General features: G+C 56.9%; 91 protein-coding genes (2 of these 91 cut by a window edge). 40 read left to right on the forward strand and 51 right to left on the reverse strand.

The window, feature by feature from the left end:
- The 3 genes from AC5S16_RS15750 to AC5S16_RS15760 all read left to right on the forward strand — a co-directional run.
- On the forward strand, positions 1 to 2,500 hold the 3' portion of the coding sequence (locus tag AC5S16_RS15750) for a hypothetical protein (RefSeq protein ID WP_493931046.1). It extends 101 nt beyond the left edge of the window; the window shows 2,500 of its 2,601 coding nt (coding positions 102-2,601); its start codon lies off the left edge, out of view; the stop codon is at positions 2,498 to 2,500.
- Positions 2,501 to 2,687: 187 nt separating this feature from the next.
- Positions 2,688 to 3,026 (forward strand): PadR family transcriptional regulator, encoded by a 339-nt coding sequence (locus AC5S16_RS15755; RefSeq protein WP_493931047.1) that lies wholly within the window; start codon positions 2,688 to 2,690, stop codon positions 3,024 to 3,026.
- A gap of 9 nt (positions 3,027 to 3,035) precedes the next feature.
- Positions 3,036 to 5,633: an ABC transporter permease gene (locus AC5S16_RS15760; RefSeq protein WP_493931048.1), complete on the forward strand. Its 2,598-nt coding sequence runs from the start codon at positions 3,036 to 3,038 to the stop codon at positions 5,631 to 5,633.
- 74 nt (positions 5,634 to 5,707) lie between these two features.
- Here AC5S16_RS15760 and AC5S16_RS15765 read toward each other — a convergent pair whose 3' ends face one another.
- Both AC5S16_RS15765 and AC5S16_RS15770 read right to left on the reverse strand, forming a co-directional pair.
- On the reverse strand, positions 5,708 to 6,451 hold the full coding sequence (locus AC5S16_RS15765; protein WP_493931049.1) for a 3-keto-5-aminohexanoate cleavage protein: 744 nt from the start codon (positions 6,449 to 6,451) through the stop codon (positions 5,708 to 5,710).
- A complete protein-coding gene (locus AC5S16_RS15770; protein WP_493931050.1) occupies positions 6,451 to 7,311 on the reverse strand; it encodes a class I SAM-dependent methyltransferase in 861 nt (286 codons plus the stop codon). Before AC5S16_RS15770 ends, AC5S16_RS15765 begins: the two co-directional genes overlap by 1 nt.
- Before the next feature lie 108 nt (positions 7,312 to 7,419).
- Between AC5S16_RS15770 and AC5S16_RS15775 the strand changes: the two genes are divergently transcribed.
- Positions 7,420 to 7,902: a c-type cytochrome gene (locus AC5S16_RS15775; RefSeq protein ID WP_493931051.1), complete on the forward strand. Its 483-nt coding sequence runs from the start codon at positions 7,420 to 7,422 to the stop codon at positions 7,900 to 7,902.
- 51 nt (positions 7,903 to 7,953) lie between these two features.
- Here the strand turns inward: AC5S16_RS15775 and AC5S16_RS15780 are convergent, their stop codons facing one another.
- Complete coding sequence (locus tag AC5S16_RS15780) at positions 7,954 to 8,148, reverse strand: hypothetical protein (RefSeq protein ID WP_493931052.1); 195 nt, start codon at positions 8,146 to 8,148, stop codon at positions 7,954 to 7,956.
- Positions 8,149 to 8,274: 126 nt separating this feature from the next.
- Between AC5S16_RS15780 and AC5S16_RS15785 the strand changes: the two genes are divergently transcribed.
- Together AC5S16_RS15785 and AC5S16_RS15790 are read left to right on the forward strand one after the other, a co-directional pair.
- On the forward strand, positions 8,275 to 8,607 hold the full coding sequence (locus tag AC5S16_RS15785) for a hypothetical protein (RefSeq protein ID WP_493931053.1): 333 nt from the start codon (positions 8,275 to 8,277) through the stop codon (positions 8,605 to 8,607).
- A gap of 53 nt (positions 8,608 to 8,660) precedes the next feature.
- Positions 8,661 to 9,326 (forward strand): Crp/Fnr family transcriptional regulator, encoded by a 666-nt coding sequence (locus AC5S16_RS15790; protein WP_493931054.1) that lies wholly within the window; start codon positions 8,661 to 8,663, stop codon positions 9,324 to 9,326.
- 50 nt (positions 9,327 to 9,376) lie between these two features.
- On the opposite strand, the gene AC5S16_RS15795 is transcribed toward AC5S16_RS15790, so the two are convergent.
- Complete coding sequence (locus AC5S16_RS15795; RefSeq protein WP_493931055.1) at positions 9,377 to 11,023, reverse strand: cytochrome c oxidase subunit I; 1,647 nt, start codon at positions 11,021 to 11,023, stop codon at positions 9,377 to 9,379.
- A 176-nt stretch (positions 11,024 to 11,199) separates the two neighbouring features.
- Here AC5S16_RS15795 and AC5S16_RS15800 point away from each other — a divergent pair, with 176 nt between their 5' ends.
- Complete coding sequence (locus tag AC5S16_RS15800; RefSeq protein ID WP_493931056.1) at positions 11,200 to 13,491, forward strand: sigma 54-interacting transcriptional regulator; 2,292 nt, start codon at positions 11,200 to 11,202, stop codon at positions 13,489 to 13,491.
- A gap of 3 nt (positions 13,492 to 13,494) precedes the next feature.
- On the opposite strand, the gene AC5S16_RS15805 is transcribed toward AC5S16_RS15800, so the two are convergent.
- The gene (locus AC5S16_RS15805; RefSeq protein WP_493931057.1) at positions 13,495 to 14,391 is read right to left on the reverse strand and encodes a universal stress protein; all 897 of its coding nucleotides are present in this window, start codon (positions 14,389 to 14,391) and stop codon (positions 13,495 to 13,497) included.
- Between the two features lie 61 nt (positions 14,392 to 14,452).
- A complete protein-coding gene (locus tag AC5S16_RS15810; protein ID WP_493931058.1) occupies positions 14,453 to 15,337 on the reverse strand; it encodes a universal stress protein in 885 nt (294 codons plus the stop codon).
- A 140-nt stretch (positions 15,338 to 15,477) separates the two neighbouring features.
- On the opposite strand from AC5S16_RS15810, the gene AC5S16_RS15815 reads away from it, so the two are divergent.
- Positions 15,478 to 16,362, forward strand: a complete 885-nt coding sequence (locus AC5S16_RS15815; protein ID WP_493931059.1) for a universal stress protein — start codon at positions 15,478 to 15,480, stop codon at positions 16,360 to 16,362.
- 7 nt (positions 16,363 to 16,369) lie between these two features.
- On the opposite strand, the gene mgtA is transcribed toward AC5S16_RS15815, so the two are convergent.
- The 11 genes from mgtA to AC5S16_RS15870 form a co-directional block, all read right to left on the reverse strand.
- On the reverse strand, positions 16,370 to 18,871 hold the full coding sequence (gene mgtA, locus AC5S16_RS15820) for a magnesium-translocating P-type ATPase (protein ID WP_493931060.1): 2,502 nt from the start codon (positions 18,869 to 18,871) through the stop codon (positions 16,370 to 16,372).
- 15 nt (positions 18,872 to 18,886) lie between these two features.
- On the reverse strand, positions 18,887 to 19,774 hold the full coding sequence (locus tag AC5S16_RS15825) for a universal stress protein (RefSeq protein ID WP_493931061.1): 888 nt from the start codon (positions 19,772 to 19,774) through the stop codon (positions 18,887 to 18,889).
- A gap of 18 nt (positions 19,775 to 19,792) precedes the next feature.
- Positions 19,793 to 20,932 carry a zinc-binding dehydrogenase gene (locus AC5S16_RS15830; RefSeq protein ID WP_493931062.1) on the reverse strand — a complete coding sequence of 380 codons (1,140 nt, stop codon included), beginning with the start codon at positions 20,930 to 20,932 and terminating at the stop codon, positions 19,793 to 19,795.
- A gap of 72 nt (positions 20,933 to 21,004) precedes the next feature.
- Positions 21,005 to 21,619 (reverse strand): hypothetical protein, encoded by a 615-nt coding sequence (locus tag AC5S16_RS15835; RefSeq protein WP_493931063.1) that lies wholly within the window; start codon positions 21,617 to 21,619, stop codon positions 21,005 to 21,007.
- Positions 21,613 to 22,503 carry a universal stress protein gene (locus AC5S16_RS15840; protein ID WP_493931064.1) on the reverse strand — a complete coding sequence of 297 codons (891 nt, stop codon included), beginning with the start codon at positions 22,501 to 22,503 and terminating at the stop codon, positions 21,613 to 21,615. Before AC5S16_RS15840 ends, AC5S16_RS15835 begins: the two co-directional genes overlap by 7 nt.
- Before the next feature lie 110 nt (positions 22,504 to 22,613).
- Complete coding sequence (locus AC5S16_RS15845) at positions 22,614 to 22,781, reverse strand: hypothetical protein (RefSeq protein WP_493931065.1); 168 nt, start codon at positions 22,779 to 22,781, stop codon at positions 22,614 to 22,616.
- A 73-nt stretch (positions 22,782 to 22,854) separates the two neighbouring features.
- Positions 22,855 to 23,811, reverse strand: coding sequence for a universal stress protein (locus AC5S16_RS15850; protein ID WP_493931066.1), 957 nt, complete (start codon positions 23,809 to 23,811; stop codon positions 22,855 to 22,857).
- A gap of 60 nt (positions 23,812 to 23,871) precedes the next feature.
- Positions 23,872 to 24,819: a bifunctional enoyl-CoA hydratase/phosphate acetyltransferase gene (locus tag AC5S16_RS15855; RefSeq protein WP_493931067.1), complete on the reverse strand. Its 948-nt coding sequence runs from the start codon at positions 24,817 to 24,819 to the stop codon at positions 23,872 to 23,874.
- Between the two features lie 112 nt (positions 24,820 to 24,931).
- Positions 24,932 to 25,744 (reverse strand): family 1 encapsulin nanocompartment shell protein, encoded by an 813-nt coding sequence (locus AC5S16_RS15860; protein WP_493931068.1) that lies wholly within the window; start codon positions 25,742 to 25,744, stop codon positions 24,932 to 24,934.
- Complete coding sequence (locus AC5S16_RS15865) at positions 25,737 to 26,804, reverse strand: Dyp-type peroxidase (RefSeq protein ID WP_493931069.1); 1,068 nt, start codon at positions 26,802 to 26,804, stop codon at positions 25,737 to 25,739. Before AC5S16_RS15865 ends, AC5S16_RS15860 begins: the two co-directional genes overlap by 8 nt.
- Positions 26,805 to 27,023: 219 nt before the next feature.
- Entirely contained in the window at positions 27,024 to 28,259 is a 1,236-nt protein-coding gene (locus AC5S16_RS15870; protein ID WP_493931070.1) for a TlpA family protein disulfide reductase, read from the reverse strand.
- 276 nt (positions 28,260 to 28,535) lie between these two features.
- On the opposite strand from AC5S16_RS15870, the gene AC5S16_RS15875 reads away from it, so the two are divergent.
- Positions 28,536 to 28,943, forward strand: coding sequence for a carboxymuconolactone decarboxylase family protein (locus AC5S16_RS15875; protein ID WP_493931071.1), 408 nt, complete (start codon positions 28,536 to 28,538; stop codon positions 28,941 to 28,943).
- 85 nt (positions 28,944 to 29,028) lie between these two features.
- Complete coding sequence (locus AC5S16_RS15880; protein WP_493931072.1) at positions 29,029 to 30,642, forward strand: M28 family peptidase; 1,614 nt, start codon at positions 29,029 to 29,031, stop codon at positions 30,640 to 30,642.
- Positions 30,643 to 30,708: 66 nt separating this feature from the next.
- Here the strand turns inward: AC5S16_RS15880 and AC5S16_RS15885 are convergent, their stop codons facing one another.
- Positions 30,709 to 33,987 carry a TonB-dependent receptor gene (locus AC5S16_RS15885; RefSeq protein ID WP_493931073.1) on the reverse strand — a complete coding sequence of 1,093 codons (3,279 nt, stop codon included), beginning with the start codon at positions 33,985 to 33,987 and terminating at the stop codon, positions 30,709 to 30,711.
- 548 nt (positions 33,988 to 34,535) lie between these two features.
- Between AC5S16_RS15885 and AC5S16_RS15890 the strand changes: the two genes are divergently transcribed.
- Positions 34,536 to 35,546 (forward strand): LacI family DNA-binding transcriptional regulator, encoded by a 1,011-nt coding sequence (locus AC5S16_RS15890; protein WP_493931074.1) that lies wholly within the window; start codon positions 34,536 to 34,538, stop codon positions 35,544 to 35,546.
- Here AC5S16_RS15890 and AC5S16_RS15895 read toward each other — a convergent pair whose 3' ends face one another.
- The 4 genes from AC5S16_RS15895 to hutH all read right to left on the reverse strand — a co-directional run bounded on the left by AC5S16_RS15895 (position 35,547) and on the right by hutH (position 42,480).
- Positions 35,547 to 37,739, reverse strand: coding sequence for a tetratricopeptide repeat protein (locus AC5S16_RS15895; protein ID WP_493931075.1), 2,193 nt, complete (start codon positions 37,737 to 37,739; stop codon positions 35,547 to 35,549).
- A 156-nt stretch (positions 37,740 to 37,895) separates the two neighbouring features.
- Positions 37,896 to 39,389 carry a pyridoxal phosphate-dependent decarboxylase family protein gene (locus AC5S16_RS15900; RefSeq protein ID WP_493931076.1) on the reverse strand — a complete coding sequence of 498 codons (1,494 nt, stop codon included), beginning with the start codon at positions 39,387 to 39,389 and terminating at the stop codon, positions 37,896 to 37,898.
- 76 nt (positions 39,390 to 39,465) lie between these two features.
- Positions 39,466 to 40,680, reverse strand: a complete 1,215-nt coding sequence (locus AC5S16_RS15905; RefSeq protein ID WP_493931077.1) for a threonine ammonia-lyase — start codon at positions 40,678 to 40,680, stop codon at positions 39,466 to 39,468.
- Between the two features lie 234 nt (positions 40,681 to 40,914).
- Positions 40,915 to 42,480: a histidine ammonia-lyase gene (hutH, locus tag AC5S16_RS15910; protein WP_493931078.1), complete on the reverse strand. Its 1,566-nt coding sequence runs from the start codon at positions 42,478 to 42,480 to the stop codon at positions 40,915 to 40,917.
- 127 nt (positions 42,481 to 42,607) lie between these two features.
- Between hutH and AC5S16_RS15915 the strand changes: the two genes are divergently transcribed.
- Positions 42,608 to 43,156 (forward strand): DUF1697 domain-containing protein, encoded by a 549-nt coding sequence (locus AC5S16_RS15915; protein ID WP_493931079.1) that lies wholly within the window; start codon positions 42,608 to 42,610, stop codon positions 43,154 to 43,156.
- A 26-nt stretch (positions 43,157 to 43,182) separates the two neighbouring features.
- On the opposite strand, the gene AC5S16_RS15920 is transcribed toward AC5S16_RS15915, so the two are convergent.
- From AC5S16_RS15920 to AC5S16_RS15930, 3 genes are all read right to left on the reverse strand, one after another.
- Positions 43,183 to 44,445 carry a Gfo/Idh/MocA family protein gene (locus AC5S16_RS15920; RefSeq protein ID WP_493931080.1) on the reverse strand — a complete coding sequence of 421 codons (1,263 nt, stop codon included), beginning with the start codon at positions 44,443 to 44,445 and terminating at the stop codon, positions 43,183 to 43,185.
- Positions 44,446 to 44,460: 15 nt separating this feature from the next.
- Positions 44,461 to 45,414 (reverse strand): sugar phosphate isomerase/epimerase family protein, encoded by a 954-nt coding sequence (locus AC5S16_RS15925; RefSeq protein WP_493931081.1) that lies wholly within the window; start codon positions 45,412 to 45,414, stop codon positions 44,461 to 44,463.
- Between the two features lie 83 nt (positions 45,415 to 45,497).
- Positions 45,498 to 46,796, reverse strand: coding sequence for a sugar MFS transporter (locus tag AC5S16_RS15930; protein ID WP_493931082.1), 1,299 nt, complete (start codon positions 46,794 to 46,796; stop codon positions 45,498 to 45,500).
- A 241-nt stretch (positions 46,797 to 47,037) separates the two neighbouring features.
- On the opposite strand from AC5S16_RS15930, the gene AC5S16_RS15935 reads away from it, so the two are divergent.
- The 4 genes from AC5S16_RS15935 to AC5S16_RS15950 all read left to right on the forward strand — a co-directional run bounded on the left by AC5S16_RS15935 (position 47,038) and on the right by AC5S16_RS15950 (position 54,395).
- The gene (locus AC5S16_RS15935) at positions 47,038 to 48,171 is read left to right on the forward strand and encodes a hypothetical protein (protein ID WP_493931083.1); all 1,134 of its coding nucleotides are present in this window, start codon (positions 47,038 to 47,040) and stop codon (positions 48,169 to 48,171) included.
- A gap of 113 nt (positions 48,172 to 48,284) precedes the next feature.
- The gene (locus AC5S16_RS15940; RefSeq protein WP_493931084.1) at positions 48,285 to 51,308 is read left to right on the forward strand and encodes a TonB-dependent receptor; all 3,024 of its coding nucleotides are present in this window, start codon (positions 48,285 to 48,287) and stop codon (positions 51,306 to 51,308) included.
- A gap of 258 nt (positions 51,309 to 51,566) precedes the next feature.
- On the forward strand, positions 51,567 to 53,264 hold the full coding sequence (locus AC5S16_RS15945; RefSeq protein WP_493931085.1) for a nitrite/sulfite reductase: 1,698 nt from the start codon (positions 51,567 to 51,569) through the stop codon (positions 53,262 to 53,264).
- A gap of 510 nt (positions 53,265 to 53,774) precedes the next feature.
- Positions 53,775 to 54,395 carry a precorrin-2 dehydrogenase/sirohydrochlorin ferrochelatase family protein gene (locus AC5S16_RS15950; RefSeq protein WP_493931086.1) on the forward strand — a complete coding sequence of 207 codons (621 nt, stop codon included), beginning with the start codon at positions 53,775 to 53,777 and terminating at the stop codon, positions 54,393 to 54,395.
- On the opposite strand, the gene AC5S16_RS15955 is transcribed toward AC5S16_RS15950, so the two are convergent.
- From AC5S16_RS15955 to treZ, 3 genes are all read right to left on the reverse strand, one after another.
- Entirely contained in the window at positions 54,383 to 54,748 is a 366-nt protein-coding gene (locus AC5S16_RS15955) for a DUF1634 domain-containing protein (RefSeq protein ID WP_493931087.1), read from the reverse strand. The two genes, AC5S16_RS15950 and AC5S16_RS15955, sit on opposite strands and share 13 nt — an antisense overlap.
- On the reverse strand, positions 54,745 to 55,578 hold the full coding sequence (locus AC5S16_RS15960; protein ID WP_493931088.1) for a sulfite exporter TauE/SafE family protein: 834 nt from the start codon (positions 55,576 to 55,578) through the stop codon (positions 54,745 to 54,747). The genes AC5S16_RS15955 and AC5S16_RS15960 overlap by 4 nt, the downstream gene beginning before the upstream one ends.
- Before the next feature lie 105 nt (positions 55,579 to 55,683).
- Positions 55,684 to 57,429, reverse strand: coding sequence for a malto-oligosyltrehalose trehalohydrolase (gene treZ, locus AC5S16_RS15965; protein WP_493931089.1), 1,746 nt, complete (start codon positions 57,427 to 57,429; stop codon positions 55,684 to 55,686).
- A gap of 53 nt (positions 57,430 to 57,482) precedes the next feature.
- On the opposite strand from treZ, the gene AC5S16_RS15970 reads away from it, so the two are divergent.
- The 7 genes from AC5S16_RS15970 (at position 57,483) to AC5S16_RS16000 (ending at position 65,818) form a co-directional block, all read left to right on the forward strand.
- A complete protein-coding gene (locus tag AC5S16_RS15970) occupies positions 57,483 to 58,361 on the forward strand; it encodes a DUF72 domain-containing protein (protein ID WP_493931090.1) in 879 nt (292 codons plus the stop codon).
- Positions 58,362 to 58,448: 87 nt separating this feature from the next.
- Positions 58,449 to 58,964 carry a helix-turn-helix domain-containing protein gene (locus AC5S16_RS15975; protein WP_493931091.1) on the forward strand — a complete coding sequence of 172 codons (516 nt, stop codon included), beginning with the start codon at positions 58,449 to 58,451 and terminating at the stop codon, positions 58,962 to 58,964.
- Positions 58,961 to 59,536, forward strand: a complete 576-nt coding sequence (locus AC5S16_RS15980) for an NfeD C-terminal domain-containing protein (RefSeq protein WP_493931092.1) — start codon at positions 58,961 to 58,963, stop codon at positions 59,534 to 59,536. The genes AC5S16_RS15975 and AC5S16_RS15980 overlap by 4 nt, the downstream gene beginning before the upstream one ends.
- A gap of 63 nt (positions 59,537 to 59,599) precedes the next feature.
- Entirely contained in the window at positions 59,600 to 61,024 is a 1,425-nt protein-coding gene (locus AC5S16_RS15985) for a flotillin family protein (RefSeq protein ID WP_493931093.1), read from the forward strand.
- 57 nt (positions 61,025 to 61,081) lie between these two features.
- On the forward strand, positions 61,082 to 61,750 hold the full coding sequence (locus AC5S16_RS15990; RefSeq protein WP_493931094.1) for a PspA/IM30 family protein: 669 nt from the start codon (positions 61,082 to 61,084) through the stop codon (positions 61,748 to 61,750).
- 44 nt (positions 61,751 to 61,794) lie between these two features.
- Complete coding sequence (locus tag AC5S16_RS15995) at positions 61,795 to 63,261, forward strand: RNB domain-containing ribonuclease (protein ID WP_493931095.1); 1,467 nt, start codon at positions 61,795 to 61,797, stop codon at positions 63,259 to 63,261.
- A 1-nt stretch (position 63,262) separates the two neighbouring features.
- Positions 63,263 to 65,818, forward strand: a complete 2,556-nt coding sequence (locus tag AC5S16_RS16000; protein WP_493931096.1) for an AMP-binding protein — start codon at positions 63,263 to 63,265, stop codon at positions 65,816 to 65,818.
- A 409-nt stretch (positions 65,819 to 66,227) separates the two neighbouring features.
- Here the strand turns inward: AC5S16_RS16000 and AC5S16_RS16005 are convergent, their stop codons facing one another.
- On the reverse strand, positions 66,228 to 69,620 hold the full coding sequence (locus AC5S16_RS16005; RefSeq protein WP_493931097.1) for an outer membrane beta-barrel protein: 3,393 nt from the start codon (positions 69,618 to 69,620) through the stop codon (positions 66,228 to 66,230).
- A 423-nt stretch (positions 69,621 to 70,043) separates the two neighbouring features.
- Between AC5S16_RS16005 and AC5S16_RS16010 the strand changes: the two genes are divergently transcribed.
- Positions 70,044 to 71,198, forward strand: coding sequence for an acyltransferase family protein (locus AC5S16_RS16010; RefSeq protein ID WP_493931098.1), 1,155 nt, complete (start codon positions 70,044 to 70,046; stop codon positions 71,196 to 71,198).
- 9 nt (positions 71,199 to 71,207) lie between these two features.
- Here AC5S16_RS16010 and AC5S16_RS16015 read toward each other — a convergent pair whose 3' ends face one another.
- From AC5S16_RS16015 to AC5S16_RS16050, 8 genes are all read right to left on the reverse strand, one after another.
- A complete protein-coding gene (locus tag AC5S16_RS16015) occupies positions 71,208 to 72,368 on the reverse strand; it encodes an acetate/propionate family kinase (RefSeq protein WP_493931099.1) in 1,161 nt (386 codons plus the stop codon).
- 129 nt (positions 72,369 to 72,497) lie between these two features.
- Positions 72,498 to 74,900: a phosphoketolase family protein gene (locus tag AC5S16_RS16020; RefSeq protein WP_493931100.1), complete on the reverse strand. Its 2,403-nt coding sequence runs from the start codon at positions 74,898 to 74,900 to the stop codon at positions 72,498 to 72,500.
- A 282-nt stretch (positions 74,901 to 75,182) separates the two neighbouring features.
- A complete protein-coding gene (locus AC5S16_RS16025; RefSeq protein WP_493931101.1) occupies positions 75,183 to 75,587 on the reverse strand; it encodes a MerR family transcriptional regulator in 405 nt (134 codons plus the stop codon).
- Positions 75,588 to 75,601: 14 nt separating this feature from the next.
- Positions 75,602 to 76,315: a hypothetical protein gene (locus AC5S16_RS16030; RefSeq protein ID WP_493931102.1), complete on the reverse strand. Its 714-nt coding sequence runs from the start codon at positions 76,313 to 76,315 to the stop codon at positions 75,602 to 75,604.
- Positions 76,299 to 76,583, reverse strand: coding sequence for a BrnT family toxin (locus AC5S16_RS16035; RefSeq protein ID WP_493931103.1), 285 nt, complete (start codon positions 76,581 to 76,583; stop codon positions 76,299 to 76,301). The genes AC5S16_RS16030 and AC5S16_RS16035 overlap by 17 nt, the downstream gene beginning before the upstream one ends.
- 22 nt (positions 76,584 to 76,605) lie before the next feature.
- Positions 76,606 to 77,091: a hypothetical protein gene (locus AC5S16_RS16040; RefSeq protein WP_493931104.1), complete on the reverse strand. Its 486-nt coding sequence runs from the start codon at positions 77,089 to 77,091 to the stop codon at positions 76,606 to 76,608.
- A gap of 54 nt (positions 77,092 to 77,145) precedes the next feature.
- Positions 77,146 to 78,330 (reverse strand): molecular chaperone DnaJ, encoded by a 1,185-nt coding sequence (gene dnaJ, locus AC5S16_RS16045; protein ID WP_493931105.1) that lies wholly within the window; start codon positions 78,328 to 78,330, stop codon positions 77,146 to 77,148.
- An 84-nt stretch (positions 78,331 to 78,414) separates the two neighbouring features.
- Positions 78,415 to 79,821, reverse strand: a complete 1,407-nt coding sequence (locus AC5S16_RS16050; RefSeq protein ID WP_493931106.1) for a serine hydrolase domain-containing protein — start codon at positions 79,819 to 79,821, stop codon at positions 78,415 to 78,417.
- 67 nt (positions 79,822 to 79,888) lie between these two features.
- Between AC5S16_RS16050 and AC5S16_RS16055 the strand changes: the two genes are divergently transcribed.
- Positions 79,889 to 81,112 (forward strand): isoaspartyl peptidase/L-asparaginase, encoded by a 1,224-nt coding sequence (locus AC5S16_RS16055; protein WP_493931107.1) that lies wholly within the window; start codon positions 79,889 to 79,891, stop codon positions 81,110 to 81,112.
- 4 nt (positions 81,113 to 81,116) lie between these two features.
- Here AC5S16_RS16055 and AC5S16_RS16060 read toward each other — a convergent pair whose 3' ends face one another.
- The 5 genes from AC5S16_RS16060 to AC5S16_RS16080 all read right to left on the reverse strand — a co-directional run bounded on the left by AC5S16_RS16060 (position 81,117) and on the right by AC5S16_RS16080 (position 86,912).
- Complete coding sequence (locus AC5S16_RS16060; RefSeq protein ID WP_493931108.1) at positions 81,117 to 82,697, reverse strand: ribulokinase; 1,581 nt, start codon at positions 82,695 to 82,697, stop codon at positions 81,117 to 81,119.
- Positions 82,698 to 82,781: 84 nt separating this feature from the next.
- Positions 82,782 to 84,191, reverse strand: a complete 1,410-nt coding sequence (locus tag AC5S16_RS16065; protein ID WP_493931109.1) for an L-fucose/L-arabinose isomerase family protein — start codon at positions 84,189 to 84,191, stop codon at positions 82,782 to 82,784.
- A gap of 34 nt (positions 84,192 to 84,225) precedes the next feature.
- On the reverse strand, positions 84,226 to 84,438 hold the full coding sequence (locus AC5S16_RS16070) for a hypothetical protein (RefSeq protein WP_493931110.1): 213 nt from the start codon (positions 84,436 to 84,438) through the stop codon (positions 84,226 to 84,228).
- A 14-nt stretch (positions 84,439 to 84,452) separates the two neighbouring features.
- Positions 84,453 to 86,192 (reverse strand): sodium:solute symporter family protein, encoded by a 1,740-nt coding sequence (locus AC5S16_RS16075; protein ID WP_493931111.1) that lies wholly within the window; start codon positions 86,190 to 86,192, stop codon positions 84,453 to 84,455.
- Between the two features lie 27 nt (positions 86,193 to 86,219).
- On the reverse strand, positions 86,220 to 86,912 hold the full coding sequence (locus AC5S16_RS16080) for an L-ribulose-5-phosphate 4-epimerase (RefSeq protein WP_493931112.1): 693 nt from the start codon (positions 86,910 to 86,912) through the stop codon (positions 86,220 to 86,222).
- A 125-nt stretch (positions 86,913 to 87,037) separates the two neighbouring features.
- Here AC5S16_RS16080 and AC5S16_RS16085 point away from each other — a divergent pair, with 125 nt between their 5' ends.
- A complete protein-coding gene (locus tag AC5S16_RS16085) occupies positions 87,038 to 88,174 on the forward strand; it encodes a LacI family DNA-binding transcriptional regulator (RefSeq protein ID WP_493931113.1) in 1,137 nt (378 codons plus the stop codon).
- Positions 88,175 to 88,355: 181 nt separating this feature from the next.
- Positions 88,356 to 89,450 (forward strand): DNA polymerase IV, encoded by a 1,095-nt coding sequence (gene dinB, locus AC5S16_RS16090; RefSeq protein ID WP_493931114.1) that lies wholly within the window; start codon positions 88,356 to 88,358, stop codon positions 89,448 to 89,450.
- Positions 89,451 to 89,494: 44 nt separating this feature from the next.
- Here dinB and AC5S16_RS16095 read toward each other — a convergent pair whose 3' ends face one another.
- Positions 89,495 to 90,622 (reverse strand): TIGR03118 family protein, encoded by a 1,128-nt coding sequence (locus AC5S16_RS16095; RefSeq protein WP_493931115.1) that lies wholly within the window; start codon positions 90,620 to 90,622, stop codon positions 89,495 to 89,497.
- A 265-nt stretch (positions 90,623 to 90,887) separates the two neighbouring features.
- Here AC5S16_RS16095 and AC5S16_RS16100 point away from each other — a divergent pair, with 265 nt between their 5' ends.
- Positions 90,888 to 92,873, forward strand: a complete 1,986-nt coding sequence (locus AC5S16_RS16100; RefSeq protein ID WP_493931116.1) for a glycoside hydrolase family 97 protein — start codon at positions 90,888 to 90,890, stop codon at positions 92,871 to 92,873.
- Positions 92,874 to 92,879: 6 nt separating this feature from the next.
- On the opposite strand, the gene AC5S16_RS16105 is transcribed toward AC5S16_RS16100, so the two are convergent.
- The 4 genes from AC5S16_RS16105 to AC5S16_RS16120 all read right to left on the reverse strand — a co-directional run bounded on the left by AC5S16_RS16105 (position 92,880) and on the right by AC5S16_RS16120 (position 95,986).
- Positions 92,880 to 93,794 (reverse strand): LysR family transcriptional regulator, encoded by a 915-nt coding sequence (locus AC5S16_RS16105; protein WP_493931117.1) that lies wholly within the window; start codon positions 93,792 to 93,794, stop codon positions 92,880 to 92,882.
- 153 nt (positions 93,795 to 93,947) lie between these two features.
- Positions 93,948 to 94,394 (reverse strand): ATP-binding protein, encoded by a 447-nt coding sequence (locus AC5S16_RS16110; protein ID WP_493931118.1) that lies wholly within the window; start codon positions 94,392 to 94,394, stop codon positions 93,948 to 93,950.
- Positions 94,395 to 94,409: 15 nt separating this feature from the next.
- Positions 94,410 to 94,745 (reverse strand): STAS domain-containing protein, encoded by a 336-nt coding sequence (locus AC5S16_RS16115; protein ID WP_493931119.1) that lies wholly within the window; start codon positions 94,743 to 94,745, stop codon positions 94,410 to 94,412.
- Between the two features lie 38 nt (positions 94,746 to 94,783).
- A complete protein-coding gene (locus tag AC5S16_RS16120) occupies positions 94,784 to 95,986 on the reverse strand; it encodes a PP2C family protein-serine/threonine phosphatase (RefSeq protein WP_493931120.1) in 1,203 nt (400 codons plus the stop codon).
- A gap of 237 nt (positions 95,987 to 96,223) precedes the next feature.
- Between AC5S16_RS16120 and AC5S16_RS16125 the strand changes: the two genes are divergently transcribed.
- Together AC5S16_RS16125 and AC5S16_RS16130 are read left to right on the forward strand one after the other, a co-directional pair.
- Positions 96,224 to 96,916, forward strand: coding sequence for an inorganic pyrophosphatase (locus AC5S16_RS16125; protein WP_493931121.1), 693 nt, complete (start codon positions 96,224 to 96,226; stop codon positions 96,914 to 96,916).
- Positions 96,917 to 97,133: 217 nt separating this feature from the next.
- Entirely contained in the window at positions 97,134 to 100,286 is a 3,153-nt protein-coding gene (locus tag AC5S16_RS16130) for a response regulator (protein ID WP_493931122.1), read from the forward strand.
- A gap of 24 nt (positions 100,287 to 100,310) precedes the next feature.
- Here the strand turns inward: AC5S16_RS16130 and AC5S16_RS16135 are convergent, their stop codons facing one another.
- Complete coding sequence (locus tag AC5S16_RS16135) at positions 100,311 to 101,792, reverse strand: phytoene desaturase family protein (RefSeq protein WP_493931123.1); 1,482 nt, start codon at positions 101,790 to 101,792, stop codon at positions 100,311 to 100,313.
- Positions 101,785 to 103,431: a lipase maturation factor family protein gene (locus AC5S16_RS16140; RefSeq protein WP_493931124.1), complete on the reverse strand. Its 1,647-nt coding sequence runs from the start codon at positions 103,429 to 103,431 to the stop codon at positions 101,785 to 101,787. Before AC5S16_RS16140 ends, AC5S16_RS16135 begins: the two co-directional genes overlap by 8 nt.
- 55 nt (positions 103,432 to 103,486) lie before the next feature.
- Between AC5S16_RS16140 and AC5S16_RS16145 the strand changes: the two genes are divergently transcribed.
- The 3 genes from AC5S16_RS16145 (at position 103,487) to AC5S16_RS16155 (ending at position 105,502) form a co-directional block, all read left to right on the forward strand.
- Positions 103,487 to 104,206, forward strand: coding sequence for a DNA alkylation repair protein (locus AC5S16_RS16145; RefSeq protein WP_493931125.1), 720 nt, complete (start codon positions 103,487 to 103,489; stop codon positions 104,204 to 104,206).
- Between the two features lie 100 nt (positions 104,207 to 104,306).
- Positions 104,307 to 104,918, forward strand: a complete 612-nt coding sequence (locus AC5S16_RS16150) for an SIS domain-containing protein (RefSeq protein WP_493931126.1) — start codon at positions 104,307 to 104,309, stop codon at positions 104,916 to 104,918.
- Positions 104,915 to 105,502, forward strand: coding sequence for a D-glycero-alpha-D-manno-heptose-1,7-bisphosphate 7-phosphatase (locus AC5S16_RS16155; RefSeq protein ID WP_493931127.1), 588 nt, complete (start codon positions 104,915 to 104,917; stop codon positions 105,500 to 105,502). The genes AC5S16_RS16150 and AC5S16_RS16155 overlap by 4 nt, the downstream gene beginning before the upstream one ends.
- On the opposite strand, the gene AC5S16_RS16160 is transcribed toward AC5S16_RS16155, so the two are convergent.
- Complete coding sequence (locus AC5S16_RS16160) at positions 105,457 to 106,206, reverse strand: transaldolase (protein ID WP_493931128.1); 750 nt, start codon at positions 106,204 to 106,206, stop codon at positions 105,457 to 105,459. The genes AC5S16_RS16155 and AC5S16_RS16160 overlap by 46 nt on opposite strands.
- Complete coding sequence (locus AC5S16_RS16165; protein WP_493931129.1) at positions 106,178 to 107,029, reverse strand: WecB/TagA/CpsF family glycosyltransferase; 852 nt, start codon at positions 107,027 to 107,029, stop codon at positions 106,178 to 106,180. The genes AC5S16_RS16160 and AC5S16_RS16165 overlap by 29 nt, the downstream gene beginning before the upstream one ends.
- 361 nt (positions 107,030 to 107,390) lie before the next feature.
- On the opposite strand from AC5S16_RS16165, the gene AC5S16_RS16170 reads away from it, so the two are divergent.
- The 7 genes in view from AC5S16_RS16170 to AC5S16_RS16200 are tightly spaced (at most 31 nt apart) and all read left to right on the forward strand, a layout consistent with a single transcriptional unit that may run on beyond the window.
- Positions 107,391 to 108,386, forward strand: coding sequence for an NAD-dependent epimerase/dehydratase family protein (locus AC5S16_RS16170; RefSeq protein ID WP_493931130.1), 996 nt, complete (start codon positions 107,391 to 107,393; stop codon positions 108,384 to 108,386).
- Positions 108,379 to 109,113, forward strand: a complete 735-nt coding sequence (locus AC5S16_RS16175) for a nucleotidyltransferase family protein (RefSeq protein WP_493931131.1) — start codon at positions 108,379 to 108,381, stop codon at positions 109,111 to 109,113. The genes AC5S16_RS16170 and AC5S16_RS16175 overlap by 8 nt, the downstream gene beginning before the upstream one ends.
- The gene (locus tag AC5S16_RS16180; RefSeq protein WP_493931132.1) at positions 109,110 to 110,096 is read left to right on the forward strand and encodes a GHMP family kinase ATP-binding protein; all 987 of its coding nucleotides are present in this window, start codon (positions 109,110 to 109,112) and stop codon (positions 110,094 to 110,096) included. Before AC5S16_RS16175 ends, AC5S16_RS16180 begins: the two co-directional genes overlap by 4 nt.
- Before the next feature lie 14 nt (positions 110,097 to 110,110).
- A complete protein-coding gene (locus tag AC5S16_RS16185) occupies positions 110,111 to 112,414 on the forward strand; it encodes a GumC family protein (protein ID WP_493931133.1) in 2,304 nt (767 codons plus the stop codon).
- Positions 112,398 to 113,294 carry a polysaccharide biosynthesis/export family protein gene (locus AC5S16_RS16190; RefSeq protein ID WP_493931134.1) on the forward strand — a complete coding sequence of 299 codons (897 nt, stop codon included), beginning with the start codon at positions 112,398 to 112,400 and terminating at the stop codon, positions 113,292 to 113,294. Before AC5S16_RS16185 ends, AC5S16_RS16190 begins: the two co-directional genes overlap by 17 nt.
- Entirely contained in the window at positions 113,281 to 114,597 is a 1,317-nt protein-coding gene (locus AC5S16_RS16195; protein WP_493931135.1) for an O-antigen ligase family protein, read from the forward strand. Before AC5S16_RS16190 ends, AC5S16_RS16195 begins: the two co-directional genes overlap by 14 nt.
- Before the next feature lie 31 nt (positions 114,598 to 114,628).
- Positions 114,629 to 115,343, forward strand: partial view of a glycosyltransferase gene (locus AC5S16_RS16200; RefSeq protein ID WP_493931136.1) — the 5' portion only. The gene runs 425 nt beyond the window's last position; 715 of the gene's 1,140 nt are visible here — the first part of the coding sequence; its start codon is at positions 114,629 to 114,631; its stop codon lies beyond the right edge, outside the window.

The following is a 115,343-nucleotide window of genomic DNA, read 5'->3' on the forward strand; positions in this document are numbered from 1 at the left end:
CGTGCGGGTGACGCGCGATGGCAAGACTCTGCCTATCGCGAAGGTCCCGAACCTCGCTGTGGGGGACAAACTGTGGATACATGCGCAGCTTCCTCCGGACCAGGCGGTGAAGTACCTGGTAGTGGTAACGTTCCTGCGCGGCTCGACCAATCCTCCTCCGGAGAAGTGGTTCTTCAAGGCGGAGACCTGGGACAAGAAGGTGGCGCAGGAGGGGATTTTCGTCACGGTTCCGGATGGCGCGCAGCAGGCAGTGGTGTTTCTAGCTCCTTCGACGGGCGGGGACTTCGGGTCGATCCGTGACGCAGTGCATTCCCGGCCCGGCTCATTTGTGCGCGCTACGCAGGACCTGAACCAGCTGAGCCTGGAGCGCGCGCGCCTGGATGCTTACCTCAATTCAGTGCGGCTGATCAATGAGACCAATCCTGACCGGCTGAAGGATGTTTCGCCGCTGCTGGCGCGAAGCCTGAGCATCAAGCTTGACCAGGACTGCCTGCAGAAAGAAGTGGAACAGCAGGCGTCATGCCTGGTGCAGAAGCAGGACCAGCTGGTGATGGACGACGGGCACAGCCTTTCGATGACCGACGCGCTCACATCAGGAGCGACGAGCGACCTGGCCATGCAGCTGAGCTATACGCAGCGTGCCGGAGCAGGCTATTACAGCCCGTACATTGCGTCGGTGATGGACATTGCCCACATCATGGAGTCGTTCCACACGGCACAGTACCAGTACATTCCCGGGCTGAGCGTGATCCACAACGATCAGGTGGAGCTGAAGCTGAACACGCCGCCGTCGTTCCGCAATCCCAAATCGGTGATTGTGATGGCGCTGCCCTCGATTGATAAAGGGCACCTGCCGCCGCTGCGTCCGGTGGATGAGAAGCAGGTGCAATGCATCGCGAAAAACAAGCCGCTGCTTCCGGTGGAAGGAGCTCCGCTGGCCTTTTCAACCGACTACGCACATGACATGGTGCTGCGCGTGAAAGGCAAGGACGGCAAGGATATGGATATCCCGGTGAAGGCCGATCCTGCGCAGGGCGGATTCGTCGCCGATACGCATGGCATTCCTGTAGAGAATGTGGCCGGGGATTCGGGGACGCTGCATGGGTTCTGGGGATTTGACGCTTATACCGGGCCGGTATTCCATCTGCAGAACGGCAAGCAGGCGAAGTGGGAGCTTGCGGCCACAGACAAGCATGCGCTTGTCGTCGGACGCGAGGATACGCTGCATCTGACGTCGGCTGACGCGACCTGCGTGGATTCGGTAACAGCAAAGGATGCGGGCGGCAAGGAAATTGCAACGACGTGGAAGGTCGACCAGCCGGACCAGCTTGAAGTGAAAGTGCCGCTGAAAGACGCTTCTCCGGGCGCGCTGAAGCTGCAGGTGAAACAGGCGGGAGCGAAGCAGCCGCAGGAGCTGGCGCTGACGAGCCTGGATGAGGCTGGGAAGTATGTGAGCTTCACGATCAATGCGGGCGATCCGCAGGGCGTGCTTGCAGGCAACCGGCTGGATCAGGTGGCGAGCCTGAATCTGAAGAACATCGAGTTCAAGCCGGGGAAGCTGGCCAACACGGAAAGCGGCGACGAGCTGACGCTTGAGGCCGCGAATACTCAGGCTGCGGGCGCGCTGCATGCGGGCATGAAGGCTACGGGACAGGTGGTGCTGAAAGACGGGCGGACGCTGGATGTTCCGGTAAGCGTGGTGCCATCGCGGCCCAAAGTTCAGCTGTTGAGCAAAAGCGTGCAGCCTTCCGATGCAGTGAAGGCGACGCATATTCAGCTTACGGATACGAACCAGATTCCGCTGGACAGCACGGTTACGTTCTCGATAAAGGCGGTGACGCCGGAGACCTTCTCTCCTGACGAGAAGATCGAGATCGGGACCGAGGATGGGACGTTCCATTCGACGCTGAGCATGGCAGACGGCGGCATTACGCTGCAGGATGCGAAGACGGCGCTGGTGACGATGGATCCGTCAAAGAGCTTCGGGCCGTCGGCGTTCGGGCCGCTGCGTTTTCGTCCAGTAAATGCAAAGGGAACGACAGGCGACTGGCAGCCGCTGGCAACACTGGTGCGCCTGCCGACGCTTGACACCATACAGTGCTCGGGCGGAGCGGGCCAGATGTGCACGCTGAAGGGATCGAATCTCTTCCTGCTGCAGGGCGTGGCCTCGGATGCGGGGTTTGCGCAGGGAATGCAGGTTCCGGATGGATTTGCGGGCAATGCGCTGCAGGTGCCGCATCCGGTGAACGGGTCGCTGTTTGTGAAGCTGCGGGATAATCCCGCATCGGTGAATACTGCGGCACCACCGCGGCAAAACCCGCCACAGCGGGTGGCGCTGGCGCCTTCGTCTCCATCCTCCTCATCTTCTTCGACTGCTCCTGCCGCTCCTCAGAGCAGCGACCAGCAGCCTCAGCCAACGCAACAACAGGCGCCGCAGCCATCAACGGATCAGCCGGCGACGACGACTCCTGCTCCGCAGCCTCAGGCCCAGCCGCATTAAGATTCACAGGCGGGTGACTCATCTGCTCGCCTGATGATTCAAGGGCCGACTCAGCTATATCTTCTCATTCGTCTTATTACGGAGATTAGATCGCGCAACGAGATTTTGTGTTGTGCACAGACATTTTGTGTCTCTCCTTGACAATCTACACATTGTGCATGATATGTAGATTGTCAAGGAGAGACGGATGCCGCCCATCGAAAAGAGCGATCTGCTGCAAGGCACGCTCGATATGTTGATTCTGAAAATCGTTGCCCTCGGACCTGTACATGGATATGGCATTTCGCAGCGTATTCGGCAGATATCGAAAGAGATTCTGCAGGTACAGCAAGGCTCGCTTTATCCGGCTCTCCATCGCCTGGAAAAGCGCGGCTGGATTGAGGCCGACTGGGGCGAATCAGAAAATGGAAGACAGGCAAAGTTCTATCGGCTTTCCGCCAAGGGGCGCAGGCAGCTTGCGGAGGAGAAGGCGAACTGGCAGCGGCTCTCTGAAGCTGTCACGCTCATCATGCAGACTGCGCGCTAGGAGGACACCATGCCCTTCCACAAAAACTTCCGCAAGGCAAGATTTGACGATCAGAGCTATGACCGTGAAATTGCTTTTCACGTCGAAGAACTTATCGAAGCCAATGTAGCTGCAGGCATGAGTCAAGAGGAAGCACGCCGTCAGGCGCTGCTGGAGTTTGGAGGACAGGAGCAGGTCAAGCAGCAACTGCGCGAGATCCATGCTTCTATCTTTATGGACACGTTCCGGGCGAATCTACGCGCGGCCTTCCGCTTCATACGTCACTCGCCGTCATTCTCCCTGGTTGTGATACTGACGCTGGCGCTCGGTATCGGAGCAAACAGCGCTGTCTTTTCCGCCATCGATGCTGTCGTGCTGCGGCCATTGCCGTTCCCGCACAGTAATGAACTGGTGAGCCTGCGCCAATACGACTTCAAAAACAAAGCTCCAGAACAGGAAGTTGCTCCTGTGCGTCTTGAAGACTGGAACCGGCTGAACTCCACTTTTCAAGCCATCACGGGTTACTACACTGAAGATGTTTCAGAAACCTCTGGAGAACTTCCGGAGAAACTGACCGAAGCGAATGTCGCGCCTCGTTTCCTGCAAGTATGGGGAATGCTGCCAGAACTGGGCCGGGACTTTACTTCGCAGGAAGAACGTTATGGCGGACCACATGCCATGCTCATCAGCGATCGCTTCTGGCGCCGGCGTTTTCATGGCGATTCATCGGCATTAGGCAAAATGCTACACGTCAATGGGCACTCTTATACGATCGTCGGCATTTTACCGCAGTCATTTCGCTTTCCCGAAACGGATGTCGATCTTTGGGAGCCAAACCCTACCGGCTCACCTTGGGGTTTAATGCGCGACATTACATGGTTTCAGGCACAAGGGAGGCTCAAGCCCGGAGTTACGCTTGCCGAGGCCCGCGCTGACCTCGCTACTGTCCAGAAGCAACTCGGCCGGCAATTTCCGAAGACCGATGCCGATCTGGCCGTGAGAATGTCTCCGCTAAAGCAAGAGATTGTCGGTGAATCCAGTGATTCGCTCTGGCTGCTTTTCGGCTCCGTTTCTCTGCTTCTGTTGATTGCCTGCACGAACATTGCTGCATTGCTGCTCTCTCGCGCGACAGTTCGTGAGCATGAAGTAGCCATTCGTTTTTCACTGGGCGCCTCACGGCGGGCAGTTCTTTCGCAATTGCTTACGGAAACCCTTGTCCTTGCTCTGGCAGGTTCTATTGCAGGGTTGATCATTGCTGCCGAAGCTTCGCATTTTTTCGCATCTTTCACTAAAGATCTACCGCGTGTCGATGAGATCACACTGAACTGGCGCATTGTGGTTTATTCGATTGCCTTCGCATTCCTGACGGCACTGGCCAGCGGATTATATCCCGCGCTTCAAGCTACGCGCCGTGACCTGCTCCTTTCGCTTGGGCAATGCAATCGCACACAGGTGGCAGGCCGCAATCGATTGCATTGGACGTTGGTCGGCACACAGGTGGCGCTCGCCGTAGCGCTGCTTATTGGTGCTGGACTTCTGCTGCGCAGTTTACAGGCTATGGGCAGAGACTATCCGGGGTTTGAAACAGCACATGTGCTGACTCTGCGCATTAGCGGCTCGTGGAGCGAAACAGGAGACATGAAGAAACTCACGCCGCGCATCAATGGAACCCTCAACATGCTTCGTGCTATGCCCGGAGTCGAAGCTGCTGCGACTTCATCGTTTATTCCGGGAGAGCCGGTTGACTATCGGAGCGAATGGAAGATCACGGAGGGCCAGCAGGACCCGAACCGAAAGCTCATGGCTGATACTCGCTATGTCTCCGCCGGTTATTTCGCCGTGATGAAGATTCCGATACTGGAAGGCGACGCTTGCCGGGATGGATTACCGTACATGATCTCCGTAGTCAATCACAGTTTTGTGAGTGCATATATGCCCGATGGGGATGCTATTGGCCACCATGTGGTGATGGCTGCCTCTCCGAATGCACTGCATAACCAAATTACGGGTATTGTCAGCGACGCAAAAGAAGAAGGACTGAACCGCGAACCGGCTCCGACGCTGTACTGGTGCACAAGCGCACCGAGCGCCGATCCCTACTATCTGATCCGGGTTCATGGCGACCCCATGGCTATGGCAGATGCCATTCGCCGCGCAATCGGCAAACTGGAACCGGCGCGCTCCGTTTACGATGTTATGCCACTTAACCAGCATCTGAGCGATGCGTTTGCCGAGAACCGGCTCAGAACCTTGCTGCTTACGCTTTTCGCAATAACAGCGGTAGCTCTGGTCAGTATCGGGATTTATGGAACGGTTAGCTATCTTGGGCGTATTCGTCGCCGCGAGGTTGGACTGCGACTTGCCCTCGGTGCTATGCCTGGCGAGATTGTAAGACGCTTTCTCCAACAGAGCCTTTGCGTTGTCGGGTTGGGATCTATGGGTGGAATTCTACTTGGCTTTGGCATCAGTCATCTGTTTGCAAGCATGCTTTATGGTGTCTCTCCACTTGATACCATCACATATAGTATCGTCGTTGTTCTCATCCTTGGTGTGACTTTGCTAGCCACAATCATTCCCGCGATACGGGCCACCAGAATCGAACCCATTAGTATTCTTCGGGAGGATTGATAGTCTCCCGACTGTGATTCGACCAAACCTACAGACATGCGGTGACGAAACTGCCGCCGCATTTGCAATAGTCTCTATTGCGGGTAGGTGTGTGGCTGTGCACGAATCAGGTGCGCGGCAGTCGCGACCAGATCAGCGTTGTCCCGTGCCAGCTTGCCATCAGGCAGCAATGTGACATCTTCTAACCCGGTGCGAATGCCATGCCCTCTATCGAGTGCGCGTCGATTGACTGCCCAGCACGCTATACCGTATCCGTGGTGAACCTGCTCCAGCGTGATGCCTGCGGACAGGACAATGTCTTCCATAGCGGCAGCATGTTGAAGAGCAGTGTCGGGATCAGTGTCCAGCGACTCGATCAGGATGCGGCGACAGCGGTCTGCCAGTCCGGAAAGAACAAAAGCTCGCGCATCATCGATGCTCAGTAATCCAGCTTCGATGCCGACGCCCCGGGACAACAGCAACTCACAGAGCTTCACAATTCCCGATTCCCCCTGGTTCGCAGTCACAAGATCAGGCATCTCCTTCCAGGATTGGACGACACGGAAACGCTCTTCTGGATCGGACACAATCGCCGCTGATGTTGTTAAGGAAATCGGAGTCCTGGGGCACAGAGCCCTGACGGAGCGCAGAACTTTAGCGCAAGCAGTGCCGTCGAGAGTCTCCCGGCCAGCGTCGTCGAACGCATGAACATGTACGGATTGAGCGCCGGCGTCCACAGCTGCGCGAGCCGCCTCTGCAATAGCAGCCGGAGTGCGTGGCGCGGCCGGGTGAATCCGGTCGCCGTTCAGAGCGGACTGCAGGAAAGTCGCGGTCTGCATTACAGCCATGCGGTGACGAAGCCGCCGCCGGATTCGCCGCCGAGGCGCAGGCCATCGCTGCGGTTGCCGAAGTAGCGGGCGTTCATGTCGGCTGGGCTCAGGTCTTCGATCTGTTTGAAGCCGTGAGTCTCCAATTCCTTGCGTATTTCTTCCGGCGTGAAGAATAGCCGGAAAGGCTCGCCTGCTTTGGCTACGCGCGCGGCGAGATGGTCGAAGGCCATCCTTCCTCTTTCGCTGAGAGAAGCGCGCGGGAGCACATATTCAAACGTCACTGCTGTTCCGGCGGGCAGAGCGGCGATAACGCGAAGCGTGCCGCGGAAAGCTTCAAGCGTGAGGTAAGGTGTGACTCCCAGCCAGGAAAAATATGCCGGCTGATCAAAGTTGAATGCGGAGGCAGCGAGACCTTCAGAGAGAGTATGCTGCTCAAAGTCAACCGGAATGAAAGACAGGCTGTCCGGCACTACGATGCCGGCTGCTGCCAGCAGCTCGCGCTTCCATTCCTGTGTGGCGGGGTGGTCGATCTCAAAGACCTTGAGCTGCTCGGCAAGGTAAGGATTCCTGTAGGCAAAAGTATCGAGGCCGGCGCCGAGGACAACGTACTGGCGCACTCCACTGGCAATGGACTGGCGCAGATGGTCTTCCGCGTAACGGCTGCGCCCCACCATGAGCGCGCGCAGGGCGATGGCGAAGGGATGGTTGTGTTTTTCAAGATCGCCGGTGATGGCAGCTACCGCGTTCGGCCCAAGGATGGGCACGGCAACAGGGTCATCGAGCACCAGAGGAGGATGATCGATCAGCTGGTGCGCGGCGCGGCGGCCGGCGACGGCGAATGCGGTGAGGCTGGGTTGGCCTTTCTGCATAGTGGTTCCCGCTTTTGATGCTATCGCAAGCAGTACCGGCGCGGGGATTCACGATGGATTCCGCAATGGAAGAATGGAAATACGGATCTTTGTTTTCCCGGAGGAAGCGTGAGAGTTGGAAAATGGATCGCCTCTGTGGCGTGCGTTGCGGCGAGTCTGTGCGGATGCAAGGCGTCGAAGCCGAGCTCCTTTGAAACCCATTCGGTGAACTGGGTGAAACATCACGTGACAGTTGGCGGCAGTCATGACCGGAACCCACTCCCGGCGTCGAAGGAGAATATCGACGAAGGCAAGCAGGCATTTACGCAGTACTGCTCGGTATGTCATGGGCTCGATGGGCAGAATACGGGAGTGCCGTTTGCGGAGGTGGTGTCGCCTCCGGTGCCCTCGCTCGCTTCGAGCGAAGTGCAGGCATATTCCGATGGACAGCTGCGATGGATTATCCAGCATGGCATCGAGCCTTCGGGGATGCCTCCGGCAGAAGGACTGTTTGGCGATGACGATATCTGGAAGATGGTGCTCTATATCCGGCATCTGCCGCAGGCAGGAAGCCTGGGCGAGCCTCCGGCATATGGAGGTGGCGGGAAGTAGCTTCTCTACCTTTCTGAGTTCAGAGACAACGGTTGTGTCTCAGCAGGTACTTCAGGTGAGGTTCGCTGCGCTATAAAGATGATCTGTAAGGCGAGGCGGCTCGAATTCAATTGCGACAGCCTCCGGCATAGCCAGAAGGTCCGTGATGCTCTTCTGCTTCTCGGTGAGCTTCTGGTATTCCTCGATGGCCAGCGGGACGTGAGGCGACGACGTGGCATCGTCTTGATGACGAAATATCGTCTTCAATCTTCGTCTCAGGATGAGTTTCTGCGTCGCCTTACTGGGCTTCGATCGAAGAGCTAATCTTTTTATTTTCAATCCATTAAAGCACCGTCCAGTAGTGACGAAGCGCTTTGGCCATTCGTTTGCCATATGTATGAGCAGAAAGAAAGACGCAGGCGGTATCTGAAAATTTCAACGCAAGCCGAAGTTAACGTATTCACGCTGAAGATTGAGGGAAAGGTGATTGGGGCGTGGGCTTCTGAACTTGAGCGGGTATGGAAAGTTCTTGAGCCTTCGCTGAGTGCGAGACAACTTCGGCTGGATATCTGCGGAGTGCTTTATCTGGATGACAAAGGAAAACAGGTTCTGAGGGAAATAGTTGAGGCTGCGGATGCTCAGATTCTGGCTGATTCACCACTGACAAAACAATTCGCCGCTGAGGCGAGGCGGGGACTGCGGAAAAGAGACAGAGAGGGGACTTAAGGATGCAAGGTCTACATGGACTCGAATTAAACCAGGATTGCCAGAATTGCAAATTGAAGGAGAACGGTTTTTTCTGCCACCTGAATTTGGCAGCGACGAAGGAGTTTGAATCCATCCGGTACTCATCGGTGTATCCGGCTGCGGCGATGTTGTTTCTTGAGAACGAGGCGTCGCGCGGCGTTTACCTGCTGTGCTCCGGACAAGTGAAGCTCTCGGTGAGTTCGAGCGCGGGCAAGACGCTGATTCTGCGGATCGCGAGACCGGGAGAAATCCTGGGCATGACGGCGACGATGTCGGGCGTTCCATATGAAGCGAGCGCAGAAACGCTGCATCCCTGCCAGGTGGCATTTATCCGCAGAGATGACTTCCTGCGCTTCGTCAATAAATATCCTGAGGTCTACCACGCTGTCATCCGGCAACTGAGCTCGCAGTACAATCACGCGTGCGAGCAGCTGAGAACTGTGGGGCTCTCGTGTTCGGCGCATGAAAAGCTGGCGCGCCTTCTGCTGCATTGGTCATCCGAAGGAAAGGTCACCAAGGAAGGGATGCAGATCAAGGTGCCGCTGACGCATGAGCAGATTGCCGAGTGCGTGGGATCGACGAGGGAGACGATCACGCGCACGCTGACTGAGTTCAAGAACAGGCACCTTATCATGCCCAGGGGCGCGACGATGATTATTCCTGATCGGGCAGCGCTCGAGGCAATCAGCGGAGCTTAGCAATTTGAGTTTTGGTGATGAGGTATGGCTTTCAGGCCATACCTTTCTTTTTAGAGATCGGCCGGAGCGGGGAGGTCTTCATAGTTGTAGGCTTCGTGGTCGACGACAGGCCGTTCGGTGAAGTTCTCGGTAGGAGGCGGAGATGAGGTCTGCCACTCGAGGCCGGCGGCATTCCACGGATTCGGTCCGGCAATTTTTCCATAGCGCAGAGACCAGAGCAGATAGATTCCGGTGGTGAAGTAGCCGATTGCCATCACGGTTGCTCCCGCAGTGGAGAGAACGTTGAGCACCTGCCACTCCGGTGGATACTCGGCATATCGGCGGGGCATGCCGAGATGGCCGAGGATGAACTGCGGGATGAAGGTAAAGAAGAATCCGATGAAGATGGTTACGGCGGAGATCTTCGCCGGCGCTTCGGGATACATGCGTCCGGTGATCTTTGGCCACCAGAAATGCAGGCCGGCCAGGTATCCCATGATGACGGAGCCGACCATGACGAAGTGAAAATGGGCAACGACGAAGTAGGTCTCGGTCAGATGGATATCGCTGCCGAGCGACCCAAGGAATACGCCGGTGCAGCCGCCGATGACGAACAGACCAATAAAGCACAGCGCGTAGATCATGGGCGCACGAAAGTGGATCGATCCTTTGTAGAGCGTGGCGGTCCAGTTGAATGTCTTGATGGCGGACGGGACGGCGACCAGCATGGTGATAAACGAGAAAACCAAGGCAGAATACTGGCCAACACCCATGATGAACATGTGGTGCTCCCAGACGAGAAAGCCGAAGACGGCAATGGCGACAGAGCTGAAGGCGACGGCGGTATAGCCGAAGATGCGCTTGCGGCTGAAGCAGGCAATGACTTCGGAGATCACTCCCATGGCGGGCAAGATCATCACATAGACCGCGGGATGCGAATAGAACCAGAACAGGTGCTGGAAGAGCAGCGGGTCGCCGCCCTTGGTGGGATCGAAGATCCCGATGCCTACGAGCCGCTCGAGAGCGACCAGCACAATGGCGATAGCGACCACAGGTGTGCCCAGGATCATGATGATCGAAGCGGCATAGTGCGCCCAGATGAACAGAGGCAGACGAAACCAGGTGAGGCCGGGAGCGCGCATGCGGTGGATGGTGACGATGAAGTTGAGGCCGGTGAAGATGGAGGAGAATCCGGCAGCGAAGGCAGCAAGGCCGGCGGAGATGACGTTGGTGTTCACGAAATGCGTGCTGAGCGGGGTGGTGAAGGTCCATCCGGTATCGACGCCGCCTGCGATGACGGTATAGAGCAGAAGCACGGCGCCGAGCATGTAGCAGTACCAGCTCAGCAGATTGATTTTCGGGAAGGCGAGGTCACGCGCGCCAAGCATCATGGGAAGCACGAAGTTGCCAATGATGGCAGGGATGGCCGGGATGAGCACGAAGAAGATCATGACCACGCCGTGCATGGTGAAGACCTTGTTGTAGGTGTCGAATGACATCAGGTCGCTTTGCGGTGTCAGCAATTCCATGCGGACGGCCATGGCAAGCAGTCCGCCGATAAGGAAGAAGAAGCTGACTCCGGCCAGATAGAGCATGGCGATACGCTTGTGGTCCTGCGTGAGCAGCCAGCTGAGCAGGCCGTGTTTCTGGTTGAGATAGTTTTTCGCGATCGACGGCTGCTGGATTGCGGTTTGTTGCGGTGCGGCCAGAGTGCTCATCGCTGAAGCTCCTGCAGGGAAAGGCAGAAAGGCAACAGGATTGGTTTATTCGGGCGTTTCACAGCTCTATCATCGGCGGGGAAGATGCGCCGTGTATGTGATAGTCATCACACCCAGGCCTCTCTGTCGGATTTTGCTGCGACTAAGCATTTCTTTGAGAGATACTGGCAATACTTATGAGCGGGCCATTGTCTGGAGGGAAGGATATAGGGCAATCCCAGGCCCTTTTTGAAAAGCTGTTTGCAAACGCGCCTGACGGGATTCTGGTGGCCGGCGGCGATGGCTGCATTCGCGAAGTGAATCCGCAGGGCGAGCGGCTCTTTGGCTATTCACGCGAAGAGCTTATTGGCAGCCCGATCGAAATGCTCATCCCGGACCGCCTCCGTTCTTCGCACGTTCATCAGCGCAAGGAGTATCAGGCTGCACCGCGCACACGTCCGATGGGCGCAGGGCTGGATCTTTTCGGCAGGCGCAAGGATGGCAGCGAGTTTCCCGTCGACATTCTGCTCAGCCCCGTTGAGAGCGGCGGAGAACATCTGGTTCTCGCTGTTGTGCGGGACATCACCCAGCGGAGAGCCATAGAGAGGGCGCTCCGCGCAAGCGAGGAGCGCTTTCGCCTGCTGGTGGATGGCGCGCGGGACTATGCCATCTTTATGCTCGATATGGAAGGCAAAGTGGCGACATGGAATCCGGGAGCCGAGCGCATCAAGGGCTATCGCGCGGAAGAGATTCTGGGGCAGCACTTCTCGCGGTTTTATACCCGGGAAGACCTGGACCGCGGCAGGCCGGAACAGGCTTTGAAAACAGCGAGAGAAGAAGGCAGGTATGAAGACGAAGGCTGGAGATTGCGGAAGGATGGTTCGCGTTTCTGGGCCAATGCCGTGATTACTGCGCTCCGCGGAAAAGACGGCGAACTGATCGGGTTTTCCAAGGTCACGCGCGACTTCACTCATCGTCACAGAGCCGAAGAGACGTTGCTGCAGCATCTCAGCAAGGCCATGCTCTCCGGCCAGGATGTGCGCGAGACTTTGAGCGCGATTGCGGGCAGCATTCAGAGCGTTGTTCCGCATGACTATGCCACGCTTGCTCTTTATGACCGCGATACGAATTCCCTTCGTGTGCAGGAACTGCTGGCTGATGAAGAAAAGCAGTATTCGGAAGCTGTTCTTATCCCGATTGAGGGGACACCCTGCGGATGGGCATTCAAAAACCAGCAGCCGCTCTTCCTGGATCTGGCCCGGCAGAAACAGTTTGTTGCCGGCGCCATGGACCGCTACAGAAAAGCAGGAGTGAAAGCGGGCTGGTGGCTGCCGTTGAAGTACAACGAGGAGATCATCGGCACTCTGTTTATTGGCAGCCGCCGTGAGTCGGCGTTCAATGGAACGGATCGCGAGCTGCTGCTTCAGCTATCCAACCAGATCGCCGCGGCGGTCGACCATATCGAGACATTGCGGCACATCGCCAGTCTGGGTGAGAGGCTGAGAAGAGAAAGGGAATACCTGGAAGAGGAGCTGCTCACCGAATACAGCTTTGAAGAGATTGTTGGAGAAAGTCCTGCGCTCAAGCGCGTTCTGAAGCAGGTGGAAACAGTGGCTCCGACCGATGCGACGGTGCTCGTCCAGGGGGAGACGGGCACAGGCAAGGAACTGATCGCCAGGGCCATTCATAATCTTAGCCCGCGCCGCGAGCGCACGTTTGTGAAGCTGAATTGCTCGGCCATCCCGCTGGGGCTGCTCGAGAGCGAACTGTTCGGGCATGAGAAGGGTGCTTTTACCGGGGCGATTGCGCAGAGGATCGGACGCCTGGAACTGGCGCACCAGGGAACGCTGTTTCTCGATGAGATTGGTGATCTGCCTCTTGAGCTGCAACCGAAGCTTCTGCGCGCATTGCAGGAAAAAGAAATCGAGCGCCTTGGCGGCAAGAGAACGATTCCAGTGGATGTTCGCCTGATTGCCGCGACGAACCGTGACCTGGCGAAGATGGTGAAGGAGGGGCAGTTCCGCAGCGATCTTTACTATCGCCTGAAAGTTTTCCCGATCACGATTCCTTCTCTGCAGCAGCGGCACAGCGATATTCCTCTGTTGGTGAATTATTTTGTGACCAAGCACGCGCGCCGCATGAAGAAGAACATCGACATCATTCCGCAGGACGTTATGGCGGCGCTCAGCAAATGGCACTGGCCCGGCAATGTGAGGGAGCTTGAGAACTTTATTGAGCGCGCTGTGATTCTTACGCAAGGCACGGTGCTGCGCGCGCCGCTGGGCGAACTGGAGATTGGGGAAGAGGTGGCAAACTCTGTATCTTCTGATCTGCGGCTGGCGGAACGCGAACATATCCTGCGTATTCTCCGCGAATCGAAGGGCATGATCGGCGGCCCCGGGGGAGCTGCAGAAAAACTGGGACTGAAGCGCACCACCTTGAATTCCAAGCTGAAGAAGCTTGGCATCGAGAGGGATGACTACACATAGGTTTCAAGCGATATGAGGCTGCACTGCTAACACAGGGCAATGCGCTTCGCGAATGACCTTCGATATGGTGGACCAGGGAGCGTGGTCTGCCATCGTCTCTTTTTCGTTGACGCCCATGACAATGAGGCTGGCGTTCACGAATTTTGCCACTCGCAGTAATTCGGGCGCAGGTTCTCCGCTCCTTATGCTGTATTGCGCGGTGTTGCGCAGGTCAGAGGGAATCATCTCAGCCATTTCTTTTTCGACGTGCCGCTTTTGTGCCGCGCTGGTTTCATTTGCAGGAAAGACATGCACGACGGCCAGCTGCGCATGGAATTCTTCCGCGAGAGAAGCTGCGTACTGTGCAGCCCGGAGCGAATTGACGGAAAGGTCAGTGGCCAGCACGATGGACTTCGGGCTCTGGTAAGTTCGCCTGCAGTGCGGACCACAGATGAGCACTGGGCAATGCAGATGGCGTAAGGCCGATTCGGCGACAGATCCGAGCGCGAGTTTACTGACACCGCCGCGCCCATGGGAGCCCATAACAACGAATTCGATGTCCCTTTCTTTCACAATCTGCTGGATGAGGTCCTTTGCCGAGCCGCAAGTGATGATCTCTTCATAATTGACCGGATCCAGCTCAGTCATCCTGGAAAAATAGCGAGTGAGTTTTTCATGAGCCAGCTTCATCTCCTCTTCCTGGAGGATGGGGGCGAGCACACCGCTGCTTGCAGCGTAATAGACAGGCGCGAGCACATGCGCCATATATAGCCTGCTGCCGAAGTGCCGGCTGAGCCGCGCCGCCCATTTGAAGGCTATGGAAGCCTGGGATGAGAAATCGGTCGCAAAGAGAATGCGCTTCGGGTGGAGACGCGATGTGCTCAGGTGGATGTTCTGATCCTTATGTGTTGCTGTAGTCACGACTGCCTCCTCCTTGCTGGATGTGCTCTGTTCGCCGCGACATTTGTCGCAGCGGTTGCCGCTAGCCGCAGACCGTGAGCACGGGGCATGCGGCTTTGCGAATGACCTCGAATGCGATTCCGGATTTCAGCCTGTCGAACCAGTGAGAGAATCGGCGTGCGCCCAGTACGATGAGGTCCGCTTTCACACGATTCGCGAGCAGAAGGACGCCGTCTGCCGCATAGCCGTGTTCGAGGACGCACTCCGGTTCGCACCACTCGCGAACAAGATCGGGAATCAGGCGCTGAAGCGCAGCGGTGTAGTTTGTCATCAGCTCCTGCTCATTGATGCGGCGGAGATGAGTTGATTCCGGAAGCACGTGGCACAGATAGATATGCGCGCCGCTGTCCTGTGCAAAGGAGAGGGCGAAAGCGGCTGCTTTCGTTGCCTCGGGAGAGAAGTCAGTTGCGTAGACGATCCGGCGGAAGACCCCGGATGGCTCAGGCGGGCTTGTGTCCGGACCAACTATGAGCACCGGGCATTTTGCATGGTGGATCAGCTGTTCGGTGAACGAGCCGAAGATAAAGCGAGACAGACCGCCATGCCCTCTTGTGCCGGTCACAATGAGATCTACCGAATCCCGGTTTGCAATGTCGAGTACTTCCATGGCTGGATTTATGCCTTCTCGGAGAGCCATCTGCACTGTTGCGCCGCCGGAGATAAATTGCGATTTGAGGTTCTCCAGGCTGTCTGCTCCTTCTCTGCGAAAAGCATTCATGCAGACGGCTGCATCAGGAGCCTGGAAGGCGGGCGTGAGGTCAACTACGTGGACCAGCCGGACTTTCGACGCATAGCGATGCGCCAGCGCTTTGGCATAGAGCGATGCTTTTTCTGCAGCCGGAGTGAAATCCGTGGCCAGAAGGATATTCTCCAGGCTGATCTCCACTCTTTTTCCAAGAACTGTCACGGAATGCCTCCACGCTCAAGACCATATTGAGTCATCCGCCAAGGGATGCGCTGTGACTGAGCGCACGCGTACAAGTGACAGCGGTCACATCCATAGTTTGCGGAGTGTTCCTAGTCTGGTTGCGAGCAGGAGGTGGAGTTATGCCTACCACATACGTTGAGTCACCGGTTGCGGTTCATCACATTCTGGTGGCCACGGATTTCACAGAGGCTTCGCGCAAGGCATTTCATTATGCGCGAGTGCTGGCACGCCATTTTCAAGCGTCGATTACCACAGCGCATGTTATGCGCGCTTCGATCAGCGACTGGCCGAAATTCGGCACAGACCCTGAATATAAGAAGCTGCTGCGCGAGACGAAGGAAAACCTGGACGACCTTAACCGGCAGCTGCACCAGGCAGGTTTTCAGGCTGACAGACTGCTGCTGCAAGGTGATCCGGTTGAGGAGATTCTTAAAGCTGCGAAGCACCACAGAGCGGATCTATTGGTGCTTGGCACGCATGGATCGAGAGACTTTGAGCGACTGATCCTTGGCTCAACTGCGGAAGAAATTCTTCGCAGAGCGCCATGCCCTGTGCTTACGGTCGGGCCGAATGTTGACGAGCCCTCACACAGGGACGTAACTTTCAAGCACATTCTGCTGGCGACGGACCTCACCCCGGAGTCATCGGCAGCTGCTCTGTTCGCATTTTCGCTGGCTGCGGAACAGGCATCGCAGGTCAGCATCTGTCATGTCCTGCCGGAAGGTCACACCAGGACCATGGATGCTGCCAAAATGCAGGCGGAGTTCGCACGCGCCATGCGACGGCTCATTCCTGAGCATATCTGGAAGAACTGCGAGCCTGAATATGTTCTGGAATATGGCAATGCAGCGGATGAGATGCTAAAGCTGGCCGGGGAAAAGCATGCCGACCTCATTGTCCTGGGAGCGCATTCTGCCTCTATCGTTGCGACGCATCTTGTGCCTGGAGTTGTCTTTCGTGTGATTGCCGGCGCTGCGTGCCCTGTGATTACGATTCACAGATAGTTTCGACTTATAAGCCCGCATGCCTGAAGAGGCGACGCTTGGCGACTTCGACCAGCAGCAGATAGGTTGCTGTCGCGAAAGCTAGAAATGCGAAGTAAGACGCAGGCAGCATGGTGAATCCAAGCACTTTGGCGATGGAAGAGTAGGGGAGCAGGCATCCAACGATCACGACGAGGATGGTAGTGACGGTCAAAGGCGTGCTGGGACGGCTTTTCCATGGATTGCCCATGGTCCGGATGACGAAGAGCACGAGCGTCTGTGTGGCCAGGGATTCGACGAACCATCCGGTATGAAATTCAACTTCGCCCGCGTGGAAGAAGTGAAGCAGAACATAGAATGTCAGGAAATCGTACAGCGAGCTGACAGGGCCTATGAAGAGCATGAAGTTGCGGATGAGAGACATATTCCAGCGGTGCGGGCTGCGGATGTAATGCTCATCGACGCGGTCAGAAGGAATGGTGATCTGCGCTGTGTCATAAAGAAAGTTGTTGAGAAGCACCTGCGTGGGCAGCATGGGAAGAAATGGAAGCACGATGGAGGCGCCGGCCATGCTGAACATATTTCCGAAGTTGGAGCTGGTGCCCATCAGAAGATACTTCATCACGTTTGCCGACGCGCGCCTGCCTTCGATGATGCCTTTGTGCAGGATCTGAAGGCCAGGCTTCAGAAGGACAATATCAGCTGCCTCGCGCGCCACATCGACAGCGGAAGCAACAGAGACGCCCACATCAGCCTCGTGCAGTGACGGCGCGTCATTGATTCCGTCTCCGATATAGCCGACGACATGCCCGCGCATCTTCAGCGCATGGATGATGCGGTGCTTCTGCATGGGCGAGACACGCGCAAATACCGTCGTGTTTTCCACCATATGCTGCAAAGCGGAGTCGCTGGTGCGCTCCAGTTCTTCGCCAAGTACGATGGCCGGACTTTCTAACCCAACTTGCTCACAGATGTGTCCGGCCACGAGCTCATTGTCGCCGGTCAGGATTTTTACTTCGATTCCGTCGCGCTTCATAGCGGCGATGGAATCGGCTGCATCGGGATCGGGAGGGTCAGAGAAAGCGAGATAGCCGGCAAGGGTGAGAGCGTATTCGTCTTCGACTGCGAACTTCTCCTGTGGAGAAACATTGCGATAGGCGACGGCGAGCACGCGGAATCCCTGACTGCTCAGATGCTGAAAGGTTGTGTGGCAGCGTGCGCGCGTTTCGGAGTCGAGTGGGAGGACGCGGCCTTCAGCTTCACACGAATCTGCAAGCGCGAGGATGCCTTCGGGCGCTCCTTTGGTGATGAGCAGCCGGTCTGTTTGTTTTTCCACGACGATGGAGACGCGGCGCCGCTCGAAATCGAAGGGGATTTCATCGCACTTCACGTAATCATCCGCGTCGAGATGCTGGTTCTTGAGAATCGCAACATCGAGCGGGCTGCGAATGCCGGTTTCAAAGCGGCTGTTCAGGTAGCCAAGAAGGAGTGGATGTCCGGATGACTGGCCATAAGCATCGATTGCCGAGGTGAGGACCAGATTTCCAGTTGTAAGCGTGCCGGTCTTGTCGCTGCACAGGACATCAATTGCGCCGAAGTTCTGAATCGCGGGCAGATGCTTGACGATGACCTGCTCGCGCGCCATGCGGACAGCACCGCGGGCGAGTGTGACAGAAGTGATCATGGGAAGAAATTCAGGAGTCAGCCCGACGGCCAGTGCGACAGCGAAGACGAAGGACTCGAATGCATCTTTGTGCAGCGCGACACGCACGATCAGGATAAAAAGCACCAGGAAAAATACGGCGCGCATGATGAGCCATCCGAAGCGCCTGAGGCCGCGCTCGAATTCAGTCTCTGCGGGACGCACTGTCAGCCGTTTGGCGATTGCACCAAACATGGTATTGGGGCCGGTGGCGAAAACCTCTGCGGTCGCAATTCCGCTAACGACCGAGGTTCCGAGGAAGACCAGATTTGCGGACTCCGGGCTATCTGTGCTGCCTTCGTTGGAATGCGCGTCTTTTTCTGCCGGCAGGGATTCGCCGGTGAGTGCTGCCTGCTGGATGTACAAATCGCGCGCATTGAGAAGGCGCGCGTCTGCGGGAACGAGATCTCCGGCAGAGAGGCGGATCACATCGCCGGGTACAATTTCACGACGCTTGATTTCAGCCCAGGCGCCATCACGCAGGACAGTTGCTGTAAGAGTGATATGCTCCTGCAGTTTCCTGATGGCCTGCTGCGATGTATAGGTCTGGAAAAAATTAATCGAGATGCCTAGTAAAAGTACGACCAGAATGATGATGGCATCGGGAGCGTCGCCCAGCACGAAGGAAATGGCGCTGGCCACGAGGAGGATGAGCACGAGCGGGTTCAGAAACAGGAGCAGGAATGCAACGAGAACCGCGCTGCGCTTTACAGGAACGGGGTCGTTCGGGCCGTAACGGGAGAGGCGATCGGCTGCTTCAGCTGAAGTCAGGCCTGTCGCTGCCGGTGAGGGGAGTGTGTTCACGTGGTTCACAGGCAATGTGAGCATCTCCCGCACCCCACGTCAGGAATGATGAACGGCGAGACGCTCTTGCTGGAGGCGGAATCTTTCGGCCTCTGTCAATTCCTCGCCTGTGGACTCCACAGCATGCGTGAAAAGAGTGAAGACGGGGCACTTTGCCCGGCGGATAATATCGAACGCAATTCCATCGTTGTGCTCTTTGTCATGTACGCCCATCACGATGAAGTCCACGCGCTTCGCTGTGGCTACGGAAGTGACGACGTCTGCCGGGTGCCCGACACGCGCGATCGATTCAGAGACGATGAACCCATTCTTCATCTCCTTTGTCAGGGCCTCAAATTCTTCTTTATGTTCGGAGGATTCTTGTTCGTCGGCATGTATGAGCAGCAGCCGTCCGCCAAGGTGCTCAGCGAGGCGTTCGGCGTATGCCAGGGCAGCACGTGACACTTCAGAGAAGTCTGTCGGGAAGAGGACCAGGCGCGCATGGGTATTCTCCCATGCGTCCTGGCGTACCGACCTGCCTACCGTAAGGACCGGGCAGGAGGCGGCATGGAGAAGGGTCTCCGCGACCGACCCCAACCCTTCTCCGTTCTTGTATCCTTTGCCGCGCGTTCCGAGGACGAGTAGATCGACAGCGCGCTCGTCAATCAGATCGCGGACCGTCTGCCGGATGTCGCCCTTGCGTACGATCATCGCGGAACGCACGCCATCATGCGCAAGCGCACTGACGTATTTCTGGAGTTCCTCTTCTGCGGCATCCATGAGCTTGGGAAGAGGAATTTTGGACATTTCGGTTTCCGGCACGACATGAACGAGCAATACCTTGGCCGAGAAGTGCCGGGCCAGTTGTTTGGCATAGTTCAGAGCGCCATACGATGCGTCGGAAAGGTCCGTCGCCACCAGGATCGTCTTCATTGTGAACTCACGCATGGCGCACCTCCTGCTTTTTCAGCACTGCTCGTCGCCTGGTTTCAGGGGCCGCACTTCCTGCGGTCGAATGGCCACCTTCAACACGCCCTCACGCTGCTGGCTGAATAACGAGTAAGCATCGGTGATTTCATTCAGCGAAAAAGTGTGCGTAAGCAGGGGAGTGAGATCGACGCGCTTATGCAGTACCAGTTCCATCAGGCGGCGCATGCGTTCTTTGCCGCCGGGGCACAGCGTAGTGACGATTTTGTAGTCGCCGATTCCAGCGGCAAAGGCATCGACGGGGATGTTCAATTTTCCTGAGTAAACGCCGATGCTGGAGAGCGTTCCTCCCGGGCGCAAGGCACGCAGCGCGGTTTCGAAGGTGGATTGCGTTCCCAGAGCTTCGATGGCGACATCGACTCCACGGCCGTTTGTCAGTTTGCGGATTTCAGCTATTACGTCTGTTGTTTTCGGATTGAGCACGATGTCTGCGCCCATCTTGCGTGACATTTCCATGCGTACCGGATTCGATTCAGTTGCGATGATGAGCCCTGCGCCCTTTAATTTTGTTCCAGCAGTTGCGCAGAGGCCAATGGGCCCTTGCGCCATGACGGCAACGATGTCACCCAGTTGAATGTCGGCGCTTTCCGCAGCGGAAAATCCTGTCGAAGCGATGTCAGACAGCAGGATGACCTGCTCGTCGCGCAACTCGTCGGGGATCTTTGCCATGTTGGCCTGCGCATAGGGAACCAGCAGGTACTCGGCCTGTGCGCCGTTGATGGTGTTGCCGAACTTCCAGCCGCCGATGGGCACGCCGCCGCATTGTGACCAGCTGCCGCCGAGACACGATAAGCACTGTCCACAGGGAGTGATGGCTCCTACGAGCACGCGTTCACCGATCTTGTAATCGGAGACGCCGGGGCCCAGTTCGTGAATCACGCCAACGGCTTCGTGTCCGATGATCAGGCCTGGTTTTACGGGATACTCACCTTTGAGGATGTGCACATCGGTTCCGCAAATGGTGGTGAGAGTAACGCGGATGACCGCTTCTCCATAACCTGCTCCAGGTATGGGCGCGCTTTCGACCGCGATCTGATTCGGCCCGTGAAAGACGAGGGCTTTCATCATTGACGTCTTGTGATCTGTCTCAGGCTTTCTGGAGAGGACTGCGGTAGTCATGACATTCACCTCGATTGAAACTCCAGCCTACGCCGTATTCGGCAATCTGCCAGTGATAACGGTCACAGGGCTTCAATGGGCCAGTTCCGCGACTGCTTCACTCACAATGCTCTTGATAAGTATGGTTTTCCGGTGGAGGCTCCAGCTGAAGAAGAGCATTTTTACTCCCAGAAAACACAGATATGCTGCCAGCAGCATTGTGGCCTGTTGATTGGTAAGCTCTCTCAGCAAGGCGGCCATGGCGCCAGAGAATAAAATCGATACGATTCCTACGCCATACATAGTGCGCTGCTCGATACCATGATGCGCCGTTCTGGCAGCGAAGAGAAAGGCTGAAAGGCCGGAGGCCAATGCCTGTACGGAGGCGCAAGCGAGCAGCAACTGGAATGAAGCCTTTGGATAATAGCCAAGAAAGAACCCTGCAAGCACAAAGGACAGCCCGGCGATGAGGTAAAGCACAGCGCGCTGGATGTGTTTTGCTCCCTCGGCGAAGGCTGCAAACCAGTCAACAAGTCCGGCAAACAATAGAGCTGCTGCCGCCACCAGAATGGCAGCGACAACCACGACCACTTCAAACAACAGGCCATCCATCATAGAGCTCAGATAGAAGAGAACCAGCCCCATGCATATGGCAAGAACTCCGTGGCCGAATATGACTGCATTCCTGATTTTCATTTCGTTCAGCATTGGCTTGAAACCTCCTCCAGAATTTCCGTTGCAGCAGTATGAGCAGCAGCAGGCACGCAGAGCACCGGGCAGGAGACTTTGGAAATCACATCGAGCACGGTGCTCGTGTAAAAGCGCTCTGCCGTTAGCTCACTGTCCGGGGCTCCGAGAACCACTAAATCAACTTCCTGGTTGCGCACATAGTCCGCGATGACATCTGCTACCGCCCCGCTCACTACAAAATGCTCGACAGGTACAGTATGCGATTCGTTGAATGGCGCAAGGAAGCGCAGCTGTTCGATGTAGCGGGAATCATCTGCCGGAGCGTTATGAGCAGGCACATGCAGAACGAGCAGCTGATCGTGAGCGATGCGGTGCGCGCACATAAGAGCAGTCAGAGAAGCATTGGAGAAGTCAGTGGCAATAAGCACATGGCGCCAGCGTCCTGCCCAGGGCAGATGATCTTCAGCATTGGGGCCGACTGTCAGGATGGGGCATGGTGTCCGGGCAAGAAGCTGCCGCGCTACGGCGCCTAACGCGGCCTGACCCGCTTCGGTCTTTGCGCGGGTGCCCAGTATCAGCAGGTCGGCATGGTGATCCTGAACAGTTTGAAGGATGCGGTCACAAATCACTCCGCTTGCGACTACTGAATGAACCTGGATGCCTTCCCGGCGCGTCTCTTCTTCGATTTTTCTGAGCTCTTCGCGAGCTGCCTGATGCGTAGTGACTGCTTCCGGCGCTCCACCGGGGAATGCGTAAGCGACGGGATCGATCACATGCACAATCACCAGGGTCGAATCATGAAGGCGCGCAATTGCCTGTCCGTAGCGAAGAGCGGAAGAGGCCGTGGCTCCCAAATCTGTGGCAATGACGATGGTTCCGAATTTGAGCCTGTCTTCGCGCATTTCTTTCTCCTTTTAGTTCCACGATGCGCTTAACAGGCACGATCGTGCAGTGACCTGAGGCACGACTGTTTTGTGATGCGCATCACATCCAGGAGCTGGAGCGCTGTGTTTCAGGCTGCGGTAGGAACGCGCGGCGCGCCGACGCGGCGCGGCCGGAGCTGCTGGCCCGGAGGTCTCCAGGTCTCGACAACAAATTTCCGCGAGCACTCGGCGCAAAGCCAGATCACTTTGCGCTGCCCTCCTTCAGGAGCCTGAGTGCCGGCATCGGCGCAATCCATGCAGTGCAAACTTCCACTGCGGAAATATATCGATTCAGATCTGCATTGGGGGTTGGCGCAGCGCATAACACACCTATCCGATCACGCCGGCAATCCGGCTCTCCTCTTTGTTTGCGGTTTCCTTTTCTGCCGGTGCGTGACGAAGAGCCATGACCGGGCAGGAGGCTTCTGCCATAACTTTGTAAGCTGCGCTGTTCTGAAGGCGCATCCATGGAAGCGATCCATCCATGCCTACAACGATCCAGTCAGCCTCGCTTTCAGCCGCTATCTTCAGAATTTCCTTTACGAGATCGCCTGCCACCACGCAGACGCGCGCCGGAGGCATCAGGTCATCTGTATCGGGAAGGAGGGCCCTTAATGCATGCTCGGCCCATATGTATGTGCGGGCAGGATTGATGCTTTTCTTAACGTCGGAGTCGAGCACGTGCAGCAGAGTCAATTCGGCCCGATATGCCTGCGCCAGATCGAGAGCGAGGCGGACGCTCTCGATGTAATCACCGGTAAAAGAAACGGGATGGAGAATCGTGCGCGGCCTGGTTTGTCTTCCGGCAATCTGAGCATGAGGGCCGACGGCAAAGACAGGCACCCTGACTGAGCTCAGCAGGTGATTGGCCACAGAGCCGAGCGCTATCTGGCCTAATTTGCCACGCCCATGCGTTCCCACGATGAGCCGCGTTGCGCCCGTCAGATCCAGTTCTTCGCGGATGATGTCTTCTGCGCGTCCATGGCGATAGATCACATCACAGAGCAGACCATGTTCCTCAATCTGGCGCTTCAATCCGGACAGTATCAAGCGCACATCGCGGTCGACCTTTGCGTCGTCAAGGTCAGGAATAACACCCGATTCAGGCGGCAGGGAATCAGAGGGTGGAATGACATGGATAAGCGTAATGCTGGCACCGGACTCTTTCGCCTGGGCGATGGCATGAGGCACGAGGTAATCGGTGTCCGTAAGATCGGTTGCGACAAGAATGTGGTCGGGTGAAGCAAGTGCGCGGATGCGGAAGCAATCTTGTGCGGCGAGTGACATTCCTTAATCTCCTATGCCAGTAATATGGACCATCAGGAGAAGCGGCGGCAGTGATGTAAATCACACAGCAGAGTGCACCTTCAACCGGGCCAGCACGGATGCGATAGCACATGATGCAACGCGGGCCTCCGCCGCATCGGCGCGGCTGGTAAGAATGACCGGCACGCTGGCGCCAAGAACGATGCCCGCCAGGCGCGCTCCTCCCAGATATTCGAGCTGCTTGGCCAGCATATTTCCGGATTCGAGATCGGGGACGATGAAGATGTCGGCTTCTCCCGCAACCGGCGAGCGCAGGTTCTTTACCTGTGCGGCTTCGGCGCTTACAGCTGTATCAAAAGCCAGCGGGCCGTCGAGGATTGCGCCTGTGATCTGTCCGCGGTCCGCCATCTTGCAGAGCGCGGCGGCATCAATCGTTGAGGTGATTTGTGGGCAGACGGTTTCGACTGCGGAGAGGATGGCGACCTTCGGTTTCCTTACACCCAGCACATGGGCGAGATCGATGGCGTTCTGCACGATGTCGACCTTGTCTTCGAGCGTGGGATAGATGTTGATGGCCGCGTCGGAGATGAAAAGAGTGCGGTTGTAGAGCGGAGCTTCGAGCACGAAAACGTGGCTGACGCGCCGGGAGGTGCGCAGGCCGGATTCTTTGTGAAGAACAGCGCGCATGAGCAGGTCGGTATGCAGGCTGCCCTTCATGAGCGCGGCAGCCTGACCGGTGCGGCAGAGCTCTACGCTTTTGGCCGCGGCTTCCTGTTCTGTAGCGGCATGGACAACTCTGAAACCGAGCGATGCCGCCTGGCTGGCCAGCTCATTTTCAGGGCCAACCAGGATGGGCTGAATGATTCCTGCCTCTGCGGCTTCGACCGCTCCGGCAAGGGAGACGTCGCTCAGAGGCCAGCAGACGGCGACGGGAATCGCACCCCAGTGGTGGCAGATATTCGTTAAAGCTTCCAGCAGATATGGCTTAGAGAGCTGTTGCGATTCATTGGTGGCAAATATCTCTGTCATCGGCATTCACCCTGATGACAGTATTGGCCGAATAGAGCAATGGCGGCTGTGACTCGAATCACAGCCGCCATTGTCAGATGATGCGCAACGATCGCGAGAAGGAGTTAACACTTCACGAGGACTTTCGTGACGGCGACAACACAACAGCGGCTTCGCTGGTAAGAACGCGAAAGACAAACGTCTCCTGCAGATACAGCCGCACAGCAGATTCGCTATGGCTGAGGTAGCCGATCGAGACATCCTGACCGATGTTCAGCTCGAAGTCGCCGCCACGAGTCGTCAGGACGACTGCACCCTCAATCGCCGGAGCCCAGACAATGTTGCCGTCAACAATCCGCTTGACGTGCTCGAGCACGGGATATCCATGATCGCGAGTCTCGGCGAGGGCTGTATATTCATCGGCTCCAAGCAAAACCGAGTAGGGTCCGTTGACGCCTACAAGTCGCAGCTGGCTCAGTGCGTGCGCCACTGCATCGGGATAATCGCGCACATCCGCAGGAAGCGTGTCGATTGGATTGCTGGTGCCTTCGCGAATGCCCTGGATATCCGCTTCCGCGTATCCGTGGAAGATGGCCTGGTCTTCAGCAAAGGCGAGTTTCTTTGCCGCGTCTTTCGCGGGCTGCCAGTCGGAGTCATCCGACCCGCGCTCTACGTCATCAATCGCCTGACGCGACAGTTCGAACGGCACCCGCAATTCCACTAGAGGCTTGACCTCGCGCTGGCTTGCGATGATGCCCTCTGCGGGAGCGGAGATCGACCGCAGGTGGCCGGTTGCAACTCCGGGCAGAGCGATTCCTCCGGATGAAGGCACATCTACAACCCTTCGTCCAGCCAGATACCGCTTCAATGTTCTCGTCGTCTCTTCTTCAATCTGCGACCATGCAGCGTCAGAGATGGGCGCCAGCTCCCGATGGAGGTTATTCATCTTTCTCTCCCTTAAGTGATCCTATTTTGAGTGATGTGTCCTGCGTGGACGAATCCGGCGGGGCATTCGATGTCAGCGAAGCGCTGCCTTCTGTAGAGTCCGGCTCATCTCCGCTGATGTTGTCGAGAAATGTCGCCGACGGTACGAAAAACAGGTTGCCGGTGACAGCACGGCTGAAGTCGAGGAGCCGGTCATAATTGCCCGGCGGGCGTCCGATGAACATATTCTGAAGCATGATTTCGGTGATACGCGGCGTGCGGCTGTAACCGATGAAGTATGTGCCGAACTCGCCGTAGCCTGGCCGCCCGAAAGGCATGTTGTCTCTCAGAATCTTGCGCTCTTTTCCATTTTCCTCGATGACGGTCAACGCGCTGTGCGCCGAAGTCGGCTTTTCAGCGTCGGACAGCTCAATGTCTGAGAGTTTTCTGCGGCCAATGATGCGTTCCTGTGCCTCGACGGGAAGAGCATTCCACGCTTTCATGTTGTGAAGATACTTCTGCACAATCACGTAGCTGCCGCCGGCAAAGGCCGGGTCTTCATCGCCGATAATGGCAGCCTCGCGGGCAGCGTCTCCTCGCGGATTTTCCGTGCCATCGACAAACCCCATGACGTCGCGGTCTTCGAAATACCGAAAGCCCTGAACCTCATCGGCAACCGTAACTGCATCGCCGATGCTGTCCATGATCTGGGTCGCGAGCTCAAAACAGAGGTCCATGCGTTTGGCTCGAATGTGGAACAGGATGTCGCCCGGGGTAGAGACAGCGTGACGGCCACCGGAGCGGATCTCCTGAAATGGGTGAAGCTCAGCGGGGCGCGGCGATCCAAACAGCTTGTCCCATGCATCTGACCCGAATCCCACCACGCATGTAAGCCCACCTTCAATGTCCCGGAACTCAACGGCACGTATCAGCCCGGAAAGATCGGCGCAGAAGGATCGCAGAAGCGCATAAGCGTCCTGCTCCTGGCGAATGCAGACAACCAGAAAGATCGCCGCGCGTGTAAGCGGGCCGACTACTGTCTGGGGAAGAACAATTTCGTTTAGCTCTTTGGGGACGCCCATTTCGTCAATCTCGATCCACAATCATTTCGGATGTATCTGAAGTATCGCATTTTATGCGAGGTCGGAGTTTTCATCTCGAGATCGATGAGCGCAGAGGAGATTTTCAAAGAAATAATAGGCTTCGAGACAGGGGCGCCAAGCAATGAATTCAGCCAAACATCTGGCATCCTACATCGATATGGAAAAATCCCGTTGGGGGATGCCAGATCATTGCAAGCGTTATTCGCCGTTATGCGTGTGCTCGGCAAGCAGCTTTTCTACATTTGCGATGTAGTTCTTTCTTACTTCGCTGCTAAACTCGGCGCTGCCTGGAGAAGGGAATCCTGTTTCGACGGCATGCACGCGCCCGTCTCTTCCCAGGAAGAAGGTTGTTGGCCATGCATTCAGGTTTACGGCCTGTGGCACCTTGTCGTGAAGGTCGCTGGGTTCTCCTGCGAGCAGATAGGTGTATCCAATGCCATATTTTTGAATGAACGAGTGCAGCCGCGAGAGTGTCTGCTTCTGGTCGGCCTCTTCAAAATCGAGCGCGACGATCTCGAGGCCCTGAGCGTGATATTTGCGGTAGAGCTCGGCCAGATAGGGCGCTTCATCATGGCAATTGGGGCACCAGCTGCCGGTGATGTTCACCAGTACAACCTTGTTTCTGAACTGCGGATCGGTGTTCGAGACGAGCTTTCCGTTCAGGTCAGGAAAGCTGAAGCGGAAGGGCTCATGCGCGTCTTTGACTGAAGTGTGCTGCGTGAAGTCGTCAGGCGTGGGCAGATTTTTTGCTGTAGTGGGACGCAATGCGGTGAGTGAAACGCTGGTCTGGCCGGATTTCGCTCCCACGTGCGGCCCGGAAAGACTCAGTGCAAGCGAGCCGTCCGCTGCAGGCGTGATTTCGAGAACTGCCGGACGCACATCCTGAAAGTGGCTCAGCACGAACTTGCCGTCTTTGTATGTTCCGGCCAGAGTCCCTGTATCTCCATCGACGCGAAGAATCGTGGCAGAGGCATTTGGTCCGGTCTGGTGAACGATAAGCCTCCAGGCATGCTCACCTTTCGGGCTCTCGGTTGGAATGATCCACACGCCTGCAATCTGCGGCACTTTGCCCGCGGGCGGATCGTCGGCTGTCTGTGGCTTCAACTCGATCGGATAGGAGAACGAGCCGCTGTCTTTGCTGTAGGTTCCTTTGAGCGTTCCATTCTCGAGCGTGGCCTGCAATGTTACCGCATACTGTGTGAATTTCAATGTAAGCGCATTGCCATCCAGCTGGCCCTGCGTCGCAACGGTTCGCTGCGCACCGTCGACAAGCGCACCGCTCACGTGATCGCCCGAGCCGGAGAGCTCAAGATGCACTGGCACCACGACCTGGTCGTTGACTTTCGCTGTTCCGTCCCACTTGCCGTCCAGTTTCTGTGCAGCAGCCGAACCCACCAACAGGAGAAGAAGAGCACTACGATAAAAGACTTTCATTGTGTATTCCTTTTGCTGTGGCGACAGCAAATGCAAGGTATGTAGGGACGCCGGCCCGGCAGAGAAAGTAGCTCAGAATGATTTGAGGAAATCCGCGGACAGGCAGGTTATGCGACGCGGCGACAACAGAAACGGCGGGATGGGACTTGCTTCAACATTGTCTGAACCTCAAAATAACGCAATTACATTTCCTTTGCAACATAAACCGGAATTGAAGTAGTTCCATATACTCCAACTAAGAACAGTTAGAGTGGATTTTTCTGAAAGGTTCTCGCAATGGCTACTGTAAAGCTCTGGACGGATGAAGAAGTTGCAGCCGATCCTCGTGTGAAGGCGGTTTTCGACGATATACGCACGACGCGCAAATCTGATTTCGTGAATAATTTCTGGCGTGCTCTGGCCAATCAGCCTGCGCTTCTTGAACGGACATGGTCGGATATCAAGAAGGTCATGGTGGAGCCGGGCGCTCTCGATCCTCTCACCAGGGAACTGATCTATATCGCTGTGTCGACTATCAACAGCTGCAGCTATTGCATTCACTCCCACACGGCGGCGGCGCGGGCCAAGGGCCTGACCGACCAGCAGCATGCTGAGTTTCTCGCGGTGGTCGGCATGGCTGCGGAGACCAATGCTCTTTCCAATGCGCTGCAGATTCCCGTTGATCCTGAATTCATGGTCGAGTAGAAACCTGTCTACCTGAATTTTTGATTTCCAATCAAGCGAATCGGGGAGATACTGGTCGCACTATTCTGCTAAGGATCAAGACCAGATGAAAAAGCTCAGAGCATTTCTTATGCTCCTGGCTGCGGCTGTTCCCGCGACCGCGCAGGAGTCTCCGGAGAAGATCGATCTCACCGTTCTGCACGATATCAAGTCCCAGGCCTTTCAGCACTCGCAGGTCATGGACACTCTTTTTTACATTTCCGATGTCTACGGCCCGCGCATCACCAGCTCGCCCAATCATCGCGCGGCTGCCGAGTGGATCATGAAGCGGCTGGAGTCATACGGGCTCAAGAACGTTCACCTCGAACCGTGGGGACCGTTCGGAAATTCATGGCAGTACAAGAAATTCTACGGCGCTCTGGTCGAGCCGAATTATGCGCCGCTGATCGGTTTTCCGCTGGCCTGGACGCCGGGCACGAATGGCCCCGTGACTGCGGAGGCTGTGCTTGCGCCGATCCACTCTCAGGCTGATTTCGAGAAGTACAGAGGCAAGCTGCGCGGCAAGATTGTGCTGATCGCCGATCCTAAGGTGATCCTGATGCACACTGAGCCAGAGGCGCATCGCTTGACGGACGAGGAAATAGAAGCGCGCACGGTCGTACAGGATCCTTCGCGGCTCGGCATCGGCTTCGGTGGCGCTCCTCCTCGTGGCCCGGCAGCCGCTGCTGCTCCTCCACCTCCGCCGCCTCTTCCGCCCGGAGGAGCTTTGAAGCTGCGCAACGACACCAGCAAATTCCTTTCCGATGAAGGCGCGCTGGTGGCCGTCAACTATGGAACCAACGGCGACGGCGGCACGGTCTTTGCCACGTTTGGCGGATCACAGAATCCGAATGATCCGGTTCCTCCTCCCATGGTCGCTATTACACCGGAGCACTATAACCGCATCGCGCGTTTGATCGAGCACGGCATGAGTCCCAAGCTCACGTTTGATATTCAGACGGAGATCTACAAAGATAATCAGATGGGTTTCAACGTTGTCGGCGAGATTCCGGGCACGACCAGGAAAGACGAAATTGTCATGCTCGGCGGACACCTTGATTCATGGCAGGGCGGCACCGGAGCTACGGACAATGGCACAGGATCATCTGTCGCGATTGAAGCCGTTCGCATTCTCACCCAGCTTCATCGGCCCATGGCGCGTACCGTTCGCATTGCGTTATGGGGCGGTGAGGAAGAAGGTCTTCTTGGCTCGAAGTTTTATGTCCAGCAGCACTTCGCTCCCCGCGACACGATGAAGGTTACGCCGGAATACGCGAAGCTCGATGCCTACTTCAATGATGACAGCGGCAGCGGGCGTTTCCGCGGCATCTCTGCTGACGGCAACGACGAGATTGCTTCGATCTTCAAGCAGTGGGCTGCGCCGATTCGCGATCTGGAGTTTCAAGCTGTTCTAGGAGCGACGGCTGCGCCCACACGCCAGCCGGGCGGCACGGATTCAACCAGCTTCTCGTGGATCGGGTTGGATGGCTTCGGGTTTATGCAGGATCCGCTGGAGTATGGCAGCCGCACGCACCATTCCAACATGGACCTCTACGACCGGGTGCAGGTTGGCGATGTCATGCAGGGAGCGGCGATCGAAGCATGGTTCGTATACAACACGGCTATGCGGCCTTCCATGCTGCCTCGTCTGGATACGCCACAGCCAGAACAAGGGAACTGATTTGCGCTGAAACAGAAAAAGCATGGCTGAGAACAGCCATGCTTTTTCTGTTTGAGATGAAGTTCGTCAGAAGATGATTTTTCCTGCGAACTGCACATTGAATGGCTCTCCGGGGCCAATGCCCGGAGCGCTCCCGTTGTTGCGTGTGGCTGTGATCCGTCCAAAGGTTGAGGACGACAGCGTGCCGGTGCCCGGATTGGCGAGATTGGTCCGGTTGAAGATGTTGAACATCTCTGCTCGCAGCTGCAGGCTGATGCCTTCGTGAAGCTGCGTGTTCTTCACCAGCGATGCATCGACGGTTGCAAATCCAGGGCCGCGGAAGGCGTTGCGCTGTGTTGTTCCAAAGCTGCCCGAAGGAGCTGCTGCAAATGCCGTGCTGGTGAACCACTGCACATACGGCGAGCCTCCATTTGTTGGCGTGAAGAGATTGCGCGCCAGGCCGGCTTTGGGGTCGCCGATCTGGTTGGCGCGATCCTGAAACTCGCCTGTGCCGCTGTTGTCCACGCTGCCGAGCTTGACTGACATCGGAGTGCCGGTGAAAGCCGAAACGAAGGCATTCCCTTGCCATCCCTTGGTCAGAACCGGCAGGCTGTGGCCGATCTGCGGAGCCTCATAGACGACATAGCCATTGAAGGTATGCTTCACGTCGAAGTCCGCGTTGCCGTACTCGCCGGAGAGGTTGGTCGAGTCCTGCGGCGCAAAACCACGAGTGCCCGACACCACGTCCAGCGCGTGGCCATAGGTGTAAGAACCCTGCGCTGTCAGTCCATGGAAGTTGCTGGTTCTCACCAGGACCTGTGCCGAGTTGTAGTTCGATCCGCCCTCGCTTTCAGACTGGTTGATGGCGCCGATCGACTGCGCATTCGGAATGGCGCTGTTGCTGTAGTAAGGACGGCGTGGTTGCAGCGCGGCTGTGGTTGATCCTGCGCCGGGGCGCGCCTGGTTGATATCGATCAGGTCAAAGAGCCGCCGTCCCAGCGATCCCACATAGCCTAACTGGAGGATGGTGTTGTGGCTGAGTTGATACTGCGTGTTCAGGTTGAAGTTCTGAATATAGGCGGTGCGGAAGTTCGGACTGATGGTGGCCAGTCCCTGGGCCGCGGGGCCGGATGCGTTGGTGAAGGGATCGACGTTCGTCTGCCACTGATAATAGGAATTACTGACGTTGACTACAGGATTCGGTCCGGTCGGATTCGCCTGCACGCCGACAGCACCTCCATTGCCAGGACGGTTGTCAAAGAAGCCGTTGAAATTCAGGGCATCGAAGAAGATGCCGTAGGTTCCACGAATTACCAGCTTGTCCGCTGCCTGATAGGAGAAACCGAACCTCGGAGCAAAGTTTGTGTGGTTGCCTGGATAGATCGATCCTATGCCGTTGCCTGGAATGACCAGTCCATACGCATCTGCTCCGGCAATTCCCGGGCGGAAATCCGACATTGTTTCCGGTGAGTTGAATGGCGCGTTGTAGTCATAGCGCAGACCGTAGTTGAGCGTCAGTGTGGGAAGAACCTGATACTGGTCCTGCACAAAAAGATCGAAAGTATTCTGATAGATATTGCGCCGCAGAACTCCTTGCGTGAAGCTCGACGAGGCTACATATCCGGCGAGATAATCCGCCAGTGCGCGAACATCTGTTCCCGCAGAAGTATCCGTGGCATATGGAGTCGCACCTGCAGGCAAAGTAACATACGGCTGTCCTGTTGCGGGATTTGTAGCCGTAGCAGCTCCGGTAAAGTTGAAGGTGCCGCGCACGTTTCGCTGATACTGCAGGTCCATGTAGTTCCGGCGAAACTCTCCGCCGAAGCGAATCGTGTGCTTTCCAAAGATGTAGTTCACCGTATCGGTGAGGTGGCCTGTGTAGTCCTTGCGGCCAAGCGGCTGCGTTACGCCGGTCTGGTCAAGTCCGGTGATCGAGATGGTTGGAGCGCCAAAGAGAGATGGGTCGGTGGCTCCGGTAGCCAATCCAAGAGCGGGCATGTTGAAGCTGTGGTTGGCGTCATTGAACGTCTGGTTGAAGATACCGACAGCCGCCAGCAGTTGATTGGAGAGATGAGCCGTAGGCGCCCAGTTATGCACAGCGGTAAAGTTCTGCGTGATGTCTGGTGCTTCCTGGTAGTAGTCGAAGACATTTGTTCCTGCGGCTGCAAACTGCCGTCCGGTTCCGATAAAGGCGCGCACAGAAAGCGTCTGCTTGGGAGTGATGGTGTAGTCGATCTTGGCGATGGCATTGTCGCTGTAGCCATGCTGCGGAGTCTTGTCGAGAAAATTTCCCGAGGTGGCCGGTCCGGCCTGGTTTGCCTGAGGCCAGATAGCGAGTACGCTTGTCGACAGCGGATTCACCTGGATTCCGTGGTTATTCAGCAGCGAGGTTGCGGACTGAATGTACGCAGCGGTTGGCTCCGTTGCCGTGCCGCTATTCTGAATCAGGTACGTCTGCCGCTCGTAATTCACGAAGTAGAAGAGCTTGTCCTTGATGATCGGACCGCCCACTGAGCCGCCGAACTGCTGGTTGCGCAGCTTGGGCTTCCGCTGTGTAGAGAGAAGGAAAGGACTGCGCGCTGCGAAAAACTCATTGCGGTTGAAGTAATAGGCCGATCCATGAATGCTGTTCGTGCCGGACTTGATGGCCAGGGAGATCAGGCCGCCTCCGTTGCGCCCGACTTCAGCATTGCCCTGTGTTTGCACGGTGAATTGGTCGATCGCGTCAATCGGGATCGTCACGCCTGCGATGCCGGCTACGCCGCCCTGATTGGCTGCTGTGCCGTTCTGCCAGATGTCATTGTCGTCGGCGCCGTCAATCTGCCAGTTGTCCTGGTTGGTGCGCGTGCCGTTCAGCGACTGCGCTCCGTTGTAACCCGGAACAATCTTCACCAGCTGGGTGAAGTCGCGGCCATTGAGCGGAATGTTGGAGACGGCCTTGTCGCCCACAACCGCGTTGTTTGTCGATGAGACGGTGTCCAGTGTCACCGCCGCCGCGCTGACCTCGACCTGCTGTGTTGAAGACTGGACCTCAAGCTTGATGGGAAGCGAATAGATCTGGCCTGGGCGTACGGCAATGTTGCTGATTTTCTGTGTGGCGAAGCCGGAGGCTACTACATCAATACTGTAGTTGCCCAGCGGCAGGTCCTGAAAGGTATAGTCGCCGCTGCTGCTCGAAACGGCCTCATGCGTGGCGCCTGTGTCAGTGGCGGTAAGGGTGATTTTTGCGCCGGCAACAACTGCGCCGCTCGAATCCTGAACCACTCCGGCAACGCCGCCGCGAAATGTCTGCGCCGACAGGGGCAATGCAATCATGAGTGTCAGAAAAATGAATGGCCGTGCAAGGTACTTCAGAAATAACTTCATTACGTCGCACTCCTGAATAGAAATGAGGACAGCTTGTTGATTCGTACTTTTTGGATATGCTGCTGTTGAGTTGAATTGCAGAAATGCCTGTGCACCCACTGGCAAGAGAGGACAATCTGCAAATTTACTTGGGTTACCCTTGGCGGCTGCAGGCTTTCAGATGTGGCTGCGCCAGAGGCCGAACATCACACAGAATCAGAATGCAAATCTATGTAAACTCTCATCCCGTTCAAACGCCGACAGGCACTGGGAGGAGAAAAACCAGGAAAGAACCAGACCCCATCGCACCGCCGGCATTCAACACTCAACGCTATGCAGCGCTGGAGGCCAGCCAGGAAAGTACAGATTGTAGGGGCATAGGGAAACTTTCGCTTGATTCATTTGTTCTGTCAAGACATTTATCACGACAATGCGCCGGGACGATCATGAATTGCGGGTACCGGTCCCGCTGCCAGGCATAACGATTAAGCTGGAAATCAACAAAACCCACGCCACGATCTAGAATGCTTTTTTAGGTTGGCTATGATCTCTGCGATTCCAGGAGCCGCATGAACATCAAAGAAGTCGCGAAACTTGCCAGGGTTTCTACTGCTACGGTTTCCCGCACCATTAACGGCTCGAACAAAGTTACGACTGAAACGGCCGAGCGAGTGCGCAAGGCCATTGAGACGCTGAAGTACTATCCCAACACGAACGCGCGGGCTCTGGGTTCAGGCCGCAGCAGCCTTTATGGGTTGATCATTTCTGACATCACCAATCCATTCTTTCCCGAGCTGGTGAAAAGTTTTGAAGACGTAGCCGTGCAATACGGGCAGGAAGTGCTGATCGCGAACACCAACTATGATCCGCACCGCATGGAGCTATGTGTCAGCCGGATGCTGCAGCGCAAGGTAGACGGCGTGGCCATCATGACCTCGGAAATGGACAAGCACCTGATCGAAGAGTTCAGCAACCGGAAAATTCCCCTCGCATTTCTTGACACCGCTACACCGCAGAAAGGCATCAGCAACATTCGCGTGAACTATGCGGCGGGAATCGATGCGGCTGTCGAGCACCTGCTCACCCTTGGGCACAGGGCCATCAGTTTCATCGCCGGACCACCCTCGCTCCACTCGGCGCGCATGCGCAAACGCGCGTTCATCAATATTCTGCGCCGCAAGGGAATCAAGCTGGAGAAAGGGTTTGTAGAGCAGGGCAATCACCGCACCGACGGAGGACACGAAGCGATGCTGCGACTGCTCGATCTGAACCCCCGGCCCACTGCGGTTCTGACTTCGAATGACTTGACCGCCATCGGTGCCATGGGCGCGATCTTTGAGCGCGGCCTGCGCATTCCTCAGGACATATCGCTTATCGGATTTGACGACATTGAGCTGACCGCATTCACCCAGCCGGCGTTGACCACGGTGCGGCTTTCAAGGCAGGAAATTGCGAGGCTCGCTTTCCGCGCGCTTTACAACACGCAGCAGTCAGGAACAGCAGACGGCGCTGAATACCAGGTGGCGCCAACGCTGGTGGTTCGGAAATCCACTGGTCCGGTTCCAGAGGGAAGAGGCTGACTACTTTCCGCCGCCCATGCTTGTCGGGGCTGCATCGAGCGCCGTGTGCAGGTGCCACGGCACGCTCTCTCCGGAAAGTTCCGGATGCTTTTCGAGGAACTGCAGGGAAGCAGTGTTCGCCATGGGATCGTCCTTCTCATCGGCAAAGTACGCTGCTTCTTCCGCGGCCTTGTCCTTCATGCCCATGCGGCGGTAGACAATCGCTAGAATGTAGTGCGCTGCCAGATCGTCGGGATCGATTGCCTGCAATGCCTGGTACTGCTTCTCCGCGAGATCATACTTATGCAGCTGGTAATAGCTGAAACCGAGCTCGCGGCGCGCATCCGGCGATTGCGGGAACTTTTCTACGACTTTTTCGAGGTTTGCAATCGCATGGTCTAGATCGCCCTTGTTGCGGTCGACCAGCGCCTGGTAGTAAAGCGCGCGCGGGCTGTCCGGACTGATCTCGAGCGCCTTTTTCAGGCTTTCGTCAGCCAGCGCATATTTTTCCCAGCTGTAATAAGCCAGGCCGATATTCGTGAACGCATCGGCATAATCCGGGCGCATCTTGCTTACTGTTTCGAAGGCTGCGACTGCATCGCCATACTGCTGCTGGTCAATCAGCGCGATGCCGAAGTTGTTCCAGCGCATCCAGTCAGGATTGTCGGCAGGATCGGGCTTGCCGGCTGCATTGTGGCCAATCTCTAATGTGCGCGTGCGCGAGGCCATCTCGACAACCGGATACGGAGGGTGCTTTTCGCCGACAACAAAGTTTGTATAGACCTGGTTCAGATGCCGGTAATTGACCTTTGCTGTAATGCTCAGCGGCCCTGTTGCTCCTTCCGGGATCTGGAACTGATAGCGCACGATCGTTGAGCGGCCGGGACGGATCGTCGCGTCTGTGGCGGTGGTGTGGCGCAGCCAGACTTCGTGCTTGATCAGCAGGTTGCCCTTCTCATCCAGCATGCGATTGATGAAGCTGTGCGCACGCGGATCGAGCGAGCCGTCGGGCTGCAGATATCCGCTGTCGACAAGCACGCGGCCGGTTGCGTCCTTGACCGTGAACTGCACCCAGCCCTCAAAAATATCGCGCTGTTCCGGAACCAGAGTGTGCGCGATGCCCTTGTTCTGGATCACGACAAAGGTTTCCACCTTGTCGTTCGGCTTCAGGTCGAAGTCCACTGAGCCAAGCGGCGCAATATATTTGCTGTCGTCGTTCTTGCGCAGCGCAAAGAGATCGATATTCAAAGTCTGCGCGCGCAGGAAAGCGATGGTCTTCTGCAGCTGCTCCTCATATCCGTAATAGAAGGCGACGGAAGTGTTGCCGCCGAGCCAGCGATGCGATGCCAGCGTGTTGTTCTTCGCTCCGTAATCGGAAAGCGTGATGACCTCGCGCTGCATGTGGCAGTTCTGGCAGGTCTTGTAGTCCTTGGTGTAGAAGGGCAGCGGCGAGCGGTGCGAGAACGAGGAGGCCTGCCACTCGTCATAGAGCCCGATGGCGCGCAGCCACTTGTAGTGATTGAGGCTTGTAGGCAGATTGGCCTTGTGGCATGAGCCGCAGTACTCAGGCGTGCGATAAAAGTCTTTCATCACCGCCTGCACGTGGCGGTCGGTATGTGCCAGGACTTCCTTGTAAGGCACTTCGCCTGGAATCGGTTTGCCGTGCTCATCCACCATGACGGCGGGCGTTCCCATCACATACGCGCCCAGTCCATAGGTGGGCTGCAGCTTCTGGATGGAGTGGCAGACCGAGCAGGTGATTCCATCGTTATCGAAGTTGCGGTCTTTGACGACTGGATTCTTCGTCAGCACCCCACTCAGCAGAGCTACCGGGTTGTGGCATCCTTCGCAGTGCCGCGACGACCGGATTCCCTGCGTGCTGTTCAACAGCTCAACATCCTTTAAGTAAGAAGGAGACCGGAAGGAGTTCGAATGGAGAGATTCGCGCCATTGGTGATACGCCTCCTGGTGACAGTGGCCGCAGTACTGTGCTGTGGGGAAAGCTCCCGGCTCGATGAACTGTCCATCTTCCGTCGTGGCCTTGCTCGGCAAAAAAGGTTTGTCTTTGCCGAAGGGATAGTCATAGCTCGCGGAGACCCTGGCGTTGTACTCCTGATGCATCGCCTCGGGGCTGGAGCCGGCGTGGATTGTCTTGATGGAAAGAGCAACAAAAGCCGCGAAGAATGCTCCCACAATCGCTATACGAAGCGCCATGGAAGATAGAACTGCTTTGCGTGCGAACTTCACCGGCCTGCCTGCTCCAAAGAAACGAGTGCAAGTCGAACTTTACTCTATTGAGAAGACGGCCCACAAGCGCGAAGTCAGCGCATCTTTGTGAGAAGAAAGATGCTGCAACTGGAGGTGGAATTCTTACTCATACTTTTGGTTGAGTTCACCAGCGATCCCGCGTCCGTGAGAGATTACAGCGTTGACCAATGCGCCGAAATCGTCCATGCGGCTGCGATGGTTCGTATTCGCAATGCGAATGGCATAGTCGCCGCGCAGCACGGTTCCGGAGACAACAAATTCACCGGACTCCTGTAAGCGCAGCACCAGTTCGCGATTGATTTGATTCAGCGATTCTGGGTCGACGTTTTCATGCGGGCGATACCGGAAGCAGACGATGTTCATCGTGCGCGGCGTCAGCAGTTCGAGCTCGTCGTGATTTTCGATGAGTGAGGCCAGATGCTCTGCCTGCTCCATGTTTTGCGCGATGAGCTGGCCATGCATCTCCGTTCCGTAAGCCTTGAGCGACATCCATACCTTCAGCGCCTTGAAGCTGCGCGTAAGCTCGATGCCGCGATCGGAAAACTGCAGGCCATCAGCCAGCATTCCACGTGTGGTCTTTTCAAGATAGCTGGCCTTTGCTGAGAATGTTGCGGCATGCGCCTCCGCATCGCGCACCAGCAGGCAGCCGATCTCAAAAGGAAGATACATCCATTTGTGCAGGTCAAAGGCGAGCGAATCCGCCAGTTCGATGCCTGCAACGAGATGCTTATATTGCGGCGCAAATTTGAGCAGCGCTCCAAATGCGCCGTCCATGTGCAGCCACAGGTCTTCCTGTTTGCAGATTCTCGCCAGCTCAGGAATATCATCGACTGCGCCAGTGTTGACTGTGCCTGCTGTTGCGATCACTGCAATAGGGCGCAATCCGGCAGCGCGGTCTGCCTTGATCTGCCGCTTCAGTTCTTCGATTTCGATCTGATAGTTATTGTTGACTGGAATTTGCCGGAAAGCCTGCCTTCCAAGGCCAAGAAACTCGACGCTCTTCTGCGCCCACATATGCGTTTCCTGCGAACCGTAGACGACGAGTTTTTCGTGCGCGCTTTGCAGGCCTTCTTCGCGCACATCGAATCCCGCCTTCGCGTGACGGGCCACAGCGAGCCCCAGCAGGTTCGCCATCGTTCCGCCGCTTACAAGGATTCCACTGGTGCCAGCGGGCATGTCCATAACCTGAGCCAGCCACGCGAGCGCCTGTTCTTCGACATAAGTCGCGGCCTGCTGTCCGCCTGCTGCATGTGTATTGATGCCTGCGGCAAGCATCTCCGACAGCATGGCAAACGGAGTGCCCGTGCCGCGTACCCATCCCCATGCCCTAGGATGTCGGTTGCCGGTGGTGTAGGGAAGCACGTAGCGCAAAAAGTCGCGGTAGGCTAGCTCTTCGCCCTGCGGCAGGCGCGGCAACGGTTCATGCAAGGCCTCACGCACAAGCTCGGGCACAGATTGCCATGCGGGCTGATCGCGCAGTGTTTCGAGGTGATCGAAGATGTCGTCGAGCATGCGGTGGGCCAGCCGCCGCTGCTCATTCCAATCGTGCGGGTCGAGCGTCAGCTCAGTTGCCGGCGCTCCGGTAAGATGTGCCATCGTGACCTCGGCTGCCTCCTCATTCTGAGTGAAGCGCCACCGACTATTCTATAAGTTTTGCAAGGGCTTTTGCTGCTTACTGTATCCGCTCATAGCGGTAGCCCGCTTCTGTAAGCGCACTTCCAATCTGTTGCACATGCTCGCCTCCGCGAGTTTCCAGTGTGAAGTCGATGACCGTATCGCCAAGATTGACGCCATAATAAGCGCGGTCATACGCGGTCTGCACGATGTTGGCGCGCGTATCAGCGATGATCTTTGTAAGCTGATGCAGCGATCCGGGCCTGTCGGTCAGATGGATGCGCAGCCTCGTCCAGCGATGATCTTTCACCAGGCCGCGCTCGATGATCTTGGCCAGCAGGCTGACGTCTATATTGCCGCCACAGACGAGCACCGCTGTACGCTGGCCATTGAGAGAGGTCTTCTTCTGCAGCAGCGATGCCAGCGCCACCGCGCCTGCGCCTTCGGCAAGCGTCTTTTCACGTTCCAGCAGAACAAGAATGGCCTTTGCAATTTCTTCTTCATCGACGGTGACAATTTCATCGACGTACCGCTGCACGAGAGGCAGGGTCACATCTCCCGCGCGGCGCACAGCGATGCCGTCGGCGATTGTTGCCTCAGCGGGAATCGTAATCGGCTTGCCTGCTTCCGTAGCGCGCAGCATGGATGGTAGCCGCTCCGTCTGCACACCCACAACGCGAATCCCGGGGTTTGTCTCCTTGATCGCGCAGGCCACGCCGCTGATGAGTCCGCCGCCGCCAATAGGAACCACCACGGCTTCAAGATCAGGCACCTGATCGAGCAGTTCGAGGCCGATTGTCCCCTGGCCTGCAATGACGTCAGGATCATCGAACGGATGCAGGAACGTCATGCCGTCGGCTTCGCCTTGCCGCAGAGCTTCCGCATAGGCTTCGTCATAATTTGCGCCATGCAGCACAACCTCTGCGCCAAATCCCGATGTCGATGAAACCTTCACCAGCGGAGTCATCAGCGGCATGACGATGCGCGCCTTGATGCCGCGCTGGCTTGCGTGAAACGCAACTGCCTGCGCGTGGTTTCCTGCGCTGGCTGCAATCACGCCGCGCTTCTTTTCTGCGTCTGTCAGCGTGAGGATCTTGTTCAGCGCGCCGCGCTCCTTGAAAGCTCCGGTGCGCTGCAGGTTGTCGAGCTTGAGGAAAACCTGCTGGCCCGTCATCTGCGACAATGCCGCCGAATGCGTCGCCGGAGAACAATAAATAAACTCGCGGATTCTGTCTCGCGCTGCCTGAACATCTTTAAGAGAAACGTCTTTCATGGTCGCTTTCCTTCGAACCCAAAATAAGAAAGCCACCAGCCCGCTGCGGGTGGTGGCTTTTTTACTGCTTCTAAACTCTCGTCGCCTTACGCACCCGCATGCTGTTCGAAGGTAATTCGAATGATGCCGATGCCAATGGAAATCCCCGCTGCGCAAACGCTGGTGCTGTTGCGATGCTGATTGGAGAATTCCATAGCGGTTGAAACTATCAGTATCAGAGTGCCGCGCTAAAGGTCAAACTCCGGCTTCGCTTTGTTCCTGATCCATCCATGCATCAAAGACGCCATCCCGGATGGCGCGAGCCAGCTGCTCCATATCGCTTGACAACACACGGTCTTCCGTAAGACGCGGCACGACGTTGCGCACAGCGGTCTGCGCGCGTTCCACTTCGCGCGCGGGCTTCAGCGGTTCGCGATAGTCCAGCCCCTGCGCGGCCGACATCATTTCTATGGCTAAAACGCTCTCCGCATTCTCGACCACCTGGCGCAGCTTCAGTGCCGCGGTCATGCCCATCGAGACGTGATCTTCTTTGCCGCCTGATGTCGGCACTGAATCGACGCTTGCCGGATGCGACAGCACCTTGGCTTCGTTCAGCAACGCGGCAGAGGCGACGTGTGCGATCATCAGGCCCGATGAAACTCCCGGAGTGTCGGTCAGGAATGGCGGAAGGCCTTCATTGATGTCCGGATTGATGAGGCGGTCGATGCGGCGCTCGCTGATGCTCATCAGGTCGGTCAAGGCAATGGCTGCGTAATCCAGCGCAAGAGCGAGCGGCGCTCCATGGAAATTGCCTCCCGACAAAATGCTTCCTCCCGCGACAATGCCGCTCTCGTCGATAAAGATCAGTGGATTATCTGTTGCGGAGCCGGTCTCTGTCTCAAGCACCTCGCGGACATGGGCAAGGGCGCCGCGCGCGGCTCCGTGGACCTGCGGCATGCAGCGCAGGCAGTAAGCATCCTGCACACGCGGGTCGTTGTGGCGGTGCGACTCGCGTATCTCGCTGTCTTCGAGCAGATGGCGAAGATGCGCGGCAGCTTCTATCTGTCCGCGATGTGGGCGCGCCAGGTGGATGCGCTCATCAAAGGCTGCGGGTGTTCCGCGCAGCGCTTCGAGGGACATGGCTCCGGCAAGATCGAAGAGCTGGGTCACCCGTAGAGCGCGTTCGAGCGCGAGCGCTCCGGTGGCCGCCATGGCCTGCGTGCCATTCAGCAGCGCAAGGCCTTCCTTGGCTTCGAGCTTCAGTGGCTTGATGCCTGTGGTCTTGAGCGCGTGGCGGGCTTCGGTGCGCCTGCCTTCATGAACTACTTCGCCTTCGCCGATCAGCGCAAGGGCAAGATGTGCCAGCGGAGCGAGGTCACCGCTTGCTCCCACCGATCCGCGCGAGGGAATCACCGGATGAATTTTGTGATTGAGCAGCGCAACCAGAGTCTCGATCACAACAGCGCGAACACCGCTGTGGCCTTTGGCGAGAACGTTGGCGCGCAGCAGCAGCATGGCGCGCGTCTCTGCTTCGGGAAGCGGTTCGCCTAGCCCGCAAGCATGGCTGCGCACGAGATTGTGCTGCAATGCGCGCAGGTCGTCATTCGAAATACGGACATCGGCGAGCTTGCCGAAGCCGGTATTAATGCCATATGCGGTTTCGCCGCCGGCAATTACGCTTTCAACAACTTCGCGCGATGCCTTGATCCCCGGCCATGCTTCATCCGCAACGGAGACTTTGCGATGATGAAGCGCAACGGACGCGATCTCCTCGATAGTGAGCGCTCGTCCGGAAAGCTCCAATACTCTTTCCAAACTCATCACTTCGGATACTAGAGAATCGAGGGCAGCTCAGTAAATGGCACTTCAGTGTCTGCCGCATGAGTTTTTACCATCTCTTCAAAAAGAGATTGCGGGCACGGAAGTACAAGCTATACTCTTTTCCGCTATGACTGTTCTGATTTCCATGCTGCAAGGAGTGAATCTTGGCAACCGCCGAATCAAGATGGACGAGCTGCGCTCTCTCTACGAATCGCTGAAGTTTGAAGACGTGGCCACATTCATTCAGAGCGGAAATGTGATTTTTCGCACGAACGAGTGCAGTCTAGACATAGTCGGCAAAAAGATCGGCGAAGGCATCGTGAAGGCCTTCGGTTTTCAGTCCGATGTGATCCTGCGCACAACGGAAGAAATGCGCGGAGTGATTGCGCGCAATCCCTTCGCTGCGAGAAAAGACATTGAGCCCGGCAAGCTGCTGGTGTGGTTTTTTGCGACTGAGCCGGATTCTGAAGCGCGCAGGAAAGCTCTTGCTCTCGCCACCGGGGTGCCGGAAGAGATGCATCTCGATAAGCGAGAGGCATACATATATTTTCCCAATGGCCAGGCCCGCCCGAAGCTGGCGATGCCGGCGGTCGCACGCGCGCTTAAAGTCCCCGGCACAGGCAGGAACTGGAACAGCGTTCTTAAGTTGATGGAGATGGCGGAGAAGCTGGATTAACCAGCAACTCCACCTGACTTTATGTCTTAAGCAAACTGGCTCATATTGATGCCAAGTTGATATGGCTCGTCTTTTGCCAGCAGCTCATCCCAGGTGACTTCGCGCTTTTCGTATCCCGCCATGCGGCCCAGCATGCAGCTGCGCGCAGTTTCCACGCCCGCGGCGATCTGGTTGTGGAAGTTGCCCGAGGTGATGCTCTCGATAAAGCCCTTATCTTTTTCTGAGTCGGACTGCGCGAGATTGTCGGAGAAAGCTCCATTTGCTGCAAACGAGCCTGTTGGCTGCGCCGTGCTGCCTGCCCATGTCCATGGATTGTCGCCGAGGATACGCAGCGGTCCGGAGTAGGGCGCTTCGGCGATTCCTTTCGCACCAAAAACGCGCAGCGAAACATCAAACCAGTGCCCGGGACAGAACTGCGTCGACGAGAAGCTGACGCGAACATCTTCAGGATAGGTGTACGTCACCTGGTAGTTGTCCCAGGTATCGCCCGCGTGCGTGATGATGCTGCGCCCGCCGGTAGCAATGGCCTTGACGGGATGCGACTGCAGCACCCAGTTGCAGATATCGATGACGTGGATGTTCTGTTCGAGCAGAATGTCTCCGGAGAGATTGCGATACCACAGCCAGTTGCGGATGCGCTGTTCATCGGCTGAAGCTTTCGGGTAATCATGCTCGACGGCAGGCGGCGCGTTGTACCAGGCCGTGATGCTGGCAATCTTGCCCAGCTCGCCCTCGTGGATGCGGCGCACGATCTCGACATAAGGCGGCGCGCTGCGAATCTGAAAGCCGACGTCGACGCTTACTTTTCCATCGACATGCTTCGCAATTTCAAGCGCCTGTTTTGTCTGCGCGACGTCCACCCCTACGGGCTTTTCGCAATAGGCGTGCTTGCCGCCTTTCACCAGGGCTTCCAGATGCTGCACATGGAAATAGGGAGGTGTCGAAATCTGGACCGCATCGATATGAGGCGATGCGGCGAGCTCTTCATAAGCCTTGTAGCCGCGGAACATCAGCTTCGGATCAGGCCCCGCATAGCCCAGCGACTGGTTCACCTGATCGAAATGCGCTTTGCCTTTTTCGAGCTGATCGGAAAACAGATCGCCGAGCGCGACAACGCGCGCCTTGGTGTTCTTCGCAAATGATGTAGCGACCGAAGTGCCGCGGCTGCCGCATCCGAGCAGCGCATAGCGCACCGCAGAGTTGGCTTCATAGCCGAAGGCGGTCTTTGGTTTCAGCAGCAGGACTCCTGAAGCGGCGGCTGATCCAGCAATGAATTTTCTTCTGTTCATGTTTTCTTTCTGATGCTATCCGTTCTGGACTTTGGAAATGATGCGCTCCAGGTAGACTTTCTCTTTCTTCACGTCTTCGATCTGCTGCGTGCCTTCGATCTCGCGCTCGATGGTGACTGCTCCGGTGTACCCGCCGGCATGCAATTTGGCGAAGACCTTCTCGAAGTCGACAAGGCCGGTGCCGATCAGCACTTCTTCGCCAAGTTTCATGGGGTCGGTCGGCCACTTGCCGTCTTTGGCGTGAATGCTGTGTATGTGCGTGCCGAGAATATCGACTGCATCCACCGGGTTTGCCTTGCCATAAAGAATAAGGTTTGCCGTATCGAGGCCAACTCCCAGGTTCGGCTGGTTCACATCCTTGATGGCGCGCGCCATGGTGGTCGGCGTCTCCTGTCCTGTCTCCATCAGGAAGCGCTGCCCATTGTTGGCGCAGTGCTTCGCCAGTTCCTGGATAGCGAGCACGGCTTCGTCGTAAAGCGGATCGCGCGGGTTTTCCGGAATGAATCCACAGTGCGTCTGCACCTGTCCGATGCCGAGCAGCTTGGCGAAGTCTGACGTCTGCTTGAGCGCATCGATGCGCGCTGAGCGGCTCTCGCGCGGCACCACTCCAATAGTCGAAGGGCCACCCTCAAAGTCCCATATCAGCTTTCCGGGCCCGACGACTTCCGCAGTCGTTGCGGTAATGCCGTGCTTCTGGAGAGCGGCGCTGATCTGGCCGGCAAGGTCAGGCGTGAATTTGTCAATGTGAGCATCGAGCGACAAGAAGCAATTGTTCAGGCCGAGTTCTTTGACGCGCGCAATCGGAGCTTCCGGATCATTCCCGATGCGAATGAGCACGCCTAGCGCCATCGGCTTCAATGCCGGCTGCTTTTCGGTATCGAGGAAGGGCTGGAGATGGCGGCCGGCACGCGCAGTGGCGATGGCTCCCGCCTGCAGCGCGGCCGCGCCAAGAAATTCTCTTCTTCGCATTTTGGGGACTGCCTCCGTCTGGCAACGATTCCAAGAGGGAAGAGTATCAGAGTGGCGGGCACGCAGAAAGATGGCTGGCCAGGCTAATCCGGAACAATTACCTGCGATCCCTTAAATCCGTAATACGCGATATACAGGTAGCAGAGCACCGGCAGAATAAACGCGTGGTGAATTCCGATGTGGTCGGCAATCGCTCCCTGAGTAAGAGGAATAATGGCTCCGCCGACAATCGAAAGAACCAGCAGGCCTGACGCCTTGCCGGTGAGCGGGCCCAGTTCGGCAATGCCCAGCGTGAAGATTGTCGGGAACATGATGGAGTTGAAAAGCCCGACGAGCAGGATGCTCCACATGGCGAAGTGGCCGAAGGTGGCCATCGAAATGATCACCAGCAGCAGTGCAACAATGGAGCAGATGCCGAGCATGTATCCGGGGCGGATTTTCTGCAGCAACGCCGAGCCGATGAAGCGGCCCACCATGGCGCCTCCCCAGTAGAAGGGGACATAGTTCGCTGCCGCCTGCGCGGTCAGATTGCCGATATCGGGCTGGTTGAAGTAGTTGATCAGGAAGCTGCCGATCGCAACTTCCGCGCCGACATAAACAAAAATCCCAATCGCGCCCAGAATCACATGGCGGTAGCGCCAGATGGTGACAGGATGCTCGCCCGCTTTAGGCAGGCGGAATTCCCTCGTCGTGTCGATACGCGGGAAATGGTAAAAGGCGATGACGAGAGCCAGCACCACCAGCGCCAGCGCAATGGCAATATACGGGACCTTCACCGTCGATGCCTGCTGAATCTTGTACGCCTGCAACTGTCCGTCGGAGAGCGTCTTGATATCAAGAACGGTAGTGGCTTCTTTCAGGATGAGCCACCCGCCAAACCACGGAGCAATGGTTGTCCCGAGCGAATTGAAGGCCTGCGTCAGATTGAGGCGGCTTGCTGCCGTGTCTGACGGTCCCAGAATCGATACATAAGGATTCGCCGCTACCTGCAGGACTGTGATCCCGGCGGCGAGAACGATCAGCGCCGAAAGAAAGAGCGGGAACGACGGCGCGCTGGCTGCGGGCACAAAGAGGATTGCGCCCAGTCCCATAGTGGCCAGGCCCACGACCATGGTGCGCTGATAGCCGACCCATTCAATAATCTTGCCCGCGGGCAATGCAAACACCGCATAGGAAGAGAAGAAGGCGAACTGCACCAGCATGGCCTGGGCGTAGTTCAGGTCAAAAATCGATTTCAAATGGGGAATGAGGATATCGTTCAGCGACGTCAGAAATCCCCACATGAAGAACAGCGTGGTGACCATCGCCATAGCGCCTTTGTTGGTGCTGCCGGGAGCATTGATAGGCGTGGTCGAAGAGCTGCTTACGTTCGTAATCGCCATGCGGCGTTTATTGTCTCATGATAGAGATGCGGAATGCATTTGCAGGGCAAAGCGAGGTGGCTCTGATAAGTGGGTGTAAGCTGGTGATCTTTATGGAATCAAGAAGATAGGCTCTCGGAAACAAGGCAGATTTCGAGACTCAGATTTATACCATTTTCCTGAGACTTTCCTGTAAAAATTCCCGTCTTTACTGATAACCCACTGGTAAGATCCTCGCTAAATAGAAGAAAATAAAGCCTACATGCGACTTGCACGAACAGTTTTCGCACTCACTTTGTCCGCTTCTGCGGCGATCGCTTACAACCTTCCGGCGATGGCCGCACAGGCAGCCGCATCGACCGCCCGTCTGCTCGGAACAGTAACATCTGTCAGCGGCGACACCATCACGCTGAAGTCTGATGCCGGTGTGGTGTCCACCATTTCTGTCAGCGATGCGACGCGCATCGTGCGTACTGCGCCGGGGCAGAAGGATCTGAGCAGCGCGACCGTTATCCATCTGCAGGATCTCGCTGTAGGTGACCGCGTGTTGGTTCGGGCAACTCCCGGTTCAGCTGAGAACACGTATTCCGCCCAGGCCGTGATCGCGATGAAGCAGAGCGACATCGCACAGAAGCAGCAGCAGGAGAGCGAAGGCTGGCGGCGCGGGGTCGGCGGTCTGGTGAAGTCAGTCGACACATCGGGCGGAGGGATCGTAGTTGCATCGGGTTCGCGCACGGTTATGATTCACACTACGCCTAAGACCGTCGTCCGTCGTTACGCGCAGGACTCGGTCAAATTCGACGACGCAAAGATGTCTACGCTCGATCAGATCAAGCCTGGAGATCAGCTGCGCGCGCGGGGCGAGCGCACCCCTGACGGAACCGGTCTGGTGGCGGACGAAATCGTAGCGGGAACCTTCCGCAATATTGCAGCGACAGTCGTTGCCGCGAATCCCGGAGCGCAGACAGTCACCGTAACCGACCTGGCTACCAAGAAACCGGTGACGATTCACTTCACTCAGGATTCGCAGTTGCACAAGCTTGCTCCCGAGATGGCCCAGATGATCGCGGTGCGCCTCAAAGGCAATGGCCCGCAAGGTGACGCGCAGGCAGGAGCGAATGGTCCCGAAGGTGGACGTGGGAATGGAGGCGGCGGGGGAGGCGGTATGCAGCAGGTTCTGCAGCGCGCGCCCGTCATCCAGGTCGCCGATCTGCATAAAGGCGATGCCGTAATGGTGGTAGCGACAGAAGGCTCGGCTGACAGCGCCACAGCCATCACGCTGCTCGCCGGAGTAGAGCCCATGCTCCAGGCCTCCACGAAGGGAAGCCAGAGCCTGTTTTCTTCTTCCTGGAGCCTCGGTGGCGGAGGCGATGCAGCAGCAGCCTCACAGCAATAGAAAGTTTTTTGACTGCCAATCGATCGTGTGCGCAGAAAGCCTTTACCGCACGGACGGCCACAGGTATCGAAACGCACGAGCAGTTTATTTTTTATCGATCTCTTGGAGATTTTGTGAAGCAGAGATTTTTTATACATTTCTTTTCTATCTTTCTGGGTTTGCTATGGACTGCGGGGTGCCTCATCCCTGCGCACGGACAGGCAGGCAAAGGCGGCGTACGCGGGCAGGTGACTGATCCGAGTGGCGCTGTGATTCCGAACGCTGCTGTCAGCCTTACCACTCCCGACGGACATACAGTTGCCACCGTCACTTCGAATGCCAATGGCTCCTACCAGGTAAACAATCTTTCTCCCGGAACCTATATCGTCATTGCGACTGCGCAGGGCTTTGCGCCTTCGAACTCGAAGGCCGTCTCCGTTACTACCGGACAGGCCAAGCAATTCGACATCTCCATGCAGATCCAAATGGAGCAGCAGCAGGTACAGGTGCAGGCCGAAGGCATGAATGTTGACACCAGCCCGGACAGCAACGCCAACGCGATCGTCATCAAGGGCAAGGACCTCGATGCGCTCTCGGATGATCCTGACGAATTATCGAATGAGTTGCAGGCGCTGGCCGGTCCCTCGGCCGGCCCCAATGGCGGGCAGATTTACATTGACGGCTTCACCGGCGGCCAGCTTCCTCCGAAATCCTCCATCCGCGAAATCCGCGTGAACCAGAATCCGTTCTCCGCACAATATGATCGCCTCGGCTACGGACGTATTGAGATTCTCACCAAGCCGGGAACCGACAAGCTGCACGGCAGCATCAATGCCCGCGGCACCGATTCCAGTTTCGATGCAGCCAACCCGGTCCTGAACTCGAACCTGCAGCCCGGTCAGCCGAAGATTCCGTTTCCCGACTACTACACTTATTTTCTCGACGGCAACGTCGGCGGGTCGCTTTCCAAAAGCACATCGTTTAACGTGAGCGTCTTCGGCCGGAACATTCACAATGTGAATGTTGTCGATGCTGTCGATCCCGTAGCAACGACCGATGCCAGCAACCCGATTTACCTCAATACGACGGTAAACAGCCCAAGCACGCGCATCGATATCAGTCCCCGCTTCGACATTCAACTCGGCGAGAGCGATACTCTTACGGCACGCTATCACTTCACGCGCGGCACCCAGTCCAACGCGGGCATTGGAACATTCAATCTTCCTTCGGTTGGATACAACACGCACAGCATTGAGAATGAGATTCAGCTGAGCAACAGCTGGGTTATGGGCCCCAAAGTCGTGAACGACATGCGCTTTGCGTACAATCGCTCACGCACCCTGGAGTCGCCGTTCTCAACCGATCCAACCATCTCCGTGGCGAGTGCCTTTACCACCGGAGGCAGCAACACCGGAACTGTTCGCGATAATCAGGACTACTACGAACTGCAGGATTACTTCACTGCATCGGCAGGGAACCACGCGCTCAACTTCGGTGCAAGGCTCCGGGCCACGCGCGATGCCAATTACAGCAATGCCGGCACCAATGGGAAATATACTTATCAGTCATTGCCAGCCTACATTAGTGACAAGGGCAACAATCCGCCCATCAACTATCAGAAATACCAGTACACCGTTGTCAACAATAACCAGTACACACAGCGCGCCATGCTCTTTGACGCCGCTCTCTTTTATCAGGATGACTGGAAGATAAATCCGCGCCTCACCTTCAGCTATGGGCTTCGCTGGGAGGCGCAGAACTACATCCACGACATCAACGATTGGGCGCCGCGTCTTTCTTTGGCCTATGCTCTTGACGGCGGCGGCCAGCGCCAGGCGAAGACCGTTCTGCGCGCAGGCTATGGATTCTTCTACCAGCGCTGGGGCGTTTCCAACTCTTTTGGCGGAGGCGGCACAACGCCTTTTGTCATCAATGCCCTCCGCAACAATGTGCCCACGCCCAGCAAGCCGACCAACCAGCAGATTGTGATTCAGACGCCTTCGGGGCAGGAAAATACTGCAGAGGGAGGCGCATCAGCAGCACCGGCCTATTATCAGCTTGACCCGCATCTGCGCGCTTCCGTCGACATGCAGGGCGCCATCGGCATCGACCGCCAGATCACAAAAAGGGCGACGATGAACGTCACCTATCTCTACACCCAGGGAGTGCACCAATATCTCACCAACAATCTCGGTGCGCCCTTCTTTGATTCGTCCAACGGCACCTATGAGAATGCAGTAAACCTGATCGTGCCCTCGGAAAACCTCTACACCTATCAATCGACCGGCTTCTACCGTCAGAGCCAGGTCATCGCCAGCGGCAATGCGCGTTTCCGGCGTTTCACCCTCTTCGGCTTCTACATGTACAACAATGCGCTGAGCAATACGGGCGGAGTCAATACGTTCCTTTCGAACGCGTATGATTCCAAGCTCGATTACGGCCGCACTACCTTCGATGTTCATAACCGCTTCGTCATCCTGGGCAATATCCAGGGACCATGGGCGACATCATTCGCTCCGTTCCTCGGCTACAACTCGGGCACGCCGTATAACATCACCATCGGCACGGACAGCATCACGCAGAACAACCAGTTCAACGCGCGGCCGACTTTCGCCGCAAGCTGCAGCGAAACCGGGGCCATTAACCCGGCCGACTACGGCATCCACGGCATGCCTTGCCTTAATACGGCTCCGGCAGGCACCAGTGAAAAGATCATCCCCTACGGCTATGGCACCGGCCCCTACAACATCAGCCTGAACCTTCGCGTGAGCAAGGTCATCGGCATCGGCCCGCGCGTTGAAGGCGGTCGCGGAGCCTCCGGAGGCGGGCCAGGCGGTGGACCTGGCGGCGGTCGTGGCGGTCGCGGAGGCGGTGGTCCCGGCTTTATCGGACTGAGCGGAAACCAGGGTGGCCCAGGTCGCATGGATGCCACAGTCCCGCGCAAATATAGCCTCACTCTCTCAGCGGCAGGGTCGAACGTGTTCAATCGCCAGAACCTTGGCACGCCCAATGGTGTGATCGGCGCTCAAACATCAGACAGTGGTGTCACTACGGTTCAACCGCTCTTCGGCAAGTCGCAGTCGCTGGCCAGCGGATTCTTCTCGCCGCCGGCAGCTGGCAACCGCACTATCTTTCTCCAGGCCTCCTTTAACTTCTAGCGGCTAGATAACAACCTCGAGAGTCCCATTCTTATCGTCGATATTCGATGAAAGTATGGGACTCAGCTTCCTTGACGCTCCCCAAGACCACCTACTAACCTAGATGGAGTGAGGTATTTCCACTCCATCCCGGTCATCTGTTGTGCCTGTTGTCACACTGTGACGGGACTGTCGAGTGAATGACCTGAACCCAAGGTTCCACTCACAAGCCCGCGCAAACTTCAATCCGCGCGGGTTTTCTATTTTTCAAAGGACACCATGACCGACACTGCTCCAGCAAAAGAAACCAAAGCCCAGAAAATGGAGCGCCTCAAGCGCGAGAAGAATCCCTGGGAAGCCTTCAATGAGGTGCGCGAGTTCGCGCGCCAGGGGCGCACGAGCGTTGTCCCTGAGTGGGCCGGGGCTTATTTCAAGTGGTGGGGCGTCTACACCCAGGGCGACGGAGTAGGCGCGGTCGGCGGCAAGGGCGGTGAAGGCCTCGCCACCGACTATTTCATGATGCGCATCGGCGTCCCCAACGGCATCGTGCGCTCCGATCAGCTGCGCGTCATCGCCGACATCACCCGCAAGCACGCGCGCAATCTCGCCGATATTACCGTGCGCCAGAACATCCAGCTGCACTGGCTCACGATTGAATCGCTGCCCGAAATCGTCGATCAGCTCAATGCCGTCGGCCTCTCGCCCAAAGGAGCCTGCGGCGATGTGGTGCGCAATGTCACCGGCTGCCCGCTTGCCGGAGTGGCCCATGACGAGATCGTCGATGCCTCTCCCATCGCCGTCGAAATCGCGCACCTGCTGACCGCCAATCCTGAGTTCTACAACCTGCCGCGCAAGTTTAAGATCTCCGTCTCCGGGTGCCCTGTCTGGTGCAATTACCCCGAGATCAATGATGTGGCCCTGACAGCTGTAAAGCGCGGCGAAGAGATCGGCTATACGCTGCGCGTCGGCGGTGGCCTCTCGAATGAACCGCATCTTGCCGTCAAGATCGATGCTTTCATCCATCCCGATCAGGCTGTCGATGTGGCGAAGCGCGTCGCCGAAATCTTCCGCGACCAGACCGTGCTGCGCGAGAGCCGCGAACGCGCACGCCTGAAATATCTGTTCACGCGTGAAGGCTGGACCGCCGAGAGCTTCCTTAAAGAGCTTGAGTCGCGTCTCGGCTACAAGCTCGATCCCGGAGTCGAAGAGCATGAGCCCGACGATGTTCTGCGTGACCACGTCGGCATCCACGCACAGAGCCAGCCGGGCCTGAGCTATGTTGGGGCTGCTGTCCTCCGCGGGCGGCTCTCTGGAGATCAGCTGGCCGCTGCCGCCGATCTTGCCGAGCGTTACGGCTCGGGCGAGCTGCGCGCCACCGTCATGCAGAACCTGCTCTTCATCAACGTGCCCACAGAAAAAGCCGGTGATCTTGCCGCAGAGCTCGGCAAAATCGGCCTGCGCGTCGAAGGCTCGACCTTCTGGCGCGGAGGCATCGCCTGCACCGGCACCGAGTTCTGCAAGCTGGCCATCTCTGAAACCAAGGGCTTTCTGCGCTGGCTCGTCGAAGAGATGGAAGAGCGCGTCCCCCAGTTTACTGAGCAGCTCAAGCTCCATGTCACAGGATGCCCCAACAGCTGCGGCCAGCACTGGATTGCCGATGTGGGTCTCGAAGGCAAGAAGATCAAGCACGAGGGAAAAATGGTTGACGCCTATTACTTCTGCGTAGGCGGAGCCGTCGGCAAACACGCCGCCATAGCGCGGCCCGTAGGCTATCGCGCGCCCGCAACCGAGGTGCCCGCTGCACTCGAGCGCCTGCTTCGCACTTATCTCGCTGAGCGGAATGCAGACGACAGCCTGCGTACATACTTCGCGCGGCATTCGGCTGATGAAATCCGCGAGCGCCTCTCGGGAGCTGCTGTTGCGGCAGTCGCGCGCGACCTGCCCACGGCTCCCGTTCCGCATGGAGTGGCTGAATGAAGCGTGGCAAAAACTCTCTGTTCTCTGTGCTCGGAGCCTGTCCTGAGCGAAGTCGAAGGATGGTGAAGAACTTTTCTTAGCTGACCCTGACGTTCTTCGCGCCTTAAGCTGTAGATTTTGCTTTTTTTAGCGCAGATTTTTTGATGTATACGCATTGTCAAGTATCCCTCAAGCCATATTGCGCTGCAAACCACTCATTACAAAAGATAAATGTCGCAACAAGCAGTGGCATGATATTTCCTCTTTTCCTGATATCCTGAGAATAGGGACAAATATAGACAGAGAAGCCCGCCTGGGATCTGGCGGGTTTTTGTCGCCAGGAATCAGGACTTTACCTGGAACACTCTTGTTTTCAATACTTTGCCGCATTGAAAACGGAAGCCACGTGTTTTCAAAGACTTAACACCTCCCCCAGGGGGGAGTATCCTTATGAGTAGTGGCTCGACAGAGGTTTGGCATTCGCAAAGAGCGGATGCGTTCGCCTGGACGGCCAGTCCCTGGAATAACCACATGAGCCTCTTTCCCATCTTCCTGAAGCTGGACGGCCGCCGATGCCTCGTCGTCGGCGCAGGGGAGATTGCTGAATCGAAGATTCAAAGCCTGCTGTCCGCAGGAGCCGACGTCAACGTCATAGCGCCGGAAGCAAAACCGGCATTAGCGGCACTGGCAAAAGAGGGCCGGTTTACATGGCAGCAGCGCGAATTTGCGCCATCCGACCTCGACGGAAAATTCCTGGTCGTAGCTGCCACCAACCGCCCGGATGTGAACGAACTTGTATACAAGGAAGCAACGAAACGCAATGTCATCTGCAATGCCGTTGACGATCCGCCGAACTGCGACTTCTACTTTCCATCCATCGTGAGCCGCGGCAATCTCCAGATCGCCATCTCCACTGCTGGAGAAAGCCCTGCTCTCGCCCAGCAGCTGCGCAAGGACATCGACCAGCAGTTGCCACAGGATTTAGGCCCGTGGCTCGAATCCCTGGGCAATCTTCGCAGAGAGGTGCTCGAAATCATGCCTGCAGGCGAACCACGCAAACTCCTCCTGCATGAACTCGCTCAACGTCAGGTTTGCGAATTAGAAGAATGTCCCTCGCGCCAGCTCGTACACGCAAATCATTACCGGCCATAAAGCAGGCTGTACACAAGCACCGCAAGCACCACAAGGCTGACCAGGACATAGAACCAGTCGCGCTCCAGTGAAAACCCGAGCGCCGCAAATACAACGCGCGCAATAGGAGTAGCGATCAGCAGCAGCAGCCCCAGCTGAATCACAGCCTGGCTGCTGCCTGAGGGCAGAGCGTGTATCACTCCGGCAGGGCTCCGCAGCGCTGGGGTGTCGCCATGAAAACTGGAGTAGTCCGGCCGCGGTCCGCGCGCCTGATGCAGGTACAGCAAGCCGCCAACGAGAACGACAAAAGCCGCCAGCGTCACCCCGATCTGGAGCAGCCGGCCCATCAACTCTTCCATCCGCTGGTCGTTCATAGCCTGCCTGTAATGCTGTTGTAGATCATCTCAAGCCCCAGCAGCACGATGACCGTAGCGAAGACAAGCCGCAGTGTTCGCACCTTCGCCTTCACCAGGATGCGCGAACCGGCGAGCGAGCCCAGCAGCACGCCCAGCATCACCGGCATGGCGAGTCCGGGAGATATGTAACCGCGGCTGAGATAAATTCCCGCGCTTGCTGCTGCCGTCACTCCGATCATGAAGTTGCTCGTTGTAGTTGAGACTTTGAAGGGCAGCCGCATGGCCTGGTCCATGGCCAGCACCTTGACCGCGCCCGAGCCGATGCCCAGCAAGCCGGAGAGCGTCCCGGCGAGAAACATCAGGCTCGCGCCTGCAGGCACATTCTGAGCAACATATGTTTCCTGCCCTTGAGGCGTGGGGTAGCTGCCCTGAAGTTTCAGCTTCAAGGCCAGGGGATTGGGCTCATGCCGCGCTCCATCCGCATGCGGCCTGAACGACGCATACGCCGAGTAAAGCAGCACCACACCGAAGACAATTCCAATTGCATGCGTAGAGACAACTGCCGTGAGATAGGCGCCGAGAAGCGCGCCCAGCGTAGTCGCTATCTCAAGAAACATGCCGATGCGCACGTTCGAGAATCCTTCGCGCACATAGGCTGCGGCTGCTCCGGAAGAGGTAGCGATGACAGAAACCAGCGATGCCCCGATAGCGTAACGGATATCGACATGAAAGATCAGTGTCAGTACAGGCACGACGACCACGCCGCCGCCAAGCCCGGTCAGCGCTCCAAGCAACCCGGCCAGAACAGAGCTAAGAAAAATCCAGGATGAAAACTCAAGCGTGCTCATCGCGAAGAATCAGGATACTCGGTTCACACCGCACGTTGTCATCCTGAGCGGAGCGAAGGATCTGCTTTTCTTTCAAACGGGCTCGGACATTTAATTGTGTAGCTGTCAGAAAGCAGTGGATTCTAAGCATTTCAGAATAGCCACGCTATCAGCGAGCACCCGAATCGCTCCATCCTCGACCTTGATGGAAGAATCCGAAGCCAGCAGAAGCTGCGTATCGGCAGCTATCCGCCGCACAAGAGGCTTTTTCCCAAGGCTCACAACGATCTCGATTGCCCCGCGATGGATGACGAGCCACTGTTCCTGTTCGCTGAACTCGACCTTCACATGCTCCAGCGATCCATCCGTTAAATCGGGCTCTGACTTGCGCAGCGTGATGAGCTTTCTGTACCACTCCAGCATCTCCGCATGCGATGGTTGCGTCTGTTCTTCCCATCGTAGCTTCGAGCGCAGAAAGGTCTCCTCGTCCTGCGGATCGGGAACATCTTCCGGTTTCCATCCGAAGGCAGCAAACTCGCGCCTGCGGCCTTCCGAAACAAGGCGGCCCAGTTCCGGCTCATGATCGGTGAAGTATTGAAAAGGAGAAGATGCGGCCCACTCCTCTCCCTGAAAGAGCATGGGAACAAACGGCGCCGTGAGCACCAGCGCCGCGGCAATCTTCGCACGGCCTGTATTCGTGATGTGGCAGAGGCGCTCGCCTTTGGCGCGGTTGCCTACTTGATCGTGGTTCTGTGAGTAGCCAAGAAAGCGCCACGCAGGCAGGCCTTCCACCGGACGGCCATGCACACGATCACGATGCGCGGAATAGATGCCGTCATAAACAAAGACCGACTTGAGCGCTTTGGCAAGATCGGCGACGGAGCCAAAATCCGCATAGTACCCGCTGCGGTCGCCGGTAAGCAGCGTAACAAGCGCGTGATGGAAATCATCGCTCCACTGCGCATCCATGCCGTAACCTCCAGCCTCAGGCGCACGCACCAGGCGCGGATCATTGAGGTCGCTCTCTGCGATCACGACATAACTCTTTCCCGTCTCTGCTTCGAGATCGCGCACTTCGCTGGAGAGCTGCTCCATAAAATGGATGGCTGAGCGGTCGTTATAAGCATGAACAGCGTCCAGGCGCAGGCCGTCGATGTGATAATCCCGCAGCCACATCAGAGCGTTGTCGCAAAAGAAGCGCCGGACTTCATGGCTGCCTGCGTCCTCGAGGTTCACCGCATCGCCCCAGGGAGTGTTGTGGAGATGCGTAAAGTACGGCGCGAACCTGGCCAGATAATTTCCTGAAGGTCCGAGATGGTTGTAGACCACATCGAGCAGCACCGCGAGTCCATGCTGATGGCACGCGTTGACGAAGCGCTTCAGCGCATCCGGCCCGCCGTAAGCTTCCTGCGGCGCAAACAGGTCGACGCCATCGTAGCCCCATCCGCGTGCGCCGGGGAAAGCTGCAACCGGCAGCAGCTCGACATGAGTGATTCCGAGATCACGCAGATAAGACAGATGCATTTGTGCCGCATCGAGCGTCCCTTCCGGAGTAAACGTGCCGATGTGCAGCTCGTAAATAATCGCGCTCGAAAGCGGCGGCGGCTGCCAGCGTTCATCGGTCCAGCGGAAGGCCGCGTGGTCGACGATGCGCGACGGCCCATGCACTCCATGCGGCTGCCACGCTGAGCGCGGGTCAGGCAGATCGGGCGCCGCGCCATCGATGACAAAAGCATAGTCAGTCCCGGTAGAAGCGCCGGCAACCTCAGCCTGCCACCAGTTGCCATCGCTCTTTTTTAAGGGATAGAGTTGCCCAGCAATTTTGACACTAAGATTTTTTGCCTTCGGCGCCCACACTCTAAATCGATGCATGCTATGTATTCTGATGCACGACAAGAGCATCTGACAGTCTGAAGGAAGCAGCGATGCATGGCAAAGTAAGAATCGGCATCTCGGGATGGACCTACGCTCCGTGGCGCGGCGTTTTCTATCCTGAAAAGCTCCCGCAAAAAAGGGAGCTGCACTTTGCCGCCACCACTTTCCCGACCATCGAAATCAACGGAACGTTCTACTCGCTGCAGCGGCCTTCATCTTATGAACACTGGGCATCCGAAACGCCTGATGACTTTGTCTTTGCTGTTAAGGGAACGCAGTTCATCACGCATCAGCGCAGACTGCGGGATATCGAAGCGCCGATGGCGAATTTTTTCGCTTCAGGATTGTTGAAGCTGGGCAGGAAACTCGGACCCATCCTTTGGCAGCTTCCGCCATCGTTCAAATTTGATCCGGAAGTGCTTGAGTCATTCCTGCGTTTGCTGCCACATGATACAGATGCCGCCGCGTCCCTGGCTGCAGAGCATGAGCGATGGATGCACGGCCGCGTCTTTATCGAATCGGCAGAAAAACTTCCCGTGCGGCATGCTCTTGAAATTCGCCACAAAAGCTTCGTCTCGCCGGATTTCATACAGCTCCTGCGCAAATACAAAATGGCCCTGGTCTGCGCCGATGCAGTCGAGTGGCCGCGTCTGATGGATGTGACTTCCGGCTTTGTGTATTGCCGCCTGCACGGATCAGAGGAGCTCTACGCCAGCGGCTACGATGATGCATCGCTCGACCAATGGGCAGAGCGTGTTGCCGCATGGGCGCGGGGCAAGGAGCCGAAGGATGCGGAGAAGGCCGATCTGGATTTCGTTCCGCAGCATGTGAAGCGAGACGTGTTCGTCTATTTCGACAACGACGCCAAGGTGCGCGCTCCGTTTGACGCACAAGGGTTGATGGAACGCGTCCACAAACTGCTCTCCTAACTCAAGACAATTCATAGGTTTCCGGTTGTCCCCCGATTTTCCTTGCGTGATATTGCAATTAGCGATATAAATATTGCGATTTGCGATATGAAGCTCGGCGAGAAAATCCGCTATCTGCGTGAAGTCGAAGGCAACCTGCGCGGCCTGAACCGGGCCATGACACAGCAGGAGCTGTTGAGGGCCATCCGCTCTGAACTGAAGACCCAGGGCGAGGCAAAGATCAGCCAGTCGTACCTTTCGCAGATTGAAAGCGGCGCGCGCCCTCACCTGACAAACACCACGCGGCAATTGCTGGCGAAGTTCTTCAAGGTGCATCCCGGCTACCTCGTGGATGATCCGGAGGGCTACCACCCGGAGCTGCTGAGCGACGCGCGCACACTCGAAGACAAGCTGGATTTATGGCTTGTCAGCGGCGCCGAACGCTTCCGTCGCGATCCCGGGCTGCGGCAGGCGCTGTTGACGCTGGCGCGGCACAAGGACACGCGGCGCTGCCTGCTGCTGCTCGAAGAGATTATTGAGACTCCCGGGCTCGTCGAGCGGCTGCTTGAAGTGCTGCGGCCTGCGCATGGAAGTGCGCGCAAGACAAAGGAGGTTCAGAAATGACGTGGGAGGGCTTCTATCTGTTCTGCTTCGCTCTGGGACTGTGTCTCAGCGCCATGGCGGTCGTAGGCGGCTTCTCGCATTTTCACATTGGCCACCTGCATCTGCATCATGCGGGCAGTGCGGGTCATACGCAGGGCAGCAGCCAGTCGATCAGCCCCGTGAACGCATTCACGCTGATGATCTTTCTCTGCTGGTTCGGAGGAAGCGGATATCTGCTGGAGCGGTACGGCGGGTTTGTCGTTCCTGTCGTGCTGGTGCTGTCAACGCTTGCCGGAATTGCCGGCGCTGCTGCGATCTTCTTCTTTATGACGCGCGTTCTTCTGCCGCACGAGCGCGTTCTGACTGCGGAAGACACAGCAACCGCGGGCATGGTGGGCAGGGTGAGCGCAGCCATCCGCGACCATGGCACGGGCGAGATTCTGTTTACGCAGAACGGCAGCCGCAAGTTCGCAGCCGCGCGCAGCGAAAATGGTCTGCCTATTCCGCGCGATACGGAAGTTGTGGTGATGCGCTACGAGCAGGGCATCGCCTGGGTACGCCGCTGGGACGAAGTTGCCGGTGATCTGAGGTAAGTCCGGCGGCGTGGATCAACGTTATTCAAACAGTTTTCCCGGTGTGAAAGGACCGGGATCACTATGACGAACACAATTATTGTCATTGTTGGATTGAGTCTTCTGGCGCTGATTGTCCTGACTGGCCTGCTGGCGAAGATGTTTCGCAAGGCCGGTCCGAATGAAGCGCTGATTGTCTATGGATTTCGCGGGCCGCGAGTCATCAAAGGGCACGGCACGGTCATCTTCCCCATGGTTGAAAGCTGTCGCGAGTTGTCGCTTGAGCTGATGTCGTTCGACGTGGCGCCACAGCAGGACCTCTACACCAAGCAGGGCGTTGCCGTCACAGTGGAAGCGGTGGCGCAGATCAAGGTGCGCTCCGATCAGGAATCGATTCTGACCGCTGCCGAGCAGTTTCTCACCAAGACGCCTCCGCAGCGCGAAGGTTTGATTCGTCTGGTAATGGAAGGCCACCTGCGCGGCATCATCGGCCAGCTCACGGTGGAGCAGATCGTCAAAGAGCCGGAGCTGGTCGCTGAACGCATGCGTTCCACCTGCGCGGATGACATGAGCAAGATGGGGCTTGAGGTCGTTTCGTTCACCATCAAGGAGGTGCGCGACAAGAACGAATACATCAGCAACATGGGTCGTCCTGATGTTGCGCGCATTCGTCGCGACGCCGACGTGGCCTCAGCGGAAGCCGAGCGCGATACGGCTATCCGCCGTGCCAACGCATTGCGCGAAGCTGCCATTGCCAAAGCGGCTGCCGACCAGGAACGCGTGATTGCTGAGACTGCGTCACTTGCAAAGCAGGCCGAAGCACAGCGCGACCTTGATATCCAGAAAGCGCAGTTTGCCGAGCAGAGCCGCAGACAGCAGGCGCAGGCAGACAAAGCCTACGAGCTGCAGACAAACGTCATGCAGCAGCAGGTCATCGCGGAGCAGGTCAAAGTCGAGCAGGTGGAAAAAGAGCAGCAGATCAAGGTGCAGGAAGCAGAAATTCTGCGCCATGAGAAAGAGCTGATCGCGACCGTGCTGAAGCAGGCGGAGGTAGAGCGTCAGCGGGTCGAGAATCTCGCTGCTGCAGAAAAAGCGCGCCTGACGGTCGAAGCGGAAGGCCGCGCCGCTGCCATCCGCGCGCAGGGCGAAGCCGAGGCTGCAGTCATCTTCCAGAAAGGCGAGGCGGAAGCGAAGGCGATGAACGTGAAGGCCGAGGCCTATCAGGATTGGAATCAGGCTGCGGTAGTCGACCGGCTCATCAGCAATATGGCAGAGGTTGTGCGCGCCATGTCTGAGCCGCTGTCGAAGGTGGATAGAATCACCGTTGTTTCCACCGGCAATGATGGCGCTGCGGGAGTCAACAAGCTCACCGGCGACATCACGAAGATTGCCGCTCAGGTGCCGGCATTGTTTGAAGCACTTTCTGGAATGGACATGCGCGAGCTGATGAACAACGTCAAGACCATGCGCTCACGTCCGAACGGAGCGGCCACTGTGGACGGCAAGTAGATGCAACCGGGCGAGGCTGCCACGGCCTCGCCTTCATTTTTAAACGAGGAGGAAGATATGGCACTCCTGGAACGCGTTGCAGCCCTGCTGCGCGCCAATGTGAATGACCTCATCGATAAAGCGGAAGATCCGGAAAAGATGCTGAAGCAGCTTGTGCTCGACATGGAGAACCAGCTTCTCCAGGTGAAGACGCAAGTAGCCATTGCTATCGCCGACCAGCATATTCTGGAAAAGAAGAAGCAGGAACACGAAGAATCGGCTGCCGAATGGCACAAGAAGGCAGAGCTCGCCGTAAACAAAGGCAAAGATGATCTTGCTCGCGGAGCGCTCGAACGCGCATTGAGCCATGAGCAGATGGCGTCCGGCTTTGCGCAGCAGATTGAAGACCAGTCTGCAGAAGCCGAGTCTTTGCGCTCTGCGTTGCGCAAGCTCGAGCAGAAGCTGGCCGAGACACGAGGCCGCTGCGAGATGCTGATCGCGCAGCACCGGCGCGCCCGCATCGTAAGCAAAGCAAACCAGGCCCGCCAGAAAGCTGAGACCGCAAATAAGGGAGCGAGCCTCGACAAGATGCGTCTCCGCGTCGTGGGAACGGAAGCAGAGAATGCTGCGGTAAAGGAACTGATGGGTGGTGATTCATTGGAAGACCGTTTCGCAGTGCTCGAACGCGAAGAGCAGATTGAAAGCCTTTTGCGCGAATTGAAAGAGCGGCGGGGAAAGACGGCCTGAATTTTGCGAAACGCGCGTGAGACCTGTACCTTTGTCTCGGGCCTATGAATCATTCTGACGGTTTTGACCTGCAGGCGGCTGCGCGGCATTCGATGGTGGATCGCGGCTTTGATGCTGGAATTTCGAAAGCTGCAAAAGATGAAGTGGCCGCGATCCAGGTGCATCCACTTTCCATAGAAGGCTTCGATGGCATGCGCGATATGCGCGACTTGCCGTGGTCATCCATCGACAACGATACGTCGCGTGATCTCGATCAGATTGAAGCGGTCGCAGAGATGAGCGATGGCGCAGTTCGCGTGCGTATCGGGATCGCTGACGTAGACGTATACGTGCCGAAAGACTCGGCTATCGATAAATTTGCTGGCAAACAGACCACGACTGTGTACTCCGGGGTCCATAACTTCTCCATGCTGCCGGATGAGTTGTCGACCGGATTGACATCTTTGCTCGAGAATGAAGACCGGCTGAGCGTTGTCTACGAGTTCGTTGTTGATGCACAGGGTTGTGTCAACTCAAGCGCCATCTATCGCGCGAGCGTAAGGAACAAGGCGCAACTGGCGTATCCATCCATTGGGGCATGGTTGATGAGCGGAGCGAACCCTCCCGCCAAGGTTGCAGCATCGGATGAAATCAAACAGCAGTTGCAGATACAAAACCGCGTAGCGCAGCTTCTGCGTGTCCAGCGCTACAGGCGTGGCGCCTTGAATCTGGAAACGATTGAGACACGTCCGTTGATGCAGGATGGCCAGCCTGTCGAGATCGAACAGCAGCAGCGGAATTTCGCCACCGACCTGATTGAGGACTTCATGATCGCCGCAAACGAGGTAGTGGCGAAGAGCCTCGAAGAGGCGCATTGCTCCTCCATCCGGCGAGTGGTGAAAACACCGAAGCGCTGGGACCGCATCGTAGAGCTGGCTTCGCAATATGGCACGAAGCTGCCGGATACGCCGGATCCCAAGGCCCTGCATGATTTCCTGTGCGAGCGCCGATCCGCCGATCCTGACCGTTTTCCTGATCTCTCTCTATCGGTTGTGAAGCTGCTGGGCTCAGGCGAATATGTGCTCGAGCGGGATGGTGAGACAGCAGAAGGTCATTTTGGACTGGCAGTGCAGGATTACACGCATTCGACCGCTCCAAACCGCCGCTATGCCGACCTGGTGACGCAGCGATTGCTCAAGGCCATGCTGGCGAAGCAGAAGTCGCCTTACTCTGACGATGAGCTGGCTGCAATTGCGCAGCAATGCACGCGGCAGGAAGACGCGGCGCGAAAAGTGGAGCGCGACATGCGGAAGCGAATCGCAGCTGTTGTCATGCGCAACCGTATAGGGCAGCAATTCGCTGCGATTATCACTGGCGTAAACGAGCATGGGACTTTTGTCAGGACCAAAGCGCCGCACGTGGAGGGCATGCTGGTGCGCGGCGCGAAGGGCGTGGATGTGGGCGACAAAATTCAAGTAACGCTGGTCCATACTGATCCTGAGCGCGGCTACATAGACTTCGCGCGGAGCTAGCATGCGGCCACATCTTGCAACGCTGGTCGAGGATTTCGCCCGGCGCGGAAATGAAATCGCCATAGTTACATATCGTGGCAACCGGCGAACGAGCGCGACGTATGCAGAAGTGGCTTCGCTGGCGCGCCGTTTTGCTTTTGAACTGAAGCAACGCGGGATTGCCACAGGCGACCGTGTCCTCATCTGGGGACAGAACAGCGCGGAGTGGGTGGCCGCATTTTTCGGCTGTGTGCTGCGCGGAGTGATGGCTGTGCCGCTCGATGCGGCAGGAAGCATCGAATTTGCGCAGCGGGTATTCCATGACACGCAGCCAAAACTGGTTGTTGGCGATTCCTCTCTTCTTTCTCAAATTCACGGTGATGCTCCGCAGCTTGTTCTTGGTGATCTGAAGGCCACGCTTCCGCAGGATGCACCTGCCGACATCGTAGAACCGACCCTCAATCTCAATACTCCGGTGCAGATTCTCTTTACTTCCGGCACTACGTTCGAGCCGAAGGGGGTGGTGCACACGCACCGCAATGTTCTGGCCAGCGTTGCCCCTATTGAGCGCGAGATGCAGAAGTATCTCCGCTACGAGCGATTCGTGCATCCGCTCCGTTTTTTGCATACGCTGCCGCTGAGCCATGTCTTCGGGCAGTTCATGGGATTGTGGCTGCCTGTCCTGCTGGGCGCGGAAGTGCATTTTGAATCGCGCCTGCAGGCGCCGCGATTGATAGAGTTGATACAGCGCGAACGCATCTCCGTGCTTGCAGCCGTGCCGCGGGTGCTTGATCTGCTGCGTTCTCATCTCCTGCTGCTGCATCCTGAGCTGACAAGCGAAATCGCAAAGGCCAAAGGGGAATCGGTCTGGAAGCGCTGGTGGCGCTTCCGCAAAATTCATCGCCTGTTCGGATTCAAATTCTGGGCTTTCGTTTGCGGGGGTGCGTCACTTCCTCCGGAGCTTGAGTCTTTTTGGAATACGCTGGGCTTTGCGCTCGTCCAGGGCTATGGCATGACGGAGACGACAGCGCTCATCACGCTGAACCATCCCTTCAAGATCGGCAAGGGTACAATCGGCAAGCCGCTTCCGGGGCGCGAGATTCGCATCTCGGATGAAGGCGAGATTTTTGTGCGCGGCGAAATGGTTTCGACGGCAACGTGGAAGAGCGGCAAGCTGCAGGAGTCTCCTGATGAATGGCTTGCGACCGGGGACCTGGCGCGCAGTGACGAGGAGGGCCGCTATCAGTTCCTCGGAAGAAAGAACCAGACCATCGTCACGTCTTCCGGGTTGAATATTCATCCCGAAGATGTGGAAGCGGTGCTCGACCGGCAGGCCGGCGTGCGTGCTTCTGTGGTTGTGCCCGTAAATCTGCCCGGCGGAACGGAAGCCATGGCTGTCCTGCTGTTTCGAGGAGCAGAACAGGACGCAGCCGAAGCCGTTCGCGCAGCAAACGCAAATCTTGTCGAATACCAGCGCATTCGCTACTGGCGATTGTGGCCTGGATTGGATTTCCCGCGCACATCGACTGGGAAGATTCAGCGAGGGAAAGTGGCGCAGTGGGCCAGTGCGCTCAGCGCAGAGAAAACTCAGGCGCAGAACGGTGCCGATGCTCTTCTGGATCTGATCGCGCGCATCACCCGCAGTCCTGCGACAAATGTATCGGATACAGCACGGCTCGATGAAGACCTGCATCTCGACAGCCTGGGCCGCGTGCAATTGCAAAGCGAGCTCGAGCAGCGCCTGGGTCTTACGCTGGATGACACGGCGCTGATGCGTATCAACACGCTGGGCGAACTGCGGCACCAGCTAGGCTTCAGCAACGGACAGGCAACGCCTTTATCTCAGGAAACTGGCGCTGTTTCTTTTCCGCAGCGTCAATCGGTGAAGTACATCTATCCACGCTGGCCATGGTCATGGCCGGTACATACTCTGCGTGCCTGTTTCATCGAGTGCATCATGCGGCCGCTGGCGCGTTTTCTTGGAGCGCCGCGCGTCGTTCGTGATCCGGAATTCCGAGCGCCACAACAACCGGTGCTGATCATCGCCAACCACATCACCGCCTACGATGCAGCGCTGGCGCTCTATGCGCTTCCGGGAAAACTTCGCAGGCATGTCGCCATTGCCATGGCCGCCAATATCCTCGATGATTTTCGCCATGCGCGCGGGCAGGATTCATGGTTACAGAATGTCCTTGCGCCTGCAGCCTATTGGCTCATCACCGCGCTGTTCAATGCCTTTCCGCTCCCGCGCACTGCGGGTTTCCGCGACAGCTTTGCGCACACCGGACAGGCGCTTGATCACGGGTACAGTGTCCTCATCTTTCCTGAAGGCACGCGCACGAAAGGGAAGCTCGAGAAATTCCGTCCAGGCATTGGGCTGCTGGTGCAGGAATCGAATGTGCCTGTGCTGCCGGTCGCGCTACTTGGTCTCGGCGAATTGAAACAGGCAGGCCGCGGCTGGTTTCGTTCAGGCAAACTGGAGGTCCACGTGGGCAAGCTCATGCGCTTTGACAAGAGCAGCGACGCGGACACAATTACAGCGCAACTGGAAATGGCACTTCGCTCGATGGTGGAGTAATGCAGGTTTCTCCGCTCTCCACCACCCAAAACGCGAACAGTGGGTTCCGGAGGCCCCGGGTTTCGTCGGGATGACAATATCCAGTGCGAGGCCCCTCCCCCCTTCCCCAGGGTGTTAAGTCTTTGAAAACGCGCGATCTTCGTTGCTAAGTGCATCAAAGTATTGAAAACAGGAAGGTTCCTCGTAAAGTCCTGATTCCAGGCAAGAAAAAACCCGTCAGTCAGACGGGTTTTCTGTCAATTTGCTCTCTATTCAGGATATCAGAAAGAGTAGAAATGTCCGCTCACTGCTCGTTGCCACAAATATCATTTGAAACCAGCGCCTTACAGAAAAATGTTACTTACGGAATCGTTGACAAGCCCCTTCAGCATTCATCACCTTCCATCACGCTGAGGGGCCCTAATTTGCACTAGAACGAAAGCCGCGCGCTTATCTGGACTTCGCGCCCGGGCGTCGTCACTTCCGTGATGGAGCCGAATCCCGCCGTATTTATAAAGCGATTCGGCGTTCCCAGGTTCGTATGGTTCAGCGCGTTAAAGAATTCTCCGCGCGTCTCGAGTTTCAATCTCTCTGTCAGGCTGAAAGCGCGCACAACAGCCAGATCCATTGTCTGCATGCCCGGGCCATAAACGGAGTTGCGTCCGGCAGTACCGAACGTATATGCCGGAGGAGTGGCAAAGGCCGCTGGATTGAACCAGGTCGTCGCATTGCGCGTTCCCGGACCGAAAACTGGCTTGCCGGTGACGTTGGCACGGATCGGGTTTTCACCCACAGCGGTGCCAGCATTCGCTGTATCGCCAAAGACGGAGATGGTCAGCGGGAACCCGGTCTGCACCTGAAAGACAGTCGAGGCGCGCCAGTTCTGCGTAACGGCCTGTGTAAACCTGTTCTGCGCCCATGCTGGAATGTCATAAACGGCGCTCAAGGCAAATCGGTGGCGCACATCGCAAGCCGGGCCTTTTTCAGCATTCAGGTCATAGTTGTTCTGCGGGACCGCCGCCTCAAACATGGGCGAACGGAAATCAGGGGCGTTGGTGAGGCTCTTGGAAAAGGTGTAGTTGGCAAGCAGGCTCAGCCCTCCGGAGTAGCGGCGGCGTACATTCACGTAGCCTGCGTCGTACCAGCTCTGTGCCGTGTTCTCAAGATAATTGATGGTGCTGACCGGAAAATTTGTGCTGGCAACAGTTACATTTGACGGAAAGACCGAATCCGGCACGAAGCTGATTCGCGGATGCGGGCGGCGCGGCTGGATCAGGCCGGGTCCGGGCTGCGCATTATTAATAAGATGTGAGCGCTGCAGGTGAAATCCGCCGGAGCCGAGATAGCCAATCTCAAGCGTAGTTTCCTTGCCCAGGGACTGCTCGACCGACGCGCTCCATTGCTGAATGTACTGCGGCGACGGATGCAGCGGCATGGCAGTAAAGCTGACCGTTACCGTTCCCAGCACCGGCTGCGGGAAATCAAACCCATTGATCGATGAAGTGAAGTTGTCGCTCTGCGCAGTCTCGGGAAATACATAGGGAACATTGTGGCGTTGATTACACCATGTATTCATGTCCACAGGGGTGTAAAAGATGCCGTAAGCCGCATGCATCACCAGCCCCATGCGCGGAACGCTCTGTGCTATTCCAAGGCGCGGAGCAAAATCAGTTTGCGGAGGGTATGTCAGCCCGCGGGGGTAGCCATTCTGGCCGCCAATGAAGACAGAAGGCACGCCGTCTTTATCAATGACGAGATTGCTGTTCGTGTACTTGATGTCTACGAGCGGGCTCATGTACTCATAGCGCAGTCCGTAATCAAGCGTGGTCGTTGATGTGATGCGCCATGTGTCCTGCGCATAGCCGTTGGCATACCATTGCCGCAGGTTCATCTGCGGAATGCCGGCTTGTCCCTGTCTTGCTACAGGAAGGCCAAGCATGAAGCTCGCCAGTCCGGAGCCGGTGCCATCGTTAGCGCCAATGTCCGTAGTAAATCCGTTGGTGAACTGGTAGAAGCCGCGGTTCTGAAAGAAGCCCCACATCGGCCAGATGAACTTCTGATACGCTCCACCAAATTTGTAGCTGTGCTTTCCACTCTGCCAGCTGAAGGTGTCGCGGCCCTCGACGATCGTGTCCCATGCGTGCATGGGGGTCGCGAGATAGTTATCTCCGAGAGGCGAATAACCCTGCACTGTGAAATAGGGTGCGCCCCATGCTCCAGGCCCGCCATAGCCTGTGCCCTGAATACCCAGCTCGCCCACAATGTCGTTCTTGTTCGCGCTTTCAGTGGTGTGGTTCATGCTGAGCCGCGAGATGGCGAGCGTTGCCATATTCAGGAATTGCGGTGAAAAGATGTGGTTCCATCCCAGGACACCCTGCTGCGCAAGATTGTCGTGATAAAACCCGAAGCCGGGAAGATTCTCAGGCATGAATCCATGCTCGCCGCCTGCGCTGTAGCGGATGAAGGCAGTATCGCCACCGTTGAAGTCATGATCGAACCGCAGAGTACCCTGGTCGGTGTAATGGACTTCATTGCGCACATCGAGATAGTTATTGGCATCATTGCCGGCGCCGACGACCGTGGGCTGGCCCATCATGGTCATCCCCGCTCCACCCATGCCCATCATCACATTAGGACGAGGCACATATTTTGCCAGCATGACTGCGGCAGCGTGATTGATGCGATCCGGCGGAATGACATTCATCATGCCGTTGTATTCAAACTGCTGGCGTGTAAATTGCGGATTGCCGGGACTGACCGGAAGGCTCGGGTTGTAATTCGGATTCGGCGTGGTCGTTGAAGGATCGTAAATATTTACGCCACTCATGCTGAAGTCGCCGTTGATTTCATCCTGTGTCGGCACTGTGTCCGTCATGGTCATGGCAGCTATGTGACGCAACGCCTCATAATTCGCAAAGAAAAATGTGTGACGGCTTTTGCCGAGAAGCGGGCCTCCGAAAGCCGCTCCGAAATTGTTCTGGACAAGGTGCTTGTTGCCTCCCATGTCGTTAAAGGAGTGTGCGTCCAATGCGTCGTTGCGCAGGTATTCATAGGCCGTTCCATGAAATGACGATGAGCCGGAGCGCGTGATGATGTTCACCTGGCCGCCGCCCGCTCCACCCATTTCCGCCGAGTAGCTGCCAATCTCAATCTGGAATTCCTGCACCGCATCGGGCGAGGCGCTCAGGTTCTGCGTGTTGAATGTGGGATCGGTGTTTGTAGCGCCGTCGAGCAGGAAATAATTCGCATTCGGGCGCGTGCCTCCGATACTCACCGCCGACCGCTGTCCCGGCCGCCAATAGAGTGCGTTCATGTCCCCAGTCTGCGCGCCATGGCTTACGTGCGCGCCTGGAACCGTGAGCATCAGGTCAACCAGCATGCGTCCGTTCAGCGGCAGCTGTTGCACCGAGCGGCGATCCACAACCTCGCCCACACTGGCATCGGTCGTCTTCAACATCTCTGCAGCGCTTGTCGCAATTACGGTCTGCGAATCTCCGCCGACCTGCAGATGAACATCGACCGCAGCTTCCTGCCCGACTTCCAGTTGCAGTCGCTGCGCTGCCTGAGAAAAGCCTGTATGCGTAGCCTGCAACTGATATTCGCCCGGGAGCAGACCGGCAGCTTCATATAAGCCGTGGTCATTGGAAGTAACGGTGCGCTTTGCTCCTGTTGCCGTCGCGGTGAATTCGATAGTTGCGCCGGGTATCGTGTGGCCCTGCTGGTCGTAAACAGCGCCGCGCACGACGGCATAGTTCACCTGTGCGTGCCCAGTAATGGAAACAGCGCAGAAAAGAAAAATGAACAACAGGGTCTTGCGTGTCATGGCACTCCTCGAAGAGGTGGTATGTATCCTTGCCTCTGTTCTGAAATTGCAGGGAAGGTTCAGGGGAACAATACTTGGCAGGTGTTGGGGTTGTCTTGCACCTCCGGGGTGACTTCAATGCCCACCTTAAGGTGGATAGTTGACTGAATTTGTGGCCAACCACTGACCGTTTCCGGGTCTCCTACTAAACAGGAAGTGAGGTTGATATGCTGGCGATTCTGGGAATCATGGGCGCAATCATCTTTGCGTGCATCCTTGCAGTTCTGTGGAGCACAGGCGCTATGAACAGCAGAGGCTTCAACCTGAGAGGCAGAGTGCACCTGAACAGGCACCGGCCTCCAGCCCCGCGAGCTACCGGGCTGAACTGAAGTCCTTTCTTATTTGCTGTTTCCGAGTTACAGTAGCGGTCATACGTACATTTTTATGATGGCCACTACTGTAACCAGCCCGTCTGCTACCGGCACTCAAACCAGGCTTGTCTCGCTTGATGTTTTGCGCGGCATCACCATTGCCTTCATGATCCTGGTGAACAACGGCAACCGCTACTCCTACTGGCCGCTGAAACACATTGAATGGAATGGCTGGACGCCGACCGACCTGGTTTTTCCGACATTTCTCTTCGTCGCTGGAATATCGCTGGTCTTCTCGTTTGAATCGCGGCTGGCGAAAGGCGTATCGAAGGCGTCCCTGATGGCTCACGCTCTGCGGCGTTCGGTAATTCTGTTTCTCCTGGGGCTTGTGGTCAACGGTTTTCCTTTTTTCCCTCTCTCGACGTTGCGTATTTATGGAGTGCTGCAGCGCTTTGCAGTTTGCCTTTTGATCGTCAGCGCGCTGCATCTGTGGAAGCGCGGCGCGACCAGCAAGATCGTCGTGCTGGTCTTTTCGCTTGTGGCCTACTGGATCATCATGCGCTGGGTCCCTGTGCCGGGCTATGGAGTGCCGACACACGACATTCCGCTGCTCGACAAGGATGCGAACTGGGTTGCTTATCTTGACCGGCATATCTTTCCCGGCAGGCTGTATGAAGGCACGCGCGACCCGGAGGGTCTGCTCAGCAATCTTCCCGCAGTGGGGACTGCGCTGCTTGGCATGCTGACGGCCATGTGGCTGCGCACGGAGAGAACGATCCGCACCAAGTTCCTGGGCATACTTGCGGCGGCGATTGCCGGTATCTTGCTGGGCAAGATATGGGGCCACTGGTTTCCCATCAACAAGAAGCTCTGGACCAGTTCTTATGTTTTGTTTGCCGCAGGATGTTCGCTGCTGGGACTGGCCATCTGTTACTGGCTCATCGAAATCAAGCAGTGGAAGCGCGGCTGGACATTTCCCTGGATTGTATTCGGATCGAATGCAATTGCTGCCTATGTATTTTCCGAGCTGCTGGCGTCGGCGCTGGGGGCAATCGCTATCACCTTCGACGGCGTGCACAAGTCACTCGGAGCTGTGATTTATACGAATGTGTTCGCACCGATTCCCGATCCATCTTTCGGCGCATTGATTTATTCGCTGGCGTTTGTGGCAGTGTGTTTCCTGCCGTGCCTGGTGCTTTACTGGAAGAAAATTTTCATCAAGATATAGAACGGCGGGTTATTTCAGTAGAGCTCTCACGTGCCGCGCAATCTGTTTCTCTTCTTCGGTGGACATGATGCGCACGACCGCGCTGCTCACATCCGCGGAAATGATTGCAGATGCCTTTGCATTGCTGCCTTCATCCAGGGCCACTCCAAGAAAAGCAAGCTGTCTGCATACATCCGCGCGTACTGCGGCATCGTGCTCGCCAATTCCTCCGGAGAAAGCAAGCAAATCGAGACCGCCGAGCACCGATGCAAACGAAGCAATGGTCTTGGCAATGGCGCGGCAGAAGATATCAATTGCCAGCCGCGCATTGCGATCGCCCGCCGAAGACGCAGCCTGCAGCTTACGCATATCATTCGTGCCGCCGAGGGCTGTCAATCCCGCATCATGGTTGAGCAGGGACTCTAACGCGTCGGTGCTGAGCTTTTCACTGCGCAGAATAAAGAGCGGCACGCCAGGGTCGAGGTCGCCGGTGCGCGTGCCCATGGGGATACCTCCAGTGGGCGTAAGCCCCATGCTGGTATCGACCGAGCGGCCCTCATAAACAGCAGCGAGGCTGGCTCCGCTGCCGAGATGGGCCAGCACAGTGCGCTGCGGGAGGTCTTTTCCCAAAGCATGAACGATCGACGCATACGACAATCCATGAAAGCCGTAGCGCCTTACGCCCTGGTGGAAATATCTTTCGGCAATCGCAAAGCGATACGCAGCCTCGGGCATGGTCTGATGAAATGCAGTGTCGAAGCAGGCAAACTGCGGCAACCCGGAATAAAGCGTATCTGTGTAGCGAATCAGAGCAACAGCGGGCGGAATGTGCAGCGGCGCGAAATGCACTGCTGCTTCGAGGGAAGCTAGAACATGATCATCGATCTTTATGTGTGAGACCAGCTTGGGACCGCCATGCACAAAACGATGGCCGATGGCTGCCGGCGCAGGAAGCGCAAGCGACTCCAATGTTTTTGCAATGTGGGCCAGCGCCTCCTTCTGCGAAGGAAAGCGATGCTGATCGCTGTAGACTGTCTTTCCGTGTTTATCCTTGATATCGAGCTTGCCAAGGTCGCTGCCGATTGCATCCGCATTGCCAATCGCCAGCATCTGCTCGTCTCCGCTTCGATCGACGAAGAGCCCGAACTTGAGTGAAGACGAGCCGCTGTTGATGGCAAGAATCGGTTTCATAAGCAGTCCGTTCATGATCTTCAATCGGTCACAAAACAGAGCGACCAAAGGAAGCGAGAAGAAAGCCAAAGCCACCAGACACCAGCACGAACGGCGCGCGAAGCGCGCGTCCGCCTGGACGGCCAGTCCCTAGGCGTTGTCGCCGCCGGTGTCCTGGCTGGTTGCTCCCCTCCCGCCTCCCGTCCATGTCCAATCGCGGATTTCGGGCAAGTCTTCGCCGTACTCAGAGACATAGAGCTTGTGACGCTGCCTTATTTCGCTGAACTTCTGCTGCGCTTCGTCCGTCATCTGGCGCAAGCGGGGCACACGGCGTATCACATCGAGCGCGAGGGTGAAGCGGTCCATGTCGTTAAGCACGCACATGTCGAACGGCGTGGTTGTGGTGCCTTCTTCTTTGTAGCCGCGAACATGGATGTTCGAATGGTTGACTCGCCGGTAGGTCAGGCGGTGAATCAACGTCGGGTATCCGTGGAAGGCGAAGATGACCGGCTTATCCTTGGTGAACAGGCGGTCGAAGTCTTCGTCAGGAAGCCCGTGTGGGTGTTCGATAACCGGCTGCAGAGCCATCAGGTCGACAACGTTGACGACGCGAATCTTCAAATCAGGAATATGTTCGCGCAGCAGCGAGACCGCAGCCAGGGTTTCGAGCGTGGGAACATCGCCTGCGCAGGCCATCACTACATCGGGATCGCCATCGTCGTTGCTCGCCCAGTCCCATATGCCAAGGCCCGTCGTGCAATGACGAATGGCCTCATCCATCGTGAGCCAGATGGGGGCGGGTTGTTTGCCTGCGATGATGAGATTCACATAATGCCGGCTGCGCAGGCAGTGATCGGCAACTGAGAGCAGGGTATTTGCGTCGGGTGGAAGATAAATGCGGACAACATCCGCCTTCTTGTTGGCAACGTGATCGATGAAGCCGGGATCCTGGTGAGTGAAGCCATTGTGGTCCTGGCGCCATACGTGCGAGGAAAGCAGGTAGTTGAGCGATGCGATGGGCTTGCGCCATGACAGGCACCGCGTCACTTTCAGCCACTTCGCATGCTGGTTGAACATGGAATCGACGATGTGGATGAACGCCTCGTAGGAAGAGAAGAAGCCATGGCGTCCGGTGAGCAGGTAGCCTTCGAGCCATCCCTGACAGGTGTGCTCGCTCAGGATTTCCATCACACGTCCATCGGGCTCAAGATTCTCATCGACGGGAAGCGTCTCGGCAACCCAGCGCTTCTCCGCGGCTGCATAGACCGCATCCAGGCGGTTCGAGGCCGTTTCGTCGGGACCGAAGATGCGGAAGTTTTTGTACTTCAGGTTTGCCTTCATCACATCGCGCAGGAAAAAGCCGAGCACGCGTGTCGCTTCTGCTGACGCCTCGCCAGGTTTGGAGGTTTTCACCTCATACTGCCTGAAGTCTGGCAGTTCCAGGGGCTGAAGCAGTCCGCCGCCATTGGAATGCGGATTCATGCCCATCCTCAGCAGGCCCTTGGGTGCGATATCAGCCAGCTCGTCACGGAACATGCCGTGCTCGTCGAACAGTTCCTGCGGCTTGTAGCTGCGCAGCCACTCTTCGAGCAGCTTCAGGTGCTCAGGATTGCCGTGCACGGTGGCAAAGGGAACCTGGTGTGCGCGCCATGTGCCCTCTACAGGCTTGCCGTCTACTTCCTTGGGGCCGGTCCAGCCCTTCGGGGTGCGCATCACGATCATCGGCCACGTGGGGCGCGTTGCGTCGTTATTGTCGCGCGCCTTTTTCTGGATGTCCCGAATCTCGGCATAGACCTTGTCGAGCAGCGCAGCCATCTCCTGGTGCATGGTCGTGGGGTCGCTGCCTTCGATGAAGTAGGGATTGTATCCGTAGCCGCGCATCAGCGATTCAAGCTCGCTCTGCGGAATGCGCGCCAGCACCGTCGGATTGGCAATTTTGTAACCGTTCAGGTGCAGAATCGGCAGCACCGCGCCATCGACAATCGGATTCAGGAACTTGTTCGAGTGCCAGCTGGTCGCGCACGGACCAGTCTCCGCTTCGCCATCGCCGACGATGCAGGCCACCAGGAGATCAGGGTTGTCGAGCGCTGCTCCATAGGCATGCAGCAGCGAATAGCCCAGCTCGCCGCCTTCGTGAATGGAGCCCGGAGTTTCCGGAGCGACGTGGCTCGGCACTCCATAGGGCCATGAGAACTGACGGAAGAGGCGCTTCACGCCATCCTTGTTGCGCTCAATGTGCGGGTAGATTTCCGTGTACGAGCCTTCGAGATACGTATTCGCCACCAGGCCAGGGCCGCCGTGCCCAGGACCGATAATGTACATGATGTTGGCGTTGTGCTCGTTGATGATGCGGTTCAGGTGGACATAGAGGAAGTTAAGCCCCGGCGTCGTTCCCCAATGCCCAAGCAGGCGCGGCTTGACATCTTCCATGGCAAGCGGGCGTTCGAGCAGAGGATTGTCCTTGAGATAAATCTGGCCGACTGAAAGATAGTTGGCTGCGCGCCAATAGGCGTTCATCTTGTTCAGCAATTCCGGCGAAAGCGGCTCGCTCATGGTGGAAGGCCCTCCCGAGGCCAATCATGAAGACTGACGTGATCGAGAAACAACAATACGACTGAAAGATGAAAATACCGCGAATGGAACGATGTTTCTACCCGGTGAGATGCGAAATCTGCTAATTACGGTTCATGAAACGAAAGCTTTCTCTATCGCACTAATAGATGGAGAAAGATATTTGTGCAAAGTTTGTTCCATTTGATTTATGCACGGCTGACCGAGGCCATGCCTGTTTTTGTTTCCTGGATGCTGCGGTTCTCTTGAAGTGTTGCGGAGTTCTTACTGCCGCTTGGTTTTCCCCTGCTGGACGACCACTACAGGCCGGCGCAGCGGCACCATCGCCGATCCCTGCTGATGAACGCCGTGCTGCATGTGGTGCAGCATCTCGCTGCGGACGTAGTCCACGAAGCTCGTCATTTGGCGGTTCATCTCTTCCATGCGCTCGCGCATCTGCAGGATGATGGCGATGCCGGCGATATTCACTCCGAGGTCGCGCGCCAGATTCAGGATGAACTCCAGCCGCTCCAGGTCTTCGTCGGTATAGAGGCGGGTGTTGCCCTCCGTGCGTGATGGCTTCAGCAGCCCTTCGCGCTCATAGAGGCGCAATGTCTGGGGATGAATGCCATACATCTCGGCCACAGCCGAGATCATGTAAGCGCCTTTGGATTTGCGTTTCGTTGGCATGAGGTGAAAGGGGGTTAAGGGATAATTTTTACTTTGCTTTTATCGATGTCGAGCAAGCGGCACACGGGGTCGATAGTCTGATTGTTTCCGAAGAAGCAGTCCTTCAGTTGCAGACGGCCATCTGACACTGGTTTCATCCACAAATAGAGATCAATTTTTCCTTTTTCATTCCGAATTCTACCCTCAGAAAACTGCTCATGAGTTTTTTCAAGAACTCCGTGAAGCGGGTCCCAATAACCGGTCAACACACTGACTAAGTCTTCATGTTTGGCGGCCTTGTCACGATTCACTGCCACCAGGAAATTGAACACGCTATGGCTTGGATTCACTGCCTCAAACTGTTTTGCGGCGGTATGCACTGCATTCGATATCCGGTTGTAAATCGGATCCGGGCGGAGGCCGCCTGCCAATTCTCCTGGCCTTGTTATTTCCAATTTCTTGTCAAGCCAGTCATCATGCTGAAATGTTTTGACCTCGCAGTAGGCAACCAGACGATCATCTTTATATAGCTTGAAATCCGGTGATTTAGAGAAACGTGTATGCCCTTTATCAAAACGCTGTGTGGTCAGTCCCTTTTCTCCCCAGAAGGACGCGACCAGAGCTTCATCCCCAGAAACTTCGCCAAAGAGGTGAGCATATTTCCCTCTTTGTCCAGAGCTGAAGTCGTACTCAGACCTCATCTCATCCGGTTCTTCCTGAGGGGCGATCTTTTTAACGTTGCGATTCATATTGTGCCCTTTCAGAAAGGGTTGCTCTTCTGGCGCTGATAATACGGATTGCCCGCTCGCGGTCTGTATGCACCACAATCAAAACTCTGCTGATTAATGATAGGCCAATAGTCACAAAACGAGGCTCAAATTCAGAATGGGCGGCATCCTCTACTGTGATGGCATAAGGGTCTTCAAACACGGTGCATGCTTCTTCAAACGAAATGCCGTGTTTCCTGAGATTATGCCTCGCCTTGTTGTCGTCCCACTCAAAAATTTCACCCGTCAAGCGGTCCCTATCCAGTGGTTCTTTATCTCTGCGCAAACCACCGCGCTGCCCCGTCCTGTACTTTGATGCCGCCGAAACGGACGATCCTTGGCAGAAGGTTGCGCAGCTGTCCTCCACTCATTCTGTACGGAACGAAGGCTTTGATGCAGTAACCACTCTGGTGCTCGACCTCAATCAGCACCGCATCGGTAAAGCCTTCCTTCGAAGGCTTGTCGAGAGTCACGTTGGCTCCCGCAGCCGCGGCGATGATCTCCTGCCTGGCGGCTCTCTCGCCCAATTGCTGTTCCAGTAGATCGAGAAGCAGCGCCGGATCGGCCGGCATGTCCTGATGTGCGACCGTCTCGTTATTCACCTTACGGTCAGGCGCAAGCGAAAACCCGATCGGTCCGAACTCGCCATATTTCACCAGCATGCGGCGCGCATAGTTCACCACCGCATTCACAAGATCGTTGGCATCGTTGCGGCTCTGCTTCTCGTTCTCCACTAAAACACCTGAATCAACGCCCATTCAGTTCTCTGTGCTGAAAGAAGTTCTTCTTTGCGGTGCCTTGGCGGTAGATTTTTATACCTTCGCCCACATCGCCTCGCGCGGATCGCCCGGATTGAGCTTGGCAAACTCCCGCAGAATCTCTTTCGAGCGCTCGTCCTGCACATGAGGGACCTGAATCTCGATGGTGACGATCTGGTCGCCGCGCTGTCCTTCGCGCGTGGCCGAGGCAACTCCGCGTTCGCGCATGCGCAGCTTCTGCCCGGACTGCGTTGCTGGCGGAATCTTGAGCTGCGCCCTGCCGTCGATGGTCGGCACTTCGATCTTCGCGCCCAGAGCCGCCTCGGCAACCGTCACCGGCACGGTGATATGAATATCGTCGCCCTGCCGTAAAAAGACCGGGTGCGAACTCGTCCGGATGATGAGGTAGAGGTCTCCTGCCGCGCCGCCATTGCGTCCGGCATTGCCTTTCCCGGCGAGCCGGATGCGCTGACCGTCGCGCGTTCCTGCCTTGATGCGGAACTCCAGCGGTTCAGAGCGTGTAACCGTGCCTTCACCGTGGCAGGTCGGGCAGGTGTTCTGCACCTTGCCTGTTCCTCCGCAGAGCGGGCACTGAATATTGAACTTCATCCGTCCGCCCATCTGCGTGACCTGGCCGGTGCCGTGGCACTCCGGACAGGTATGTAAACCGCCCGAGGTGGCCTTGCCCTTGCATGTGGGGCAGATTTCCTGGCGCTGAATCTGCACGCGTGCCGAGCCGCCGCGGATCGCCGTCCAGAAATCCACCGTGACCTGGTATTCAAGATCGGTTCCGGCGACAGGGCCGCGCTGCTGCCGTTCGCCCTGGTTGAAAATGCCGGAGAAGATATCACGGAAGCCGCCCCATCCACCGCTCGGCTGCTGCTGTGCTCCGCTGGTATTGAAATCGGAGAAGTCGAATCCGCCGAAATCAAACGGAACTTCCTGTCCGCGTGCTCCGCCGCCTTGCCCGGCGCGGGCTGCGGCTTCGGCTGCCGCCGGGTCAATCTGGTCGGAATAGAAGCCGAACTGGTCGTAAACCTTGCGCTTCTTCTCATCGCTCAGGATGTCGTTGGCTTCCGAGATTTCCTTGAACTTCTCCTCGGCCTTTTTGTCGCCCGGATTTACGTCCGGATGGTATTTCCGCGCAAGTTTGCGGAAGGCCTTGCGGATGTCATCTGCCGAGGCCGTTTTCTTTACGCCCAGGATGGCGTAGTAATCTTTGCTTTGTGTGGAAGGCATTCTATTTTCTGATCTTTATAATATAAGACTGAAGAAACTCAAGCCAATTACACTCAAGTTTCGTCAATTCTATAGATGCACAATCTACTGCGCAGGAATCACCAGGTACTGCTCCAGCTTGCCGTCCGGCATGGTGTAAGTAGTGATGCGCACTCGCTGGGGAGTATGCGCAAACTCGACCGAAAAAGCCCGGTAGGTCATGCCGCCGCGCAGCGATTCGCCGGTCTGGTGGAAGCTTGTTGGCTCGCCCATCGGCTTCAGGCTGGAGGAGAAATCGTCCAGCGCCTGCTGGCTGAAATAGGCATTGCAGTTCTCGGTAAAGAGCGACCGGTCGATCTTACCCTGCTGTAAATCTTTGAAAATATTGAGCGCCTGAGTTTCCGCTGCTCCGGCATGGCTGGTTTCGATGCCCAGGATCATCGGTGCCACCTGCCGTGCGATGGCCGATGCGGCAGGGGAGGCGTCCTGGTTCGTCAGGACGGCGATGGCGGCCTTATCGTCCGGGAAGACGATATTTTCCGAGACAAAGCCTGAGACCTCGCCGGAGTGCTCAAGTGCCGGATGGCCGGAAATCGGTCTGGTAAAGACGCCCAGCCCATAACCCGAATCCGAGCCGTCCTTCAGCTTTACCGGAGCAAACATCTGCTGATACGACTCGGGCTTGAGCAATGACCGGTTCATCACGCTGATATCCCACAGCGCGAGATCATTTGCCGGCATGGCCAGCTCGCCAGCGGCAAACATCCAGCCCGGGCCTTCCTTGGGCGCAGGCCGCAGCGGCCCGAGCGCATAGCGAATATAACCTCGAGCATCGGTGTCGCCCAGCTTTGCCGCGTCCGTATCGTAGACCGATTTCATATCCAGCGGCTTGAAGATGTTTTTCTGCAGGAAGGGCATCAGCTGTTCGCCGCTCAGCTTTTCGACGATCATTCCGGCAATCACAAAGTTCGTGTTTGAATACTGCCACTTCGTGCCTGGATCGAAATCGAGCGGCTTCTTCGCCCAGGTGTCGAGAATGTACTGCGCCGTCGTTGGCTTGCTCATCGGCGGCATCAGATAGTCCTCAGGCCAGTAGTCCTGATAACCCGAGGTATGCGACAGCAGCATCCGGATCGTGACCTCATCGCCGCGCGTGAGGCCGGGAATGTACTTCGATACCGGATCGTCGATCGAAAGCTTGCCCTGCTGCTGGAGCAGCAGAATCGCGGCCGAGGTGAACTGTTTCGAGATCGACCCGATGGAATACCGCATCCCGGCAGTTGCTGCAACAGACGGTTCGAGATGCGCTTTCCCATAAGCATGCGTATAGACAATCTCGCCCTTCTCGACTACGGCGATCGAAGCCGAAGGCACGCCTGTCTGGTCAAGGACCTTCGTGGCCGCCTCGTCGATCTTGTTGCGCAGGTCGGCGGGCAGCTTGTCAATAGACTGCGCATAGCCGGTTCCACACAGAACCAGGGAGAGCAGGAAAGCAGAGATGTAGCGCCGCATGTGCTTCAAAGCGTAGCACGAGCAGATGATATGCTGCCCTCAACCCTTTTCATTCCGTGGAGCAAGGATGACCACAAGGCGCGACTTTCTCTCCCGCACTGCCATGACCGCAGCCGGGCTGGGAGCAGCAGGCATTTCCAACCCTACAGATGCGCAGACTGCCGAGAGCTTGAAGCGCCTCGCGCCGCCAAAGAAGCCCGTCATCGTTACCCGCGAAACCGGCGACAAGACCATCGATGAGGCATACCAGATGCTGCTCGATGGAACCGACACGCTCGACGCCTGCAATCACATCTGCATGGGCCGCGAGAATGATCCCAACGATCACAGCGTGGGTTACGGCGGCCTGCCCAATGAAGATGGCGTGGTCGAGCTCGACGCCTGCTGCATGCATGGGCCGACACGGGGAGCAGGCTCGGTGGGCGCGATTCAGAACATCCGGCATGCCTGCCTGGTTTCGCGCCTGGTAATGGAGCGCTCGGGGCACGTCATGCTCACAGGCCAGGGCGCGGAGCATTTTGCCGTGATGCATGGCATGAAGCGTGAAGACATGCTCTCAGATGACGCGCGCAAGATGTGGCTTCTCTGGAAGGAAAGCCGCTCCAGCCACAGTTTCTGGGGACCTCCCATGTCCAGTCCGGGAGGAAAGGATGCAAACCCTGCCCCCAGCCTGAACCACAGCGCCATTCCCCGCCACCCCGGGCCGGAATGGGCCGACGTGATCCGCACCCGCTCACAACAATTGATGGGTATGGCCATCGATCTCGGTATACCGCCGGAAAAACGTGCATTGGCTGTCCAGCAGATGCTATGGCCCACGACCGGAACCGTTCATGTTTCTGTGGTGAACACGAAAGGTGAAATCTCCGGAGCCACTTCTACTTCAGGACAGGCATTCAAGATTGCCGGCAGACTGGGAGACTCGCCGATCATCGGCGCTGGCTGTTATACCGATCAGGATGTGGGCTCGGCAGGCGCCACAGGGTCGGGAGAAGAGAACATCAAAGTCGCGGGCGCGCACACCATCGTTGAAATGATGCGGCAGGGCATGAGTCCCAAAGATGCAGGACTCGAAGCGCTGCGCCGCATCGTTCGCAACTACAACGGCGACATGAACAAGATCCGCTATCTCGACATGATCTATTACATTGTCCGCAAAGACGGTGCCTATGCAGGCTGTTCACTCTGGAGCACGACTGCCAGCGGTGGCCCCAAGGTCTTTGTTGTGCATGATGGCGAAAAACGCGTGGAAAAATGTGCGTCGCTGCTCAGTGGGACAACGACGAATTGATTGCTCAGGCCTCTGACCTGACCTCTGCGGCAATTTTTCTTAGTTCGGGCAGAACGTCGCCGATACCCACGACATCTGCGCTGCGGGTTCCCAGGCCGAAATACAGCTTGCGATAAAGCGCGAAGAGGCAATTGTAAACTTCGTGCGCCTTTGGATCAGGTGTGAATGTGTTGTAGCTGAGGCACATGCTGTTCTGCGCGTCTTCGATAGCCGGGAAAGCCTTTGCTGCAAGCAGCGCGAAGATGCCTGAGCCGAGGCTCGTCGGGATTCCGGCTGGAACCAGCACAGGCTTGCCCAGCACGTCAGCGTAAATCTGGTTCAGCACCTGGTTGTTCTGCGGAATACCGCCGGCGTTGATGACGCGGTCGACGGGCACTCCGTATTCGGCCATGCGTTCAAGAATGATGCGCGTATGGAATGCCGTGCCTTCAATAGCGGCGTAAAGCTCGTCCTGCGCGGTGTGAATGAGGTTCCAGCCGAGCGTGACTCCGCCCAACTCCGAGTTGACCAGCACAGTGCGGTCGCCATTATCCCAGCTCAGGCGCAGCAGACCGGTCTGTCCCGCGCGATAGTTTTCTAGCCCTTTGGAAAGCTCGGAAACTTTGTGTCCCGCGCGACGGGCAATGGCTTCGAAGATGTCGCCGGTAGCCGAGAGGCCGGCTTCGACACCGGTATAAGCGGGATGCACGCTGCCGGGAACGACTCCGCAGACGCCGGGGACGAGGTTCGCCTTTTTCTGCATGGCGATGATGCAGGTGGAGGTTCCAACGACGTTGACCACATCGCCCTCGCGGCAGCCCGCGCCTATGGCGTCCCAGTGCGCATCGAAAGCGCCGACCGGGATGGGAATGCCGGCGCGCAGGCCCATGGCTTCTGCCCATTTCTGTGAGAGTCCTCCGGCAAGCTTGTCGGAAGTTTCGTAGTCGCCGGAAAGTTTTTCGCGGATGCCGTCGAAGAGCGGGTCTAACTTAGATAAAAACTCCTGCGCGGGCAGACCCCACTTCGGGTTCCACATCCATTTGTGGCCCATGGCGCAGACGCTGCGCTTGACCTGCTTTGCCTCGGTGATGCCGCAAAGCGTTCCCGCAACCATGTCGCAGTGCTCGAAGGCAGTGACGAAGCGGCTGCGCTTTTCCGGATTGTGACGCAGCCAGTGAAGCAGCTTGGCGAATCCCCACTCATGGGAATAGACGCCGCCGCACCATTCGATAGCTTCGAGTTTTTCCTTGTGAGCAAGCTCGGTGATCTGCTGTGCCTCTTCCTTAGCGCGATGGTCGCACCAGAGGTAGTAATCGTCGAGCGGCTCAAGATTTTCGCCCACCGGAATCACACTTGATCCGGTAGTATCGAGCGCCATGGCTTCGACCTTCTTGCCGTCGATTCCAGCTTCGGCGATGGCCTTATGTGTTGCTTTCACCAGCGCGTCCATCTGGTCCTGATGAGACTGCGTGGCGTAGTCCGGATCGTCGCGCTTGCGGTGAAGAGGATATTCCGCCGATGCAGTGGAGAGTCGGCCTTTTTCGCTGTTAAGCAAGGTGACGCGAACGCTGAGTGTTCCGAAATCTACGCCTGCGACGATGGACATGTTGCTCCGTTAGTTGTTGGTGGTTAGTTATTAGTTGTGAGTCCCCGGCAGCAGCACTGAGGACTCATAACTAGCTACTGATAACTATTCATGGAGGTGCATATCCCAGCCTAAGTAGCGTGTAGCTGCTTCGTAGACCGGGCTGGCTACCGTCGAGAAGTTAGCAGCGACATGGTGCTCGAAGCCCTTCTCGCAGATGAAGTGCAGGAGCTTCTGCATCTTCGGAATGCGCACCACGCCGGCGCCGCCAAAAGTCTCAAGCGGATCGTTGGTGAATTCGCCTTCGCCGACGTAGCCGCGGATCTTGCCGTTGAAATCGTCAGTCGAGAAGCGCAGATAGGTCATCGCACCGGATTTCACTCGTCCAACGCACGTCCCGAAAGTATTCTCCTTGCCGACGGTTCCGGCAATAATCTCCTGGAAGTCCATCTTCACATCGGCAAAGAAGTGCTTCGGCAGGTTCGAGCAGTGGAAACAGACTGCCTTGTCCGGGTCGTCGCCGTAGTTGTTATTCCAATCAAGCAGCGCGCTTGGCGTTTCAGATGCCAGCGCCAGTCCATACATGCTGAGCACGCCGACCACGTCCACTTCGCAGGCGCTCGAGAAGAGGTTGTCGCTCATCATGCTCATCACCGTGCAGGGAACCACGCCGAAGTATTCTTCAAGCGAAGTCCAGCACTGGATGGCGCTGATGGTGCAGTAAGTTTCCTTCATCCAGCCGTCGATTACCGCGCCGAGCTTGGCCATCTTGAGCAGCGCCGCGTCAGGAATGCCGCCGGTCGGCACATAAGCCTTGATGGCCGCAAGCTTGGCCTGCGCTGCGTCGTCGGTGTCCTTCATTTTCTGGATGCGGCCCAGGACTTCGGAGAGATCAAACGTTTCCACCGAAATGCCGCTCAGCTCAAGCAGCTTTTCGCTGTAGCGGACAGTATTAAAGGCCGCCGGACGTGCGCCGAGAGCGCCGATGCGAAGATTGCGGAATCCGTTGACGACCCGGCAGACAGCGGCGAACCAGGCAAGGTCCTTCTTGAAGGCATCGGAGCTGGGCGAAACCGTGTGCAGTGCCGTCAGCGAGTAGGGAATGCCGTACTGCATGAGATTGTTGCAGGCCGACATTTTTCCGCAGAAGCTGTCGCGGCGATTGGCAATCTTCATGATGTCCGGACGGTCAGGCGTGGCCTGCACCAGCACAGGAACCTTGAGCGTAGACAACCGGATGGCGTCGACAATGGCGCGCTCTTCGCCGAAATTGGGCAGCGTGATGATGATGCCGTCAATCTCTTCGCGGTGCTGCTTGAAGAGTTCGGCGCAGTGGCGCGCGTCATCCGGCGTCTGCACGGCCCCGTGCTGCGTCTGCTCCGGCGAGAGCACGATGCTCTTGTAGCCGGCTGCGTCGAGCACCTTGATCATCTCTTCGCGGCCTTCTTTGGCGAGGTGATGCGGAAAGAATCCGCGGCTGCCGACGATGACTCCGAATGTAAGCTGCTTTTTCATTTCGTGGTTTCCTTTGGGGCTCCAGGCTGAATGGTTATCTTCTGACGCGCGGCCAGAAGCGAATGGTGTACACAAGACCGGCAACCGTCATCATGCCTCCCCACCAGATGGCGGCGTGAAGATTGAAGAGCGTCGGCGGATTCAGCGGAGGATGCCCAAGCTCCCAGAGCCCCTGCGCTGTAATGATGACGCCGTAGATGAGGAAGAGGACGCCGGCGAAGAACCAGATCGATATCGATTCGCGCATGTCTATTCTTTCCTTTACCAGAAAATGATGTTCAGGATGATGAAGAGCACGGCGATGACTCCGGCCCAGACGATCGGCTTCTGGTACCAGTGGTCGTCATGCTCTTCAGGAATGCGCGAAGCGCCGTAAACCAGCCCTTCGAGTTCCGCTTCGGGTTTAGGCTTCGTCATCAGGCTGACAACAACCGTCACGATCACGCATGCCAGCCACGACCAGAGCGCGCGGTACATGTCTTCCGCTAGCGCCTTGGCATCAGGCGAGAGCGCGACATAGCGCAGTGCTGAGTGATCGAAGTGCACCCACAGAAACAGCCCCACCGCCGTGAGCGTGCCCGCCAGCAGTCCCCAGAAACCGCCGGCTTTCGTGGTCCGCTTCCACATCATGCCCAGGATCACCGTGCCGAAGAGCGGCGCGATAAAGAAGCTGAAGAGCGCCTGCACGTAGTCCATGATGCTGGCCGCATGCTGCACCAGGTATGCAGTGCCGACGGAAATCAACACTCCGATAAAGGTGCACCAGCGTCCCATGGCGACGTAGTGCTTGTCGGTTGCGTTCTTGTGCAGGAATGCTCCGTAAATGTCATAGGTCCACACGGTGGAGAACGCGCTCACGTTGCCCGCCATGCCCGACATGAAGCCGGCAATCAGCGCCGTCACGCCCAGCCCCAGCAGCCCCGGCCCGCAGTAACGCACCAGCATCAGCGGCAGCACCTCGTTATAGCTGTGTTGTCCTGTGGCGACGGCCTGCGTTTCACCGACAAGATGATAAGGGAGCACGGCCAGCGCCAGCAGCCCGGGCAGGATCACGATGAACGGTACTGCCATCTTGAAGGCAGCACCGATGATCGGAGCCATCCTGGCTGACCGCAGGTTGTGTGCCGAGAGCACGCGCTGGACAACAAGGAAATCGGTCGTCCAGTATCCGCAGCTGATGACCAGCGCCAGGCCGAAGACGAGTCCCGTCCAGTGGATGCCCATGGGATTGCCGCTGAATTGCCCGGTCGTGCTCCACAAGTGCACATATTGCGAGCCGAGCCGCCCGCTGATCTGGTCTTTCAGGTTGCTCCATCCGCCTGCTTCGACTATCCCGAGAATGGGCACAAGCAGCGCGCCCAGCCAGATCAGCAGGAACTGCAGGACCTCGTTATAAATCGCCGACCGCAGTCCGCCCAGTCCGACGTAGAGGGCCACTGTGATCGACGAGACCCAGATGCTGAAGTTCAGGTTCCAGCCCAGGACGACCTTCATCACAATCGCCATCGAATACATATTGATGCCGCTCATCAGCACGGTCATCAATGCAAAGCTGACCGCCGAAAGCGCGCGGGCTCCGTCGCCGTAGCGCAGGTAGAGATATCCCGGAACTGAGTTCACCTTCGAGATGTAGTAGAAGGGCATCATCACGATGCCGAGGAAGAGCATTGCAGGAATAGCGCCAATCCAGTACCAGTGCGTCGCCAGGATTCCGTACTGGTAGGCGGATCCTGCCCATCCCATCAGTTCGAGCGAGCCGAGGTTTGCCGAGACAAAGCTGAGGCCGGCAATCCATGCCGTCATCTCGCGCCCGGCCATGAAGAACTCTTCGCTGGTGTTGGTCGAGCCCTTCAGATAAAAGCCGATGAAGATGACAATGGCAAAGTAAACGGCGATCACGAGAATGTCGATGCCGTTCAGATGAGCGAGCGATTTGCCCGGAGCTTGAAAGAAAGCAAGCGCGCTGGGCAGGAAAAATTTACTGGCGAGTGGAAGGGGCATGTTCTGTTTGGTGCCTCGGCTGTTTCGTTAAGTCTTTTGTCCGTAGGTAGCGGCGGGGCCGTGTTTGCGGAAGTAGTGGCGGTCGAGCAGCGCCTGCGAAACGCCCTTGGATTCCGGGTTGAGGGTCGCGGTATAGAAAGCCATGCGCGCCACGGCTTCGAGAACAACAGCATTGTGCGCGGCATCAGCAGGGGTCTTGCCCCAGCAGAATGGCGCGTGTCCGGCGACGAGCACTGCGGGAACGGCATCAGGATCAAGATCGCGGAAGCGGCGGACAATTGCGAGTCCCGTATTGTGGACGTAGTCGCCGTTGATATCGTCCGCAGTCAGTTCCTCGGTGACAGGCACGGGTCCATAAAAATAGTCGGCATGCGTGGTGCCGTACGCTGGAATGCTGCGTCCGGCCTGCGCCCACGCCGTGGCGTATTCAGAATGCGTGTGGACGACTGCGCCGATGGTAGGGAATTCACGGTAGAGCAGCAGGTGTGTCGCGAGATCGGAAGAGGGCCGCAGGCTGCCTTCGACAATCTTTCCGTCAAGATCGGTAATGACCATGTCTTCCGGCTTCATCGATTCATAAGACACACCGCTGGGCTTAATGGCAACCAGGCCGCTTTCGCGGTCCATGCCGCTGACGTTGCCGAAGGTGTAAAGCACCAGCCCGCGGCGGACAAGTTCGAGATTGGCCTCAAGGACCTGGGCGCGAAGGCCATCAAGCATAACGGGTGACCTCAGGATAAACAGTCATTGCCATCTTACTAAAGCGATTTATGAATCGTATCGCCATATTGCTTTTTTCCAGGTAAAGGGATTTTCCAGCAAACGTTTACTGGCGTTTTGACCTTATGCAATTTACACTTGGCAAGTCAAGTGGATCGCTCACTTCGGACATGAAGAAGAAATCGCGCAAGAAAAGCTCTCAAAAGAAACGTCTCGATATCCGCGATGTGGCGAAGCATGCACGGGTTTCGATTGCGACCGTGTCGCGCACCATTAACAAAGTGCCAACGGTCGATAAGGACCTCGCCAAGCGCGTGTGGAAGGCAATCGAGGAGCTGAATTACTTCCCCAACACGCAGGCGCGCGCGCTGGTCTCCGGACGCAGCCGGCTCTTCGGACTGCTCGTATCTGAGATCACGAACCCGTTCTTCCCCGAGCTGATCCAGGGCTTTGAAGATGTCGCCATCGAGGGCGGCTACGAAATTCTGATCGGCTCGACGAACTACGACCCGCAGCGTATGGAAATCTGCGTCCGGCGCATGCTCGAGCGCAATGTGGAAGGCGTGGCCGTCATGACCTTCGGCATCGAGGAGCCGCTGCTCGATGAGCTCGTCTCGCGCAACATCCCGATGGTGTTTGTCGATGTCGCTCCAGCAAACGAGAACGTGAGCGCGTTGCTGGTCGATTATCACCACGGCATTCGCGAAGGCGTGCAGCACCTGGCTGCGCTGGGGCACCGCAAGCTGAGCTTCATCAGCGGGCCCATGCAGCAACGCTCGTGCCAGCTGCGGCGCGCTGCGTTCCTGGGTTCAGCGGAAGAGATTGGCGTCCATCCGCCTGCCGAATGGATGATCGAAGGTGACCATACCCTTGAAGGCGGCATGAAGGCGATGCGCCATCTTCTGCATCAGAAAGATCTGCCGACAGCCGTGATGTGCTCGAATGACATGACTGCCATCGGAGCATTGCGCGTCCTCGCCAAAGCCGGCATCCGCGTTCCTGAAGATATTTCTGTCATCGGATTCGACGACATTCATCTCGCCGAGTTCGTCTATCCGCCGCTGACGACCGTCCGGATGTCGCGCAAGGACCTCGCCCGCGCCGCATTCTCTGCGCTTTGCTCGCACGTTGAGCCGGCGCATACCCATGCGAAGAAGGCATGGCCGGTCCAGACGAAATTAACGGTGCGGCAGTCGACGGGATATGCTCCGGCCATCAAGACGGCATCGAAGCGGAAGTCCCCAAAACTGGTTGCTCAGTAAGTCCCCTGCCACTGCCCTGACGACCTTGCCCTGCTGTCGGCTGAAGTTCAGGCCGAAATCTATCTAAATCCCGTTCCCGCAGGCGCAATATCCTTCATGCGCCGCTCTTCAATGCAAGATACAATTCCTATAATGGGCGAAGAGGAAGCGAATATCCGGATCGCTAATCGGGCGTTCTTTTATGGATGAGAAGACCGCACTCCGCAAGATCGTTCACATCGATATGGATGCCTTCTATGCCTCCGTCGAGCAAAGAGACGATCCCGGTCTGCGCGGCAAGCCAGTGGTGGTCGCGTGGAAAGGAAACCGATCTGTCGTTTGTGCTGCCTCTTACGAAGCCAGAAAGTTTGGAGTGCGTTCAGCGATGCCCGCCATTCACGCTGAACGGCTATGTCCCGGCGCCATCTTTATTCCGCCCGACTTCACTCGCTATCGCGCCGTCTCGCAAAGCGTGCGTGAAATCTTTCGACGCCACACGGATCTGATCGAACCGCTCTCGCTCGATGAAGCCTACCTCGATGTCACCGGGAACAAGACGGGCCTGCCCACAGCTACCCGCGTAGCCAAGGCCATTCGCCAGCAGATTCGCGAAGAGTTGCATCTCACCGCCTCTGCAGGTGTTGCTCCGAACAAGTTTCTGGCGAAGATCGCATCGGATTGGCGCAAGCCGGATGGCCTCTTCGTCATCCAGCCGGAAGAGGCCGAGGCTTTTCTGACGCCGCTTCCTGTAGGCCGCCTTCCAGGCGTAGGAAAAGTGACTGAAAGACGAATGCAGGAGATCGGGATCAAAACCGTTGGAGATCTGCGTGAGATTGAACTCTCGCTGCTCGAAGAGCGCTTTGGCAGTTATGGGATGCGGCTCCACGCTCTCGCTCGCGGCATTGATCACAGCCCTGTTGTCTCCAACCGGCCGACCAAATCCATCTCTGCAGAAGACACCTTCGAGCGCGACATCCCGCTCGAAGACACAGCGCCTGTGATCCGCCGATTGGCGGAGAAAGTCTGGTCAGCTTCACGCAAAGAAACGCGCATCGCGCGCACCGTGGTGCTCAAGCTGAAGACCAGCGACTTCCGTATCCTCACTCGCAGCCATACAACGGGCATGCCGCCTTCGTCGTGTGAAGAGCTGACGAACATTGCCCTGGCGCTGCGTGAACGGGTGAACGCCGATGCGGGCCAGCTTTACCGTCTCGTCGGTGTAGGCCTGAGCAATTTTCAGGAATCCGACGAGGCCTCTGTAGATCTCGGCCCTTTTCAATTTGAATTAAAGGCTTAGCAAACAACAGCGCCGCCTGTGATGGCGGCGCTGCATATACAGAGCTACTGATCATTGCCTTGTGTATTTTCCACGGCGATAATCGTGCCGAAAAGACCGTGTTGCTCATGGTCTGTCCCGGCGGAAAAGAAGAGGGTTGTAGCCGGGCCTGCGGTCGCGTCATTTCCAAATCCAAGTCCCCACAAGCCATCAATCTTGATGGGCGAGTTAGAGGCATCGAACAATCTTCCTTTAAAGCGTCCGGTCACTGCGTTAAAGGCAAGAATTTCTCCGCTGCCGAATTGTCCTACCAGGATGTCGTGACTGTGGCTGCCGAAGTCGCTCGACGCCTGAACCAGGCCCCATGGCGCATTGAACCACGGACCATGTTCAAGACGCCGCAACCGGCGGCCTTCCGGTGAAAAGATGTCCACGTACCCGAGCCCGGCGCCGTCCACCTCGTCATGCTTCTGGCTGTCCTGCTGAGCAAAGGAAACATAGATATTCCCGCCTATGTTCTGCACGTTGAATGGCGCGAAGCCTCGCGGCAGATCGTCATCATCGAAGAGCTCCTCCATGTTGGGCACGTGGTGGAACTTCGAGTCATATATCTGTACTCGTCCCTGGCGAAAATCGGCGACATAGAGAAAACTCTGTGGGCCTAGAAACGGCAGGTCAAGCGTGGCCATAGTCGCACCCTTGAAAACAGATTTCTCTTTTTGATTGATCTTGATAACGGCATGCGTGCCATCGACTTTGGGGTTCCACCCGGAGATCGTGCCATCTTCAGTCACAAAAAGGAACGTTGCCGGCGCCCCTGGACTGATCTCGAAGCCGGTGCCGCCGTTGAATACAGTCCCCGTCGGCGTTCCCGGTGGGGTGCTTGGGTCCGACGGAGGAATAGTCACCACAAGCGGAGTAATTGTGCCTGTGCCGCTATAAAGCGTGGCAAGGCCCATGCCGTTATCGGAAACCCACCACGGGCTTGTCGAACTACGGGAAAGTCCCCACGGATTCACCAGGTTTGGGTCGGTGGCGGCTGCGGCCCCAGGGATATCGGAAACCAGATTGGTTTGTTTGTAATGCTGTGATGGACTAACGCCTTGCGCGTAGGAGTTAGCTGCAAAGGAGATGAGAAGAAGCGAGAGCGCTCCCCCGAATCTCCAGGATTTGCTTGTCTGGAATATTTGCATAGCTCTTCATCCCTCCGGGCGAGAGAATGCCATCCGGGCAAGCTGTAAAGGCATTTCCGCAGCATTGTTCCAGCGGCGTTCAAGCCCGAAGCGACGATAGGAAAAGTTCATTGCATCCTTGTCACATAGTTGTCTGAAATTTGTCATTTACTTATCGCTTTCAGCTGACAAGATGGCAATTCTGCTGGACATATCGTCTTCATGAAATGCGAAAACAATGTACACGGATACATTCGGCGTAAGATACTCCGTGAGGAAAGAGGGAATGAAAGATCCGCGTTTTCTGTTGGTTGTGTTGATAGGCCTGTTTGCCGCGCAGGGAATGAATGCGCAAAATCCGCCCGGAACAGTTGCTCAGGTGCTTTCTCCAGATGGGCAGATCGACTTCACATTGCTCAACAGTCAGAATGGCCTTGCTTACACGGTGAACTATCACGGAAAGCCGCTGATCTCCGAATCGTCGCTTGGGCTCGAAATCCAGGATCAGAAACCGCTCGGAACAGGATTGCAGGTGGTCCATGTGACTCCCGGCGAGGCTGACGAGACGTGGACAAATCCGCTGGGCAAGTCGAGCAAAGTGCGCAACCATTACAAATCGGCGCGCGTGGACTTTGCAGAAACAGCAGGACTGGGACGAAAGCTTTCCCTTGAGATACGCGCGTTTGATGACGGTATCGCATTTCGCTACGTATTGCCGGAGCAGGATCCGCTCCGGAGCTTCCGCATCACCCGGGAAGAAACTGCTTTTCACTTCGTGAATGATGCAACCACATATCCATTGGTGCTCGATGGATTTCAAACTTCCTATGAAGATGATTACCAGATGCGACCAGTAAGCGGGCTGCATTCCGATTGGCTCATCGCTTTGCCTCTGCTGGCGCAGGTCCCCGGAACAGGCTGGGCCGCGATCACAGAAGCTGACATCGAGAATTATCCGGGCATGTACCTGCGGCACCATGGCGGCTGGGGCGTCAATGCCGCTCTCACCGCGGAGCTTTCGCCGCGAATCGATGAGCCCGGCGTAGCGGCAGATGTGTCTGCGCCGATGCAGACGCCGTGGCGCGTCGTGATGATTGGCGATGAGCCGGGGTGGCTGGTGGAGTCAAATATTGTCCTCAATCTGAATCCGTCATCGAAGATCGCCGACACGTCATGGATCAAGCCGGGTAAGGCGGCGTGGGACTGGTGGTCAGGACATGCCGCTACGGGTGTGAGCTTCACTCCGGGGATGAATACGGCAACGATGAAGCACTATATCGACTTTGCCGCCGAATCCGGATTCCCATATATGCTGATCGATGCGGGCTGGGCAGCTCGCGGCAAAGCGCGCGGTGAGGAAGACATTACGCATGTGAATCCGGAAGTCGACATGCCCGAGCTTCTCCGCTACGCAAAGGAGAAGAACATCCGCTTGTGGCTGTGGTCCAGCTGGAACTCCGTAGATCAGTACATGGATGAGGCGTTTCCTCTTTTCGAGAAATGGGGCATTGCCGGAGTCAAGATCGACTTCATGGACCGCGACGATCAATGGATGGTGGACTTCTATCGGCGCGTTCTCAAGAAAGCTGCCGAGCATCATCTGATGATCGATTTCCATGGAGCCTTCAAGCCCGATGGCGTGCGGCGCACCTATCCGAACCTGCTGACACGCGAAGCCGTCATGGGCAAGGAGTATCTGAAGGTGACAGCGCGGGTCACACCCGTCCATGACGTCACGTTGCCCTTTACGCGCATGCTCGCCGGGCCCATGGACTATACCCCGGGCGCATTCAGTAACGTAACGCGCGAGAACTTCAGGCCGCAGGATGAAAAGCCCATGACCATGAACACGCGCGCGCATGAGCTGGCGCTCTACGTGGTATTTGAGAGCCCGTTCCAGATGGTGTCCGATTATCCCGAGCAATACCGGGGACAGAAAGACTTCGAATTCCTCAGGAATGTCCCGACCGTTTGGGACGAGACTCATGTTCTGAATGGTCAGCCCATGGAGTGGATCACCATGGCGCGCAGAAGCGGACACGACTGGTATCTGGGGTCGCTGACGAACTGGTCGCAGCGCGATGTGAAGGCGCCGCTGAGCTTCCTGGGCAAAGGCAAATATGTTGCTGAGATTTATGCCGATGCACCGGACGCAGCAACAGCGCCAACGCACACCTCGATTGAAAAGCGCGAAGTGGATAGCAATTCAGTGCTCGACATTCACATGGCTCCCGGCGGTGGGAACGCCATCTGGATCCATCCGTCACAGTGAGCGGACTTAGCGCGCCCGTGCATTCATGACAATCGGCATGGGACGGGCGCGCCCCGTCGCAATTTCAAGAAACGCGTGGGCGGCGCGGGTCAGCGTCTTGTCTTTACGGTAGACAAGAGCCAGCTCGCGGCTGATGCGCACGCCTTCTACTTTCAGGGTCTTGAGTTGTCCGGACCGCTCTTCGTCGCGAACATTCGAGCGTGGCAGAAAGCCCATGCCCAGACCGGCGCTGATAAGGCGCTTGAGCAGTTCGCTCGAGTCGACCTCCATGGCAACACGCGGCTGCATATCGTGCGTGCGGAAGATGTCGTCGATCTGTTCGCGCTGCCGTCCATGCTTGGGCAGCAGCAACGGATACTGCAGCAGCTCGGCAAACTTGATCTGGTCGCGCGTGGCCAGCGCATGAGACTTGGGAACAACCAGGGCCAGCTCGTCCTTGTGGATCACATCCACAAGCAGGCGCGCATCTTTGATAGGCAGCGAGACGACACCGAAATCCACCTCACGGTTCAGAACCGCTTCGAGAGTCTTCGATCGGTCGGCGCGCACAATAGAAAGGTTCACGCGCGTGTATTGTTTCTTGAACTGGGCAAAGACCGTAGGCAGAACGTAGAGGCTGGTGGCCTCGTTGGCGCACACTGAAATTTCGCCGCGCGGAGAGCGGTGCAGCTCGCCGATGCCCACCATGATGTGGTTCGCGGCCTGCAGGCAGTGTTCGGCAAAGGGCTCAAAGAGGCGTCCCGCTGCGGTAAAGGTCACTTTGCCGCCGTCGCGGTCAAAGAGGCGCGCTCCTACTTCATTTTCAAGGGAGCGAATCTGCGCAGAGATTGCCGGCTGGGTGACGCCCAGCTTGTCTGCAGCGCGGGAAAAGCTTTTCAAGCGGCTGACTTCCAGGAAAGTTTTGAGCTGTTCAAAATCCATTCGGTGGATGGTCCTCGTAGTGAATGAAGTTGTAGTGGAGGAACGAGGTTATTAATAAAGCTTATAACCCGAATGGAAAGGAAACGCCAGCATAAAGAGCGCTGATGGATTAGATAAGCAATTCTGAAGAGAAGGCCGTCGCCCAAGCAGATATCAGGTTTTGCTGCCTATCTTTTTTTGCATGCGAAGGCAGTTTGCTGTGCCTTCGCGAAGATATGAAACTTCATCCATCAAAGAAGCGATGATCTTCAGGCCTCTTCCATGCTCTGCAAGACGGCTGTTCTCGTCGTCGAAAAATTCAGTGTCCTCCGGGCCTTTTGCCAGGGTCTTCACATTAGCTGCAGGCATGCTTTGTCCCTGGTCGCAGACATCGCATTGAATGCCGCCCGCAGTCGCCATAACCGTGACCGAAACAATCTTGTCATGGGCGTTTCGGTAAGCATGCCGAATCGCATTTGTTACGGCTTCAGTCATACATAATTCAATTTCGCCTGCTTCCGTGCTGTTGGCGCCCAGATGCTCGCAGATGCGGTGAACTGCGACTGCAACAAGAGGAACATTATCGATATCGCTTTCAATCGAAAGGGTAACCTGGCGCATGCGCAACTCGGCGATCTACGAGAGAGCAGAAATCGCGTCTTCTCGAGTATCAAAGATACGGAATATCTTGTTCATCCGTGTAAGTTTGAACATGGTCTTAACATTTTCCTGGACAGAGCAGACTGCAAGCTCACCGTCATTTCCAATGAGCTTCAGAACTCCGATCAATGAGCCGAGCGCGCTTGAATCAATAAAAGCAACTTCGCTCAGGTCAAGCACAATCTTTCGATTGCCCTTTGACGCATACTCGGCAAGCTGCTGTTTGAACGCCGGGGCGACATCGGACGCAATGCGGTTCGCCGCTACAGTCAAAACAAGTACGTTCTCAACTCTCGTCTCACGAAACTCCATGTTGTCCTCCAATTTATTTCCAGCTCAGGACTGCGATTTTAAGGCATTTCCATGATGAGCAGCGATTGATCGTCATCGGGTTCCCGCCCGGCCTGCCATGCATTGATTCCAGAGATTAAATCAGCGAGCATTCCATCAAGATCCTTTGCCTGAGAGTTTTCAAGCGCCTGAAGCAGACGGTGTTCGCCGAATTGCTCGCCCTTGGTATTGACACATTCTGTAACGCCATCTGAGTAGAGCAGAAGTCGATCGCCGCTGGAAATCGGTGTCTCGATGGAATCAAACTCTATGTCGGGCCAGAGTCCGACCGGCATTCCGCCAGTACCCAGCTTCTGACATGTCCCGTCTTTTCTGGCCAGTATTGGACTTGGATGGCCGGCCTGTCCCATCCGTGCTATGGATCCTTGCAGGTCAATCACGCCGTAGATCATCGTGAAATACCGATCATTCTTCGAATGGAACCGGCGGTTCATTTCCAGAATCACGTCGTCAGGCGATGCCGCTTTGAATTTATTTGTAGCCGGATCGCGTTGCAGCAGGATGTTTCCCTCCATGGAATCAGGAGTCAACACGATGTTGAGCGTAACGGCCAGCATGGCTGCGGGCACACCGTGGCCGGAAACATCGAGGATGTAAAACCCAACCTGCTTTTCACCTACCTGAAAAAAATTGAATATGTCACCGGCAATATAGCTTGAGGGATGAAAATGCCATCTGCATCGAATTCTGTCCGTCTCCAATCCTGATGACGGCAGCATCGCCTGCTGCAGGTTGGCGGCTGCATGCAGGTCCTCCTCAATAAGGGCGTGCGCTGTTTTCAGACGGTTGTGTACTTCCTCAAGCTGACGATTTCTCTCCGCCAGGCCATGTTCGAGAGTCAATATCCGTTCCCCGGCCCGGACTTTCACCCGTAGCTCTTCGGAGCTGATCGGTTTGACCAGGAAGTCATCCGCTCCGGCATCCATGCCTTCGATCAAGTCAGAACGTTGTCCCCTGGCTGTGCAGAGAATCACATACACATAGTGAGGTATCTGTCCGGCACGAATCCTTCGGCAAAGCTCTACGCCGTCCAGATTCGGCATGACCCAGTCGCTGAGAACGAAATTGATCTGCTCGCGCTCGATCATCTTCCATGCCAGTTCCCCGTCGCCGGCTTCCATGACTTCATGTCCTTGCGTACGCAGCATCCGGGCATGGAGGGCGCGGGTCAGCCGATCATCATCAACAAGTAATATCTTCAACTCTGCGATCTCCAGCTGTTGGAGTTAAGTTCATGGACTTGAATGGCTTGGCTGTTCGGTCAACCTGTTTGCCGCCTTTACTGACGGCGCTTTTTTGAAAAGCAAATACACAGGAAACGAAGGGCAGAACGACATTGCTGCAAAATGGCAATAAGATGTTGTCACTGCACTGCCGCGGGATGAGGATATACCCAATTCCTCGGCGGCTCAAATTCTACCCAAAGGCAGGATGATTCTATGGCGAAAACAGCGCAACCACTGTGGAAGTTGCTGGGCACTCTGTATAAACCGCATCCGTGGCATGGAGTATCGCCGGGAGAAGATGTACCGAACGCCATTCAGTGCTTCATCGAAGTCGTGCCCTCAGATACGGTCAAGTATGAGATTGATAAGGTCTCTGGCTATCTTAAGGTTGACCGGCCTCAGAAATATTCAAACGTCTGTCCTGCACTTTATGGATTTATTCCTCAGACGTTCTGCGGAGAAAGTGTCGCTGAATTCTCATCAGAGAAAGTGGGGCGGCAAATGGATGGCGATGGCGATCCGCTGGATATCTGTGTTTTAAGCGACCGGCCGATTCCGCACGGAGGCATTATCGTCGACTGCATTCCCATTGGCGGATTCAGAATGCTCGATCAGAACGAGGCTGATGACAAGATCATCGCAGTGCTCAAGGACGATTCGACATTTGGAACCTGGAGAGAAATAGAACAGGTGCCGGCAGCGGTACTGAATCGTTTAGAACACTACTTCCTGACCTACAAACAAGCTCCGGGCGCGCACTCCAGCAGTACGGAGATATCGGACATCTATGGCCGGGAGGTAGCACACGAAGTGATTCGCCGAAGCCTGAAAGACTACCAGGTAAGGTTTGGAGAACTGGAGCAGATATTGAATGCTGCTCTGGAGGTCAGCCGCGAAGCAACATAAGTCCGCAAATGCAGATGAGGAATGCTGCGGATCGCCGAAACGATCCGCAGCCTGTGGAGACAAGAATCATTGGTCTGAAGTTTCTTTGGATTGGCTTCATCCCGGGCCAATCCGGGAGAACTGTCAGCATAAGTGTCTCCGCGGGCGTGTCTTTTCTTTTAAGCATCTTTGGATACACACTTAAGATAAGTTCGTGGAAGGTTACTGGGAGGCTTCGATGGCTGAAACCGGTACCGTACTAAGTGGCGTCTATGATTTACGCCTTGTTGCCTTATCTATTCTGATATCGATCCTGGCGGCCTACGCGGCGCTCGATCTTGCAGGTCGAGTGACGTCCGCCACCGGCCGGGCACGGCTGTTCTGGCTCACCGGAGGCGCAGCAGCCATGGGAGCCGGTATCTGGTCGATGCATTACATCGGGATGCTGGCCCTGATGCTTCCTGTCCCCGTATATTACGATTGGCCAACTGTACTGCTGTCGCTGTTTGCCGCGATTGCCGCTTCGGCTGTGGCACTGTTCGTTGTAAGCCGTAAAACCGTTGGGGTATTGGCTATTGTCATCGGCAGCCTTGCGATGGGTGGCGGCATAGCCGCGATGCATTACATCGGCATGGAAGCCATGCGGTTGCCGGCAATGTGCCATTACTCGTTGGAGCTGGTTGCGCTTTCTATTGTGCTGGCCATTACGATTTCAGGACTGGCGCTCTTCCTTGCATTCAAACTCAGGGAAAACACTACAGACTGGGGATGGAGAAAGGGGCTCAGCGCTCTGGTCATGGGCGCGGCCATTCCCTCCCTGCACTACGTGGGAATGGCCGCGGCAACTTTCACTCCTGCGCCTTTAGCTGCCACAGACCTTCGGCATGCGGTGCATATCACGCATATCGGAATCACCGCCATTACCTTAGCGACATTAGTGCTTCTCCTTCTGGTGTTCGTCACTTCGATCGTGGACCGTCGCTTTACCCTCAAAACCCTCGAGGTCAGAAGCGGCGAGCAGCGCTACCGGCGAATTGTGGAAACGGCATTCGACGCATTCTTAAGTTTCGATTCTTCGCTGCGAATTGAGCACTGGAACGCACAGGCTGAAGCGGTCTTCGGCTGGGCGCAAAATGAGGTGAAGGGCCGCCTTCTTGAGGAATTCATCCTTCTCGACTGTCCGGCTGGAAGCACACAGACGAGTCTGCGCGAACAGTTATCAAAGGGTGAATCGGCTTCCATGCACGCGCGTCTGGAAGTGACAGCCCGCCACAGGGATGGGCATGAATTCCTGGCAGAGATGGCTATCTCCTCCATTCAGGTGGCGCGCAAAACTCTGTTCGCGGCTTTTGTTCACGATGTGACGGAACGCAAACAGATAGAGCAGGAACGGGAAACAGCGAGGGAGATGGCAGAGGAAGCGAGCCGGGCCAAGGGTGAATTCCTGGCGAACATGAGCCACGAAATTCGTACCCCCCTCAATGGGATCATTGGCATGACGGAACTGGCTCTGGAAACCCAGCTGACACAGGAGCAGAGGGAATACCTGGAAACGGTCCGTCTTTCAGGAGAATCGCTCCTGAGTGTGATCAATGACATTCTCGACTTCTCCAAGATCGAAGCCGGCAAGGTGGAACTGGAGGAGGTAGATTTCGATCTTCGCGAATGCATGGAAAATACTCTCAGGACCCTGGCGCTTCGTGCCGATGAAAAAGGTCTAGAACTGCTCAGCGATATCAATCCCAATGTTCCCGAGGTGCTCCGGGGCGACCCTCATCGGCTGCGGCAGATCGTTACAAACCTGATCGGGAATGCCATCAAGTTCACCCATAAGGGAGAGGTGGCACTGAAAGTTGAAGCCCTGGGCGTCGAGAATGACAAATATCGGCTGCACTTTGTAGTGTCCGATACAGGCATTGGCATTGCGCGGGAGAAGCTGGAGCGTGTCTTCGAGTCATTCAGTCAGGCGGATACATCGACGACGCGCGAGTACGGAGGCACGGGCCTCGGGCTTACGATCTCTCAAAGACTGGTGGAGATGATGGGCGGTCATATCCAGGTGGAAAGCGAGATCGGTAAAGGATCGCAGTTCCATTTCACAGTGGAATTGAAGCGCGGCGAAAAGCTCGCACCGGCTGCGGAAGCCGCATTGCCGGCAGGCAATCTCCTGAGAGGAGTCAGGGTGCTGGTCGTGGATGACAACCGAACGAATCGCCGGATTCTTGAGGGGCTGCTGAAAAGCTGGGGAATGAAACCGACGCTGGCGTCCGATGGAGAGAGCGCGTTAACCGCAGTGCAGGAAGCGCTCGACAATGGAAAGCCGTTTCAAATCATACTGACCGACATGCTCATGCCAAGAATGGACGGCTTCCAGCTAATCGAGCATATCCGGAGCAAAGACAGCTCGGTGCTGGCTACGATCATGATGCTGACATCAAGCGGGCACTATGGGGACACGGTACGATGCGAAGAACTGGGAATCGCGTCATACCTGGTGAAGCCAGTTCGACAGGCTGAGCTTCGTGAGGCGATCGCTCGAGTCCTTGGCGCGGTTTCCGACCATGGTCAGAGCTCGCTTCTTACGAAGGACGCATTGGAGAGCCACGAAATGCATTCCGTGCTGGATGTGCTTCTTGCCGAGGACAATGCAGTCAACCAGAAGCTGGCGAAAGGACTGCTGGAAAAACGCGGGCACAAGATCACGATCGTGGAAAATGGACGCCAGGCGATCGAGGCGCTGCAACAGAGCCACTTCGACATCGTCCTGATGGATGTGCAGATGCCGGAAATGGATGGCATTGAAGCGACGAAGGTCATCCGTTCTCAGGAAGGGTCAACTGGCAGACGTCAGCCAATCATCGCGATGACAGCCATGGCCATGAAGGGTGACCGCGAGCGAGGCATGGAGGCCGGCATGGACGGATATCTGACAAAGCCAATCCGGGCGCAGGAGCTGGATGAGATCCTGGAGAAATACAGCGTCCGGAAAACTCAGGACAATGCTGTCCAGGCGCCTGAACCACAGAGCTCTGCTGAGCCGGACCACAAAGTGATAGACGAGCATGATCTGTTGGAGCGCGTCGGAGAGGATCGCGATTTCCTGGCGGAGCTTGTTACTGTTTTCCGCGAAGACCATCCAAGCCAGTTGGCACAGATCGCAAACGGACTCGAAAAGCATGACTCCAATGACGTGAAACGCGGAGCCCATTCGCTGAAAGGCGCGCTTGCAAATCTGGCGGCTTCTGAAGCCTCCGCGCTGGCCGCGAAGCTCGAACAGGAAGGAGCATCAGGCGATCTTTCGAGTGCGGAAAGCACATTCGCCAATCTGAAGGTCGAACTGAATCGTGTGCTTGAAGCGCTGAATGCGCTGACTCAGCAGACTGCGCGGTGAAGATTCAGAAAATGTATCGAGAGCTTATTTTTTCGTAAATCCAGGAAACCGTTTCAAGGCCGCGTGAGCAGCGTGGTAGCCGCACATTCCGTGGACTCCACCCAGCGGCGGCGTTGAAGAAGAGCAGAGATAAATTTCAGGATCAGACGTGGAGTATTGATGCCGCGTAGGGCGAAAGATGACCTGGCGGAGGTTCATTGCTCCGCCGCTGATATCGCCTCCAATCAGGTTGGCGTCCATGGATTCAAGCACCGCGGGCGAGGAGACATGGCGCGCCAGGATGCAGTCGCGGAATCCCGGAGCGAAGCGCTCAATCTGTGACTCGATACGCTCAGTCATGTCGAAGGTCGATCCGTTAGGCACATGGCAGTAAGCCCATGCGACATGCTTTCCTTCCGGCGCGCGCGTGGGATCAAAGAGCGTTGGCTGAGCAAGCAGCACGAAAGGCCGCTCGGCATGCTGTCCGCGCGCCATGGCAGCTTCTGATGCGGTAATCTCTTCAAGCGTTCCTCCCACATGTACAGTTCCCGCGCGGCGGCAATCCGCAGCCCTCCACGGAATCGGCTCAGAGAGCGCGTAGTCAATTTTGAATGCGCCCGGCCCCAGTTCGAAGCGGCGCATGCTCTTTTGATAACCCGGAGCGAGGCGATCGCCTGCGATGGACAGCATCTGGCGCGGGCTTACATCGCAGAGAAAGATGGTGTGCGGCGGAAATTTTTCAAGCGAAGTAACAGGCGAGCTGGTGTGAATGACTCCGCCCAGGTCTTTGAGATAAGCCGCAAGAGCATTGGCGATCGCCTGCGATCCGCCGCGCGGCATGGGCCATCCGACTGCATGCGCCGCCACGGAAAACATGACGCCGGTCGATGAGCTTAACGGCGCATCGAGCGAGAGGAAGGAATGCGCGGCATTTCCGGCAAAGATTGCGCGCGTGCGCGGCGACTTGAAAAATGTATTGGCAAAAAATCGCGCCGGCATGAGCGCCATCGGCCCAAAGCGTGCCATCAACAACGGATGGCGCGGGAAGCGATCGAGCGGTTTCAGGATGTCTTCCGCAAGCTGCGCCCAGTGCTTTGCCAGCGGCTCAAACAGGTTGCGCCATCGCTGGCCATCAACGCCAAGCGCAGACTGCGCATCATCGAGATCGCGCTCGAGTATCACCGCCGTGCCGTCATCCATCGGATGCGCAAGCGGCGCTGAAGGATGAATCCACTCAAGGTCATACTTCTCAAGCGGCAGCGATGAAAAGAAGGGAGAGCCGACGCCCAGCGGATGAATCGCCGATCCGAAGTCGTGCAGAAATCCCGGCAGCGTCAATGGCAGAGTGCGCGTTCCTCCGCCGATCTCCGGCTGCGCTTCATAGACCTCAACATGGCAGCCTGCCTGCGCCAGAACCACAGCAGCAGCAAGTCCGTTCGGTCCTGCTCCGATGACCACCGCGTGCGTCTTGTGCCGGTGTTTCGAGCCAACGAGCAGGCTGGTCGAATTAGGTCTCGGCTCACTCATGAGGAGGAAGCGGCTCCGGCCACTGGACAGCATCGAGCTTGCCGTCCGGTTTGATTGTAAGCACAGGCGCGTACAGTCCCATCAGGCTGCGCTTCCACCATAGGCCTGTAGAGCGCTTCTCCGCCATCGAAGTGAACCAATATTGCCAGAGCACCGCGCGCACGTATTTCGGCGGCGATTGCGAAAAAGGATTGCCGGCAAAGAGCGAGAGCGTATCGCTGCTATTGGTGAGCAGGCGCTCTTCCGCAAGCGGCACAAACGAGTTCTGCTGCCAGTCGCCCAGCGATGCGAACCAGAGGTTCCAGTCAAAGCGCGGCTGATACGGCGCATAAATGCGCGGCGCCTCATTCAGCGCTTGTGGCTTGTTGCGGAACGGATAGGCGGTCCAGTTCTGTCCGTCATTCGAGCCCTGAAATTCGATTTCATAGCGACCGCGCGTCATCACCGCGAAAAGGCCGTATTGATTGGCAATGCGAAAGGGCTCAATCGCCACAATGGGCGCGGCAGGGAGCGGCGCGTCCCGCCACACCATATGGATGAGCTCAGCCGTGGTGACATAGAAGATCCATGCCAGCGCCACAGCGCCGATCGCTCGCCGGATGGCAACAAGATGAGGCCCGAGTCCTTCGCGCGGCTGCGGCGCATCCTCTGCATCCGGGTCTTCTTCAGAGATGCTCAACACAGGCTCTGGAGGATAGATCTCTGACAATACTCGCTGCTTCAGACGCTCCGGCAGGAAGCGCGAAAGAACTTCATCATCGAGCAGCAGGAAACCAAGCGACAGCACCAGGTAATTCAGGAATGTATAGTTCGCCGTCAGAATCACGACAGCTTCCCACGGAGTCACAATCAGGAAGCAGATGATGCGGAAGCGCCGCGGAAAGAAAAGCAGGAAGACGATGCCGAATTCAACCGAGAGCGTTGCGCCCACAGTAAAGGCGTGGAACCAGTGCGGGAGATGCTGCATGTACCAGCCGATCCACGTAGGCAGCGGGCCGTTCTGGTAGTACTCGTCCATGGCGGTAAAGTGCCGCCATTCCGGATCGCCGCTGAGCAGCTTCACCAGTCCCGATTCAAAGTAGATGCGAAACCACTCCCATTGCAGCAGGAAGAGGCTGGCGCGCGAAGGCGCGCTGGCGGCTCCCAGGCCTGGCCAGAGGCCGCGCGGCGCAAAGAAGAGCGAGAGAAACCCAGCCTCAAGAAGCATCCCGTCGGACTGATAATTCGAAAAATCGCCCGATGCTCCGACAAACGATAGAAAGCATAAGAAGCAGGCCAGCAGCATAAAGCGCGGCCAGACATTGGCAACCACCAGCAGGGAAGCAATCAGCCCGGCAATCGTGACCGCCATAAGCATGTGGTTGCCGGCTGAAAACCAGAAGAGCGTCGGCGTAAACCACAGCCGTTGCCAGCCGGGCAGGGAATTTTGAATCGAGGCAAGATATTTCTGCGCGGGCAGCACTCCGCCTGTGCCGATGAGCCCGCGAATCTGAAAGAGCAGCGAATAGAAAGCGGAAAAATAGATCAGTCCGAGCGCGCGCAGAAAAATCCATCGCGGCACAAGGTGACTGGATTTGGCTGTCGGCGCCTGCTCCGGACCAAATATTTTTTCATAAAGAGTGAGCGCTGTGTTTGCCATGGAATGTAGGACATAATATCTGCTTTGACAGGTTGCTGCGAACGGGATGGCGGAAATGGAAAAGCAGAAGACGCGGGCACAGCTTGAGCGCGAGCTGAAAGCTGCCGGAAATCCGGTGCGAGCCGCGTTTGTAGCCGGCTACTTCAAAACCGGCAAGGGTGGATACGGCGAAGGCGATGTGTTTCTAGGCATTTCCGTGCCGGCGATGCGCAGGATCGCTCTTCGCTACCGCACGCTCGCCTCGCTTGATTTACAAAAGCTGCTCAATTCAAAAATTCACGAGCATCGCGCTGCCGCGCTCGAAATTCTGGTGGCCCAATACAAGCGCGGAAACGAAAAACTGCGCAAAGAAATCGTCGCCTTTTATCTGCAGAACACAAGCCGCATCAATAACTGGGACCTGGTCGATGCTTCGTGCCGGCCTATTCTCGGGGAGCATCTGAAAACCCGCCCACGAAAGATTCTGCTTAAGCTCGCCCGGTCGAAAAGCCTGTGGGAGCGGCGCATTGCCATGGTCTCCACCATGACGCTGGTGTGGAATGGCGAGCTTGACGACGCGCTGGCGATTGCTGAGATGTTGCTCGACGATAAGCACGACCTGATGCACAAGGCCGTCGGCTGGGTGCTTCGCGAAGTGGGCGTCAAGGACCGCGCGGTGCTGCTCGCTTTTCTCCAAAAACACTACCTGCGCATGCCACGCACAGCGCTGCGCTATGCAATCGAGCATTTCCCACCCGAGCAGCGAAAGAAACTTCTTTCAGGCAAATTTCAGTGATTACTTTCGTTTGAGCAGGGAAACGTCCGGAATCTTTCCTGAGTGGAATCGCTTCGGTATTCTTTGACCAAACTCTACATAAAGAAAGATTGGTTGCACGATGGCGGAAACTTACACAGCGCGCTTTCTCGAAGAAGTGTGCGCAGTTGCGCAGCTTCTGAACCAGCAGGCGATGGAGAACATGGTTACTGCGCTGGCGGAGACACGAGCAAGCGGCGGCCGCGTCTTTTTCCTTGGAGTTGGCGGAGGCGCAGGCCACGCCAGCCATGCCGTCAACGATTTCCGCAAGATCGCAGGCATTGAGTGCTACGCGCCCAGCGACAATGTTTCTGAGCTTACGGCCCGCGTCAATGACGATGGATGGGAGAGCTGCTACGCCAACTGGCTTCGCGGCAGCCGCATCTGCGCGCAGGACGCCGTCTTCGTCTTCTCCGTCGGCGGAGGCAGCCGCAAGCGCAACATCAGCATGAGTATTGTGCGCAGTCTGGAGCTGGCGCAGCATGTTGGCGCGCGCATTTTTGGCGTGGTGGGCCGCGATGGTGGCTACACGGCCCAGGTTGCGGATGCATGCGTTGTCATCCCCGTAATATCAGTCGATACGGTTACTCCATTGGTCGAAGCTTTTCAGGCTGTGGTGTGGCACCTGATCGTCTCCCATCCGCGATTGAAAGCGAATGAAATGAAGTGGGAAGCCGAGGCGGCGCTGGCGTGAAGCGAGCGGTGTTTCTCGATCGCGACGGCACGCTGAATCGCAATGTCTGGAATCCCGCGACCAGCGCGTTTGAGTCGCCGCTTGCGCCGGAGCAGCTGGAACTCCTCCCCGGAGTTATCCCGGCACTGCAGGATCTGCGCGACGCCGGATATCTTCTGATCCTCGTCTCCAACCAGCCGAACTTCGCCAAAGGCAAGTCAACCATGCAAACGCTCAGGGCGATTCATCAGGAACTGGAAAGGTTGCTGCGTGTCCACGGCATACTTCTCGATGCCTGCTGTTATTGCTTCCATCATCCGGATTTCACCGGCGCATGCCTCTGCCGCAAGCCTTCGCCCTATTTTCTTCTTGAGGCGGGCGATCGGTTCGGAATCGACCTGGCAGAGTCATGGATGATCGGAGACCGCACAACAGACATCGAATGCGGTCGCGCTGCCGGAGTAAAGACGATTTTCCTGACAGATGCAGGCGGCGCAACAAGCAAACCAGATCATTGCGCCACAGACTTACAATCTGCGGCGCAGATCATTCTCCACGCTCAGACAGCCAGCGCATCTGCAGGCTTGCGAGTGTCAATGCGGTAGGCTGCGGCGCAGGCATCTTTGTAGAACATGTTGACCGTTTCAAGCGAGTACTGATCAAGATTTTTTCCGACCAGATTCAGTTTGTTCAGGATCTCAGGAACCAGCGTGATGATGTGGCAGCCGGCATCCGCAGCCTGAAAGATGTTCAGCAACTCGCGCGGGCTTGCCCATAGGAGCTCGATATTCGGCGATGAAGCAATGCTCCGCGCAGCTTCACGCATTATAGGCACAGGATCGATGCCAGTATCGGCGATTCTACCCGCAAAAACAGAGATGATCGCAGGTGCTGCCGCGTTCAGGCACGATGCCGCGCGCTCCACCTGATCGAGAGTAAGCAAGGCCGTAACGTTCAGGCGCACACCGGCAGCGGAAAGCCTGCGCAGAACGGGCCCCATGAAAGCTCCCCAGGTATTTGTAACCGGAACTTTTACATATACATTCGGTCCCCAGCCGGCAATGGCAAGCGCCTGTTCTTCGATCGTTTCAGGATCGTCGGCCAGCACCTCGAAGGAGATGGGCAGGTCAGGGATGGTCCGGAGCAGATCGCGCGCGAAGGCCTCATAGTCGACAACACGCGCCTTGCGCATGAGCGTCGGGTTGGTGGTGAAACCTTGTATGCGCGAATCCGCTGCCCAGGCAAGCAGACTGCCGAAATCGGCAGCATCACAAAACAGCTTAATCTGCAGTTGGTTGAGGTTGAGCATAATTCCCTTTCTGGTTATTGCCGGGCTCAGGCAGTGGTAGAGTCGCTTCCTCTGCGAAGCGCCCGCGAAAGAGGCGCTGTTTCAGCACGAGATAAATGAAATAGCTGTTGCCGAAAAGATATCTTCGCCACAAACGCCGCGGCTCCTTGAGAAGGCGGTAAAGCCACTCGATCCACAATCTGCCTGCCCATTGCGGGGCGCGTTTGCGCAGTCCGGCCTGCGTGTCAAAGGCCGCGCCGACAGATAAAGCGGCGCCGACCGGCAAAGTCGGGCAGTTTTCATGCATCCATATCTCCTGCTTGGGCGCGCCGAATGCCACGAACAGCAGGTCAGGAGCAGCCTCCCGGATTAACTGGCGGATGTGGGCATTCTCCATTGAGTCGTGTTCGAAGCCCTGCGGTGGGCAGTAAGTCCCGGCAATGATGAGCGCCGGATACCGCTGTTGCAGCCTCTCGGCGGCGAGTTTCGCCGCTTCGGGAAGCCCACCAAGAAAGAAGATCCTGAGCCAGCGGCGTGCTGCTTCTGCACATAACCGCTCCATCAAGTCGCCGCCGGTAACGCGCTCCGGCACCGGCCTGCCCAGAAACCGCGACGCCAGAACTACCGATATTCCGTCTGGAATGTTCAATGCTGCAGAACAGAGCGCGTCCGCAAAGCGGGCATTACGATGGGCCAGAGTTACCAGTTGCGCGTTTGGTCCCATGATGAGAAGCGGCGCAGCCTGCTTTTTAATGCTGTTTACGATCTGCGTGGCAGCTTCGGCGAGCGTCACGCAGTCTACAGGTACGCCCGCAATCATGGAACGGCACGGGGACAGATTCATGCTGAAGACTCTTCCTTTCCAAGAAGGTCATGGTTTCGTTCAAGGTCTTCCTGGCATGGATCGACTTGCGGCCGTTCAATACGAAGGAGTCCCAGGGCAGATAAATCAACAAGTGTTACAAAACTACTTCCAGATAGTTGACATATATTGCGACAGATATGTTCTAAGTCAAGACAATAACGGATTCACTGGAAACTTAGGTAATATTTGCGGTAAAAAGTGGGTCTGTTAAGTTACTAACACTTACTAAGTTCACAACTCAGCAAGTTTATGAAAATCTAATGAGCCTTTTGTGCAAACCAGCGCAAAAAGAGTTCATGGAAACTGTGTGACTTGTTTCTACTGTCTTAGGTTACTGCCAATGTTTACGTCCGTTGTGTATCAGGGTTGCGATCGTCGATATTTCCTGACCGGGGGCGCAGGTTTTATTGGCAGCCATCTCGCAGATGCGCTCTTGTCCAATAAGAGCGTCGCGTCCGTTACCCTCTACGACAATCTTTCCTCGGGCCGCGAATGGCATTTTCATTCTCATCTTCAGGATCCGCGATTCCAGTTCATCCGCGCCGATGTTTCCGACCCTGAAGCATTGACGGCGTCAATGGAAGGCTATGATGTGGTCATCCACCTGGCATCGAATCCGGATATTGCCCGCGCAGCAACCGATCCTGGGATCGATTTCCGCCAGGGAACTGTGCTCACCAACAATGTGGTCGAAGCCATGCGGCGCAATGGAGTTCCGCGCCTGCTCTACGCTTCGGGGAGCGGGGTCTACGGTGACCTGGGCACTCATGAAGTGGCCGAGGATTATGGTCCACTCCTGCCCGTCTCCACCTATGGCGCAAGCAAGCTTGCCGGAGAAGCACTGATTGCCTCCTATTGCGCGATGTTTGGCATATCGGCCTGTGCGTTCCGATTTGCCAATGTTGTCGGCGCGCGCCAGACGCACGGCGTGGGCTTCGATTTTGTGCGCCGCCTGATGGTGAACCCGCGTCGTCTGCAGGTTCTCGGCGACGGCACGCAGAGCAAGCCATATATCCACGTCTCTGACATTGTGAACGCGGTGCTCTGCGCCGAGCAGAATTCGAAAGCAGCATTCTCCGTCTTCAATGTTTCTACCGGGGACGCAATCACCGTAACTGAGATCGCTCAACTCGCCGTCGAGTGCCTTGAGCTCGATGCGATGCCACAGCTCGACTACACAGGAGGCAATCGCGGATGGAAAGGCGATGTGCCCATCGTGCGCCTGGATTCGAGCAAAATCAGAAGTCTTGGCTGGGTAAGCCGGCACAGCAGCCGCGAAGCTATGCGCACTGCGCTCAAAGAAATGCTCGCGGACGAAAGAGTGTGCTATGCCTAGCCGCCTTCCGAAGCTGGCGCTGCTCGCAGGCGGGCTTGCGACGCGCATGCGGCCGTTGACGGAGACGGTACCGAAATCGCTGCTTCCTGTAAACGGGCGCCCATTTCTTGCACACCAATTGGAGTTGCTCGTGAGCCAGGGAATCCGCGAAGTGGTGATCTGCTCCGGCCACCTGGGCGAGCAGATCGAAGCCTTTGCCGGCGACGGGTCGAAATTCGGATGCAGCATTGCCTACTCCCATGACGGGGAGAAGCTGCTGGGCACCGGAGGCGCGCTGCGCCGTGCGTTGCCTCTGCTGGGGGAAAGCTTTTTCGTCATGTACGGCGACAGCTATCTGCCCGCCGACCCCGCCAGGACATGGGAAGCATTTCTCGTCTCCGGCAAGCGCGCGCTGATGACGGTCTTCAGAAATGACGGTCAGTGGGACCAGAGCAATATCGAGATGCGCGGTGGAAAGATCATCCGCTATGCGAAGCGCGCGCCAACCATGAAGATGCGCCACATCGACTATGGGCTGAGTGTCCTGCGCAGCGCGGTCCTGCGCGCCTGGCCTCCGGGCGTGGCCTTTGATCTCGCCGAAGCGATGAGCGATCTGGCCGCAACAGGAAATCTCGCAGCCCATGAAGTGCATGAGCGCTTCTACGAGATTGGTTCTCACGAAGGCCTGCGTGCCACGGAAGAATTTCTCGCCGCCAGAGAGATGGCGCTGGCCGGAGGAGTCCGATGATTATCACGCGCACTCCTCTGCGCATTTCGATCGGAGGCGGCGGCACCGACCTGCCCTCGTACTACCGCGAGTTCGGCGGCTTCGTCATTTCCGCCGCCATCAACAAATATGTCTACATCACCATCAACAAGAGCTTCCTGCCCGGTTATTTCCTCAAGTATTCCGAAATGGAGCATGCCCAGACCTATGACGAAATCCGGCATCCTTTGCTGCGCGAAGCCCTGACCCTGCATGAAGCGCCGCGGCCACTTGAGATCGTCAGCATCGCCGATGTTCCCGCCGGCACGGGCCTCGGCTCTTCCGGGACATTCCTCGTCGGCCTGGTGCACGCACTCTATGCTTACGAACGCAAGCGTGTCACCGCCGAAACCCTCGCGCAGGAAGCAGTCGAGATCGAAATGAACCGCCTGCAGGAACCGGTAGGCAAGCAGGACCAGTACATAGCAGCCTATGGAGGGCTCCTCTGCCAGAGGTACTGTCCCGACGACTCCGTGCATGTGGTCCCGCTGCGCATCAGCGAGTCTGCTCTTAAAGAATTGCGCGACTCTCTGATGCTCTTCTTCGTAGGTCAGACGCGCTGCGCCTCATCATTACTCAGCGATCAGAGGCAGCGCTCCGAGCGCCGCGACCCCGCAATGCTCGACAGTCTGCACTTCACCAGGGAAATCGGCGAAGAAATCCGCAGCGTGCTCGAGTCCGGCGCCGTGAGCGAGTTCGGCAGGCTCATGCATGAGCATTGGATGAGAAAGCGCGCCCGCTCGAACGGCATGACCAACGACCGCATCGACGAGCTCTACGAACTCGCCCGGAATTGCGGCGGCGCGACTGGAGGCAAGCTCGTAGGAGCAGGCGGCAGCGGCTTCCTGCTGCTGCACACGCAGGACCGCAACCGTTTGCGGTCCGCCATGACCAGCGCAGGAGTAAGCGAGATGGAATTCAACTTCGATTTCGACGGCTCAATTGTGATGATGCGCAACACCTGAAAGAAAGGGGTCCCATGACCACGATGCCAGCTCGATTGACGGAACTCACCGACCTCCGTGCCATGCACGATGAAGCATTATCACTGGGCTCGGTATTCTCTGTAGCGCGGCGCCGTCGCGGAATTCTACTCAGCATCTTCACAGCCTTTCTCGTCCTCACAACGATCTATTGCATCATTGCCACACGGCGATATCAGGCCACTGGACAGGTTCAGATACAAAAAGAGAGCATGGGCGCTTTCGGTCTCGATGCGAGCGTGATGGGCGATGCCGCCGACTCGGCCTCCGACGCGCTCGACTACAACATCACTTTGCAAACCGAGGCGAACATCCTTACTTCCGATTCGCTGGCCCTGCAGGTCATCAAGGAGCTGCATCTTGAACCTACAAAAGACTTCTTCCCTTCAGCAAAGGCGAACTCCGGAATCCGCCCCTTTTGGAAAAAGCCAGTCGAACCGCTGACCATCCCGATCGACAAAGCGCCAGACCGCAGATATACAGCGCTCAAGATTTTTGCTTCTCATTTAAAAGTCGAGCCCATTACCGGCACGCGGCTCATCAATATCAGCTACTCCAACCCTGATCCCCAGCTCGCCGCCGATGTGGTCAATCATCTGATCGCGGCGCTCATGGATTACTCCTACCAGGCGCGCTTCACCGCCACAGCGCAGGCCTCGAACTGGCTTACCTCGCAGCTTGACGATCTGCGCCGGCAGACAGAGACGTTGCAGACAAAAGCCATGTCTCTCGAGCGCAACACAGGAATGTTCGGCGACGATGCATCGCACAACGTGGTGCTTGCGCGGCTCGAAGCGCTGAACGGCACGCTCGCTGAAGCAGAATCAAACCGCATTCTCAAGGAGTCTGTCTATCGTGTTGCCAGCAGCGGCGATCCGGAATTGATCTCCGGCCTGAGCGGAAACTCCGCCGGCGCGGTCGCGTCCATGGCCAATTCTCTGGGTTTGATCCAGAGTCTCCGCGCGCAGGAAGCAACAGTGAAGACCGAGCTTGACCAGGATCGAATCCGCTACGGCCCACAATATCCGCGCATCGCCGAGCTGCAGGCTGAACTTGGCGGCATCGAGAAGTCCATCCATGATGAAGTCCATCGCATCGGTGAGCGAGCGCGCACCGACTACGAAATAGCCCAGCATGCTGAGACCTCGGCGCGCAGCGCATTTGAACAGCAAAAGGCGCTGGCGAATGACATGAATGATAAAGCCATGGCTTTTGTTCTCGCCAAGCAGGAGGCTGACGGCAGCCGCCAGGTGTATGAAGGCCTGCTCGCGAAATTGAAGCAGGCAGGCGTTCTCGAAGGTCTGCGCTCTACAAACATCACAGTCGTGAATCCCGCGCGTGTGCCGCCGCCCAGCCGCCCGAAGAGCCCTAACCTTCTGCTCTACTATGCAGCCGCCGTGGCCGCCGGGTTGCTCTTTGGAACAGGAGCTGCCTTCTTCCGGGAGAAAACCGACAACAAAGTGCGCGCACTTGAAGAAGTAGAGCACCTGACCAGCGCTCCAGTGCTTGGGCTCATTCCCGACATGGCCAGCCGGTCACGCCAGCCATACATTCGAAGGAAGGCACAGTCCAATCGAGCCGCGGAAGGTAGACAAATCGCAACCGTCAGCTATATCGACAGCCCATTTGCAGAATCGCTGCGTATGCTGCGCACTTCATTGATGATCTCGCGTAGCGGCGGCCCACCGCAGGTAGTGCTCATCACCAGCCCGGGCGCAGGAGAAGGCAAGAGCACCATCTCGCTGAACCTGGCTGCATCGCTGGCGCAGCAGGGGGCCCGCGTCCTGCTGGTGGATGCCGATATGCGGCGCCCCGTGCTTCACCAGCGCGTGGGCCTGTCCAACGAGCACGGATTGAGCACAGCTCTTTCAAGCGATGCAAGCCATCCAAAGCCGCAGCGCATGGAGGCGCTGCCGAATCTATCTGTCCTGTGCGGAGGCCCGGTGCCGCCATTTCCTGCCGAATTTCTTGGCTCCCGCAGGATGCGGGAGATGCTTGCACAGTGGAGATATGAGTACGACTTCATCGTGCTCGATTGCCCTCCTGTGTTGCCTGTTGCTGACTCGGTCGTGCTCGCGCAGCAATGCGATGCGATTCTGCTGGTCACCAGGCATGGAGCGACAAGAAAGAAGTCCGTGGAGCGAGCCTATCGCACGATTCGCACGCAGACGCAGGAGAGCGTCGTGCTGGGCATGGTGCTCAATGCCGTGCCTGACCACTCTTCCGATTTCTACGACTATTACGGATATCGCGGCCGCACTTACAACGCGGAAGAGGGGTTCCATGAAGCGCGCGTTTAGCCTCGTTCTTTCTGCAATCCTGTTCTGCCTTGCCTGTCCCGCTCCCGGCCAGAGCCAGGCCCAGAGCAATGAGAGTCTTCTGATCGGCCCCGGCGACCTGTTGCATGTCACCGTCTTTCGCGAGCCTGACCTCGAGCAACACATCCGCGTAAAGGATTCAGGCGAGATCGACCTCAACCTCGCAGGCACGGTGAAAGTCTCCGGCCTGACTCCCGGTAAAGCCGCTGGCGTAATCGCGCAGGCTTACGTCCAGGGACAATATCTCAACCATCCGCAGGTCACTGTGCTCGTCGAAGAATTCGCGACACAAGGCGTGTCAGTCCTGGGGCAGGTCAACAAGCCAGGAGTGGTCCCGCTCGCCACGCCGCGCAGTCTGCTCGATGTGCTTTCGCTTGCCGGCGGATTGACTGAAATCGCAGATCGCCACATCACCATACAGAAGGCAGATAAAAGCGGTGCCATCACCGCATTCCTGCCCAACAATGCAGGGGATATGCTGCATGCATCCGTGATCGTATCTCCAGGAGACACAGTCATCGTGCCCAAAGCCGGGGTGGTCTATGTGCTCGGCGATGTCGCGCGGCCTGGCGGATATGTGATGAAGGAGGATTCAAGCCTGACGCTGCTGCAGGTCATTGCCATGGCTGCAGCGAATCGTTCCGCAAAGGAAGACGCGACTCGCCTCATCCGCAAAACCAACGGCAGCTATCAGGAGCAGGTCCTTCCGCTCAAAGACATCGAGAGCGGCAAAAAACCCGACATGCAGCTTGAGGCCGATGATGTGATTTATGTCCCCTTCAGCATGGCGAAGAATGTCGTGCTCGGCGCATCCGGCATCGTGTCGTCCACCAGTTCCGCAGCGATCTATGCAGTACGTTGAGCGAATAGAAATAGCCGAAGTCATATGTGCCTGCATACTTGCATTCTTCGCCATGCAGGGAGCCATACCCGGCATTGCTCCCAATCAGGCCAATGAGATGACCAACACCGCGGCATCCGGATTTACAAAGACCGCCGGCATCGTATCTCAGGTTATGGTCGATGGCGTCATCGTGCTTCTGCTCCTGCACCAGTGGCGCAGGCTCTACCGCCTGGTCTTTGCCTTGCAGTGGACAGCTGCAGTTGCAGTGCTCGCGCTTCTTTCAGCTCTATGGTCGCAGGATGCCATGATGACAGCCCGGCGTGCCATTCCGTTCACGCTGGCTACGCTCTTCGGGCTATACTTTGCCGCACGCTATCCTCTTCGGCGTCAGCTGTCCATTTTTTGCGCAACGATGTTGTTCGCCGCTTTGGCAAGCGCAGTGGTCGCAGTATTCTTCCCGTCGATCGGACTCGAAGCATCCACCGGACACTTCGGCAATTGGCAGGGCATCTTCACGCAGAAGAATGCCTGCGGCCGCGCCATGGTTTTCGGCACCGCCGCCATCCTGGCCTCGGGGCGCCTCAATCCTTATCGCTTAGTTTGCCTCGTAGTGTTTCTGTTTGTGCTGATCATGAGCGGCACGCGCGGTGCGTGGGTCATTGAAGGCGCGCTGCTCGTCTGCTGGCTGCTGTCAGGCATCATCGCGCGCTCCACGCCTGGATTACGCATGGTGCTGATGTGCACAGCCGCCGCAACTGCGATTGTTGCCATAGTCGCCGCATGGATATACTTCCCGCTGCTCGCCACACTGCTTGGCCGGGATGCCACGCTCACCGGACGAACGACGATCTGGAGCCAGGTCTGGATAGCAATCGTCAAGCATCCCTTGCTTGGTTATGGATTCGCCGCCTTCTGGCGCGGCATGAAGGGCGAATCCTATAACGTCGTGCTTGCGCTCAAGTTCGTCATCTTCCACGCCCACAATGGCTTTCTCGAAATATGGCTGGAACTCGGCGCAGCCGGCCTGCTGCTCTTTGTCCTGAGCTACGCGCGTGCATGGAAAAAGCTATGGCCCCTGATGCTCCACCGCAGAATATCTGAATGCTCATGGATGCTTTTTGTGCTCGTCCTCGCCGTGCTCTACGACCTAGACGAAAACACACTGCTTACTTTCAACGGATTGTTCTGGGTCGTCTACGTAGCAGTTATCGCAGACATCGAGATACTTGCAGCAGAGCACAGGGCGCAGCGCCTTCTCTGGTCCGCACAACGCAATGAGGCAACGCAGCTTCTTTGCGGTACTTGGCGTCTTGGCGGTTGATTTTTTGCAGAACTGGATCCGGTCTAACACCATGCGCAAAGTCCTTGTCTACCGCAACGAACTCCTCAACCTGTCGGAGACGTTCATCCTTTCGCAGGTAAACGCCCTGCAGCGTTTCCAGCCCGTATTTGCCGGAGTCAGGCGCATCGCTCCCAGCCTTGACCTCGAACCGCATCCTGTCACTCTGGTATCCGGGCCCGATAGCTGGAAAGAAAAGACCCGCCGCCGTGCCTTCCTCCTCACCGGGTATGCCAATCAATTCCTGAGAACAAGCGCCACCCATCAGGCGGAAATCATCCACGCTCACTTTGCCATCGACGCCTGCGCCGTCCTGCCTGTCGCCAAGCGCCTCGGAGTGCCCCTGATCGTCACACTGCATGGCTATGACGTCTCCTGCGACGAGAAGGACTTTCGTCGGCTGCCGACCACACGCGCCTATCTGAGGCGGAAGGAAGAAATGTGGCAATACGCGAGCCTCTTCCTCCCCGTATCGGAGCACGTCCGTCAGCGCGCCATCGAGCGGGGATTCCCGCAGGAGAAGTTATGCGTGCACCGCATCGGTACCAGAAAAGAAGATGCCGCTACTCAGGATTATCCTCATACAAAACCCATCATTCTGTTCGTCGGCAGACTGGTCGAGAAGAAAGGGTGCGTGCATCTCATCCGCTCCATGCCGCTGGTCTTGAATAGAGTCCCGGACGCGCAGCTCGTCGTCATTGGAGACGGCCCATTGCGGGCAATGCTCG

Source organism: Acidobacterium sp. FHG110202_01 (assembly GCF_059115305.1).

Coding starts and splice junctions, on each gene's coding strand:
- AC5S16_RS15755 (WP_493931047.1), top strand. CDS start 2,688: ATGCCGCCCATCGAAAAGAGCGATCTGCTGCAAGGCACGCTCGATATG.
- AC5S16_RS15760 (WP_493931048.1), top strand. CDS start 3,036: ATGCCCTTCCACAAAAACTTCCGCAAGGCAAGATTTGACGATCAGAGC.
- AC5S16_RS15765 (WP_493931049.1), bottom strand. CDS start 6,451: ATGCAGACCGCGACTTTCCTGCAGTCCGCTCTGAACGGCGACCGGATT.
- AC5S16_RS15770 (WP_493931050.1), bottom strand. CDS start 7,311: ATGCAGAAAGGCCAACCCAGCCTCACCGCATTCGCCGTCGCCGGCCGC.
- AC5S16_RS15785 (WP_493931053.1), top strand. CDS start 8,275: ATGTATGAGCAGAAAGAAAGACGCAGGCGGTATCTGAAAATTTCAACG.
- AC5S16_RS15795 (WP_493931055.1), bottom strand. CDS start 11,023: ATGAGCACTCTGGCCGCACCGCAACAAACCGCAATCCAGCAGCCGTCG.
- AC5S16_RS15800 (WP_493931056.1), top strand. CDS start 11,200: ATGAGCGGGCCATTGTCTGGAGGGAAGGATATAGGGCAATCCCAGGCC.
- AC5S16_RS15815 (WP_493931059.1), top strand. CDS start 15,478: ATGCCTACCACATACGTTGAGTCACCGGTTGCGGTTCATCACATTCTG.
- mgtA (WP_493931060.1), bottom strand. CDS start 18,871: ATGCTCACATTGCCTGTGAACCACGTGAACACACTCCCCTCACCGGCA.
- AC5S16_RS15825 (WP_493931061.1), bottom strand. CDS start 19,774: ATGCGTGAGTTCACAATGAAGACGATCCTGGTGGCGACGGACCTTTCC.
- AC5S16_RS15830 (WP_493931062.1), bottom strand. CDS start 20,932: ATGACTACCGCAGTCCTCTCCAGAAAGCCTGAGACAGATCACAAGACG.
- AC5S16_RS15835 (WP_493931063.1), bottom strand. CDS start 21,619: ATGCTGAACGAAATGAAAATCAGGAATGCAGTCATATTCGGCCACGGA.
- AC5S16_RS15840 (WP_493931064.1), bottom strand. CDS start 22,503: ATGCGCGAAGACAGGCTCAAATTCGGAACCATCGTCATTGCCACAGAT.
- AC5S16_RS15845 (WP_493931065.1), bottom strand. CDS start 22,781: ATGGATTGCGCCGATGCCGGCACTCAGGCTCCTGAAGGAGGGCAGCGC.
- AC5S16_RS15850 (WP_493931066.1), bottom strand. CDS start 23,811: ATGTCACTCGCCGCACAAGATTGCTTCCGCATCCGCGCACTTGCTTCA.
- AC5S16_RS15855 (WP_493931067.1), bottom strand. CDS start 24,819: ATGACAGAGATATTTGCCACCAATGAATCGCAACAGCTCTCTAAGCCA.
- AC5S16_RS15860 (WP_493931068.1), bottom strand. CDS start 25,744: ATGAATAACCTCCATCGGGAGCTGGCGCCCATCTCTGACGCTGCATGG.
- AC5S16_RS15865 (WP_493931069.1), bottom strand. CDS start 26,804: ATGGGCGTCCCCAAAGAGCTAAACGAAATTGTTCTTCCCCAGACAGTA.
- AC5S16_RS15870 (WP_493931070.1), bottom strand. CDS start 28,259: ATGAAAGTCTTTTATCGTAGTGCTCTTCTTCTCCTGTTGGTGGGTTCG.
- AC5S16_RS15875 (WP_493931071.1), top strand. CDS start 28,536: ATGGCTACTGTAAAGCTCTGGACGGATGAAGAAGTTGCAGCCGATCCT.
- AC5S16_RS15880 (WP_493931072.1), top strand. CDS start 29,029: ATGAAAAAGCTCAGAGCATTTCTTATGCTCCTGGCTGCGGCTGTTCCC.
- AC5S16_RS15885 (WP_493931073.1), bottom strand. CDS start 33,987: ATGAAGTTATTTCTGAAGTACCTTGCACGGCCATTCATTTTTCTGACA.
- AC5S16_RS15890 (WP_493931074.1), top strand. CDS start 34,536: ATGAACATCAAAGAAGTCGCGAAACTTGCCAGGGTTTCTACTGCTACG.
- AC5S16_RS15895 (WP_493931075.1), bottom strand. CDS start 37,739: ATGGCGCTTCGTATAGCGATTGTGGGAGCATTCTTCGCGGCTTTTGTT.
- AC5S16_RS15900 (WP_493931076.1), bottom strand. CDS start 39,389: ATGGCACATCTTACCGGAGCGCCGGCAACTGAGCTGACGCTCGACCCG.
- AC5S16_RS15905 (WP_493931077.1), bottom strand. CDS start 40,680: ATGAAAGACGTTTCTCTTAAAGATGTTCAGGCAGCGCGAGACAGAATC.
- hutH (WP_493931078.1), bottom strand. CDS start 42,480: ATGAGTTTGGAAAGAGTATTGGAGCTTTCCGGACGAGCGCTCACTATC.
- AC5S16_RS15915 (WP_493931079.1), top strand. CDS start 42,608: ATGACTGTTCTGATTTCCATGCTGCAAGGAGTGAATCTTGGCAACCGC.
- AC5S16_RS15920 (WP_493931080.1), bottom strand. CDS start 44,445: ATGAACAGAAGAAAATTCATTGCTGGATCAGCCGCCGCTTCAGGAGTC.
- AC5S16_RS15925 (WP_493931081.1), bottom strand. CDS start 45,414: ATGCGAAGAAGAGAATTTCTTGGCGCGGCCGCGCTGCAGGCGGGAGCC.
- AC5S16_RS15930 (WP_493931082.1), bottom strand. CDS start 46,796: ATGGCGATTACGAACGTAAGCAGCTCTTCGACCACGCCTATCAATGCT.
- AC5S16_RS15935 (WP_493931083.1), top strand. CDS start 47,038: ATGCGACTTGCACGAACAGTTTTCGCACTCACTTTGTCCGCTTCTGCG.
- AC5S16_RS15945 (WP_493931085.1), top strand. CDS start 51,567: ATGACCGACACTGCTCCAGCAAAAGAAACCAAAGCCCAGAAAATGGAG.
- AC5S16_RS15950 (WP_493931086.1), top strand. CDS start 53,775: ATGAGCCTCTTTCCCATCTTCCTGAAGCTGGACGGCCGCCGATGCCTC.
- AC5S16_RS15955 (WP_493931087.1), bottom strand. CDS start 54,748: ATGAACGACCAGCGGATGGAAGAGTTGATGGGCCGGCTGCTCCAGATC.
- AC5S16_RS15960 (WP_493931088.1), bottom strand. CDS start 55,578: ATGAGCACGCTTGAGTTTTCATCCTGGATTTTTCTTAGCTCTGTTCTG.
- treZ (WP_493931089.1), bottom strand. CDS start 57,429: ATGCATCGATTTAGAGTGTGGGCGCCGAAGGCAAAAAATCTTAGTGTC.
- AC5S16_RS15970 (WP_493931090.1), top strand. CDS start 57,483: ATGCATGGCAAAGTAAGAATCGGCATCTCGGGATGGACCTACGCTCCG.
- AC5S16_RS15975 (WP_493931091.1), top strand. CDS start 58,449: ATGAAGCTCGGCGAGAAAATCCGCTATCTGCGTGAAGTCGAAGGCAAC.
- AC5S16_RS15980 (WP_493931092.1), top strand. CDS start 58,961: ATGACGTGGGAGGGCTTCTATCTGTTCTGCTTCGCTCTGGGACTGTGT.
- AC5S16_RS15985 (WP_493931093.1), top strand. CDS start 59,600: ATGACGAACACAATTATTGTCATTGTTGGATTGAGTCTTCTGGCGCTG.
- AC5S16_RS15990 (WP_493931094.1), top strand. CDS start 61,082: ATGGCACTCCTGGAACGCGTTGCAGCCCTGCTGCGCGCCAATGTGAAT.
- AC5S16_RS15995 (WP_493931095.1), top strand. CDS start 61,795: ATGAATCATTCTGACGGTTTTGACCTGCAGGCGGCTGCGCGGCATTCG.
- AC5S16_RS16000 (WP_493931096.1), top strand. CDS start 63,263: ATGCGGCCACATCTTGCAACGCTGGTCGAGGATTTCGCCCGGCGCGGA.
- AC5S16_RS16005 (WP_493931097.1), bottom strand. CDS start 69,620: ATGACACGCAAGACCCTGTTGTTCATTTTTCTTTTCTGCGCTGTTTCC.
- AC5S16_RS16010 (WP_493931098.1), top strand. CDS start 70,044: ATGATGGCCACTACTGTAACCAGCCCGTCTGCTACCGGCACTCAAACC.
- AC5S16_RS16015 (WP_493931099.1), bottom strand. CDS start 72,368: ATGAAACCGATTCTTGCCATCAACAGCGGCTCGTCTTCACTCAAGTTC.
- AC5S16_RS16020 (WP_493931100.1), bottom strand. CDS start 74,900: ATGAGCGAGCCGCTTTCGCCGGAATTGCTGAACAAGATGAACGCCTAT.
- AC5S16_RS16025 (WP_493931101.1), bottom strand. CDS start 75,587: ATGCCAACGAAACGCAAATCCAAAGGCGCTTACATGATCTCGGCTGTG.
- AC5S16_RS16030 (WP_493931102.1), bottom strand. CDS start 76,315: ATGAATCGCAACGTTAAAAAGATCGCCCCTCAGGAAGAACCGGATGAG.
- AC5S16_RS16040 (WP_493931104.1), bottom strand. CDS start 77,091: ATGGGCGTTGATTCAGGTGTTTTAGTGGAGAACGAGAAGCAGAGCCGC.
- dnaJ (WP_493931105.1), bottom strand. CDS start 78,330: ATGCCTTCCACACAAAGCAAAGATTACTACGCCATCCTGGGCGTAAAG.
- AC5S16_RS16050 (WP_493931106.1), bottom strand. CDS start 79,821: ATGCGGCGCTACATCTCTGCTTTCCTGCTCTCCCTGGTTCTGTGTGGA.
- AC5S16_RS16055 (WP_493931107.1), top strand. CDS start 79,889: ATGACCACAAGGCGCGACTTTCTCTCCCGCACTGCCATGACCGCAGCC.
- AC5S16_RS16060 (WP_493931108.1), bottom strand. CDS start 82,697: ATGTCCATCGTCGCAGGCGTAGATTTCGGAACACTCAGCGTTCGCGTC.
- AC5S16_RS16065 (WP_493931109.1), bottom strand. CDS start 84,191: ATGAAAAAGCAGCTTACATTCGGAGTCATCGTCGGCAGCCGCGGATTC.
- AC5S16_RS16070 (WP_493931110.1), bottom strand. CDS start 84,438: ATGCGCGAATCGATATCGATCTGGTTCTTCGCCGGCGTCCTCTTCCTC.
- AC5S16_RS16075 (WP_493931111.1), bottom strand. CDS start 86,192: ATGCCCCTTCCACTCGCCAGTAAATTTTTCCTGCCCAGCGCGCTTGCT.
- AC5S16_RS16080 (WP_493931112.1), bottom strand. CDS start 86,912: ATGCTTGATGGCCTTCGCGCCCAGGTCCTTGAGGCCAATCTCGAACTT.
- AC5S16_RS16085 (WP_493931113.1), top strand. CDS start 87,038: ATGCAATTTACACTTGGCAAGTCAAGTGGATCGCTCACTTCGGACATG.
- dinB (WP_493931114.1), top strand. CDS start 88,356: ATGGATGAGAAGACCGCACTCCGCAAGATCGTTCACATCGATATGGAT.
- AC5S16_RS16095 (WP_493931115.1), bottom strand. CDS start 90,622: ATGCAAATATTCCAGACAAGCAAATCCTGGAGATTCGGGGGAGCGCTC.
- AC5S16_RS16100 (WP_493931116.1), top strand. CDS start 90,888: ATGAAAGATCCGCGTTTTCTGTTGGTTGTGTTGATAGGCCTGTTTGCC.
- AC5S16_RS16105 (WP_493931117.1), bottom strand. CDS start 93,794: ATGGATTTTGAACAGCTCAAAACTTTCCTGGAAGTCAGCCGCTTGAAA.
- AC5S16_RS16110 (WP_493931118.1), bottom strand. CDS start 94,394: ATGCGCCAGGTTACCCTTTCGATTGAAAGCGATATCGATAATGTTCCT.
- AC5S16_RS16115 (WP_493931119.1), bottom strand. CDS start 94,745: ATGGAGTTTCGTGAGACGAGAGTTGAGAACGTACTTGTTTTGACTGTA.
- AC5S16_RS16125 (WP_493931121.1), top strand. CDS start 96,224: ATGGCGAAAACAGCGCAACCACTGTGGAAGTTGCTGGGCACTCTGTAT.
- AC5S16_RS16130 (WP_493931122.1), top strand. CDS start 97,134: ATGGCTGAAACCGGTACCGTACTAAGTGGCGTCTATGATTTACGCCTT.
- AC5S16_RS16135 (WP_493931123.1), bottom strand. CDS start 101,792: ATGAGTGAGCCGAGACCTAATTCGACCAGCCTGCTCGTTGGCTCGAAA.
- AC5S16_RS16140 (WP_493931124.1), bottom strand. CDS start 103,431: ATGGCAAACACAGCGCTCACTCTTTATGAAAAAATATTTGGTCCGGAG.
- AC5S16_RS16145 (WP_493931125.1), top strand. CDS start 103,487: ATGGAAAAGCAGAAGACGCGGGCACAGCTTGAGCGCGAGCTGAAAGCT.
- AC5S16_RS16150 (WP_493931126.1), top strand. CDS start 104,307: ATGGCGGAAACTTACACAGCGCGCTTTCTCGAAGAAGTGTGCGCAGTT.
- AC5S16_RS16160 (WP_493931128.1), bottom strand. CDS start 106,206: ATGCTCAACCTCAACCAACTGCAGATTAAGCTGTTTTGTGATGCTGCC.
- AC5S16_RS16165 (WP_493931129.1), bottom strand. CDS start 107,029: ATGAATCTGTCCCCGTGCCGTTCCATGATTGCGGGCGTACCTGTAGAC.
- AC5S16_RS16170 (WP_493931130.1), top strand. CDS start 107,391: ATGTTTACGTCCGTTGTGTATCAGGGTTGCGATCGTCGATATTTCCTG.
- AC5S16_RS16175 (WP_493931131.1), top strand. CDS start 108,379: ATGCCTAGCCGCCTTCCGAAGCTGGCGCTGCTCGCAGGCGGGCTTGCG.
- AC5S16_RS16180 (WP_493931132.1), top strand. CDS start 109,110: ATGATTATCACGCGCACTCCTCTGCGCATTTCGATCGGAGGCGGCGGC.
- AC5S16_RS16185 (WP_493931133.1), top strand. CDS start 110,111: ATGACCACGATGCCAGCTCGATTGACGGAACTCACCGACCTCCGTGCC.
- AC5S16_RS16190 (WP_493931134.1), top strand. CDS start 112,398: ATGAAGCGCGCGTTTAGCCTCGTTCTTTCTGCAATCCTGTTCTGCCTT.
- AC5S16_RS16195 (WP_493931135.1), top strand. CDS start 113,281: ATGCAGTACGTTGAGCGAATAGAAATAGCCGAAGTCATATGTGCCTGC.